At 58.8% G+C, this 115,343-nt stretch carries 104 protein-coding genes and 1 riboswitch (2 of these 105 running past the window's edge); of the genes, 67 read left to right on the plus strand and 37 right to left on the minus strand.

Annotation, left to right across the window (positions count from 1 at the left end; translation table 11 throughout):
• The 7 genes from hemJ to AKG12_RS09725 form a co-directional block, all read left to right on the plus strand.
• Positions 1-300, plus strand: the 3' portion of a protein-coding gene (hemJ, locus tag AKG12_RS09695; RefSeq protein ID WP_052818645.1) for a protoporphyrinogen oxidase HemJ. 246 nt of this gene lie to the left of the window's left edge; only the last 300 of its 546 coding nucleotides appear in the window; its start codon lies off the left edge, out of view; the stop codon is at positions 298-300.
• Between the two features lie 186 nt (positions 301-486).
• A complete protein-coding gene (gene rho / locus AKG12_RS09700; protein ID WP_004444236.1) occupies positions 487-1,752 on the plus strand; it encodes a transcription termination factor Rho in 1,266 nt (421 codons plus the stop codon).
• An 88-nt stretch (positions 1,753-1,840) separates the two neighbouring features.
• Complete coding sequence (mnmE, locus tag AKG12_RS09705; RefSeq protein ID WP_052818646.1) at positions 1,841-3,169, plus strand: tRNA uridine-5-carboxymethylaminomethyl(34) synthesis GTPase MnmE; 1,329 nt, start codon at positions 1,841-1,843, stop codon at positions 3,167-3,169.
• A 62-nt stretch (positions 3,170-3,231) separates the two neighbouring features.
• Complete coding sequence (gene mnmG / locus AKG12_RS09710) at positions 3,232-5,115, plus strand: tRNA uridine-5-carboxymethylaminomethyl(34) synthesis enzyme MnmG (RefSeq protein ID WP_052818647.1); 1,884 nt, start codon at positions 3,232-3,234, stop codon at positions 5,113-5,115.
• 11 nt (positions 5,116-5,126) lie between these two features.
• Positions 5,127-5,744 (plus strand): 16S rRNA (guanine(527)-N(7))-methyltransferase RsmG, encoded by a 618-nt coding sequence (gene rsmG / locus AKG12_RS09715; protein WP_052818648.1) that lies wholly within the window; start codon positions 5,127-5,129, stop codon positions 5,742-5,744.
• A 19-nt stretch (positions 5,745-5,763) separates the two neighbouring features.
• Positions 5,764-6,558 (plus strand): ParA family protein, encoded by a 795-nt coding sequence (locus AKG12_RS09720; RefSeq protein WP_052818649.1) that lies wholly within the window; start codon positions 5,764-5,766, stop codon positions 6,556-6,558.
• A gap of 30 nt (positions 6,559-6,588) precedes the next feature.
• Complete coding sequence (locus AKG12_RS09725) at positions 6,589-7,470, plus strand: ParB/RepB/Spo0J family partition protein (protein WP_052818650.1); 882 nt, start codon at positions 6,589-6,591, stop codon at positions 7,468-7,470.
• Positions 7,471-7,531: 61 nt separating this feature from the next.
• Here the strand turns inward: AKG12_RS09725 and AKG12_RS09730 are convergent, their stop codons facing one another.
• Positions 7,532-7,732, minus strand: coding sequence for a DUF1674 domain-containing protein (locus AKG12_RS09730; protein WP_046799694.1), 201 nt, complete (start codon positions 7,730-7,732; stop codon positions 7,532-7,534).
• Between the two features lie 119 nt (positions 7,733-7,851).
• Between AKG12_RS09730 and htpX the strand changes: the two genes are divergently transcribed.
• The 4 genes from htpX to purH all read left to right on the plus strand — a co-directional run bounded on the left by htpX (position 7,852) and on the right by purH (position 13,783).
• Entirely contained in the window at positions 7,852-8,811 is a 960-nt protein-coding gene (gene htpX, locus AKG12_RS09735; protein ID WP_046799693.1) for a zinc metalloprotease HtpX, read from the plus strand.
• Positions 8,808-10,208: an RsmB/NOP family class I SAM-dependent RNA methyltransferase gene (locus tag AKG12_RS09740; protein WP_052818822.1), complete on the plus strand. Its 1,401-nt coding sequence runs from the start codon at positions 8,808-8,810 to the stop codon at positions 10,206-10,208. The genes htpX and AKG12_RS09740 overlap by 4 nt, the downstream gene beginning before the upstream one ends.
• A 124-nt stretch (positions 10,209-10,332) precedes the next feature.
• Entirely contained in the window at positions 10,333-12,000 is a 1,668-nt protein-coding gene (locus tag AKG12_RS09745; RefSeq protein ID WP_052818651.1) for a heparinase II/III family protein, read from the plus strand.
• Between the two features lie 166 nt (positions 12,001-12,166).
• A complete protein-coding gene (gene purH / locus AKG12_RS09750) occupies positions 12,167-13,783 on the plus strand; it encodes a bifunctional phosphoribosylaminoimidazolecarboxamide formyltransferase/IMP cyclohydrolase (protein ID WP_052818652.1) in 1,617 nt (538 codons plus the stop codon).
• 86 nt (positions 13,784-13,869) lie between these two features.
• Here purH and AKG12_RS09755 read toward each other — a convergent pair whose 3' ends face one another.
• Together AKG12_RS09755 and AKG12_RS09760 are read right to left on the minus strand one after the other, a co-directional pair.
• A complete protein-coding gene (locus AKG12_RS09755) occupies positions 13,870-15,402 on the minus strand; it encodes a UxaA family hydrolase (protein ID WP_046799689.1) in 1,533 nt (510 codons plus the stop codon).
• 42 nt (positions 15,403-15,444) lie between these two features.
• On the minus strand, positions 15,445-16,137 hold the full coding sequence (locus AKG12_RS09760; protein WP_046799688.1) for a FadR/GntR family transcriptional regulator: 693 nt from the start codon (positions 16,135-16,137) through the stop codon (positions 15,445-15,447).
• A 257-nt stretch (positions 16,138-16,394) separates the two neighbouring features.
• On the opposite strand from AKG12_RS09760, the gene AKG12_RS09765 reads away from it, so the two are divergent.
• From AKG12_RS09765 to AKG12_RS09805, 9 genes are all read left to right on the plus strand, one after another.
• The gene (locus AKG12_RS09765; RefSeq protein WP_082178783.1) at positions 16,395-17,954 is read left to right on the plus strand and encodes a sugar ABC transporter ATP-binding protein; all 1,560 of its coding nucleotides are present in this window, start codon (positions 16,395-16,397) and stop codon (positions 17,952-17,954) included.
• 11 nt (positions 17,955-17,965) lie between these two features.
• Positions 17,966-18,988 (plus strand): ABC transporter permease, encoded by a 1,023-nt coding sequence (locus AKG12_RS09770; protein ID WP_046799687.1) that lies wholly within the window; start codon positions 17,966-17,968, stop codon positions 18,986-18,988.
• A 76-nt stretch (positions 18,989-19,064) separates the two neighbouring features.
• Positions 19,065-20,006 carry an ABC transporter substrate-binding protein gene (locus tag AKG12_RS09775; RefSeq protein ID WP_046799686.1) on the plus strand — a complete coding sequence of 314 codons (942 nt, stop codon included), beginning with the start codon at positions 19,065-19,067 and terminating at the stop codon, positions 20,004-20,006.
• 64 nt (positions 20,007-20,070) lie between these two features.
• Entirely contained in the window at positions 20,071-21,084 is a 1,014-nt protein-coding gene (locus tag AKG12_RS09780; protein ID WP_052818653.1) for an aldo/keto reductase, read from the plus strand.
• Between the two features lie 4 nt (positions 21,085-21,088).
• Positions 21,089-21,910 carry an amidohydrolase family protein gene (locus tag AKG12_RS09785; RefSeq protein ID WP_052818654.1) on the plus strand — a complete coding sequence of 274 codons (822 nt, stop codon included), beginning with the start codon at positions 21,089-21,091 and terminating at the stop codon, positions 21,908-21,910.
• A 3-nt stretch (positions 21,911-21,913) separates the two neighbouring features.
• Complete coding sequence (locus AKG12_RS09790; RefSeq protein ID WP_052818655.1) at positions 21,914-22,924, plus strand: zinc-binding alcohol dehydrogenase family protein; 1,011 nt, start codon at positions 21,914-21,916, stop codon at positions 22,922-22,924.
• Entirely contained in the window at positions 22,921-24,054 is a 1,134-nt protein-coding gene (locus AKG12_RS09795) for a mannitol dehydrogenase family protein (RefSeq protein ID WP_052818656.1), read from the plus strand. The genes AKG12_RS09790 and AKG12_RS09795 overlap by 4 nt, the downstream gene beginning before the upstream one ends.
• Before the next feature lie 11 nt (positions 24,055-24,065).
• Positions 24,066-24,395, plus strand: coding sequence for an L-rhamnose mutarotase (locus tag AKG12_RS09800; protein WP_052818657.1), 330 nt, complete (start codon positions 24,066-24,068; stop codon positions 24,393-24,395).
• A gap of 36 nt (positions 24,396-24,431) precedes the next feature.
• Entirely contained in the window at positions 24,432-25,709 is a 1,278-nt protein-coding gene (locus AKG12_RS09805) for an L-fuconate dehydratase (RefSeq protein ID WP_052818658.1), read from the plus strand.
• Here AKG12_RS09805 and cobD read toward each other — a convergent pair.
• Positions 25,691-26,737: a threonine-phosphate decarboxylase CobD gene (gene cobD, locus AKG12_RS09810; protein ID WP_052818659.1), complete on the minus strand. Its 1,047-nt coding sequence runs from the start codon at positions 26,735-26,737 to the stop codon at positions 25,691-25,693. The two genes, AKG12_RS09805 and cobD, sit on opposite strands and share 19 nt — an antisense overlap.
• On the opposite strand from cobD, the gene cbiB reads away from it, so the two are divergent.
• On the plus strand, positions 26,736-27,701 hold the full coding sequence (cbiB, locus tag AKG12_RS09815; RefSeq protein WP_052818660.1) for an adenosylcobinamide-phosphate synthase CbiB: 966 nt from the start codon (positions 26,736-26,738) through the stop codon (positions 27,699-27,701). The genes cobD and cbiB overlap by 2 nt on opposite strands.
• On the opposite strand, the gene AKG12_RS09820 is transcribed toward cbiB, so the two are convergent.
• The gene (locus AKG12_RS09820) at positions 27,688-29,145 is read right to left on the minus strand and encodes a cobyric acid synthase (protein ID WP_052818661.1); all 1,458 of its coding nucleotides are present in this window, start codon (positions 29,143-29,145) and stop codon (positions 27,688-27,690) included. The two genes, cbiB and AKG12_RS09820, sit on opposite strands and share 14 nt — an antisense overlap.
• 1 nt (position 29,146) lies before the next feature.
• Positions 29,147-29,764 carry a cob(I)yrinic acid a,c-diamide adenosyltransferase gene (gene cobO / locus AKG12_RS09825; protein ID WP_052818826.1) on the minus strand — a complete coding sequence of 206 codons (618 nt, stop codon included), beginning with the start codon at positions 29,762-29,764 and terminating at the stop codon, positions 29,147-29,149.
• Between the two features lie 133 nt (positions 29,765-29,897).
• Positions 29,898-30,115, plus strand: a riboswitch (cobalamin riboswitch).
• 120 nt (positions 30,116-30,235) lie between these two features.
• On the opposite strand from cobO, the gene AKG12_RS09830 reads away from it, so the two are divergent.
• From AKG12_RS09830 to AKG12_RS09860, 7 genes are read left to right on the plus strand one after another with little or no spacing between them, the layout of a single operon-like run.
• Positions 30,236-30,661, plus strand: coding sequence for a DUF1636 family protein (locus AKG12_RS09830; protein ID WP_052818662.1), 426 nt, complete (start codon positions 30,236-30,238; stop codon positions 30,659-30,661).
• Positions 30,658-31,695, plus strand: coding sequence for a cobalamin biosynthesis protein CobW (gene cobW, locus AKG12_RS09835; protein ID WP_052818663.1), 1,038 nt, complete (start codon positions 30,658-30,660; stop codon positions 31,693-31,695). Before AKG12_RS09830 ends, cobW begins: the two co-directional genes overlap by 4 nt.
• A gap of 24 nt (positions 31,696-31,719) precedes the next feature.
• Positions 31,720-35,070, plus strand: a complete 3,351-nt coding sequence (cobN, locus tag AKG12_RS09840; protein WP_052818664.1) for a cobaltochelatase subunit CobN — start codon at positions 31,720-31,722, stop codon at positions 35,068-35,070.
• The gene (cobG, locus tag AKG12_RS09845) at positions 35,070-36,428 is read left to right on the plus strand and encodes a precorrin-3B synthase (RefSeq protein ID WP_052818665.1); all 1,359 of its coding nucleotides are present in this window, start codon (positions 35,070-35,072) and stop codon (positions 36,426-36,428) included. Before cobN ends, cobG begins: the two co-directional genes overlap by 1 nt.
• Positions 36,425-37,057, plus strand: coding sequence for a precorrin-8X methylmutase (locus tag AKG12_RS09850; protein ID WP_052818666.1), 633 nt, complete (start codon positions 36,425-36,427; stop codon positions 37,055-37,057). The genes cobG and AKG12_RS09850 overlap by 4 nt, the downstream gene beginning before the upstream one ends.
• Positions 37,054-37,821, plus strand: coding sequence for a precorrin-2 C(20)-methyltransferase (locus tag AKG12_RS09855; protein ID WP_052818667.1), 768 nt, complete (start codon positions 37,054-37,056; stop codon positions 37,819-37,821). Before AKG12_RS09850 ends, AKG12_RS09855 begins: the two co-directional genes overlap by 4 nt.
• Entirely contained in the window at positions 37,818-38,579 is a 762-nt protein-coding gene (locus AKG12_RS09860) for a precorrin-3B C(17)-methyltransferase (protein ID WP_052818668.1), read from the plus strand. The genes AKG12_RS09855 and AKG12_RS09860 overlap by 4 nt, the downstream gene beginning before the upstream one ends.
• Here AKG12_RS09860 and AKG12_RS09865 read toward each other — a convergent pair.
• Positions 38,546-39,328: a cobalt-precorrin-6A reductase gene (locus AKG12_RS09865; RefSeq protein WP_052818669.1), complete on the minus strand. Its 783-nt coding sequence runs from the start codon at positions 39,326-39,328 to the stop codon at positions 38,546-38,548. The two genes, AKG12_RS09860 and AKG12_RS09865, sit on opposite strands and share 34 nt — an antisense overlap.
• Between AKG12_RS09865 and AKG12_RS09870 the strand changes: the two genes are divergently transcribed.
• The 3 genes from AKG12_RS09870 to cobM are packed head-to-tail and all read left to right on the plus strand — an operon-like array spanning position 39,327 to position 41,805.
• Entirely contained in the window at positions 39,327-40,622 is a 1,296-nt protein-coding gene (locus AKG12_RS09870; protein WP_052818670.1) for a bifunctional cobalt-precorrin-7 (C(5))-methyltransferase/cobalt-precorrin-6B (C(15))-methyltransferase, read from the plus strand. The two genes, AKG12_RS09865 and AKG12_RS09870, sit on opposite strands and share 2 nt — an antisense overlap.
• A complete protein-coding gene (locus AKG12_RS09875) occupies positions 40,616-41,035 on the plus strand; it encodes a cobalamin biosynthesis protein (RefSeq protein ID WP_052818671.1) in 420 nt (139 codons plus the stop codon). Before AKG12_RS09870 ends, AKG12_RS09875 begins: the two co-directional genes overlap by 7 nt.
• Positions 41,032-41,805, plus strand: a complete 774-nt coding sequence (gene cobM / locus AKG12_RS09880) for a precorrin-4 C(11)-methyltransferase (RefSeq protein ID WP_052818672.1) — start codon at positions 41,032-41,034, stop codon at positions 41,803-41,805. The genes AKG12_RS09875 and cobM overlap by 4 nt, the downstream gene beginning before the upstream one ends.
• On the opposite strand, the gene AKG12_RS09885 is transcribed toward cobM, so the two are convergent.
• Positions 41,760-42,890 (minus strand): cobalt-precorrin-5B (C(1))-methyltransferase, encoded by a 1,131-nt coding sequence (locus tag AKG12_RS09885; RefSeq protein WP_052818673.1) that lies wholly within the window; start codon positions 42,888-42,890, stop codon positions 41,760-41,762. The genes cobM and AKG12_RS09885 overlap by 46 nt on opposite strands.
• 58 nt (positions 42,891-42,948) lie before the next feature.
• On the opposite strand from AKG12_RS09885, the gene cobA reads away from it, so the two are divergent.
• The 3 genes from cobA (at position 42,949) to AKG12_RS09900 (ending at position 46,523) form a co-directional block, all read left to right on the plus strand.
• Positions 42,949-43,737, plus strand: coding sequence for a uroporphyrinogen-III C-methyltransferase (gene cobA, locus AKG12_RS09890; RefSeq protein ID WP_052818674.1), 789 nt, complete (start codon positions 42,949-42,951; stop codon positions 43,735-43,737).
• Positions 43,734-45,050: a cobyrinic acid a,c-diamide synthase CobB gene (locus AKG12_RS09895; RefSeq protein WP_052818675.1), complete on the plus strand. Its 1,317-nt coding sequence runs from the start codon at positions 43,734-43,736 to the stop codon at positions 45,048-45,050. Before cobA ends, AKG12_RS09895 begins: the two co-directional genes overlap by 4 nt.
• 228 nt (positions 45,051-45,278) lie before the next feature.
• Positions 45,279-46,523: a cytochrome-c peroxidase gene (locus AKG12_RS09900; RefSeq protein ID WP_052818676.1), complete on the plus strand. Its 1,245-nt coding sequence runs from the start codon at positions 45,279-45,281 to the stop codon at positions 46,521-46,523.
• Here the strand turns inward: AKG12_RS09900 and leuB are convergent.
• The 3 genes from leuB to AKG12_RS09915 all read right to left on the minus strand — a co-directional run bounded on the left by leuB (position 46,504) and on the right by AKG12_RS09915 (position 48,836).
• Complete coding sequence (gene leuB / locus AKG12_RS09905) at positions 46,504-47,616, minus strand: 3-isopropylmalate dehydrogenase (RefSeq protein ID WP_052818677.1); 1,113 nt, start codon at positions 47,614-47,616, stop codon at positions 46,504-46,506. The genes AKG12_RS09900 and leuB overlap by 20 nt on opposite strands.
• A gap of 219 nt (positions 47,617-47,835) precedes the next feature.
• Positions 47,836-48,441 carry a 3-isopropylmalate dehydratase small subunit gene (gene leuD, locus AKG12_RS09910; RefSeq protein ID WP_052818678.1) on the minus strand — a complete coding sequence of 202 codons (606 nt, stop codon included), beginning with the start codon at positions 48,439-48,441 and terminating at the stop codon, positions 47,836-47,838.
• A gap of 164 nt (positions 48,442-48,605) precedes the next feature.
• Positions 48,606-48,836, minus strand: a complete 231-nt coding sequence (locus AKG12_RS09915; protein WP_052818679.1) for a hypothetical protein — start codon at positions 48,834-48,836, stop codon at positions 48,606-48,608.
• 109 nt (positions 48,837-48,945) lie between these two features.
• On the opposite strand from AKG12_RS09915, the gene AKG12_RS09920 reads away from it, so the two are divergent.
• Positions 48,946-49,857: an HpcH/HpaI aldolase/citrate lyase family protein gene (locus tag AKG12_RS09920; RefSeq protein WP_052818680.1), complete on the plus strand. Its 912-nt coding sequence runs from the start codon at positions 48,946-48,948 to the stop codon at positions 49,855-49,857.
• The gene (locus tag AKG12_RS09925) at positions 49,854-50,060 is read left to right on the plus strand and encodes a DUF1737 domain-containing protein (protein WP_003492695.1); all 207 of its coding nucleotides are present in this window, start codon (positions 49,854-49,856) and stop codon (positions 50,058-50,060) included. The genes AKG12_RS09920 and AKG12_RS09925 overlap by 4 nt, the downstream gene beginning before the upstream one ends.
• 17 nt (positions 50,061-50,077) lie before the next feature.
• Here AKG12_RS09925 and AKG12_RS09930 read toward each other — a convergent pair whose 3' ends face one another.
• Entirely contained in the window at positions 50,078-50,518 is a 441-nt protein-coding gene (locus tag AKG12_RS09930; protein WP_046799659.1) for a metallopeptidase family protein, read from the minus strand.
• 332 nt (positions 50,519-50,850) lie between these two features.
• Between AKG12_RS09930 and rplU the strand changes: the two genes are divergently transcribed.
• From rplU to AKG12_RS10000, 14 genes are all read left to right on the plus strand, one after another.
• Positions 50,851-51,165: a 50S ribosomal protein L21 gene (gene rplU / locus AKG12_RS09935; protein WP_003492690.1), complete on the plus strand. Its 315-nt coding sequence runs from the start codon at positions 50,851-50,853 to the stop codon at positions 51,163-51,165.
• A gap of 40 nt (positions 51,166-51,205) precedes the next feature.
• Positions 51,206-51,475, plus strand: coding sequence for a 50S ribosomal protein L27 (rpmA, locus tag AKG12_RS09940; RefSeq protein ID WP_003492686.1), 270 nt, complete (start codon positions 51,206-51,208; stop codon positions 51,473-51,475).
• Between the two features lie 131 nt (positions 51,476-51,606).
• Complete coding sequence (locus AKG12_RS09945) at positions 51,607-52,239, plus strand: GNAT family N-acetyltransferase (RefSeq protein WP_046799658.1); 633 nt, start codon at positions 51,607-51,609, stop codon at positions 52,237-52,239.
• Positions 52,236-52,826 (plus strand): GNAT family N-acetyltransferase, encoded by a 591-nt coding sequence (locus tag AKG12_RS09950; protein WP_046799657.1) that lies wholly within the window; start codon positions 52,236-52,238, stop codon positions 52,824-52,826. Before AKG12_RS09945 ends, AKG12_RS09950 begins: the two co-directional genes overlap by 4 nt.
• A 220-nt stretch (positions 52,827-53,046) precedes the next feature.
• Complete coding sequence (obgE, locus tag AKG12_RS09955) at positions 53,047-54,114, plus strand: GTPase ObgE (protein WP_006310970.1); 1,068 nt, start codon at positions 53,047-53,049, stop codon at positions 54,112-54,114.
• Positions 54,111-55,280, plus strand: coding sequence for a glutamate 5-kinase (gene proB / locus AKG12_RS09960; protein WP_052818681.1), 1,170 nt, complete (start codon positions 54,111-54,113; stop codon positions 55,278-55,280). The genes obgE and proB overlap by 4 nt, the downstream gene beginning before the upstream one ends.
• The gene (locus AKG12_RS09965; protein ID WP_052818682.1) at positions 55,273-56,559 is read left to right on the plus strand and encodes a glutamate-5-semialdehyde dehydrogenase; all 1,287 of its coding nucleotides are present in this window, start codon (positions 55,273-55,275) and stop codon (positions 56,557-56,559) included. The genes proB and AKG12_RS09965 overlap by 8 nt, the downstream gene beginning before the upstream one ends.
• 3 nt (positions 56,560-56,562) lie before the next feature.
• Complete coding sequence (locus tag AKG12_RS09970; RefSeq protein ID WP_162249033.1) at positions 56,563-57,186, plus strand: nicotinate-nucleotide adenylyltransferase; 624 nt, start codon at positions 56,563-56,565, stop codon at positions 57,184-57,186.
• A gap of 66 nt (positions 57,187-57,252) precedes the next feature.
• A complete protein-coding gene (gene rsfS, locus AKG12_RS09975) occupies positions 57,253-57,726 on the plus strand; it encodes a ribosome silencing factor (RefSeq protein WP_225244891.1) in 474 nt (157 codons plus the stop codon).
• A 157-nt stretch (positions 57,727-57,883) separates the two neighbouring features.
• Positions 57,884-58,366: a 23S rRNA (pseudouridine(1915)-N(3))-methyltransferase RlmH gene (gene rlmH / locus AKG12_RS09980; protein WP_052818683.1), complete on the plus strand. Its 483-nt coding sequence runs from the start codon at positions 57,884-57,886 to the stop codon at positions 58,364-58,366.
• 158 nt (positions 58,367-58,524) lie between these two features.
• Entirely contained in the window at positions 58,525-59,922 is a 1,398-nt protein-coding gene (locus tag AKG12_RS09985) for a murein hydrolase activator EnvC family protein (RefSeq protein WP_052818684.1), read from the plus strand.
• Complete coding sequence (locus tag AKG12_RS09990) at positions 59,912-61,240, plus strand: S41 family peptidase (RefSeq protein ID WP_046799651.1); 1,329 nt, start codon at positions 59,912-59,914, stop codon at positions 61,238-61,240. Before AKG12_RS09985 ends, AKG12_RS09990 begins: the two co-directional genes overlap by 11 nt.
• Positions 61,241-61,405: 165 nt before the next feature.
• Positions 61,406-62,605, plus strand: coding sequence for a divergent polysaccharide deacetylase family protein (locus tag AKG12_RS09995; protein ID WP_052818685.1), 1,200 nt, complete (start codon positions 61,406-61,408; stop codon positions 62,603-62,605).
• Positions 62,606-62,661: 56 nt separating this feature from the next.
• Entirely contained in the window at positions 62,662-63,174 is a 513-nt protein-coding gene (locus AKG12_RS10000; RefSeq protein WP_080841823.1) for an RNA pyrophosphohydrolase, read from the plus strand.
• Positions 63,175-63,222: 48 nt separating this feature from the next.
• On the opposite strand, the gene bfr is transcribed toward AKG12_RS10000, so the two are convergent.
• The 4 genes from bfr to AKG12_RS10020 form a co-directional block, all read right to left on the minus strand.
• A complete protein-coding gene (bfr, locus tag AKG12_RS10005) occupies positions 63,223-63,708 on the minus strand; it encodes a bacterioferritin (RefSeq protein WP_046799648.1) in 486 nt (161 codons plus the stop codon).
• Entirely contained in the window at positions 63,674-63,985 is a 312-nt protein-coding gene (locus AKG12_RS29320) for a (2Fe-2S)-binding protein (RefSeq protein WP_080600126.1), read from the minus strand. Before AKG12_RS29320 ends, bfr begins: the two co-directional genes overlap by 35 nt.
• 266 nt (positions 63,986-64,251) lie before the next feature.
• Positions 64,252-64,977, minus strand: coding sequence for an acetoacetyl-CoA reductase (gene phbB / locus AKG12_RS10015; protein WP_046799762.1), 726 nt, complete (start codon positions 64,975-64,977; stop codon positions 64,252-64,254).
• Positions 64,978-65,147: 170 nt separating this feature from the next.
• A complete protein-coding gene (locus tag AKG12_RS10020; protein ID WP_052818687.1) occupies positions 65,148-66,329 on the minus strand; it encodes an acetyl-CoA C-acetyltransferase in 1,182 nt (393 codons plus the stop codon).
• 243 nt (positions 66,330-66,572) lie between these two features.
• Between AKG12_RS10020 and phaR the strand changes: the two genes are divergently transcribed.
• Positions 66,573-67,148 carry a polyhydroxyalkanoate synthesis repressor PhaR gene (gene phaR / locus AKG12_RS10025; RefSeq protein ID WP_046799645.1) on the plus strand — a complete coding sequence of 192 codons (576 nt, stop codon included), beginning with the start codon at positions 66,573-66,575 and terminating at the stop codon, positions 67,146-67,148.
• Positions 67,149-67,208: 60 nt separating this feature from the next.
• On the opposite strand, the gene AKG12_RS10030 is transcribed toward phaR, so the two are convergent.
• Both AKG12_RS10030 and AKG12_RS10035 read right to left on the minus strand, forming a co-directional pair.
• Entirely contained in the window at positions 67,209-68,585 is a 1,377-nt protein-coding gene (locus AKG12_RS10030; RefSeq protein WP_052818688.1) for an MFS transporter, read from the minus strand.
• 109 nt (positions 68,586-68,694) lie between these two features.
• Positions 68,695-73,455 carry an NAD-glutamate dehydrogenase gene (locus tag AKG12_RS10035; RefSeq protein WP_052818689.1) on the minus strand — a complete coding sequence of 1,587 codons (4,761 nt, stop codon included), beginning with the start codon at positions 73,453-73,455 and terminating at the stop codon, positions 68,695-68,697.
• Positions 73,456-73,996: 541 nt separating this feature from the next.
• On the opposite strand from AKG12_RS10035, the gene AKG12_RS10040 reads away from it, so the two are divergent.
• Positions 73,997-74,566, plus strand: a complete 570-nt coding sequence (locus AKG12_RS10040; RefSeq protein WP_052818690.1) for a CarD family transcriptional regulator — start codon at positions 73,997-73,999, stop codon at positions 74,564-74,566.
• Positions 74,567-74,639: 73 nt separating this feature from the next.
• Here the strand turns inward: AKG12_RS10040 and AKG12_RS10045 are convergent, their stop codons facing one another.
• Positions 74,640-75,143: a L,D-transpeptidase family protein gene (locus AKG12_RS10045; RefSeq protein ID WP_052818691.1), complete on the minus strand. Its 504-nt coding sequence runs from the start codon at positions 75,141-75,143 to the stop codon at positions 74,640-74,642.
• Between the two features lie 287 nt (positions 75,144-75,430).
• Between AKG12_RS10045 and AKG12_RS10050 the strand changes: the two genes are divergently transcribed.
• Together AKG12_RS10050 and AKG12_RS10055 are read left to right on the plus strand one after the other, a co-directional pair.
• Positions 75,431-76,114 (plus strand): response regulator transcription factor, encoded by a 684-nt coding sequence (locus AKG12_RS10050; protein WP_003492637.1) that lies wholly within the window; start codon positions 75,431-75,433, stop codon positions 76,112-76,114.
• Between the two features lie 134 nt (positions 76,115-76,248).
• On the plus strand, positions 76,249-76,704 hold the full coding sequence (locus AKG12_RS10055) for a cyclic nucleotide-binding domain-containing protein (protein WP_052818692.1): 456 nt from the start codon (positions 76,249-76,251) through the stop codon (positions 76,702-76,704).
• Between the two features lie 21 nt (positions 76,705-76,725).
• On the opposite strand, the gene AKG12_RS10060 is transcribed toward AKG12_RS10055, so the two are convergent.
• The 6 genes from AKG12_RS10060 to tesB form a co-directional block, all read right to left on the minus strand.
• The gene (locus tag AKG12_RS10060; protein WP_052818693.1) at positions 76,726-77,529 is read right to left on the minus strand and encodes an exodeoxyribonuclease III; all 804 of its coding nucleotides are present in this window, start codon (positions 77,527-77,529) and stop codon (positions 76,726-76,728) included.
• A gap of 163 nt (positions 77,530-77,692) precedes the next feature.
• Positions 77,693-78,418: an outer membrane lipoprotein carrier protein LolA gene (locus AKG12_RS10065; protein WP_052818694.1), complete on the minus strand. Its 726-nt coding sequence runs from the start codon at positions 78,416-78,418 to the stop codon at positions 77,693-77,695.
• Between the two features lie 117 nt (positions 78,419-78,535).
• Positions 78,536-81,208 (minus strand): DNA translocase FtsK, encoded by a 2,673-nt coding sequence (locus AKG12_RS10070; protein ID WP_052818695.1) that lies wholly within the window; start codon positions 81,206-81,208, stop codon positions 78,536-78,538.
• Positions 81,209-81,424: 216 nt separating this feature from the next.
• Entirely contained in the window at positions 81,425-82,771 is a 1,347-nt protein-coding gene (locus AKG12_RS10075) for an ammonium transporter (protein WP_046799638.1), read from the minus strand.
• A gap of 29 nt (positions 82,772-82,800) precedes the next feature.
• Positions 82,801-83,151 (minus strand): P-II family nitrogen regulator, encoded by a 351-nt coding sequence (locus AKG12_RS10080; RefSeq protein ID WP_019565993.1) that lies wholly within the window; start codon positions 83,149-83,151, stop codon positions 82,801-82,803.
• Between the two features lie 213 nt (positions 83,152-83,364).
• Positions 83,365-84,249, minus strand: coding sequence for an acyl-CoA thioesterase II (tesB, locus tag AKG12_RS10085; RefSeq protein ID WP_046799637.1), 885 nt, complete (start codon positions 84,247-84,249; stop codon positions 83,365-83,367).
• Between the two features lie 56 nt (positions 84,250-84,305).
• Between tesB and AKG12_RS10090 the strand changes: the two genes are divergently transcribed.
• The 5 genes from AKG12_RS10090 to fdxA all read left to right on the plus strand — a co-directional run bounded on the left by AKG12_RS10090 (position 84,306) and on the right by fdxA (position 90,019).
• Positions 84,306-85,550: a ubiquinone biosynthesis hydroxylase gene (locus tag AKG12_RS10090; protein ID WP_082178803.1), complete on the plus strand. Its 1,245-nt coding sequence runs from the start codon at positions 84,306-84,308 to the stop codon at positions 85,548-85,550.
• Positions 85,551-85,866: 316 nt separating this feature from the next.
• Positions 85,867-85,989 carry a hypothetical protein gene (locus AKG12_RS31000; RefSeq protein ID WP_263634814.1) on the plus strand — a complete coding sequence of 41 codons (123 nt, stop codon included), beginning with the start codon at positions 85,867-85,869 and terminating at the stop codon, positions 85,987-85,989.
• A gap of 19 nt (positions 85,990-86,008) precedes the next feature.
• Positions 86,009-89,101, plus strand: a complete 3,093-nt coding sequence (locus AKG12_RS10100; protein ID WP_052818698.1) for a helicase-related protein — start codon at positions 86,009-86,011, stop codon at positions 89,099-89,101.
• 4 nt (positions 89,102-89,105) lie between these two features.
• On the plus strand, positions 89,106-89,522 hold the full coding sequence (locus AKG12_RS10105; RefSeq protein ID WP_046799633.1) for an RNA-binding S4 domain-containing protein: 417 nt from the start codon (positions 89,106-89,108) through the stop codon (positions 89,520-89,522).
• Positions 89,523-89,680: 158 nt separating this feature from the next.
• Positions 89,681-90,019: a ferredoxin FdxA gene (gene fdxA, locus AKG12_RS10110; RefSeq protein ID WP_052818827.1), complete on the plus strand. Its 339-nt coding sequence runs from the start codon at positions 89,681-89,683 to the stop codon at positions 90,017-90,019.
• 87 nt (positions 90,020-90,106) lie between these two features.
• Here fdxA and holA read toward each other — a convergent pair whose 3' ends face one another.
• The 3 genes from holA to leuS are packed head-to-tail and all read right to left on the minus strand — an operon-like array spanning position 90,107 to position 94,324.
• The gene (holA, locus tag AKG12_RS10115) at positions 90,107-91,144 is read right to left on the minus strand and encodes a DNA polymerase III subunit delta (protein WP_052818699.1); all 1,038 of its coding nucleotides are present in this window, start codon (positions 91,142-91,144) and stop codon (positions 90,107-90,109) included.
• Positions 91,145-91,155: 11 nt separating this feature from the next.
• On the minus strand, positions 91,156-91,701 hold the full coding sequence (locus AKG12_RS10120) for an LPS assembly lipoprotein LptE (RefSeq protein WP_052818700.1): 546 nt from the start codon (positions 91,699-91,701) through the stop codon (positions 91,156-91,158).
• Positions 91,694-94,324 carry a leucine--tRNA ligase gene (gene leuS / locus AKG12_RS10125; protein WP_052818701.1) on the minus strand — a complete coding sequence of 877 codons (2,631 nt, stop codon included), beginning with the start codon at positions 94,322-94,324 and terminating at the stop codon, positions 91,694-91,696. The genes AKG12_RS10120 and leuS overlap by 8 nt, the downstream gene beginning before the upstream one ends.
• Before the next feature lie 192 nt (positions 94,325-94,516).
• On the opposite strand from leuS, the gene AKG12_RS10130 reads away from it, so the two are divergent.
• A complete protein-coding gene (locus AKG12_RS10130) occupies positions 94,517-95,176 on the plus strand; it encodes a YggS family pyridoxal phosphate-dependent enzyme (protein WP_046799629.1) in 660 nt (219 codons plus the stop codon).
• Positions 95,177-95,236: 60 nt separating this feature from the next.
• Here AKG12_RS10130 and AKG12_RS10135 read toward each other — a convergent pair whose 3' ends face one another.
• Positions 95,237-95,944, minus strand: coding sequence for a DUF1013 domain-containing protein (locus tag AKG12_RS10135; protein WP_052818702.1), 708 nt, complete (start codon positions 95,942-95,944; stop codon positions 95,237-95,239).
• A 235-nt stretch (positions 95,945-96,179) separates the two neighbouring features.
• Between AKG12_RS10135 and acs the strand changes: the two genes are divergently transcribed.
• A complete protein-coding gene (acs, locus tag AKG12_RS10140) occupies positions 96,180-98,135 on the plus strand; it encodes an acetate--CoA ligase (protein ID WP_046799627.1) in 1,956 nt (651 codons plus the stop codon).
• A gap of 96 nt (positions 98,136-98,231) precedes the next feature.
• Here acs and AKG12_RS10145 read toward each other — a convergent pair whose 3' ends face one another.
• The 6 genes from AKG12_RS10145 to AKG12_RS10170 form a co-directional block, all read right to left on the minus strand.
• Positions 98,232-99,239, minus strand: coding sequence for a TRAP transporter substrate-binding protein (locus tag AKG12_RS10145; protein ID WP_046799626.1), 1,008 nt, complete (start codon positions 99,237-99,239; stop codon positions 98,232-98,234).
• A 39-nt stretch (positions 99,240-99,278) separates the two neighbouring features.
• The gene (locus AKG12_RS10150; RefSeq protein ID WP_003492595.1) at positions 99,279-100,556 is read right to left on the minus strand and encodes a TRAP transporter large permease; all 1,278 of its coding nucleotides are present in this window, start codon (positions 100,554-100,556) and stop codon (positions 99,279-99,281) included.
• Positions 100,557-100,560: 4 nt separating this feature from the next.
• On the minus strand, positions 100,561-101,091 hold the full coding sequence (locus AKG12_RS10155; RefSeq protein WP_046799625.1) for a TRAP transporter small permease: 531 nt from the start codon (positions 101,089-101,091) through the stop codon (positions 100,561-100,563).
• 105 nt (positions 101,092-101,196) lie between these two features.
• A complete protein-coding gene (locus tag AKG12_RS10160) occupies positions 101,197-102,357 on the minus strand; it encodes a fumarylacetoacetate hydrolase family protein (RefSeq protein ID WP_046799624.1) in 1,161 nt (386 codons plus the stop codon).
• Positions 102,358-102,562: 205 nt separating this feature from the next.
• A complete protein-coding gene (locus AKG12_RS10165) occupies positions 102,563-103,279 on the minus strand; it encodes a FadR/GntR family transcriptional regulator (protein ID WP_052818829.1) in 717 nt (238 codons plus the stop codon).
• A 116-nt stretch (positions 103,280-103,395) separates the two neighbouring features.
• Entirely contained in the window at positions 103,396-104,841 is a 1,446-nt protein-coding gene (locus AKG12_RS10170; RefSeq protein ID WP_052818703.1) for an FAD-binding oxidoreductase, read from the minus strand.
• 217 nt (positions 104,842-105,058) lie between these two features.
• On the opposite strand from AKG12_RS10170, the gene denD reads away from it, so the two are divergent.
• The 4 genes from denD to AKG12_RS10190 all read left to right on the plus strand — a co-directional run bounded on the left by denD (position 105,059) and on the right by AKG12_RS10190 (position 109,837).
• Positions 105,059-106,045: a D-erythronate dehydrogenase gene (gene denD / locus AKG12_RS10175; protein ID WP_046799622.1), complete on the plus strand. Its 987-nt coding sequence runs from the start codon at positions 105,059-105,061 to the stop codon at positions 106,043-106,045.
• Positions 106,042-106,944, plus strand: a complete 903-nt coding sequence (locus AKG12_RS10180; RefSeq protein WP_046799621.1) for an NAD(P)-dependent oxidoreductase — start codon at positions 106,042-106,044, stop codon at positions 106,942-106,944. Before denD ends, AKG12_RS10180 begins: the two co-directional genes overlap by 4 nt.
• 9 nt (positions 106,945-106,953) lie before the next feature.
• The gene (locus tag AKG12_RS10185) at positions 106,954-108,738 is read left to right on the plus strand and encodes an IlvD/Edd family dehydratase (protein ID WP_052818704.1); all 1,785 of its coding nucleotides are present in this window, start codon (positions 106,954-106,956) and stop codon (positions 108,736-108,738) included.
• 124 nt (positions 108,739-108,862) lie between these two features.
• Positions 108,863-109,837 (plus strand): threonine ammonia-lyase, encoded by a 975-nt coding sequence (locus tag AKG12_RS10190; RefSeq protein ID WP_052818705.1) that lies wholly within the window; start codon positions 108,863-108,865, stop codon positions 109,835-109,837.
• Positions 109,838-109,852: 15 nt separating this feature from the next.
• Here the strand turns inward: AKG12_RS10190 and AKG12_RS10195 are convergent, their stop codons facing one another.
• A complete protein-coding gene (locus AKG12_RS10195; protein ID WP_052818706.1) occupies positions 109,853-110,956 on the minus strand; it encodes an NAD(P)/FAD-dependent oxidoreductase in 1,104 nt (367 codons plus the stop codon).
• 228 nt (positions 110,957-111,184) lie between these two features.
• Between AKG12_RS10195 and AKG12_RS10200 the strand changes: the two genes are divergently transcribed.
• Positions 111,185-111,328: a hypothetical protein gene (locus AKG12_RS10200; protein ID WP_003492573.1), complete on the plus strand. Its 144-nt coding sequence runs from the start codon at positions 111,185-111,187 to the stop codon at positions 111,326-111,328.
• A gap of 76 nt (positions 111,329-111,404) precedes the next feature.
• Here the strand turns inward: AKG12_RS10200 and AKG12_RS10205 are convergent, their stop codons facing one another.
• Positions 111,405-112,583 carry a M20 aminoacylase family protein gene (locus tag AKG12_RS10205; protein WP_052818707.1) on the minus strand — a complete coding sequence of 393 codons (1,179 nt, stop codon included), beginning with the start codon at positions 112,581-112,583 and terminating at the stop codon, positions 111,405-111,407.
• A 574-nt stretch (positions 112,584-113,157) separates the two neighbouring features.
• Between AKG12_RS10205 and AKG12_RS10210 the strand changes: the two genes are divergently transcribed.
• On the plus strand, positions 113,158-115,343 hold the 5' portion of the coding sequence (locus AKG12_RS10210; RefSeq protein WP_052818708.1) for a GH36-type glycosyl hydrolase domain-containing protein. 6,310 nt of this gene lie beyond the right edge of the window; only the first 2,186 of its 8,496 coding nucleotides appear in the window; its start codon is at positions 113,158-113,160; the stop codon falls past the right edge of the window.

A 115,343-nucleotide genomic window follows, 5' to 3' on the forward strand; every position in this document is an offset into this window, starting at 1 on the left:
TTCAAGGTGATGGAGCAGCGGTTGATCAAGGTGATCATGAACCCGGCAATGATGATAAGCTGGATATTGGGGCTTTATCTGGGATGGTCGGTTTACGGTTTTTCCGGTGGCTGGCTGCACGCGAAAATCGCGCTGGTCGTGCTTCTGACAGCCACTCATGTTTATTTCACCCGCAGCGCCAAACGTTTCGCCAAGGATGAAAACACCCGACCTGCCCGTCACTGGCGGTTGATGAACGAGGTTCCAACCGTGCTGATGATCCTCATTGTCATACTTGTGGTTGTGAAACCCTTTGGTTAAGGGGCTTTGACGATAAATTTCGCGGAATTCGTGCTTTCCTCTTGCAGCGGCCGTATTCAGTCGCTATTTTCAGGCCACTCATCTTCGTGGCATGTGAATTATTCAGTCCTCTGCGGCATTTCCCACAGCATCTGATTCGCGAACACGCCCTCCCCCGACATTACATTATTAGACGGTCTTCCCTTCATGGCTGAAATGAAGCTTCAGGAACTTAAGAGCAAATCGCCTACCGACTTGCTGACTTTTGCCGAATCCCTGGAAGTTGAAAATGCGAGCACCATGCGCAAGCAGGAGCTTATGTTCGCAATCCTCAAGGTTCTCGCGAGCCAGGACATCGAAATCATCGGCGAAGGTGTCGTTGAAGTCCTGCAGGATGGTTTCGGGTTCCTGCGATCCGCAAACGCAAATTATTTGCCCGGTCCGGACGATATTTATATTTCCCCCTCGCAAATCCGCCGCTTCTCCTTGAAGACCGGTGACACTGTTGAGGGACCGATCCGTGGTCCGAAGGAAGGCGAACGTTATTTCGCGCTTCTCAAGGTGAACACGATCAATTTCGACGATCCTGAAAAGATCCGTCACAAGGTTCACTTCGACAATCTGACGCCGCTCTACCCGAATGAGCGCTTCAAGATGGAACTGGATGTTCCGACGTCGAAGGATCTGTCGTCTCGCGTGATCGATCTGGTAGCACCACTCGGCAAGGGGCAGCGTGGTTTGATCGTTGCGCCGCCGCGAACCGGTAAAACGGTTCTGCTGCAGAACATCGCTCACTCGATCACGGCAAACCATCCGGAATGTTATCTGATCGTTCTTCTGATCGATGAACGTCCGGAAGAAGTCACCGATATGCAGCGCTCGGTCAAGGGCGAGGTTGTTTCCTCCACCTTCGACGAACCGGCTGTCCGTCACGTCCAGGTGGCTGAAATGGTCATCGAAAAGGCGAAGCGTCTTGTCGAACACGGCCGTGACGTTGTGATCCTGCTCGATTCCATTACGCGTCTCGGCCGCGCCTATAACACGGTTGTTCCTTCCTCCGGCAAGGTTCTGACCGGTGGTGTGGATGCCAACGCCCTGCAGCGCCCGAAGCGCTTCTTTGGCGCTGCGCGTAACATTGAAGAAGGCGGTTCTCTGACGATCATCGCAACGGCGCTTATCGATACGGGTAGCCGTATGGATGAAGTGATCTTCGAAGAGTTCAAGGGTACAGGCAACTCGGAAATCGTGCTTGACCGCAAGGTTGCCGACAAGCGTATCTTCCCGGCGCTGGATATTCTCAAATCCGGTACCCGTAAGGAAGACCTGCTGGTGCCGCGTCAGGACCTGCAGAAGATCTTTGTTCTTCGTCGTATTCTCGCGCCGATGGGAACGATGGATGCCATCGAGTTCCTGATCGACAAATTGAAGCAGACCAAGAATAATTCCGATTTCTTCGAATCCATGAATACCTGATCCGGAGTTTAGCCGGATTCATCTGAAAACCTTGAAGCCGCGTCCGTTCATTCGGATGCGGCTTGACTGTTTTGAACCGAGGTGAGTGATGCGAGCTTCCGCCGATACGATCTATGCGCTTTCAAGCGGCGCTCTGCCGGCGGGTGTTGCCGTGATCAGGATCAGTGGTCCGCGAGCATTTCTGGCTCTAACGACGCTGACAGGTCGAGAAACCCCGTCACCGAGGCGGGCTGTTTTGAGTTCGATTCGGGATCGAAACGATGAAGTTATCGATCAGGCACTGATCCTCCTTTTTTCCGCGCCTAATTCCTTCACGGGTGAAGATTGTGTCGAGATACACAGCCATGGTAGCCGGGCGGTGCTGGCTTCGATTTTTGCCGAGCTGGAGAATCTTGAAGGGTTTCGCCCTGCTGATGCCGGTGAATTTTCCCGCCGTGCTTTCGAAAACGGCAAGATGGATCTTCTCGAAGTCGAAGGGCTGGCCGACTTGCTGCAGGCGGAAACTGAAATGCAGCGGCGCCTGGCAGTGGAGCAGAGCACGGGTAAGCTTTCCGCGCTCTATGACGGCTGGGCAGGTCGATTAACGCGGGCCCGCGCATTGATCGAAGCGGAGCTGGACTTCGCCGATGAAGACGACGTACCGGATTCGGTTGCAACTCAGGTGTGGCACGCGATGTCGCAGCTGCGGGGGGAGATTGCCGATCATCTTCGCCAGGGCGCCGGCGGTGAAATCATCCGTGATGGATTTAAGGTCGCATTGGTGGGCGAGCCTAACGTCGGTAAATCCACCCTGCTGAATGCTCTAAGCGGCCGCGATGTTGCGATCGTCACCGATATAGCGGGCACGACACGGGACGTTCTCAGTGTCGATATCAATCTGGATGGCTATCTTGTCCGGATATTTGATACGGCGGGTATCAGGGAGACTGAGGATGTTGTCGAACAGGAGGGTGTTCGACGAGCGAAATTGACAGCCGAGAATGCGGATCTCGTTCTGTTACTTCAGGATAACGATTCGCTTCCGAAACAATCCTCTCTTTCATTCAGCAATAGGCGTCGCCTCTATCTCCGCACGAAGTCGGCTCTTTCTTCAGATTTCCCAGAAACCCCCTTCGACCTTTCTATCTCTGCCAAAGAGGGACATGGTCTGGAAGAACTGAGATCGGTGATCACCCAGGAGATCAAGAACCGCGTTGGTGGCGGCCAGACACTGGTTCCTGCACGCGCCCGCCATAAAAAACGACTTGAAGAGACGCTGAACTATGTTAGTGATGCGCTGGATTCCGAAGCCATGGACCTTGCGATAAGGTCAGAATATTTGCGGCTCGCGGCAACATCGCTTGGGCGCATTACCGGCCGAGTTGATGTGGAAGATTTGCTGGGCGTAATCTTCTCGGAATTCTGCATAGGAAAATGATTCACGTGAAACATTGGCTACCGTGGTGGCTATGTGGATGATTTAGGATAAGGCGCGGGAACATGTACCAGTCATTTGATGTCATAGTTATCGGAGGCGGCCATGCCGGCAGTGAAGCCGCTGCCGCCGCCGCCCGACATGGTGCAAAAACCGCCCTCGTTACCCATAAGCGTGAGACGATTGGGGTGATGTCCTGCAACCCTGCGATTGGCGGTCTTGGCAAAGGACATCTGGTTCGCGAGATTGATGCACTGGACGGTTTGATGGGCCGGGTCGCTGACGCTGCCGGTATCCAATTTCGCATGCTCAATCGTAAAAAAGGCCCTGCGGTTCGAGGACCTCGGACTCAAGCTGACAGGCGGCTTTACCGCGAGGCGATGCGGCGTGAAATCGACGCGATTGAAAATCTGACGATTATTGAAGGTGACGCCTTTGATATTGAAATGGTGGATGATCGGGTCTCCGCCGTTATTATGGTGAATGGTAGCCGGATTCCGTGCGGTGCTGCCGTTTTGACCAGTGGAACTTTCCTGCGTGGCCTGATTCATATCGGTTCCGAAAAGATTCCTGCCGGTCGCGTTGGCGAAAAGCCGTCATTGGGTCTTTCAGAGACGCTTTCTCGTCTTGGCTTGGTCATGGGACGGTTGAAAACGGGCACGCCTGCCCGGCTCGATGCTCGCACCATTCACTGGGACGCTGTCGATCGGCAGGGGGCGGATGAGGATCCAGTGCCCTTTTCGTTTATGACGGATCATATTCTCAACCCGCAGATCGAATGTGGCGTGACTCGCACGACGCCGGCCGGGCATAAGATCATCCAGGACAATATTCATCTGTCGGCGATGTATTCTGGACAGATTGAGGGTGTTGGCCCACGCTATTGCCCGTCCATCGAAGATAAGATCACCCGTTTTGGGGAGCGCGACGGTCACCAGATATTTCTGGAACCCGAGGGTCTGGACGACCATACCATCTATCCGAATGGTATCTCGACCTCCCTTCCCGCTTCCGTACAGGAACAATTTATCCGCACAATACCAGGGCTCGAACAGGTTGCTATTCTTCAACCCGGCTATGCCATTGAATATGACTATGTCGATCCGCGGGAGCTCAAGCCCTCGCTTGAATGCCGCAAAATTCCCGGGCTGTTCCTGGCGGGGCAGATCAATGGCACCACTGGTTATGAAGAAGCCGGCGCTCAGGGTCTTGTTGCGGGGTTGAACGCTTCTTTATATGCGAGCAATGCCGATCCGCTCTATTTCAGCCGAACGGAATCCTATATCGGCGTCATGATCGATGATCTGACCTCGAAGGGAGTGAGCGAGCCCTATCGGATGTTCACCTCTAGAGCCGAATATAGGCTTTCCCTGCGGGTGGATAATGCCGATTTGCGGCTAACGCCAATTGGCCAAAGCGCCGGCATTATCGGTTCCAAGCGCGAAAAGCGCTTTGAGGCATTTATTGCTGATCTGGAATCGGGTCGTGAGCTGATGAAGGCAACTACCATCAGCCCCTCCCAGGCGGCAAAGCAGGGATTGAAGCTCAATCAAGATGGCCAGCGACGTTCCATTTATGAATTACTCGCTTATCCCGATATAACACTGGATATCCTCACGCAGCATTGGCCGGAGCTGGAATCGCTTCGGGGTAAGGTTGCAGAAACTCTGGAAATTGAAGCGAGCTATGCGGTTTATATGCAGCGGCAGAGCGCGGACATTGTTGATATCAAACGGGACGAAGATAGAAAGATCCCGGATGATTTTGATTTCCAGAGCCTGTCAGGTCTTTCCAACGAACTTAAACAAAAGTTGGAAAAGGCTCGTCCCGAGAACATTGCGCAGGCGGCGCGTGTTGACGGTATGACGCCGGCTGCGATATCCCTGCTGCTTGCCCTGCTGCGTAAAAGTTCTGCCGGGCAAGGCGAAAAATTGCGCATGCACCAATAGCGAGTCGGATTATGAAGATAAACGGCCAGAGTGTTTCACGTGAAACACATGAGAGGCTCGAGCACTTTGTCGAGCTTTTTAAGAAGTGGAATAAAACCACAAATCTGGTCGCGCCCTCCACTCTTACAGAGCTTTGGAGTAGGCATGTTGCCGACAGTGCCCAGATATTCCAGCTGTCTCCCAAGACACAGAGATGGGCTGACTTAGGCAGCGGTGGTGGTTTCCCCGGCGTTATTACCGCTATTTTTCTTGCGGAACTAGGCGATGGTTGGGTGGATCTGGTCGAAAGCAACAACAAAAAGGCTGCATTTTTGCGGATTGCCCTGAAGGAAACCGGGGCGAGAGGCAGTGTTCATCCAATAAGGATCGAAAAAGCACCCGAAATTGTCAAAACCTGCGATGCGGTTTCTGCGCGGGCGCTCGCCGAGCTTGATCTGCTTTTCGACTACATACATCCCTGGGCGCAGAATAATCCCAATCTCAAGGCATATTTTAATAAAGGCCGGGATTATGATTCTGAAGTGCAGAAAGCGCATGGTCGCTGGCAGTTTGATCTGGTAAAACATCAGAGTGCCATTGAGGCAGATTCTGTTGTTCTTGAAATCAGCAACCTCACTTTGAGACGCTGACAAGCTGGCCAGGTGCGGCATGACTTTTGAAATAAACCGGATTATCGCAGTCGCAAACCAGAAAGGTGGCGTTGGAAAGACAACGACGGCCATTAATCTGGCAACGGCACTGGCGGCTATTGGCGAGCGCGTATTGATCATTGATTTGGATCCGCAGGGCAATGCCAGCACCGGGCTTGGAATTGACCGCAAGGAACGCAAGTTTTCATCCTATGATCTTCTGGTGGGCGATCACACCATTAGTGAAGTTGCTGTTCCGACGGCAGTGCCAAATCTCGACATCGTACCATCGACCATGGATTTGCTTGGCTTCGAGATGCAGGTTGCCAATGTTTCCAACCGCGTCTTTCTGTTGCGTGCGGCCATGGAAACGCAAGAGGCAAGAGACTATTCCTATATTCTCGTCGATTGCCCGCCCTCTTTCAATCTTCTGACCATGAATGCCATGACAGCCGCCCACTCTGTGCTTGTGCCGCTGCAATGCGAATTCTTTGCTCTCGAAGGTCTTAGTCAGTTGTTGGATACTGTCAGCCAGATCCGCGGCTCGGTTAATCCGCAGCTTGATATACAGGGTATCGTTCTGACGATGTTCGATGCGCGGAACAATCTTGCGCAGCAGGTTGTTACGGATGTACGTGCCCATTTGGGTGAAAAGGTTTACCACACGCTCATTCCGCGTAATGTTCGTGTGTCAGAAGCGCCGTCTTATGGTAAACCCGCAATTCTTTATGATCTGAAATGCGCCGGTAGCCAGGCCTATTTGCAGTTGGCATCGGAAGTGATTCAGAGAGAGCGGCTGCGAAAAGCCGCCTGACGTCTGCCGGAATGTATGGAGTAATATCTTATGAGTGATGATCTTTCCAAGCGTCGACTCGGGCGTGGTCTTGCTGCATTGATCGGCGAAATGGATCAACCGATGCCGGTGGGCGAGCCGCAGCGTACCGTCAATGCTGACCGCACCATTCCGATTGAATTCATCGCTCGCAGCCAAAGAAACCCAAGGCGTCATTTTGACGAGAATGAATTGCAGGATCTGGCCGCATCCATTCGCCAGCATGGAATTGTTCAGCCTGTGGTCGTGCGGACGGTTGCGATCAACCGTTACGAGATTATTGCCGGTGAAAGACGCTGGCGTGCGGCGCAACTGGCTGGCTTTACCGATGTGCCTGTCATCGTTCGCGATGTGGACGACCGCACTGCGCTTGAGTTGGCCATTGTCGAGAACGTACAGCGTTCAGACCTGAACCCACTTGAAGAGGCGATGGGTTATGAACAGCTGATCGCCGAACATGGCTATACCCAGAATGATCTCGGCGAGATTATTGGCAAGAGCCGTAGCCATGTTGCAAACAGTCTCCGGCTTTTAAAGCTTCCAGATCCGGTACGGGATATGCTCGCAGACGGTTCCCTGTCCGCGGGTCACGCGCGGGCGCTTGTTTCAACGTCTGATCCGGCAAATCTGGCGAGAACGATCGTCTCCAAGGGATTGTCGGTGCGTGACGCCGAGCGTCTGGCGCAAAACGACATTAAGTCACAGGGCGACGTTGCGGAGAAGCGACCGGCGGCTGAGAAGGATTCTGATACGATTGCGTTGGAGCGAAGCCTGTCGGACGCCCTGGGGCTTGATGTAAAGATCAACCACAAGGGTGGTTCCGGGCAAATCCGCATCGGATACCGCACGCTTGAACAGCTGGAAGCGGTCTGCCGACTTCTGGAACAAAAATAGTCAACTATTTGTTTTAGTTGATAAATACCCGCTTTTGGCGGGTATTTATGTCTGGTGCGGCTCAAAAGTCGATTGCGCGGCCTTTTATTTCATAATCACCGAAACGAACGGGTTCGGCACCACCGCGGCCGCCTGTTTCCGGCGGCAATTGAAGCTCTGCCTGTTGTTGACGTCGTTCTTCGGCTTCTTTCAGGGCGCGTTCCGCTGCCGGCGATAGCCGTCTCGGCGTTTCCGCGCCGTTGTCATTATCCGCATCTTGCATGAGAAATCCTCCCTATGACGGGATATTGAAATATGTTTGGCGTTTACCAGATTATATAATCAAGCGGGGTTTATAAACCCCGCAATGGTTGCTGATGAACGACAAGGAGATTTTAACGGATGAACATGATGCGCACGGCAATGCTTCTGGCCTTCATGACGGCATTGTTCATGGGTGTCGGTTTTCTGATCGGCGGCAAGGGCGGCATGATGATTGCCCTTCTCATCGCTGCGGGTATGAACCTCTTCTCCTATTGGAATTCGGATAAAATGGTCCTCTCCGCCTATCGCGCGCGGGAGATTGACGAGGCCAATGCGCCCGAATTTTTCCACATGATCCGCGATCTTTCGCACAATGCCGACCTACCGATGCCGAAGGTGTATATTTACGACAGCCCCCAGCCCAACGCCTTTGCGACGGGACGAAACCCGCAGAACGCCGCTGTGGCGGCCTCTACGGGTCTGCTGGAGCGTCTAACCCCGGAAGAAGTGGCTGGCGTCATGGCCCATGAGCTGGCGCATGTGCAGAACCGCGATACATTGACCATGACGATCACCGCCACGCTGGCGGGCGCCATCTCCATGCTCGGCAATTTCGCTTTCTTCTTCGGAGGCAACCGTGAAAACAACAATAATCCGCTCGGCTTTATCGGTGTGCTGGTTGCGATGATCGTTGCGCCGCTCGCCGCAATGATGGTGCAGATGGCGATCAGCCGGACGCGGGAATATTCCGCCGACCGCCGCGGCGCGGAAATCTGTGGTAATCCGCTATGGCTTGCCTCGGCGTTGCAGAAAATCTCCGGCATGGCGCAGCAGATTCACAATGACGATGCCGAGCGCAACCCGGCAACGGCGCATATGTTCATCATCAATCCCCTCTCCGGTGAACGTATGGACAATCTCTTCTCCACGCATCCGAATACGGAAAACCGCGTGGCGGCGCTGCATGCCATGGCGCAGGAGTTTTCCCCGCGAGCATCGACGCCGCCGCCATCGGGTGATAGACCTCTGCGCAAATCAGGCTCCGTTCCCAATACGGGACGAAGCAACGAAAACGAGCGCAAGGGACCGTGGTCTTGACATCCGATATTCAGAATAAGCCGGCCCGGTCCAGAAAACCGAGACCGGGACAAGCGAGACCGGGACAAGGCGGGGGCCGTGAAGACGGCCCTTCGTCTTTCGAGGACAAGCCAGGCCTTGCTGCGCGCATCGCCGCGACCCGTATTCTCGCTGCCGTTCTGGAAAAGAAGACTTCGCTTGATGGCATGCTGGATAGCGAAAACGGCAATCCTGTCTATCGGGCGCTTTCCATTGCGGACCGGGCGCTGGTGAGAGCCATCGTCAACAGTGCGCTTCGCCACCTCCCCCGCATTGAAACGGCACTATCGATGCTGCTTGACGGGCCGTTGCCACAGGGTGCGCGATCGCTGCACCACGTACTTGTCGTCGGCGCAGCGCAGATGCTCTATCTCGATGTCCCCGATCATTCCGCTGTCGATCTGGCGGTGGAACAGGCCCATCGTGACCCGCGCAACAAGCGTTTCGTGAAGCTGGTCAACGCCGTTCTCAGAAGGCTTGGCCGGGAGAAAGCGGAAATCGAACAGGCCATTGCCGACGTACCGGTGTTGCCGGACTGGTTCTATGCGCGGCTTGTTTCCGCATATGGCAATGAAGTGGCGCAACGGATTTCCGAAGCGCAGCTGACACCGTCCTCCATTGATCTTACAGTCAAGGCTGATCCGGCCCTGTGGGCGGAGAAGCTGGGCGGCACGGTTTTGCCAAATGGCAGTGTGCGCCTTGGAGATTTCGAAGGGCAGATTCCCTCGCTTGAAGGTTTTGCCGAGGGCGCCTGGTGGGTGCAGGATCTTGCCGCCAGCATGCCGGTGCGGTTGCTGGGAGATATTTCCGGCAAACGTGTCGCCGATCTCTGTGCAGCCCCCGGCGGCAAAACGGCCCAGCTTGCGCTGGCGGGCGCTAAAGTGACGGCGCTGGACCAGTCCGGCAATCGTCTGCGGCGCCTCAGGGAAAATCTCGACCGGCTTGGCCTCCATGCCGAAACGGTGGAGGTGAACATGTTGAAGTATCAGCCGGAGCTGCGATTTGACGCTGTTCTCCTGGATGCGCCGTGTTCGTCCACCGGCACGCTGCGTAAACATCCCGATGTCTGCTGGACGAAGGATGAAACGGACATTGCCAAACTTGCGGCTCTTCAGGGCCAGATGTTGCGGCATTCGCTGACATTGGTGGGTTCTGGCGGTATCGTGGTGTTCTCCAACTGCTCGCTTGATCCTTCGGAAGGCGAAGAGATGATCGCGCAGGTTCTCGCGGAAAATCCAGATGTGGAGCGTATTGCCGTTCGCAAGGAAGATTGGCCGGGAATGGAAGCGGCTGTCAGCCCAGAGGGTGATCTGCGCACGACGCCGGATATGTTCGGCGGTGTCGACGGGTTTTTTAGCAGTGTCTTGCGTAAGAAGTAGAAAAAAGCGAAGCTTTCGCGAATCATTGATATTTATCGATAATGTTCCGGTCATCACGGTTCACTGATAAAAACAAAACATGTGAAGCGGGAAACACAGCTTGTTAGGGTCCTTTGCAGGCAGCATGAATGCGGCCGGTCTTCTTTCACGGATGGCGTATCGTCATCTGTGTGTCGGCCTTACACCTTTGCGCTTGCATGTCTCGCGGTTTGCCAACCGTGTGCCCGATGGTCTGGTAGCGGCACCGACGGATTTGAGGGCAATCGATCCTTATTTTGCCGAGGAATTGCTGCGCGGGCGGATTGCGCTTGCCGGTCGCGTCGTGGAAACCGGCGGTCTTTCGCCTTTTCAGGTGGATTATCCCTCGCTTGTTTTTGAGGAGCGGCTGCACGCCTTCGGCTGGTTGAGGCATATCCGCTCCGACAGGTCGAGTGAGGCTTGCAAGCGGGCGCGTCGCATTGTCGCCGAATGGATTGCCCTGAACGGCAGGCGCGTTACCGGGACAGGCTGGTCGCCGGAGATTACGGCGCAGCGGCTGATTGCCTGGCTGTCCCATTCTCCCGTTGTTTTATTCGAGGCCGATGCTGGCTTTTACCGCCGTTTCCTCAAAAGTCTCGCTTTTCATGTGCGTTATCTGGACAGGATCGTCAAACACGCGCCGGATGGCGAGACGCGGCTCAGGATCAGGATTGCGCTTGCGATGGCCTCCATTGCCATGCCGACACGCCTCTCCCGTATCACCCGGCACGGTATGAAGCTGGCTCAGGAAATGGAACGCCAGATTCTGCCCGATGGCGGGCATGTGTCCCGTAACCCGCGGGTCATGCTTGATCTGCTGCTCGATCTCTTGCCGCTTCGGCAAAGTTATATCAATCTTGGCCACGATCTGCCCTCCGGGCTGGTGCCGGCGATAGACCGGATGTTTCCGGCAATCCGCTTTTTCAGGCATCAGGGTGGCGACCTTGCACTATTCAACGGTGCGACGGCGACGCTTGCCAATGAGCTTGTCTCCGTGTTGCGTTACGACGAAACCGCCGGTCGGCCGTCGAAAATGTTGCCGGATGTGAATTACCATCGGCTTGCGACAGATGAGACCGTCATCATCGTCGACACCGGTTATCCAGGCTCGGCGGAGCTTTCCCGTAATGCCCATTCGGGTTGCCTGTCTTTTGAAATGTCCTGCGGCAAGAACCGGTTCATCATCAATTCCGGCTTTCCGAAAAATGCAGCCCCGGAATATCAGCGAGCCAGCCGGTCAACGGCCGCCCATTCCACCGTCACGCTTGCAGATACCTCCTCTTGCAGATTGTCGCGCTCCAGGCTGCTTGGCCCTATCATGATTTCTGGCGTCAGCCGGGTGGATAGCGAGCGTGGAACTGATGGAAACGGCAACGACGTCCTGCGGGCGTCGCATGATGGCTATCTGCAAAACTTTGGCTGCTATCATGAGCGGGAAATCGAGTTAAATGCGGCCGGCACGAAAATTAAAGGCCGTGACCTGCTCAGAGCCGACGAGAGTACGACGAAGACACAATTGCAGTCGATCTCGGCGGTTTCGCGTTTCCATATCCATCCTCATATTCAGTTGTTCCAGCGGGATGAGGAGTCGGTTTACCTGGAGGCGGCTGACGGAACCACCTGGCTGTTCTCGGCGCCGGGTCTGGAGGTTTTCGTGACCGAAGATGTGTTCATGGCCGATGCATCCGGCATGCGGCCTTCGCAACAGATCGAGTTGCCCTTCAATCTCGCCAACACGCGGGAAATCCGCTGGATCATCGAACGCAAGGCCTGAGCCGTATCTCATCCGTAATCCGGGCTATTTCGGACGAAAACTGCTCATGGATTTCGTCCTCCGTCATCCCTGCTGTTTATTAATCCGGTAAGCTGTGTTAACGCGGCGGCAATTGCTGGATCAATTCCATTTCAGCCCGTCTTCCCCGTCAAACGGAGTATGCCCGATGGCCGTCGTGTCCAAAAAAATCCCCGCCCCCGACAAAGTCAAAATCCGCACGGCGCTTCTTTCCGTGTCCGACAAGACTGATATCCTCGAGCTGGCGACGGTTCTGTCAAAGCTCGGCGTCAAGCTCCTGTCGACAGGCGGTACCGCAAAAGCCATCGCCGAAGCGGGCTTGCCGGTGACGGATGTTTCCGACGTAACCAATTTTCCTGAGATCATGGACGGCCGCGTTAAGACCTTGCATCCCAACGTGCATGGTGGGCTTCTGGCAATCCGGGATGATGCGGAACATGTCGAGGCGATGAAGGCACATGGTATCGAGGCGATCGATCTTTCGGTCATCAATCTTTATCCCTTCGAGGAAGTTCGCGCCAAGGGCGGCGATTATCCGACGACGGTCGAAAACATCGATATTGGCGGCCCGGCGATGATCCGCGCTTCCGCCAAGAACCATGCCTATGTCACGGTCGTCACCGATCCTTCGGACTATCCGGCACTGGTTGAAGCCCTGCAGGCTGATGACGGCCAGACGTCTTATGCGCTGCGCCAGACATTTGCCGCCAAGGCCTATGCCCGCACGGCCGCCTATGACGCGGTGATTTCCAACTGGTTCGTTGAAGCGCTTTCCATCGAGACACCGGGTTACCGTGCCATCGGCGGGACGCTGAAGGAAAAGATGCGTTATGGCGAGAACCCGCATCAGAGCGCCGGTTTTTATCTGACGGGCGAAAAGCGCCCCGGCGTCGCAACGGCGACGCTGCTTCAGGGCAAACAGCTTTCTTACAATAATATCAACGATACGGATGCAGCTTACGAGCTGGTGGCGGAATTCCTGCCTGAAAATGCGCCGGCAGTCGCCATTATCAAGCATGCCAACCCTTGTGGTGTTGCAACTGGTCCGACACTCGCCGAAGCGTACCGGCGGGCACTGGCCTGCGATTCCGTTTCTGCCTTTGGCGGCGTCATCGCCTTGAACCAAACGCTTGATGCGGAAACGGCGGAAGAGATCGTCAAGCTCTTCACCGAAGTCATCATTGCACCTGACGTCACCGAAGAAGCAAAGTCCATCATTGCCCGCAAGCCGAACCTGCGTCTGCTGACCGCTGGCGGCCTTCCGAATCCGCGTGCAGCCGGCATCACCGCGAAGACCGTGTCCGGCGGCCTGCTGGTGCAAAGCCGTGATAATGGCATGGTCGAAGATCTCGACCTCAAGGTTGTCACCAAGCGCGCGCCGACGGCGCAGGAGCTTGAAGACATGAAGTTCGCCTTCAAGATTGCCAAGCATGTTAAATCAAATGCCGTGATATACGCCAAGGATGGACAGACGGCTGGTATCGGTGCCGGCCAGATGAGCCGGGTGGATTCCGCCCGCATCGCCGCCCAGAAGGCGGAAGATGCGGCCAAGGCGCTTGGCCTTGCCGAACCACTGACGCGCGGCTCCGCTGTTGCTTCGGAAGCGTTTTATCCTTTCGCTGACGGCTTGCTTGCTGCGATTGCCGCTGGTGCCACAGCTGTCATCCAGCCGGGTGGATCCATGCGTGACCAGGAAGTGATCGACGCTGCAAACGAGCATAATGTGACGATGGTGTTCACGGGCATGCGTCACTTCCGCCACTAAGTCGCGGACCTATAGTCAGAAATAGTGAAGGCCCGGAAAGTGATTTCCGGGCCTTTTGTTTCACGTGGGACAGTTTTGATTTTTGTTCAGGTGACTGCCCCGACCTGCCACGGCACGAATTCGTTGTCGCCGTAGTCGTAAATCTCGCTGACGGTCTTGTCGCCGGAAGCCACGGCCAGAATATGTTCGAAAATTCGTTTGCCGGATTCTTCTATGGTTTCTGCGCCGGTAACGATCTCACCGCAGTTGATATCCATGTCTTCCTTCATATGTTCATACATTTCGGAATTGGTGGCGATCTTGATGCAGGGCGACGGCTTGAAACCGGAAACCGAGCCGCGGCCGGTGGTGAAACAGATGACGTTGCAGCCGCCGGCGACTTGGCCAGTGACGGCGACGGGATCGTAGCCGGGCGTATCCATGAAAACGAAACCCTGCTCGGTGACGGTTTCGGCAAATTCATACACGGCCTTCAACGGCATGGAACCGCCCTTGGCGACTGCACCCAGTGATTTCTCCAAAATGGTGGTCAGGCCGCCAAGCTTGTTGCCATGGGAGGGGTTGTTGTTGAGTTCGTCGCCATTGCGGGCGGTATAATCCCGCCACCAGTCAATACGCTGCAGCAGTTTTTCGGCGACCGCCGGGGTGACGGCGCGTTTTGTCAGCAGGTGCTCGGCGCCGTAAATCTCCGGTGTTTCGGAAAGAACTGTCGTGCCGCCATTGCGGACAATGAGGTCGGACGCATAGCCGAGTGCCGGGTTGGCGGATATGCCGGAGTAGCCATCCGAACCGCCGCATTCCAGCGCCACCTTCAGCTTCGAAAGCGGTTGTTCGGTACGGCGGGCGGCATTGACCATTGGCAGCATGGCCTTGATCTCGGTAATCGCCGCATCGATTGTCTTGCGCGTGCCGCCGTGCTGCTGGATCGTCATGGTGCGCAGCCGCTCGCCTTCCTCCATCTTGTAATGTTCGAGGATGGGGGCGATCTGGTTGGTTTCGCAACCGAGGCCGATCAGCAGAATACCGCCGAAATTGGGATGACGGGCATAACCCTGAATGGTTCGGATCAGAAGGCGGTAGCCTTCCGATTTGGTGTTCAGCGCGCAGCCGCCGCCATGGGTTAGCGCCACGACGCCATCGACATTATCGAACCCGTCAAGTCCGCCCTGTTTGTTGAAATAATCGGCGATGTAACGCGACACCGTGGCGGAACAGTTCACCGATGCGATGACGCCAATATAGTTGCGTGTGCCCACGCCGCCGAGACCACGATCATAGCCCATGAAGGTGCGGCGTTCGGTTTCCGGCACCATGCCCTTTTCTTCAATATCGACACTGAACTGATGAGCGTGTTCGGAAGGTACCATGGCGAGATTGTGCAGATGCACGTGCCGGCCCGGCTCGATATCCTGAGTGGCGATACCAATCACCTGGCCGTATTTCAGCACCTCGTCTCCGGATTTGATGTATTTCAGGGCCACTTTATGCCCGCGTCCGATCAGTTCGCGAGCCGTCAGATCGCCCCTGCCCGTCGCACCACCGGCCGGAATGGACCGGCGCGCCACCGCAACATTGTCGTTGGCGTTCAGCAAAATGGTTGCCTCGGAATTCTCACTCACGGGTTTTCCTCCTCCCGGTATATTGCCTGCTATGTTTCTAACTCAGCTTTCGACCCAGCGCCGTTTGGAGCCTTCAAGATGGGTATGAATGGCCGCCTGCGCCAGCAGTGGATCCTTGAGTTCCAGAGCTGCCAGAATGGCTTCGTGCTCCTGAAGCGCATGGGTCCAGGTATCCCGATCCTCGAATTTGACCCGCAACTGGGCTGAAATGGGGCTGTGTCGTTCGTCGAAAAGACTCGCCACCAGCCGTGTGAGGACGCTGTTGCCGGATTGCTCGGCAATGGTGACGTGAAACAGCCGATCCTGATCCAGAGGCTTACGTCCCGCCTCGATTTCCTTCTGCATGGTATTCAGGATCTGGCGAAGGCTTGAGATCGTTTCGTCGGTCATGCGGCTTGCCGCCAGCACGATGGTCGCGCCTTCCAGAGCCGCGCGCGCCTGCATCAGCTCAGAGGGGCTGTCGCCCAGCGATTTGGTGTGGTGGGTTGTCTGGAGAGCCTCTGTCGAGACATAGACACCGGAACCCATGCGAATTTCAACAGTGTTGTCTATTTCAAGCGCAATCAGCGCTTCTCGCAACGAGGGTCTCGATACACCGAGTTTCTGCGCCAGTTCCCGTTCGGCCGGAAGCCGTGTTCCAGGCAGAAACTCACCGAGATCGATGAGTTCACGTATTTGGTCCGCTATCTGCTGATAGAGCCGGCGTGGTTCCGCTATTTTGGCCTGACCATTCATATGTTTTTCGATGATCCCTATCTGCAATCTCTATTTGGCCTTACCGTAACGCCAAGCGTATCAATACGCAAGAAATTACTTAAATATAAGAATTTACAGTATTATATCGGATCTTCGGCGATGAAGATTCCGCGCCATTCAAAGGCGTATTTCAAATTTCGCCCTAATTGGCTTGACCATTCCAGAAAACCGGCCTAACCATTTGGCCTGTTCAAGGCACCCCGGTGGAGTGGGGAGCACGAGTGGGAGGTTTCCAGATGTCGCAGGGCGCATCGACAATTCGGGGCGATTTTTCGCCTGAGGAGACGGGCGCGGAGCGTTCGGCCCTCCTGCGTCTTGAAAACATCAGCAAGGAATTTCCGGGCGTCAAGGCGCTGTCGAATGTGCATTTCGATCTGCGCAGCGGTGAAGTGCATGCTGTCTGCGGCGAGAATGGCGCAGGAAAATCGACGCTGATGAAAATCATCAGCGGCGTCTACCAGCCCAGCGACGGCACGATCCTGCACAAGGGCGTGAAGGTGCAATATGCGTCGCCGCTGGAGTCTGAAGCGGCGGGCATCGCCATCATTCATCAAGAACTCAATCTGGTTCCGCATCTTTCCGTCGCCGAAAACATCTATCTTGCCCGTGAGCCGCGCCGCGGTTTTCTCGTTGACCGCAAAAAGCTGCGCCTCGATGCCAAACGCTGTCTCGATCGGCTGGGAGTCGATATCGATCCCGACCAGATCGTGCGTGGCCTCTCGGTCGCCCAATGTCAGATGGTGGAGATCGCCAAGGCGCTCTCTCTTGACGCTGAAGTGCTCATCATGGATGAGCCGACCTCCTCGCTAACCGAGCAGGAAACGCGGCTCTTATTCAAGGTCATTCGCGATCTAAAGGCATCCGGTGTCGGCATCGTCTATATTTCTCATCGTCTGGATGAAATGGCCGAGATCGTCGACCGCGTGACGGTCTTGCGTGACGGGCGTTATATTTCGACCGACGATTTTGCGTCGATCACCGTTGACGATATCGTCACGCGCATGGTCGGGCGCTCACTGGAAGACAAGTTTCCGGAGCGCACATCGAAGCCCTCTGAAGATATCATCTTCTCTGCCGAGGGATTGACGCGCGCGGGCGTGTTTCAGGATGTCTCCTTCTCGCTGCGGCGCGGCGAAATTCTCGGTTTTGCCGGGTTGATGGGGGCCGGGCGTACTGAGGTGGCGCGTGCGATCTTCGGAGCCGATGCTCTTGATAGCGGAAAAATCATCTTTGAGAGCCGCGAGCTTTCCATCCGCTCACCGCAGGACGCCATCAGGGAAGGCATTGCCTATCTGTCGGAAGACAGGAAGAGCGATGGTCTCGCCATCAAGATGTCCGTTGCCGCAAACACCACTCTTGCCAATATTGGCGAAGTTTCCAACCGTTTCGGGTTGATCGATTTCAAGAAGCACGACGATGTCGCCAGACGTTACGTCGATCTTTTAAATATTCGTACACCTTCCATCCAGCAGACCGTGCGGCTGCTATCGGGTGGCAATCAGCAAAAAATCATCATCGGTAAATGGCTGTTCCGGCAGTCGCGTGTGCTGTTCTTCGATGAGCCGACGCGCGGCATCGATGTCGGCGCGAAATTCGCGATCTACAAGATCATGGATGAGTTGGCCGCGCAGGGCATCGGCGTTGTTCTCATCAGTTCGGAGCTGCCGGAAATTCTCGGGCTAACGGATCGCATCGCCGTTTTCCACCAGGGCCGGATCACGGGCGTGCTTGAGACCGCCAAGACCAATCAGGAAGAAATCATGCGGTATGCGTCCGGTTACGGCCGGGCCGCGTAGTGAGGAACGACATGGCCAATATTGCAGAACCCAAGAAGAGCTTCGCTTTCAGCGACCGCCAAAAGGACATCATCCAGAAATTTGCGGCGCTTGGCAGCCTCGTGGCGCTTGTCGCGGTCTTCTCCGCAACCAGCAGCGCTTTCTTCACCGTCAATAATGGCATGACGATCGCATTGCAGGTCACATCCATCGCGCTGCTCGGTATTGGCGCAACCTGTGTCATCATCACCGGCGGTATCGATCTTTCCGTCGGTTCGGTGCTTGCGCTTGCCGGGGTCGTTGCAGCCCTTGCGGTGAAAGAACTTGGCATGCCGGTGCCAATCGGCATGTTTCTCGGCATTCTGACGGGTTCGCTTTGCGGCTTCATCAACGGCCTGCTTGTCACACGCTTCAAGCTGCCGCCCTTCATCGCCACACTCGGCATGATGCTGATCGCCCGCGGTGTGGCCCTGCAGATCACCGGCGCGCGTGCTGTGTCCGGCCTCGGGGAATCCTTCGGCGAACTCGGCAATGGCGCGCTCTTCCGCATCGTCACTATCGGTGATGACGGCTTTCCGAACGTCGTGTTTCCGGGCATCCCCTACCCCGTCATCCTGATGGTGGTGATTGCGCTTGCGGTTTCCTTCATGCTCAACCGCTCGATCCTCGGCCGTCATATCTATGCCGTCGGTTCCAACGCGGATGCGGCGCGGCTGTCTGGCGTGAATGTCGCCCGCGTTACCAACTTCACCTACATCCTGTCCGGAACTCTGGCTGGACTGACGGGCTGCGTGCTGATGTCACGCCTCGTCACGGCCCAGCCGAATGAAGGCGTGATGTATGAGCTGGATGCGATTGCCAGCGCCGTCATTGGCGGCACGTCCCTGATCGGCGGTGTGGGCACAATTTCCGGCACAGCCATCGGCGCCTTCGTCATCGGTATCCTGCGCAACGGTCTCAATATGAACGGCGTCTCCGCCTTCACACAACAGATCATCATCGGCCTCGTCATTCTGGTCACCGTCTGGATCGACCAGTTGCGCAACCGCCGCTGATCAAGGGCCTGCGGACCCTTTCCGCAAAAAAGATCGGCAAGGGGAGGCCCGGTATGCCGACATCATGGAGGAAGAAATGAACAAACTTGCGACCGCCCTTCTGACATCCGCAATCGCGCTGTGGAGCGTTTCCACCGTGCAGGCCGGCGAAATCGCCGTCATCGTCAAGACCGTCAATTCCACCTTCTGGCAGAACGTTCAGAAGGGCGCCGATGCGGCGATGAAGAACTCTGCCGGCAACACCATGACCTTCCAGGGTCCGGCTGCCGAATCTGCGATTGCCGACCAGGTCAACATGGTTGAAAACGCCATCAACCGTAAGGTCGCCGGCATCGTTCTTGCCCCTTCCGATCCGGATGCGCTAGTTCCGGCCGTCAAGAAGGCCTGGGAAGCCCGTATTCCCGTGGTTCTGATCGACTCGCAGCTGGCGAGCGGCTCCGAGCAATATTACCAGTCGTTCCTGGCGACCGATAACAAGAAAGCCGGCGAACTGGCAGCGCAGGCGCTGATCGACAAGGTGGGCAAGGAAGGCAAGATTGCCGTCATGTCTTACGTTGCCGGTGCCGGTTCGGAAATCGGCCGCGTTGGCGGTTTCACCGATTACATCCAGATGAATTCCAACCTGAAGATCGTCGGTCCTTTCTATTCGCAGTCGCAGATGGCGACCGCGCTGAACCAGACCACCGACGTTCTGGCCGCCAATTCCGATCTGAAGGGTATCTTCGGCGCCAATGAGCCGACGGCAATCGGTGTTGGCCGTGCGCTTGCCCAGACCGGCAAGGCCGGCAAGGTCGTTGGCATCGGCTTCGACGGCAATCAGGATCTTCAGGGCTTCGTCAAGGATGGCACACTGGCCGGCATCGTCGTTCAGGGTTCCTACCAGATGGGTGAGAAGGGCGTGGAAACCATCACCAAGCTCATCAACAAGGAAAAGGTTGAGAAGTTCGTCGACACCGGCGTCGTTGTTGTCACCAAGGACAATGTCGACAAGCCGGAAGCCAAGAACGTTCTTTATTGATGCATGATGGCGCGCCGCTTCACGGTGGCGCGCCTTTTCAAATAAAACCCGGAAAGTCCCTGCGATGAAAGTCTCCGACACACGTAAATTGCCGCGCCGCGCCGTTGACGTCACGGTCATGGGCCTCGGCTGCGCCCAGATGGGCAATCTCTACCGCGTCACGCCCTATGAGGAGTCCAAAGGTGCGTTCGACACGGCATGGGAAAGCGGCATGCGTTATTTCGATACCGCGCCCTTTTACGGGTATACGCGGTCGGAGCGTCGTCTCGGCACCATGGTAACGGAGCATGAGCGGAACGAATATACGCTCAGCACCAAGGTCGGCCGTGTGATGGTTCCTGACGAGACCGTCGGTCCGGAGGAGGATGCCTATATAGCGCCGCTGCCGTTCCGCCCGGTCTATGATTATTCTTATGACGGTATCCTGCGCTCCTTCGAGGCAAGCCAGCAGCGGCTGGGCGTTCTGAAGCCGGATATTCTTTACGTGCATGATATCGGCTCCTTCACCCACGGCGAAAAGCACCGGCATTACTGGGAGCAGCTGACCACTGGCGGCGGCTTCCGGGCGCTTGGCAAATTGCGCGAAGAAGGGTCCACCGGAGCTGTTGGGCTTGGCGTTAACGAATGGCAGATCGTCAGCGACGCCATGGATGTCTTCGATATAGACGTCGCCATGCTTGCTGGTCGCTATACGCTCCTGGAACAGCAGAGCCTTGCCTTCATGAACCGCTGCGCTGAAAGCGGTGTCGGCATCGTTGTCGCTGGTGCGTTCAACTCAGGCATTCTGGCTGGTAACCGCAAGTTCAACTATGCCGATGCGCCTGCCGATATCCTCACGCGCGTCGATGCGCTGCAGGGCGTGTGCGAGGAGTTGAGCGTGTCGTTGCAGGCGGCTGCGCTGCAGTTCCCGCTCGCCCATCCGGCTTCAGTCACGGTTGTGTCAGGCGCGCGCAACGCGCAACAGCTTGCCTCCAATATCGAATGGTTCGAACAATCGATCCCAGATGAATTCTGGTCCGAGCTGCACAGGCGCGGCCTGATTGCCGAAGGTTCGCCCGTGCCTGGCGGAAAGGTCTGAAGCAATGCTCATAGACGCCCACCAGCATTTCTGGCTGATGAAGGATCGTGCCGGGCAATGGCCGCCGCCGGCGCTCGCCGCCATCTACCGGGATTTTCTTCCGGCCGATCTGTCGCCGTTGCTGGCTGAGGCAGGGGTTTCGGGAACAGTGCTGGTGCAGACAATGGAGACTGCCGCCGATACGGATTTCATGCTGGAGCTGGCGGATAAGACAGATTTCATCAAAGGTGTGGTTGGCTGGGTGGACATGAAGTCCCCCGATGCGGCGACGGAAATTGCCCGCCGGGCAAAACATTCGGCCTTCAGGGGTGTACGCCCCATGCTGCAGGGCATTGAGGATGTGGCCTGGATCGACGATCCGGCGCTGGATACCGCTGTGGACGCGCTGGTGAAACACGGGCTTGTGTTTGATGCGCTGGTCCTGCCGCCAAATCTGCCGCATCTCCTGTCTTTCGCCCGCCGCCATCCGCAACTGCCTGTTGTCATCGATCATGGTGCGAAGCCGTTGATCGCCACCGGTCATTATAGCGGCTGGCGGAGCGACATGGCGGCTCTGGCTGCCCTACCCAATGTCCATTGCAAGCTTTCTGGCCTGTTGACCGAGCGCGGTGATCAGCGGCCGGAAGCGGTGCGACCCTATGCGGAAACCATTCTGGAACTCTTCGGCGCAAACCGCGTGATCTTCGGCAGCGACTGGCCGGTGTTGCGACTGGCCGGCGATTACCAGGTCTGGCTGGATTTCTGCCGCGATATCTTGCCGGCAGAGGACCATGCGGCAGTTTTTGGCGGCAACGCCATCCGTTTTTATTCCCTTTCTGACAGGTGATGCATGCTGGCGATTTTCTGTGACACTCCCGGTCAACTTACCGCCAAGGATTTACCGAAACCTGTACGCGGTGAAGGTGAAGTGCTGGTGCGCATTCGCCGCATAGGCGTCTGCGGTACGGATCTGCACATCTTCACTGGCAACCAGCCCTATCTTTCCTACCCGCGCATCATGGGCCACGAGCTTTCCGGCACCGTGGAAGAAGCACCTGATGGCAGTCCTCTTTCCGCTGGCGACGTGGTCACCGTCATTCCCTATATCTCCTGCGGAAAATGCAGCGCCTGCCTGAAAGGCAAGAGCAATTGCTGCCGCAATATTGGTGTCCTCGGCGTTCATCGCGATGGCGGCATGGTGGAATATTTGAGCGTTCCGCAGCAATTCGTGCTGAAGGCTGAGGGGTTGAGCCTCGATCAGGCGGCCATGACCGAATTTCTGGCCATCGGCGCGCATGCCGTGCGCCGCGGCGCGGTCGAGAAGGGGCAGAAGGTCCTGATCGTCGGCGCCGGCCCTATCGGCATGGCGGGTGCGGTTTTTGCGGTTCTCGATGGTGGCGAGGTGACCATGATCGACGGGCGCACCGACCGGCTGGATTTCTGCAGGGAGCATCTCGGCGTCGCCCATACCGTAACGCTCGGTGAAGGTGATAAGGACCGCCTCTCTGATATTACCGGCGGTGATTTCTTCGATGCGGTTTTTGATGCGACGGGCAATCCGAAGGCCATGGAACGCGGGTTTTCCTTCGTCGGGCACGGCGGCTCCTATGTGCTGGTATCCATAGTCGCCAGCGATATCAGCTTCAACGATCCGGAGTTTCACAAGCGCGAAACGACGCTGCTGGGCAGCCGAAATGCAACGCTTCAGGATTTCGAGCGGGTGTTGCAGGCGCTGCGGGACGGGAAGGTACCGGAAGCACTGATTACCCACCGGATGACGCTTGCCGATGTGCCTTCCAAATTCTCTCAGCTGACCGATCCGAAAGCCGGAGTAATCAAAGGCATGGTGGAGGTCGCATGACAGCTGACACGCCCATTCTGCAATTTGGCACCAGCCGTTTTCTTCTGGCGCATGCGGATCTGTTCGTTTCGCAGGCGCTGGATAAAGGCGAGGCTCTCGGGCATATCGCTATTGTTCAGACGACCGGCAATGCGGAAAGCCTGAAGCGTGTTGCCGCACTGAATAGCGGCGCGCCCTATCCTGTGCGCATTCGCGGTATCAGCGATGGGCAGGAAGTGGATGAGGAAATTCCGAGCAAGGCTGTCGCGCGGGCGCTGACCGCCGCGACCGACTGGGCCGAAGTGCGGCGTCTCGCCTGCATGGCCGAGGTCATTCTGTCCAATACGGGTGATCGCGGTTATGAGCTGGATTCCGCTGACGGGCCTGGGCTTGCTGCCGATTTCTCGGTGGTGCCGAAAAGCTTTCCGGCGAAACTCTGCATGTTGCTGCTGGAGCGTTTTCAGAGCAATCCGGAGGCGCCTTTGTCGATCTTCCCCTGCGAACTTGTGCCGCGCAATGGCGAAAGGCTGCAGCACGTCATTCGCCAGCTTGCAGACGAATGGCAGTTGCCGGCGGGGTTTGCCTTTTATCTCAACGAGAAATGCCGTTTCGCCAATAGTCTGGTCGACCGTATCGTCTCCGAGCCTATCGATCCAGTTGGTGCGGTGGCGGAGCCCTATGCGCTCTGGGCGATCGAGAGGCAGGAAGGGCTCGTTTTGCCATGCGCTCACCCTGCGATCGTGCTGACGGATGATCTCGACCACTACGAAAAGCTGAAGCTTTTTCTGCTCAATCTCGGCCACTCCTATCTGGCGGAGCGCTGGATGCAGGATGCGCGTGCGAATGACGAGACAGTGCGTCAGGCAATGGGCGACGACGCTCTCGTTACGGATCTGGAAACGCTCTGGCGGGACGAGGTTCTGCCGGTCTTTGCTGCCGAAGGCATGGGAGATGAGGCTGAGGTCTATATCAGTGTGTTGCGCGAACGTTTGCGCAATCCTTTTCTCGCGCATCGGCTGGCCGATATCGCCGGTAACCACGATGAAAAGAAGCGTCGTCGATTCATCCCGATCATTGCTGCTGCAGAACGGCTGGGATTGAACCTGCCGCAACACGGGCTGCGCGCAGCGCTCGCTACCATCAAGCAATAACGGAGTTTTTCATGCAGCGTATGGGCATGGTCATAGGTGTCAAACCCGAGATGATCGCGGAATATAAAAGGCTGCACGCTGTCGTCTGGCCGGAAGTTCTGGCGCTCATCAGCGACAGCAACATCCGTAACTATACGATCTTCCTGCGTGAACCGGAAAATCTGCTGTTCGGCTATTGGGAGTATCACGGCACGGATTTCAGCGCCGACATGGCGAAGATAGCCGCAAGCCCCAAGAACCAGGAATGGTGGTCTTTCACCATTCCCTGCCAGCAACCGCTCGAAAGCCGCAGGCAAGACGAGTGGTGGGCGATGATGGAAGAAACCTTCCACCACGATTGAACGATTTCCTTTGACACTGACCGCGAGTAACCGGCCATGACCAAAATTACAGATCTGCGTGTTTTCGACCTGCGTTTCCCGACCTCCCAGAGCCTTGACGGTTCGGATGCGATGAACCCCGACCCGGATTATTCGGCGGCTTACGTCATTCTCGACACCGACGAGCCAGGCCTGAAGGGCCACGGGCTGACCTTCACCATCGGTCGCGGCAATGACATCTGCTGCATGGCAATCGAAGCGATGCGGCATCTGGTGGTCGGTACCGACCTCACCACCGTCACCGAGAACCCCGGTAAATATTGGCGGCATCTGACGAGCGACAGCCAGCTCCGCTGGATCGGCCCGGACAAGGGTGCGATGCATCTCGCCACCGGCGCCGTCGTCAATGCGGTCTGGGATCTGCTGGCGAAGAAGGCGGGCAAGCCGGTGTGGCAGCTTGTTGCCGATATGAGCGCGGAAGAAATCGCCGACATCGTTGATTATCGTTATCTGACCGATGTGCTGACCCGCGACGATGCGCTTGCGATCCTCAAAAAGGCCGAAAGCGGCAAGAAGGAGCGTATAGAGACGCTGAAGAACGAGGGTTATGCCTGCTACACGACGTCAGCCGGCTGGCTCGGTTATGACGATGCCAAGCTGCGCCGTCTTTGCCAGGAAGCGATTGATGCCGGATTCAACCATGTGAAGATGAAGGTCGGCCGTGATCTGGAAGACGATATTCGCCGTCTCACCATCGCCCGCGAGGTGATTGGTCCTGACCGTTATCTGATGATCGATGCCAATCAGGTGTGGGAAGTGGATCAGGCAATCGAGTGGGTGAATAAGCTCGCCTTTTCCAAGCCCTTCTTCATCGAAGAACCGACCAGCCCGGATGATGTCGCCGGCCATCGCAAGATTCGCGCAGCCATCGGTTCCGTGAAGGTGGCGACGGGCGAAATGTGCCAGAACCGCATCATGTTCAAGCAGTTCATTGCTGAAGGCGCCATCGACGTGGTGCAGATCGACAGCTGCCGCATGGGTGGCCTGAATGAAGTGCTGGCTGTGCTGCTGATTGCCGCCAAATACAATCTGCCGGTCTGGCCGCATGCCGGCGGCGTTGGCCTTTGCGAATATGTGCAGCACCTGTCAATGATCGACTATCTGGTGGTTTCAGGCACCAAGGAAGGCCGCGTCATCGAATATGTGGATCACCTGCACGAGCATTTCATCGAGCCCTGCGATATCCGCAACGCCGCTTACATGCCGCCGAAACTGCCGGGCTTCTCCATCGAAATGAAGCCGGAGTCGATTGAGACCTACACCTTCGAGGCATGATTGAAAGAGAGCAGCGCCGCTTCCAGGCGCTGCCACTCCTCTTCGCTGCCGGGGAGGCCGAAACGAATATCGCTCGGCCTTTCATCAAAGATGCGGACCAGAATGCCACGTTGGCCAAGATGCCCGAACACTGCTGTGGCGCGCTTGTCCCGGACCAGCGTGAACAGGGACGTGCCGCCTTTGATTTCCAGCCCCGCTTTTTTCAGCAGGTCATTCATGCGCCGGGCTTCTTTCGTGAGTTGAAGGCGCATGGATGATCGCCATTCATCGTCTGCCAAAGCTTCGGTCGCAATATGCAGTGCCGGGCCGGAAACTGCCCAGGGACCGAGCCTTGCCTCAAGTGCGGCGGCTGTATCAGGATGCGCAATCGCGAAACCGAGCCGCACGCCCGCCATGCCATAAAATTTGCCGAAGGATCGCAGCACAACCAGCGCATCGTGATCGGCGGCATCGGCGAGGCTTTCTGTACCTCCCGCTTCGACAAAGGCTTCATCCACGACGAGCAGGCCGTTTTTACGACGCATCGAATGAGCCAGAGACAGCAAGGCGTCTCGATCCGTGACACGACCATCGGGATTGTTGGGATTGACCACCACCGCATATGCGGATGCTGACAGGTCGCCAAGGTTGTCAACTTCGGTCACGTTCAGTCCGGCCATGTGCGCTGTGCGGGCGTGTTCCGCATAGGCGGGTGAAAGCACAGCCCCGTTTTTTGCCCCACGGGAAAGAGCGATTTGAGCCAATAACGGCATCAGCATCTGGGTGCCAGGCGAAAGCGTGATGTGCGCGGCAGAAGGTGCGCCAAAATGGGTTGCTGCCAGCCGCTTCAACGCTTCGGCGGCATCCGGTTCCGGCAGGCGGGCGAATGCGCTGGCGGGAATGGGAGAATGCGGATAGGAGTGCGGATTGATCCCGGTGGATAGGTCGATCCACGGTTCAGGCGCATCAGGAAACATCAGGCGCGCCTTGCCGAGATTGCCGCCGTGACGGATCGCAGCCTGCGGCTTTTCTGGTACTGTCTCGCCCATGTTCTTTGCTCTCGCTTTCCTGTCGCTCGTGATCGAACGCTTGACCGGCTATCCGGACTGGTTGTTCAAACGTATCGGCCACCCCGTCACCTGGATCGGTTCGCTTATCGCGCTGCTGGACAAAAAATGGAACCGGGAGAGCGCTTCATTTTCGCAGCGTAAGGCGGCAGGCGTGGCTGCGCTGGTTGTTTTTGCCGGTCTCACCGTCATTCTTGCATGGTCCGTACAATCGGTTCTGCTTCTCTTGCCCATCGGCCTGTTGGCTGCGGCTGTCCTCGGCGCCTCGCTTCCGGCGCAAAAAAGTCTGGAACAGCATGTGGAGGCCGTTGCCGTTGCATTGGAGCGCGAGGGTGTGGAGGGTGGCCGCAAGGCGGTGTCGATGATCGTCGGTCGCGATCCGCAGGCGTTGGACGAGGCGGCGATATGCCGGGCGGCAATTGAGAGTCTGGCCGAGAATTTTTCTGACGGTATTGTTGCCCCTGCCCTTTGGCTCGGCTTGTTGGGCCTGCCGGGCGGTGCAGCTTACAAGGCGATCAATACGGCCGACAGCATGATCGGCCACCGCTCTCCACGCCATGAGGCCTTTGGCTGGGCCTCGGCCCGGCTGGACGATCTGGTCAATCTGCCGGCCTCAAGATTGAGCGGCGGTCTTTTCGTCATCGCCGCGTTTTTCGTGAAAGGTGCTTCTCCGCGCGGGGCCCTCGCCGCAATCCGTCGCGATGCGCACCACCATCGTTCCCCCAATGCCGGCTGGCCGGAGGCGGCGCTGGCTGGTGCGCTTGGCTTTGCGCTTGCCGGCCCGCGCTCCTATGGTGGGCAGATGATCGATGCGCGTTTTATGGGCGAAGGCGGGAGGGCGGCGCTGGTTGCCGGCGATATTCGCGCGGCGCTCAGGCTGGCAAGGATCGCAGATGTCCTGTTGATCGGCCTGTTTGGGCTTCTCGCAATCCTTATCGCGCTATAGACAGCAGCCTGTCGAGATCGAGGTGTTCTTCCATATGCGCCGCCAAACGGTCAAGAACGGCTTCAATCTGCGCATCGTAGTTCAGCTGCGTATGCTCACCGCCGAGCCGCAGCAGCCATGCGCTACGCTGGCGGTCATCCGCGAAAAGCCCGTGAATGTAGGTGCCGAAGGCGCGGCCGTCAGGCGAGATGGTGCCATCGGCATATCCCTCGATCATCGAAAACGGCAGGCTATCCGCAGCACTCTTCGTTTCGCCGACATGCATTTCATAGCCGGATAAATCAATCCCGTCGAAACTTCTGCCACGTACGGAAACGAGCCGCTTATCGCCGGTCAAAACCGTATCGACATCCAGCAGGCCAAGCCCTGTTACCGTCGCCGGCGGCCCTTCTATGCCGTCAGGATCGGCAACGGTTTTGCCGAGCATCTGGTATCCGCCGCAAAGGCCGAGAACATAGCCACCACGCCGGGCATGGGCCTTGATGTCGATATCGAGGCCTGCGTTTTTAAGCACGGCCAAATCGGCGATGGTGGATTTCGAACCGCAAAGCAGCACCAGCCGGCAATCGGCAGGAATGGTTTCGCCCGGCCGTATGCGGATCAGTTCCACATCCGGCTCCATGTCCAGCGGATCAAGATCGTCGAAATTGGAGATATGCGGCAGGATTGGCACCGCGATGCGGATCTTTGCGCCCGGTTTCTGTTGGGCCGGGCCGGAAACACCGAGAGCATCTTCTGCCGGCAGTTTCGCGGCATCGGAAAAATGCGGCAGAAGCCCGATGGAGGCCCAGCCGGTCTTTTCCGCGATCATCCGCATGCCATCGGAAAACAGCGCCGGATCGCCGCGGAAGCGGTTGACGATGAAACCTTCGATCATTGCCGCATCGTCCAGCTCAAGCACTGCCTTGGTGCCGACGAGGCTGGCGATGACGCCGCCCCGGTCGATATCGCCGATCAGGATCACCGGTGCACCGGCCGCGCGGGCGAAACCCATATTGGCGATGTCATTGGCGCGCAGGTTGATTTCAGACGCGCTGCCCGCCCCTTCCACCAGTACCAGATCGGCCTGCTGTTTCAGGCGATCGAAGCTTTCCAGCACGCGCGGCATCAGTCCCGCCTTCATGTGCTGATAATCGGCGGCCTTGGCATTGCCGACGATCTTGCCCTGCACCACCACCTGTGCACCGGTTTCGCTTTGGGGTTTAAGCAATACCGGGTTCATGTGGACGGATAGCGGCACGCCCGCCGCCCGCGCCTGCAGCGCCTGGGCGCGGCCGATCTCGCCGCCATCGGCGGTCACCGCCGCATTGTTCGACATGTTCTGCGGTTTGAACGGCATTACCGACAGGCCGCGCCGGGTGAATGCACGGGCAAGGCCGGCCACCATCAGCGATTTGCCGACATCCGAGCCGGTTCCCTGAAACATCAGCACCCGCGCAGTCATGTCAGAATTCTATCCCCGCCTGCGCCTTCACTCCCGCCTTGAAGTGGTGTTTCACCAGCGTCATTTCCGTTACCATGTCGGCCGCCTCGATCAGCGGTTGCTTGGCGTTGCGGCCGGTGACGACGACATGCAGATCAGGTCTGCGGCTGGACAGGGTTTCAACAACCTCTTCCAGCGGCAGATAGTCGTAACGCAGCGCAATGTTCAGCTCATCAAGGATCAGGAGGCCGATCGTTTTATCGGCCATCAGGACCTTGGCTTCTTCCCAGGCTTTTGTGGCTGCGGCAACATCGCGTTTCAGATCCTGCGTGTCCCACGTGAAACCCTCGCCCATGGTGCGCCAGACAACACTGTCGCCGAAAAGCGTCAACGCCTGCTGTTCGCCCGTCGACCATGCGCCCTTGATGAACTGCACGACGCCGACCCGCCGCCCGGTGCCGAGCATCCGCAGGGCAAGACCGAAGGCCGCCGTGGACTTGCCTTTGCCCGGGCCAGTATTGATCATCAGCAGACCTTTTTCGATGGTCTTTGCCGCAACTTCGGCATCCTGCACCGTCTTGCGGTTGACCATTTTCTGCCGGTGACGTTCGGCTTCGTTGTCGCTGATGTCGCGTGTCATCGCGTTTTCCTTCTCATCCTGCGGTGCGGGACCGGATGCCCCTGCCATTCGGAGCGGCGACTATACCCAATTTGCCGCACCCGGCAATGTATGAGGGGCAGGCCACGGCATTGACCCTCACCCCCGTTCAGCCTAATGGTATCGGACTGACGGTCTTTTCCCGGCAACGGGAAAAGCTAAGAGGGAACACGGTTCCACCCGGACAATGGGTCATTCCGTGGCTGCCCCCGCAACTGTAAGCGGTAAGCCCGCACCGTAAAGCCACTGGACCTCCAAGATGGGTTCGGGAAGGCGGTGTCCGGGTGTTTTGAAGCCGCAAGCCAGGAGACCTGCCGTTTCAGAAAAAAACGTCTGCCGGGCGGGGTGCTCCGGTTAGTCGGTCAGATCGAACATTGGGTTTGCGCATCTGCGCACGCCGTTTTCGATATCCGCACCCCGACGATTTTTTAAAGGCGCGGGAAGCGAAACGGTTTGGATATTTCAGCGACATCTCCATGTGCAGGCGGAAACACGCAGGCTAACACGGCATCTGGTGTTGTCGTCTTCGTTTGCCGAAGCTGTCGCGATGAAGCCGATCCCAATGCCGAACCGCGCGCCGGTTCGCGTCTCGCTGATGCCGTTATCGCAAAGGCGGAAGAATCCGGCGTCGTCGTTCGTTCCGTCAATTGCCTTGCCAATTGTAAGCGCGGCCTCAGCGCCGTGCTTCGCGGTGCCGACGGCTGGTCCTATGTGTTTGGCGGGCTGACGCCCGATGACGCGGAAGACCTGCTGACAGGCGCGCATATGCTGGCCGCCTCCGCAGACGGCCTGATGCCCTGGCGCGGCCGCCCCGAACCATTGAAGCGCGGCATGGTGGCGCGCATTCCCCCATTCGATTTTACCGAGGAGAGATCATGAGCACCCTTCTGGACCGCGTTCCCTGCACCATCGTCACCGGCTTTCTGGGGGCTGGAAAAACCACGCTGCTGCGCGGCCTTCTCGAAAAGCTGGATGGCAAGCGGCTCGCCATCATTGTCAATGAATTCGGCGATATCGGCATCGATGGCGAAATCCTGAAGGGCTGCGGCATTGAAAGCTGCCCGGAAGAAAACATCGTCGAACTGGCCAATGGCTGCATCTGCTGCACGGTGGCGGATGATTTCCAACCCGCTATCGAACAGATTTTGAGCCGCCAGCCGAAGGTGGAGCATATCCTCATCGAAACGTCCGGCCTCGCCCTGCCGAAGCCGCTGGTGCAGGCCTTCCAGTGGCCGGCGATCAAGAGCCGCGTGACGGTGGATGCAGTGGTGGCCGTGGTGGATGGCGCCGCCCTTGCCGAAGGACAGGTTGCCCACGACATGGAAGCGCTTGCCGCCCAGCGGGCCAATGACGAGGCGCTCGATCACGATGATCCGGTGGAGGAAGTTTTCGAGGATCAGGTTGCCTGCGCCGATCTTATCGTGTTGACCAAGGCCGATCTTCTCGATGATGCCGGTCTCGGCAAGGCGAAGGCCCATATCCTTGAGCATCTGCCGAAGGCGGCGAAGATCGTCGTCGCTTCGAATGGCGCCATCGACCCTGCTGTGCTGATCGGCCTGGGTCTTGCGGTGGAAGAGGATATTGAAAACCGCCGCACGCATCATGATGGCGCGTTTGACCATGAACACGACGATTTCGACAGCTTCGTCATCGACCTGCCGGCCGTGAGCGATCCGGAAGCGCTGGCGGCCCGCATCGCCGAGACGGCGGCTGCGGAAAATGTTTTGCGTATCAAGGGTTTCATCGAGGTTTCCGCCAAGCCGATGCGCCTGCAGGTGCAGGCTGTCGGCAGCCGCGTCAATCATTATTACGACCGCCCATGGGCGGCGGGTGAGGAGCGCCGCAGCCGGCTCGTTATCATTGGCGAAAAGGGCATCAACCGCGAAAAGATCGAACAGATGCTGGCCGCCTGACACTTCTTAATGGAAATGCTGTAGATGCATATTCTCGCCACCACATCCTCGTCTCTGGACGATCTGATCGAGCCGGTTGATCTCAACCAGCCCCGCTCGGATGTGGTGATGCTGTCTTTTTCGGCAAGCGATCTTGCCGGGCTGGAGCGGGCGTGGCGGGAAGCTGGAGATACTCTCCCTGCGCTCTCCGCCGCCAACCTCTCCGAGCTTCGCCACCCCATGTCGGTCGATCTGTGGATCGAAAAGACGGCGGAGCACGCCCGCGTTATCCTTATCCGGATTCTCGGCGGGGCGGATCGATGGCGCTATGGCGTCGATCAGCTTGCCATTATGGCCCGCCGGCGCGGCATCAAGCTTCTATTTTTGCCGGGCGAGTGCAGCGACAGGGACGAAAAACTCGAAGCGGCGTCGACCGTGGACATTCAGATACTGGCCTCTGCCCTTTCCTTTTTTCGTGAAGGAGGAAGGGCGAATATGGGCAGCCTTGCAGCTGGTCTTGCGGCTCTGGCAAAGGATAGCGCGTGGCCGGATATCCAGGCTGAACCATTGCCGAAGGCCGGATTTTACCGGCCCGGGCAGGGCGTCGTCAGTCAAGCGGAGGGCAGTGCCGCTTTTTCAGCCGATACAGTCAGACTGCCCATTCTCTTTTACCGCTCGATGCTGCTGGCAGATGATGCAGCACCCGTTGATGCGCTGTTCCACGCCCTTTCCGGGCGCGGTTTTGCGCCAATGCCGATTTTCGTCAGCGGCCTGAAGGATGGCGAGGCCATCCGCTTTCTCGAAACCGTGTTGCCTGACCTCCAGCCTGCCGCCATCATTGCCGCCACCGCCTTTGCCAGCCAGACGGATGAAGTCGGGAAAACAGTGTTCGACCGCCTTGGCGTTCCGGTGTTTCAGGTGGTCATGGCAACGACCCGGCGAGATGGCTGGGCGGAAAATGCGCGCGGCCTCAACCCGTCCGATCTTGCCATGCATGTGGTTCTGCCGGAATTGGATGGCCGGATTCTCGCCGGTGCGATCTCGTTCAAACAGGCGCGGGCGGATGGCGGGGCCAGCCTTCTGAATGTGCCGGAGGTGGATCGTGTCGAGCAGGTGGCGAACCGCATCTCCGCCTTCCTGCGAATGAAACAGGCACCGAAACAGGATCGCCGTGTCGTCATTCTGATGCCCGATTACCCGGGCGCCGCGCCGGGGCGCACGGGTTACGCCGTCGGTCTGGATGTGCCGCAAAGCGTGCTTGAAATGTTACGCGATCTTGCCGATGCGGGATATGCGGTGTCGGATATTCCAGACACGGCTCGGGCTCTGCTGGATTGTGTCGAGCGCCAGGAAGCGGCGATTGGTCTTTCCGCTTATCGAGATTTTCTTGAGGCTTTGCCGGAAACGGCCACCGCATCCGTGAATGCCACGTGGGGAACTGCGGAAAGTGACAATGCGCTTGCCGATGGCGCATTCCGCTTTCGTGTTGCCCGCTTTGGCAATGTGTTCGTGGCACTCGCACCGGACCGTGGGCGAAACGAGGATCGACGGGTGGACTACCACGACCCCGCCTTGCCACCCCGCCATGCACTTGTCGCCTTCGGTGCGTGGATGCAGCGGGTCGCGGCGGCGCATGCCATCGTGCATGTCGGCGCACATGGCACGCTGGAGTGGCTGCCAGGCAAGACGGTCGCGCTTTCGCGCAATTGTTTTCCCGAAATCGTCACCGGCCCGCTGCCGGTGATCTATACGTTTATCGTTTCCAATCCAGGCGAGGCAGCGGTGGCCAAACGGCGGATTGCGGCCATCACCATCGGTCATATTCCGCCAATGCTGGTCAATGCCGGGCTTTCGCCGGAACAATCGGCGTTGGAACAGCTGGTTGACGAATATGCGCAGGCGGATGGGCTGGATCGCCGCCGTCGCGATCGACTGGCGAAACTCATCGTCGAAAAGGCGCTGGAAACCGGGCTTGCGGCGGAGGCAGGCATAGGGGCGAAGGACGATGCCGACGCGGCCCTGTCGCGCATCGACGCCTTTCTCTGCGACCTCAAGGATTTCGCCATCAAGGATGGTCAGCATATTTTCGGCCGTTGCCCGGAAGGTGAAGCCGATCCGTTGAGGCTTGAAAGTGCGAAAGCGGAGAAAGCCGCGCTGCTCGCCGCGCTCGACGGTTGCCACATTTCCCCCGGCCCTTCCGGCGCACCCGCACGCGGAAGGCTGGATGTGCTGCCCACAGGGCGTAATCTTTATGCCGCCGATCCACGCACCATGCCGACGCCGACGGCCTTCGAGCTTGGCCGCATGGCGGGCGAAGAGGTACTTCGCCACCATCTGCAAAGCCATGGAGACTGGCCGAAACATCTGGTTTTCGATCTCTGGGGCAGCGCCAGCCTGCGTAATGGTGGCGAGGATGTGGCGCAGGCGCTGCATCTGATGGGGGCGAGACCGATCCATGACCCTGCTACCGGCCGCGTCACCGGCATTGAGGTTCTGCCGCCGGCGAGCCTCGGGCGGCCACGTGTCGACGTCACTTTCCGCATTTCCGGCCTATTTCGCGACATGTTCCCGGCGCTGATCGCGCTCCTTGATGCCGCCGCCAAAGCCGTGGCGCGGCGGGACGAAGCACCGGGCGATAACCCGCTGGCAGAAGAAGCGGCTGCGCTGGGCCACATTCCGGCGCGCATTTTCGGTTCCGCGCCCGGCACCTATGGCGCGGGTATCGAAGAAAAACTCGCCAGCGGAAAATGGGACGAACGCGAAGAACTGGGGCAGGCCTATCTCGACGCTGCAAGCCATGCTTTTGGCGGCGCGGACGGGCTGGAGATTTTCGAGGATGCCGGTTTTGTGGAACTGGTGCGCCGGGCCGATCTTCTTGTCCATACCGGCGATGATCCCGGCCGTGATCTTCTCGACGGTTCTTCCGATGTCGCCTTTATCGGTGGCTTTTCTGCCGCGAAGGCTGCACTTGGCGGCGTGGCGGATATTGTGGCGCTGGATACGACAGATCCGGCACGCCCGCGTGCAAGGTCGATGACGCAGGCGCTGACGCGTGTGGTGCGCGCACGCGCCGTCAATCCGCGTTTCATTGCCGGCCAGATGCGGCATGGCCCACGCGGAGCGGCGGAATTTGCCGAGACGGTGGACAGGCTGGTCGGTTTCGCCGAAACCACCCATGCGGTTTCCTCTTCGCTGATCGAGGCGCTTTATGATGCCTATTTCGGCAATGAGGAGGTGCGCGATTTCATCCTGCGGGAAAACCCGAAAGCAGCCCAGGTGATGGCCGAGCGCTTCCTCTCCGCTCGCCGTCGTGGCCTGTGGCACAGCCGGCGAAATGCGGTGGATGCGGAGCTGGAAATGCTGATCCTGCCCCGCACGGAAAGGGTGGGCGCGTGATGGCTGCTGCTGCTGATCCCGTTCAGCCATTCGGTCGCCGCGGTCTTTGCCCGGCGCTCTCAGCACCCATGCGGACCGGCGACGGTTTTCTGTCCCGGGTAGCTTTCGAAGCGGATATCTCGCCCCGTGCGATAGTGACACTTTGCGATCTCGCCGAGCGGTACGGCAATGGGCTGCTCGACATCACCGCACGCGGCAGCCTCCAGTTCCGTGGCCTGACGCTGGAAAGCGCATGCGCCTTGGAAAAAGATGTTCTGGCGCTTGGCCTGCCGCTGCGCGAGGGCCTGGCAGTCGAGACTTCGCCTCTCGCCGGCCGGGATAATGCGGAAATCGCTGATGGACGGTTTCTTGCCGAGCAGATTCGGAAAGCGGCCGACAGGCTCGCTCTTCATGAAAAGCTCGCCGCCAAAATTTCTGTCGTCATCGATGGCGGCGGACATCTCTCCATGGGGGATTTGCTGGCGGATATCCGCCTGAAAGCGATCCGGCTGGACGGCAGGATTTCCTGGCAATTGCTTGTCGGTGGGCCGGAAAGCAAGGCGCTGAATGCGGGATTGGTCGAGACGGGTGTGGCGGCGGATGTCGTTCTGTCGCTTCTCCTTTATCTCGCCGGCAAGGGGCGGCTTGCCCGTGGCCGCGATCTGGACCAATCGACCATCAAAGCGGTTTGTGGTGACCTACTGCTGGATCGGGTGATAAAGACCGAGGCCGTCCGGGCACCTTCTTCGCCGCTGGGGTTGATGGCGGCGGGCACGGGTTTTTTTGCCGCCGGTGCCGCGCCTGCCTTCGGGCAGGTCCGAGGCTCTGATTTATCGCGTCTCTGCCAGGACGCCGATATGCTCGGCATCAAGGCCTTACGGCCGTCACCAAACCATAGCATGCTATTTTTTGGATCGAAATCCGATTGCGATGCACTGCTTGAGACTGCGGGCGCATGTGGTTTCGTTACCGAGGCCGGTGATCCGCGATCTTCCATCGCCGTCTGTCCCGGCGCGCCGGGCTGTGCATCGGCTTTTCTCCCCACCCATGAACTGGCGGCTTTTGCTTCCCGGGAATGCGCCTCATTGCTCGACGGTTCTTTCACGCTGCATATTTCCGGCTGTGGCAAAGGTTGTGCGCACCCTGCCCCATCGCTTCTGGCCGTTTGCGGCACGGCGGATGGCCTTGCCTTTTCCGTTTCCGGCCGCGCCGGCGACCCGCCGGACGGCATTTTACCTTTCGCGCAGCAGAGGACGGCGCTTTCGCGGCTTGCCCGTCTTTACGAAAAAGAACATAAGCCCGGGGAAAACGGTGCCACCCTGCTTGCCCGTCTTGGCAGGCAAGCGATTGGTGCGGCGCTTCGACAGGATGACCGATGACCGACTATGACTATATTCGCGACGGCAACGCGATCTACGAGCGCTCCTTCGCCATTATCCGCGAAGAAGCGGATTTATCCGGCTTTACCGAAGAGCAGGCGGATATCGCCATTCGCATGATCCATGCCTGCGGGCAGGTGGAGGCGGCCAGCCATTTCCGTTTCTCGCCCGATTTTGTTGCCGCTGCCCGGGGTGCGTTGCTGGCGGGAAAGCCCATCCTCTGTGATGCGCAAATGGTTGCCCATGGCGTGACCCACGCCCGGCTTCCGACTGACAATGCCGTCATCTGCACGTTGCGCGATCCACGCACACCAGAGCTTGCGAAAAAGATCGGCAATACCCGTTCCGCTGCCGCACTCGATCTCTGGGCGGAAAAACTGGACGGCGCTCTTGTTGCCATCGGCAATGCACCGACGGCACTGTTCTATCTTCTCGAGATGCTGGAAAAGGGTGCGCCGCGTCCCGCCGCCATCATCGGCATGCCTGTCGGGTTTGTCGGTGCGGCGGAATCGAAGGATGCGCTGGAGGCAAGTACGCTCGGCATTCCCTATGCCATCGTCAAGGGACGTATGGGCGGTTCGGCCATGACGGCGGCTGCCATCAATGCGGTTGCGAGGGCAGGCCTGTGAGTGCGGCTCTTTTTGAACATGCCAAGGGTAAACTGGTTGGCGTCGGCACCGGTCCCGGTGATCCGGAGCTTCTGACGCTGAAGGCGGTGCGCGCCATCGAAAATGCCGATGTGCTTGCCTTCTTTTGCAAGAAGGGCGGCAGCGGCAATGGTCGCGGCATCGTTGAAGCTTTCATCCGCCCCGGCACGCTGGAAATGCCGCTGGTCTATCCGGTAACCGTTGAAAGCGACAAGAACGGCGAGGATTATCGCGGCGCGATCACTGCATTCTTCGACCAGTCGGCAAAGGATATCGCCACCCATCTTGAAGCTGGGCGCAATGTGGCCGTACTTTCGGAAGGCGATCCGCTGTTTTACGGCTCCTATATGCACCTTCATCTGCGGCTGTCTCCGTCCTATGATGCAGAGGTGGTTGCGGGCATCACCGCCATGTCCGGCTGCTGGTCCATGGCCGGGCTGCCGCTGGTACAGGGTGACGACATATTGAGCGTGCTTCCCGGAACGCTGGCGGAAGATATTCTCGCGGAACGACTTTCCGGCACCGATGGGGCCGTTATCATGAAGGTTGGGCGTAACCTGCCGAAAATCCGCCGGGCGCTGGAAAGGGCCGGCAAGCTCAGCGAGGCACTTTATGTGGAACGCGGCACCATGGCAAACAGCCATGCGGTGCCGCTTATCGAGCGTGACGCATCGCCGGCACCCTATTTTTCGCTGGTTCTGGTTCCCGGCTGGAAAACCAGACCCTCTACAGGTGAAAAGCCATGACCGGCAGGCTCGTCGTCGTCGGCCTCGGCCCCGGCAGTGCAGCGCAGGTAACGCCGGAAGCGCTGGCTGCAGTTGAGGCTTCGGAAGATTTCTTCGGTTATATTCCCTATCTAGACCGTCTGTCGCTTGGCCCACACCAGCGCTGCCATGCCTCCGACAATCGCGAGGAAATTTCCCGCGCCGAACAGGCGTTGCGACTTGCGGCCGAAGGCGGCAAGGTCTGTGTGGTTTCCGGTGGCGATCCCGGTGTTTTCGCCATGGCGGCGGCCATCTGCGAGGCGATTGAAAATGGCCCGTCTGAATGGCGCGACATCGATTTTTCCGTCGTACCGGGTGTGACCGCCATGCTGGCCGTTGCGGCAAAGGCCGGTGCGCCGCTGGGCCATGATTTCTGCGCCATTTCACTGTCGGACAATCTCAAGCCGTGGGGCATCATCGAAAAGCGGCTGATCGCGGCGGCGGAAGCCGGATTTGTGATGGCTTTCTACAACCCCGTCAGCAAGGCGCGGCCGCACCAGCTCGGCACCGCTTTTGATCTTTTGCGCGCGCATCTGCCCGGCTCGGTGCCGGTGATCTTCGGTCGCGCCGCAGGCCGGGCAGACGAGCGCATTCGGGTCGTGCCCCTGTCGGAAGCATCAAGCGATATGGCTGACATGGCCACCTGCGTCATCGTCGGTTCGGTGGAAACCCGTCTGATCGAGCGTTCCGGCAAGGAGCCGATCGTTTATTCACCGCGGTTTTCAAAAAGGGAGAGCTGATGGCGGATGGCGGTGAGCGCAGTCGCTATGTCCGACACCGTCGTGCCTTTCAGGCGCGCGACGCCGAGAGTGCGTGGCCGCTCGATCATGATGACCGGCAGGCCAAGCCGTCTCGCCGCTTCGATCTTGCCGTAACTGGCGCTGCCACCGGAATTCTTGGAAACCACCGTCTCGATGCGGTTTTCCTCCAGCATGCGGATTTCGTCATCGAGCGCAAAGGGGCCGCGCGCGGTGATGTAGCGCGCATCCGGTACTTTCAGCGGCGGCTCCACAGGATCGACGCTGCGGATAAGATAGCTGTGCCGGTGTGCGGCTTCGAAGGGAAGCAACTCCTGACGGCCAAGAGCCAGAAATACACGTCTGCTTTCATCTCCGAGCGCGGCAACGGCCTGTTCGATGGTGTCGACGCTCTGCCACCTGTCACCCGGCTGGTGCTGCCAGACGGGGCGCGAAAGCGCGACAAGCGGAATGTCGGCCAGCCTTGCCGCTTCAACCGCGTTGGCGGAAATTCTCGCCGCATAGGGATGGGTGGCATCGACCAGAATATCGAAACCCTCGGAGCGGATGAAATCCGCCAGCCCTGCTGCGCCACCAAACCCGCCGCTGCGCATCGGTACCGGCTGTTCGACCGGCGAGAGCGTGCGGCCCGCCATGGACAGCAGAATTCGGTAGCCGGAGTCCTCCGCCAACCTGCCGGCCAGAATGCGGGCATCCGCCGTGCCGCCAAGGATGAGTATGGAGCGTGTCATGACGTCTGAATATTCCGGAACGGCCAGTTCTTCTACTGAAAAGATAGCTTCTACTGAAAAGAGCGTTTCCGCTGAAAAGAAAAAAGAGCCGTGGCTTTCCATCGTCGGCATAGGCGAGGACGGGCTTGAAGGGCTCGGCAAAAATGCTCTCCGGGCGATCGAAGCGGCCGATGTGGTTTTTGGCGGCAAACGCCATCTGGAATTGGCCGCTGCGGCCATTCAGGGCGATGCGCGCGCATGGCCGGTGCCGTTCGATGTGGAGATGAGTGATGTTCTCTCATTGCGCGGATGCCGTGTGTGCGTGCTCGCCTCCGGCGATCCATTTTTCTACGGTGTCGGCGTTACGCTTCTACGGCGGATTCCGTCGGAGGAAACAGTCTGTTATCCCTCGCCTTCCGCCTTTTCTCTGGCTGCAGCGCGGCTTGGCTGGGCGCTGCAATCGGCTGCATGCGTTTCGCTGCACGGGCGCTCCATCGATCTTTTGCGGCCGCATCTGCATCCCGGCGCGCGCATCATTGCGCTGACCTCGGATGAGCGAGACCCGGCCTTGATCGCAGGGTTGCTGGCCGAGTCCGGCTTTGGTCGGTCGGAATTCATCCTGCTCGAGGCATTGGGCGGAGCGCGCGAAAGGCGGCGGCAAGCCAGGGCGGCTGGTTTTGCCTTTGAAGATATTGACCCGCTGAATGTTGTGGCGATTGATGTCGTGGCGGATGAGGATGCGCGTGTCCTGCCGTTTACGCAGGGGCTCGATGACAGCCTGTTCGAACATGACGGACAGATAACCAAACGTGAAATCCGGGCTGTGACGCTCTCCTCGCTGGCGCCCCGGCGTGGAGAATTGCTGTGGGACATTGGCGCGGGCTCCGGCTCGATCGGCATCGAATGGATGCTGTCGCATCCTTCGCTGCTCGCCATCGCCATAGAGCAACATCCGGAAAGAGCGGAGCGAATTACCCGCAATGCCGATGCTTTTGGCGTTCCGGGGCTGGAGGTCATGATCGGCGTGGCCCCGGCGGCCTTTGAAGGCTTGCCTGCGCCGGATGCTATTTTCATTGGCGGTGGCGGCAGTGAAGCAGGTGTGTTCGAGGCTGCCATGGAGGCTCTGAAACCCGGGGGTCGGCTGGTCGCCAATGCGGTGACGCTGGAAATGGAAGCGGTGCTGCTGGCCGCTCATGCGCGGCTTGGCGGTTCGATGATCCGGCTGGAGGTGTCCCGCGTAGTGGCTGTCGGTTCCATGTCAGGCTGGCGTCCGGCCATGCCGGTAACTCAATGGAGCTGGGTCAAGCCATGGTGACCGTGGCTGGTATAGGCTGCCGCAAGGGTATTCCTTCGGACGCGATCATCACGGCCATACGCGCCGCCGAGCGGACCTCTGGCGTGAAGGTTGACTCTTTGGCGACTGCTCCGCTCAAGGCCGGGGAAGCTGGCCTCGCGGAAGCGGCGAAAGCCCTCTCGCTGTCGCTTGAAATCGTAACGCAGGAACGGCTCGAGGCAGTTGCCGCCGAGACGATGACATTTTCACAGGCCAGCCTCGATCACGCCGGAACGCCCAGCGTCAGCGAAGCCTCGGCGCTTGCGGCAGCTGGAGCAGGTGCATGGTTGGTTGCGCCCCGCTTCATCGTCGGTGATGTAACTGTGGCTATCGCAACGACGAGCAACGCGCCACGTGGTAGCGACTGCGCCATTGAATACGGAGAAGAAGAATGACGGTTCATTTCATCGGCGCCGGTCCGGGTGCCGCAGATCTCATAACGGTGCGCGGGCGCGATCTCATCGCTGCCTGCCCTGTGTGTCTTTATGCCGGTTCGCTGGTTCCGAAGGCCTTGATCGATTATTGCCCGCCGGGTGCCCGCATCGTCGATACGGCTGCTCTTTCACTTGATGAAATCGAGGCGGAATTTGTTGCGGCGGCAAAGGCAGGCAAGGATGTGGCGCGGCTGCATTCCGGTGACCTTTCCGTCTGGAGCGCCATGGGTGAGCAGATCCGCCGTCTGGAACGGCTGGGGCTTGATTATACCGTCACGCCCGGCGTGCCCTCCTTCGCTGCCGCTGCCGCCACCTTGCAGCGGGAACTGACGGTGCCCGAAGTGGCGCAGAGCCTCGTGCTGACCCGTATCTCCGGTCGCGCATCGAAGATGCCTGACGGTGAGACGCTGAAGGCTTTCGGTGCGACTGGCACGACACTCGCCATTCACCTCGCCATCCATGCCATCGGCAAGGTGGTGGAGGAGCTGTCGCCGCTTTATGGGTCCGATTGCCCCGTTGCCATCGTGGTACGTGCGTCCTGGCCGGATGAGCGGGTCATTCGCGGCACACTGTTCGATATTGAGGGCAAGCTTGCGGCCGAGCCGGTGGAGCGCACGGCGCTGATCTTTGTCGGTCGCGGGCTTGCCTCGACGGATTTTCGTGAGAGCGCGCTTTATAGTACCGACTATGTACGCCGGTTCCGTTCTCCGAAAGAAGATGCGGCGGGTTGATGCGACGGCGTGGAGGCGGTGCGCCCCTTGAGCGCGCCCTGACGATCGAAAACCACAATATCGAGCGCGATGGCCGGCGTGTTCAGCGCCGCCGCGGCGGTTATCCAGGCTTTTTTCGCAACGATTGCCCCGAGGTCTATCCCCGCGTCTTCGGCCAGCTGAAAGGCGTGCGCGACCATGTTGGCCTGACGGATGGCAGTGGCGAGATTGTCATCCCCTCCCGCCTCCGCGGCCAAAGCCGCCAACGCTTCAAGGTCGGCAAGGCCTTTCTTGGAATGCACGTCGAGCATGCCCTGAGCGAGCTTGGTCATTTTGGCGACACCGCCGGCGATCGTTACCCGCTCGACTGGATGGCTGCGCAGATATTTCAGCATGCCGCCGATAAAATCGCCCATGTCGATCAGCGCTGTCTCAGGCAGGTCATACAGTGCTTGCCCGGCCTTTTCGGAGGTGTTTCCGGTCGCGCCAAGCACGTGGGCGCAGCCAGTCGCCCGTGCCACATCGATGCCGCGCCAGATGGAGTGGATCCAGGCCGAGCAGGAAAAGGGAATGACGACGCCGGTGGTGCCGAGAATGGAAATGCCGCCGAGAATGCCGAGCCTGCCATTCAGGGTTTTTTCCGCCAGTTTTTCGCCGTCACGAACGGAAATCTCGACTTCGAAATCGGTCTGCGCGCCAGCCACCTCGCGAATGGCGGCCTCGATCATCTTGCGCGGCACCGGGTTGATGGCGGGTTCTCCCGGCGGCAGCGGCAGGCCCGGCCGGGTAACGGTGCCGACGCCCTTGCCGGCCTTGAAAGTGATGCCGCTTCCGGGCTCACCCCGTCTGACCGTGCTTTCAATCAGGGCGCCATGGGTGACGTCGGGATCGTCTCCGGCATCCTTGACGACGCCGGCGCGGGCGAAGTCCTCACCTTTTTCTTCCGTTGCGAGGGAAAATGCCGGCCTTGCGCCGCTTGGAAGTTCAACCTCGACAGGGTAAGGAAATTCCCCGGTCAGAAGGGCGGCGCAAGCCGCCTTCGTGGCGGCCGCCGCGCAGGTACCCGTGGTCCAGCCGCGGCGAAGGGTCTTTCCATCTGTTTCCATATGAATTCCTATAGCCGGGACGGCTTTTTCCGTCATCGTTAAAAAGCAGCCAAAAAGAATGTCGACACCGCATATTTTGAACAGCATTGCCGCAAAAGGTCCGGTCTTTGAGGCCGGTCACGTCTGGCTCGCGGGCGCAGGGCCGGGCGACGTGCGTTATCTGACACTGGAAGTGGCGCTGGCGCTTTCTGAGGCCGATGTCATCGTTCGCGATGCTCTGGTCAGCGACGATGTTGTTGCCCTCGGTCCGCAGGCTGAAATCGTCTTTGCCGGCAAGCGCGGCGGCAAGCCTTCCGCGACGCAGGATGACATTACCGCCTCGCTGATCGATTTCGCCCGCCAAGGCAAAAAGGTGCTGCGGCTAAAGGGCGGTGACCCCTTCATCTTCGGGCGCGGGGGTGAAGAGGCGGAGGCGCTTGTCTGCGCCGGTATTCCGTTCCGGATTTTACCGGGCATGACCTCGTCACTCGCTGCTCTTGCTTCAGCGCGAATTCCCGCCACCATGCGCGGCATCAGCCGCGCCGTGACCCTCGCCACCGGCCATGCGGCGGGCACGGAGGAGGATCTCGACTGGCTGGCGCTCGCGAAAACGCAGGAACCCATCGTCGTTTACATGGGGCTGAAGAATATCGGGTCGATTGCAACGCTGCTGATGCAGGGTGGACGTTCGGGCACGACGCCGGTTGCGGTTATCATGTCAGCGACCACTGAGCAGGAGCGCATTTTCATCGGTAAGCTGGAAAGCATAGCCGACGATGCAAAGCGGGAAAACTTCGAAGCCCCGGCTTTGATCGTGATCGGTGAGATTGTTTCGATGCGAAGCCGTCTCGGCGGGGTCGGTTCATGACGGCGCGGGCGATCATCATCGGCGCACCGCGCTCGGGGTCCGGCAAGACCAGCGTGACCATCGGTCTGCTCAGGGCCTTTGCCCGTCGAGGGATTAAGGTGCGCGGCATCAAGACGGGACCGGATTATATCGATCCCGGTTTCCACGCCTTCGCCACCGGCACGCCCGGCCTTAATCTGGATAGCTGGGCCATGCAGCCGGATTTGCTGCGGCATCTGTTTTCGCAGCAGACCGAGGCTGCGGAACTCGTTCTGATCGAAAGCGCCATGGGCCTGTTCGATGGCATTCCGGTGGCGGAAAACCGCACCGGTTCGGCGGCGGATCTGGCGCGGCTATTCGGCATTCCCGTACTGCTGGTGCTGGATGTGTCGGGCCAGTCACAGACGGCCGCCGCTGTTGCTCATGGTTTTGCCCTTTACGACCCTGACGTCACCATGGCGGCAATTGTGCTGAACCGGGCCGGCAGTGAAAGACACCGGACATTGTGCACGGAAGCCATCGAAAAAATTGGCCTACCCGTTGCCGGCTGTGTCCTGCGCGATCCCTCTCTTATCCTGCCAGAGCGGCATCTGGGGCTGGTGCAGGCCAGCGAACACCTGGAAATCGATGCGCATATAGAACGGCTGGCGGATGCGATGGAAAAATCCATCGATCTCGATGCCTTGCTTTCACTTGCTGCGCCGGTGAATGTGCCTTCCGGTTCGGTGGACGCGGCGATCGCACCGCCCGGCCAGCGCATCGCGCTGGCGGAAGATGCCGCCTTCACCTTTCTTTATCCGCATCTCAGGAAGCATTGGCATGCGGCGGGGGCCGAAATCGTGCCGTTCTCGCCGCTGGCTGATGAGGCTCCGGACGAAAGCTGCGATGTCTGCTGGCTACCGGGCGGGTATCCCGAACTTTTTGCCGGAAAGCTTGCGGATGCGGCCGGTTTCAAGGCGGGCATTGCCCGTTTTGCCGCGACAAGGCCTGTTCATGGCGAGTGCGGCGGTTACATGGTGCTTGGCGAGGCGCTGGAAGATGCCGATGGGGTGACCCATGCCATGACCGGGCTTCTGTCGCATGCCACCAGTTTTGCGACACGCAAGATGAACCTTGGTTACCGGCAGGCAACGATCACGGCAAGTGGTCCGCTCGGCTCGGCGGGGGATGTTCTGCGCGGCCATGAGTTTCACTATGCGCGAGTCATCAATCCCGGCCATGATGCAGCTTTTGCCGAGATCGCCGACGGTCAGGGCCGTCCGCTTGGGCCATCGGGCGGTAGAAGGGGTTTCGTGTCTGGCACTTTCTTCCATGCTATCGCGAGAGGCGGTTGAGTGTTCTGCATCATCGCCATTCCACGGGATGTGCGGCAAAGTGGAGCAAGCTGCGAAAGTTTGTAGGCTCTGGCCAGGGGAAAGTGCTATAGATCGCGTCAGGGAACATGGAAAAGCGGAAATAACTCCTGCGATCCATGTTCCGTGAAGTCTGGTCGGATTGAAAGCTGTTTCATATTTTCCGGCCAGAACCTGCTATCGCGCATTTTGTCTCGAGCGTGCCTACCGATGATAAAGCCCCGAATTTTTCTCTCTGCCGCTCTTGCCGCATCCATTCTGCTGGCTCCCTTCGGTGGGAACGGCATGTCCGCTCATGGCGGTGAAGATTATGCGACGCTGGAAAAGCTGGGCGCAGCGCTGTTCGACGATCCCAATCTTTCGATGAACCGCACCATGGCCTGTTCCACCTGCCATATGCAGGCGGCCGGTTTTTCCGATGCGCGGGAGAGCGAGAAGGTCGGGCGGGATGTATCGCTCGGCGACGACGGCATTTCGCTCGGCGACCGCAATGCGCCGACGGCGGCCTATGCGAGGTTCACGCCGCCTTTCGGCAAGAATGCGACCGGTGAGTATGTCGGTGGCCAGTTCTGGGATGGCCGGGCCTCGCTGCTGGAAGATCAGGCGGGCGGCCCGCCGCTTAATCCGCTTGAAATGGGCATGCCGGACAAGGCCTCTGTCGTAAAACGGCTCAGGGAAAACCCGGATTACGTTGCAGCCCTCGGCACGCAATTCGGCAATGATGTCTTCCAGAGCGATGAAACCGCCTATGCCGCGATGACCAAGGCGCTGGCGAGTTTCGAGCGTTCGGACGAATTCTCAACCTTCGATTCGAAATATGATCGCTTCCTGCGCGGCGAGGAAAAGCTGACGGATCAGGAAGAGCTGGGCCGGGTTCTGATTTCCTCGACGCAGTTCACCAATTGCAATACCTGCCATGAAATCCGCGGCGCCAGGGGGCTGGAAGACGGCCTCTTCACCAACCACAAATATTTCAATATCGGCGTTCCCGCCAATACGGCGGTCAGGGCGGTGAATGGCTCGAAGCCCGGTGCGGTCGATCTGGGTTTGGCGCAAAATCCTGACGTCGGCGGCGACCCCGCCCAGCGCGGCAAGTTCAAGGTGCCGACCCTGCGTAACGTCGCCGTTACCGGTCCTTATATGCACAATGGCGTGTTCAGGGATCTGCGCACGGTGGTGCTATTTTACGTGAAATATAAGAGCAAGAAGCCCAGCCGCCAGATCAATCCGGAAACCGGCAAGACATGGGATGCGCCTGAGGTGCCCGAGAATATCGCCATGACGGAGCTGACATCCGCGCCGGCGCTGGATGACAAGCGAGTGGATGCCATCGTGGCTTTTCTGAAAACGCTGACCGACCGGCGGTATGAGCATCTTCTACCCAAGGAGGCTGGGCAGATCGCGGTGCCGCCTGCCCAGCCGGTTCCTGTCAACGTTACGCCGAAAGCGCCTTGAATTCGGCGAGAACCGCGTCGCCCATTTCACCGGTGCCGACCTGACGGCAACCGTCGGCCATGATATCGGCGGTGCGGATGCCCTTGTCCAGCACGTTTGCGATTGCCGCTTCGAGCTTCGTCGCCTCGTCAACCATGTTGAACGAGTAGCGCAGGCACATGGCGAAGGAGGCGATCATGGCGATGGGGTTGGCGATGCCCTTGCCGGCAATGTCAGGTGCCGAACCGTGCACCGGCTCATACATGGCCTTGCGCTTGCCGGTCTTGGCGTCAGGTGCGCCAAGCGAAGCGGAAGGCAGCATGCCGAGCGAACCGGTGAGCATGGCCGCAACGTCGGAAAGCATGTCGCCGAAGAGGTTGTCGGTCACGATCACGTCAAACTGCTTGGGCTTGCGCACCAGCTGCATGCCGCCGGCATCGGCCAGCATATGCTCCAGCTGCACGTCCTTGTATTTGGCGGCGTGGGTTTCGGTGACCACCTGGTTCCACAAAACGCCTGATTTCATGACGTTGCGCTTTTCCATCGAGCAGACGCGGTTATCGCGGGTGCGGGCCAGTTCGAAGGCGACGCTGGCGATGCGCTCGATCTCGAAAGTGTCGTAAATCTGCGTGTCGATACCGCGCTTCTGGCCGTTGCCGAGATCGATGATCTGCTTCGGTTCACCAAAATAGACACCGCCCGTCAGTTCGCGAACGATGAGGATATCCAAGCCTTCGACCAGCTCCGGCTTCAGCGAGGAAGCGGCGGCAAGTGCGGGATAGCAGATGGCAGGGCGCAGATTGGCGAAAAGTTCGAGGTCCTTGCGCAGGCGCAGCAAGCCGGCTTCCGGGCGATGTTCATAGGGAACGCCATCCCACTTCGGGCCGCCAACGGCGCCGAACAGGATCGCATCGGCGGCAAGCGCCTTTTCCATGTCCGCATCGGAAATCGCCACGCCGTGGGCGTCGTAAGCGGAGCCGCCGACGAGGCCTTCCGAAACGGTGAAACCGGCATTTTGCGCGCTGTTCATATAATCGATCAGCTTGCGGACCTCAGTCATGGCTTCAGGGCCGATACCGTCACCGGGCAGCAGGAATAGCGAACGGACTGTCATGAGAACCCTCCTTGGGCGGCGCGCCGGAAAACATCACGAAGGGTTTTCGATGGCGGCGCGCGCGGCGTCAAACTCGTTTCCGTCCTTGCCAGGTCGTATCGCCAGCCGGACGGGATCGAGGGCTTCTTATCTCCGCCTCAAGGGCTTTTCAAGCAAAGCAAAAGCCGATCCGGTACGGTTTGGTACGGGATCGGCTTTTTTTGAAGAGCGTAAATATGATCAGGCCCAGGGACGGACCGAGGCGTTGGCCTTTTCGAAAGTGTCGATGGCGCCGGAATGCTCCATGGTCAGGCCGATGTCATCGAGGCCGTTCAGCATGCAATGGCGCTTGAATTCATCAATCTCGAAGGTGATGATGCCGCCATCGGGACCACTGATTTCCTGGCGTTCCAGATCGATGGACAGAACGGCATTCGATCCCCGCGAGGCGTCATCAAGCAGCTTTTCGAGGTTCTCGGGGCTGACGACAACAGGCAGGATGCCGTTCTTGAAACAGTTATTGTAGAAGATATCGGCAAAGCTGGTGGATATCACGCAGCGGATGCCGAAATCGAGAAGTGCCCATGGCGCATGTTCGCGCGAGGAGCCGCAGCCGAAATTGTCGCCAGCCACCAGAATCTGGGCGTTCTGGTACGCGGGCTTGTTCAGAACGAAATCCGGATTGGGCGAGCCATCCTCAAGGTAACGCGACTCGGCGAAGAGGCCCTTGCCAAGGCCCGTGCGTTTGATGGTCTTCAGATAGTCTTTCGGAATGATCATATCGGTGTCGATATTGACCACCGGCATGGGCGCGGCGACGCCCGTCAGCTTGGTGAATTTTTCCATCTGTCGCTTCCCGTGTTTCCCTTGAACAAATCCGGCGCGGGCAAAGCCTGCCGGATGTTCTCTTTCGGGAAATACTGCAAAACTTGGCGCTTTAGAAGCGCAAACCCGCGTTCTTCGGTACGCCTCGTGCAGCGTCCTCGCATTTTGACCCGATTAAAACGATCTCAGAGATCGATAATCGTGCCTTTGCCATCGTTCCAGACGCGCATATCGCGCTGCTGGCGAGGCTTGACGGGGATGGGGGCCGGCTTAAGGCGCGCGGAAAGCATTCGGGCAGCGCTGAGAACGGCGAGCACGCCGATAAAAGCGACCGTGAGCGACGCCGTGAAAAGAGCAGCCATGGCCAGAATTGCGATGCCAGAGGCGGCGATGAAAAATGAACGGATGCCTTGCATGATTCAACCTTTCTTTCCAGACGAATGTGGGCCTTCTTCTTCCGGCTTGCAAGAGGATTCAGTGGATTGTCAGCTTGCAGATGTCACAAAAGCTTGACACAAGTGCGGCATGGTCAATTTTTCTGAAAATATTCTTGTGAGACCGCGCCGTTCGCTGCTGTCGGTTCCGGCCATAAATATCCGAGCACTCGAAAAAATCCGCGATCTCGATTGCGACGGCGTGATCCTCGATCTTGAGGATTCCGTCGCGCCCGACATGAAGGGCAAGGCGCGGGAAAATCTCGAAAAGCTGTTTTTAGACGCACCCTTTGCCGGGCGCGAGGCGATTATCCGCATCAACCCGCTCTCCACTCCGGATGGAAAGGCGGATTTGCAGCTCGTGCTTTCCTGCCGACCGCAGGCGGTTCTTCTGCCGAAGGTGGAGCAGCCCGCCGATATTCATGAAGTGGCCGACCTTCTGGCGGAGGCGGACGCGCCGCAGGCATTGAAAATCTGGGCTATGATCGAAACGCCGCTCGGTGTTCTCAACGCTGCGTCGATCGCCGATGCCGCCCACACGCCGGATGCCCGGCTTACCGCTTTCGTCATCGGCCTCAACGATCTGCGCAAGGAAACACGTGTTCCGGCCTTGCCCGGTCGCGCCTATCTTGTGCCATGGATGATGCAGGTGGTGCTGGCCGCCCGGGCCTATGGCCTCGATGTCATTGACAGCGTCTCCAATGATTTTCGCGATATCGCGGCTTTTCAGGTCGAATGCGAACAGGGACGCGCGATGGGCTTTGACGGTAAGATGCTGATCCATCCGGCCCAGATCGAACCGGCCAACCGGCATTTCGGCCCGGATGAGGCGTCGGTTGCGGAAGCCCGCGAGATTATTGCCGCTTTCGCAAAACCGGAATCTGTGGAATTGAACGTCATCAACATGAACGGGCGGATGATTGAGCGGCTGCATGTGGTTGAGGCCGAACGGCTGGTCGCCATGGCCGATATCATCGCCCAAAGAAAGGCAGAAAAGACGTGAAGGTCTATCGTTTCATAACCGGCCCCGATGACTCAAAATTCTGTCACCGGGTCACAGAGGCGCTAAACAAGGGATGGGAACTTGCCGGCTCACCGAGCTATGCCTTCAACGCCGCAAGCGGCGTCATGCATTGCGGCCAAGCCGTGACCAAGGTGGTCGAGGGCAAGGAATATCATCCGGATATGAAGCTCGGCGAACAATAAGATGCGCCGCGGCGGGGCTATCGCTCTGCAGCGGCCTCGTCGGCGCTTTCCTCTATCCGCTCCATGTCATCATCCGAAAGGCCGAAATGATGGCCGATTTCATGGATGAGGACATGGGTGATGATGTCGCCAAGCGTTTCCTCATTCTCGGCCCAATAGTCGAGAATGGGGCGGCGATAGAGCGTGATGCGGTTCACCATCTCGCCCGTTTCCATGGTGAAACGTTCGGAGATGCCACGACCCTCGAATAGTCCGAGAAGATCGAAGGGCGTTTCGAGCGCCATGTCCTCGAAGACTTCGTCGGTCGGAAAATCCGCGATCTCGATGATGAGATCCTTCGTCAGTGCGCGGAATTCTTCTGGCAGGTGGCCATATGCCTCGATCGCAAGCGACTCGAAGGCGGAAATTGTCGGCGCATGGCGGTCCCGCCAATCGTCGGTCTGGTCTATGCGGGCCATTTCTGCTCCTTGTTGGTAGGCCCATATAAACACTTGCTGCGCAAATTTCGAGACCTGACTGCTTCACCCGCCGAAAAAGCATGAAATTCTTGGCGTTACAGTTACTTTTCAAGCCGTCGTCATCTTGACATAAACCGGCGTCTCGCGTAATCGGCACCCAAATTGATGGCGTAGTGCGCCTTCCGTTTATTCCGTCCTTAAAAAGGCGGCTTCACCGGCAGACATTCAAAGGGACAGCCTGTCCCGACGGGTTTCTACCAAATTCCGACTGATAAAAAGACGGCCAGCTTGCTTTGGCGGGCAGAGCCGGAACGAACATGAAAGGATAACAAATGTTCGCAGTCATCAAGACCGGCGGTAAGCAGTACCGCGTAGCAGCCGACGCCGTGCTGACCATCGAAAAGCTGGAAGCAGAGGCAGGCGCAACTGTAGAATTCACCGAAGTTCTCGTTGTTGGCGAAGGCGCCGACGCCAAGTTCGGTGCACCCTTTGTCAAGGGCGCCATCGTCAAGGCTGAAGTTGTCGAGCACAATCGCGGCAAGAAGGTCATCGCCTTCAAGAAGCGTCGTCGTCAGAACTCCAAGCGTTCGCGCGGCCATCGTCAGCATCACACTGTCGTCCGCATCACGGACATCGTTGCTGCCTGATCGGCGCGACACGGGAAACAAGGTTTAAAGGAGAACTCCAATGGCACACAAAAAAGCTGGCGGTTCCTCGCGTAACGGTCGCGATTCCGAATCCAAGCGCCTTGGCGTGAAGAAGTTCGGCGGCGAAGCCGTCATTCCAGGCAACATTATTCTGCGCCAGCGCGGTACGCAGTGGCATCCGGGCGCCAACGTCGGCATCGGCAAGGACCACACGATTTTTGCGCTGACCGCAGGCAATGTAAACTTCCGCACGAAGGCCAACGGCCGCGTGTTCGTATCCGTGGCTCCGAAAGCGGAAGCCGCAGAATAAGCCGGTAAGCGTCATATGCAGCCGGTGTCCCATCGACCCGGCTGAGACGTATCAGGTTCAGTCAAGAAAACAGGGGAGATGGGGCACCACCCAACTCCCCTTTTTCTTTAACCTCATGGAGGGACTGAACCATGCAAGCTGAATTGTTAAGGGATGACCAATCACGGTCACCCGAGGAACGGCCGAGGCCCGATCGGTCGAGGAGCGATTGCCCCGTTTTACTGTCGCAGAGGCTGGTTTTACGCAAGCCTCACGAAGAAGACATCGACGCCCTTGCCCATCTTGCCAACAATGCCAATATCGCGACCATGGTGTCGCGTATGCCGCACCCTTACACGGCCAAAGACGCCGCGGATTTTGTGCGACGCTCCAAAGCTGGCGAGATTGGCAAGTGCGTCTATGCGATTACCCGCATGGACAATGGCGAGTTTCTGGGCTGCTGCGCGCTGGAACCCCAGGAAGATGAAAAGACCCTGGAAATCGGTTACTGGCTGGGGGAACCCTACTGGAACCGGGGTTACATGACGGAAGCGGCGCATGCGCTGATCGACATGGCCTTCCGCACGCGTGAAATCGACCAGATCGATGCCCGTTGCCGGGTCACCAACATCGCTTCGCGCCGCGTCATCCAGAAGTGCGGTTTCCAGTTCCAGGGGTCCGGCATGGTCGGCTCGCTGGCGCTCGGTGGCATGGTGCCGGTCGAATGGTACAGGCTGGACCGCAAGACCTGGGTTTCGCTGAAGAGCTGGGGGGACATGGGATGAGTGCGCTCGAACTGACCCGCCGCCGGGCCACCACCGCCGCAGCGCCGCCCGGCCCCTGCCCCGTCATCGAGACGCGGCGTCTGGTGTTGCGGCCGCAGCGGCTTTCCGATGCTGGCAGCATTGCGGAATCGCTTGGCGATTTCGCCGTGACGAAGATGCTGGCCCGCGTTCCTGCGCCCTACCATAAGCAGGATGCGCTGGAATGGTTGGTGCTGCGTACCTCCGGCACGCTGCCCGACTGGGATTTCGCCATCACCAGTGGCGACGATACCCTGATCGGTGTGGTCTCGGTGGAGTTGCGGCACGGCGAGTGGCATCTCGGCTACTGGCTCAACCGTTTCTACTGGGGCAAGGGTTACATGACCGAGGCGGTGGCCGCCGTGGTCGAGCGGTTCTTCCGCCGCATGCCGGGGGTGATCCTTCATTCCGGCGTGTTTGCGGATAATCCCGCTTCGCTGCGTGTCCAGGAAAAACTCGGCTTCCGGGTGACCGGCTGCCACCAGATCTACGCCACGGCACGCGCCGCCATGGTGGCGCATATCGATACGATGATCACGGCTGAGGATTTCATCCGGCCGCACCGCTGACACTTAAGGAGCATCGGGTTTTCCGAAAACCGCTATACACTTTTCGGCCCGATGCTTTGAACAAGGCCGGTTTACCCCAGACCGGCCTTGTCTCACGCAGGGGCTTCCCGCACGATAGTCTTTGACCTCGTGACGAAGCGCTTGTATTCGAAACGACGATATTTTTGTTTGACGCAACGGCAAGATTGTTGCGTCCGCAAACCGATAGAACGGCAGTCCGATGAAATTTCTCGATGAAGCAAAAGTCTATATCAAGTCCGGTGATGGTGGTGCTGGCGCCGTTTCCTTCCGGCGTGAAAAATTCATCGAGTTCGGCGGCCCTGACGGTGGTGACGGCGGACGCGGTGGCGACGTCTGGGTCGAAGTGGTCAATGGTCTCAACACACTGATTGACTTTCGCTTCCAGCAGCATTTCAAGGCCTCGATTGGACAGCACGGCATGGGCAAGACCCGCACCGGCGCCAAGGGTTCGGACGTGGTGCTGAAAGTCCCTGTTGGCACCCAGATTTTCGAAGAAGACAATGAAACGCTGATCATGGACCTCACCAAGGAGGGCCAGCGTTTTCGTCTTGCCGCCGGTGGCAATGGCGGTTTCGGCAATGCTTACTTCAAGTCCTCCACCAATCAGGCGCCTACCCATGCCAATCCGGGTCTGGCTGGTGAAGAAAAGACGATCTGGCTGCGGCTTAAGCTGATTGCCGATGCTGGTCTGGTCGGTCTGCCAAATGCGGGTAAATCCACATTTCTTGCGACGGTTACGCGCGCGCGTCCGAAGATCGCCAATTATCCCTTCACCACCCTTCATCCGAACCTCGGCGTGGCGACCATCGATGGTCGTGAATTCGTACTGGCTGATATTCCGGGCTTGATCGAAGGTGCGCATGAGGGCGTCGGCATCGGTGACCGGTTCCTTGGCCATGTGGAGCGTACCCGTGTGCTTCTGCACCTCGTCTCCGCACAGGAAGAAAAGGTCGGCAAGGCCTATAAGACTGTCAAGGCCGAGCTGGATGCTTATGGTGGTGGCCTGACCGACAAGCCGGAAATCGTGGCGCTGTCGCAGATCGACGTGCTTGATGAGAAAGAACTGAAGAAAAAGGCCAAGGAACTGGAAAAGGCCTGCGGTCGTCCGCCGCTTCTTCTGTCGGCTGCCGCGCATATCGGCATGACGGAAGCGCTGCGCGCCCTTCGCGATATCATCGTTTCGGCAAGCAATGGCGGCGATACCGCCCTTCCAGACCGGTCGATGCCGCATGAGAGCGAGGTCGAGGAAGAGGACGACCGCCTATGAGCCTGACGCGCAAGCCGCTGGGCAGCCACCACCGGATCGTCATCAAGATCGGGTCGGCGCTTCTGGTGGACCGTAAAACCGGCCTCAAGAAAGACTGGCTGGACGCCATCTGCGAGGATATCGCTGTGCTGAAGAAAAACGGCGCGGATGTCCAGGTCGTGTCTTCGGGCGCCATAGCGCTTGGCCGCACCGTGCTTGGCCTGCCCTCCGGTGCGTTGAAGCTGGAGGAGAGCCAGGCGGCGGCGGCCGTCGGCCAGATCGCGCTGGCGCGGGCATGGTCGGAAAGCCTGTCGCGGCATGAGATCGTCGCTGGCCAGATTCTGCTGACGCTCTCCGATACCGAAGAGCGTCGCCGTTATCTCAATGCGCGCGCCACCATCAATCAGTTGCTGAAGATCGGCGCCATCCCGATCATCAATGAAAACGATACCGTGGCAACCACCGAAATTCGTTATGGCGACAATGACCGTCTGGCCGCACGCGTGGCGACCATGACGGGTGCTGATCTGCTGGTGCTGCTGTCGGACATTGACGGGCTTTACACGGCTCCGCCGCATCTCGATCCCGATGCGAAATTCCTGGAGACGATCGCCGATATTACGCCTGAAATCGAGGCCATGGCCGGCGGTGCGGCATCCGAGCTTTCACGTGGCGGCATGCGCACCAAGATCGATGCGGGCAAGATCGCAACCGCTGCCGGTTGTGGCATGATCATCGCTTCCGGCAAGACGCTCAATCCGCTGAAGGCGATCGAAAACGGCGCTCGTTCCTCGTGGTTTGCTCCTTCTGGCACGCCGGTGACGGCGCGCAAGACCTGGATTGCCGGGCAATTGCAGCCGGCCGGCGAAATCCATGTGGATGCCGGCGCGGAAAAAGCCCTTTATGCCGGCAAGAGCCTGCTTCCCGCGGGCGTGAGGGTGGTGAAGGGCAATTTCGGCCGCGGCGATGCAATCGCCATTATCGGTGTCGAAGGCCGGGAGGTCGCGCGCGGTCTTGCGGGTTATGACGCGGATGAGGCGCGTCTTATCATCGGCCACAAGTCCAATGAGATCGAGGCTATTCTCGGTTATGTCGGGCGGGCGGCGATGATCCATCGCGACGACCTTGTGATGACCGGCGCCGCCGTCAAAATTAAGAATGCAAAAAAGGATGAGGTCCATGCCTGAACAGGCCGTGAAGCAGAGCCATGATATTGACGCGCTGATGATGACCATCGGCGCTCAGGCAAAAGCTGCTTCGCGACCGTTGTCCATCGCAGGGACGGACCAGAAAAACCGTGCGCTTCTTGCCATGGCATCCGCCATCGAGGCGTCGAGGGATGTGATCCTTGCCGCCAATAAGAAAGATCTGGCGGCTGCGGACACTGCCGGGCTTGCCGCTTCCTTCGTGGACAGGCTTACCCTCAACGAGGCGCGGATTGCCGGTATTGCCGAAGGCATCCGCTCCGTTGCTGCGCTGGCCGATCCGGTTGGCGAGGTCATCGCTGCCTGGGATCGTCCTAACGGGCTGAAGATCGAGCGCGTGCGTACGCCGCTCGGCGTCATCGGTGTTATCTACGAAAGCCGCCCGAATGTGACGGCGGATGCCGGTGCGCTCTGCCTGAAGGCCGGTAATGCCGTCATCCTGCGCGGCGGATCGGATTCGCAACATTCATCGCGTGCTATCCATGCCTGCCTTGTGGAAGGTTTGAAGATCGCCGGTCTGCCCGAACATGCCATCCAGCTGGTGCCGGTGACGGACCGTGCCGCCGTCGGCGCGCTTTTGGGTGGACTGAACGGCACCGTTGACGTGATTGTGCCGCGTGGCGGCAAAAGCCTGGTTGCCCGGGTGCAGTCGGAAGCGCGGGTGCCGGTCTTTGCGCATCTGGAAGGCATTTGCCATATCTATGTCGATGCATCGGCCGATCTCGATATGGCGAAACGCATCGTCGTCAACGCCAAGATGCGCCGCACCGGCATTTGCGGCGCGGCCGAAACCCTGCTGGTGGATGCCGCTGCTGTTTCCACACATCTGGCGCCACTCGTCCATGGCTTGATCGCAGCCGGTTGCGAGGTGCGTGGTTCGCAGGCGGTTCGTCATGTGGTTGAGGGCCTGAAGGCCGCGACGGAAGAGGACTGGCGCACCGAATATCTCGATGCGATCATTTCGGTTGCTGTCGTGGATGGCATTTCCGGTGCGATCGACCATATCGGCACCTATTCCTCCAACCATACCGAAGCGGTGATCGCTGAGGACCCTCAAGTGGTCGAACGCTTCTTCAATGAGCTCGATTCGGCCATTCTGCTGCATAATGCTTCGACGCAATTTGCCGATGGCGGCGAATTCGGCATGGGTGCGGAAATAGGCATCGCCACCGGCAAGATGCATGCGCGCGGCCCCGTTGGCGTCGAGCAGCTTACTTCGTTCAAATACCGTGTGCATGGCACCGGCCAGACACGGACCTGATATTTGCCGACTGAGAAGCGCCTTGACCGACGTTATCTCACCATGCCGCATGCGGAGCGCGGTATGGTCGTCGGGCTGTTCGGCGGCTCTTTTAATCCGCCGCATGCCGGCCACGCGCTTGTTGCCGAGATTGCGCTCCGCAGGCTGGGTCTCGACCAGCTCTGGTGGATGGTCACGCCGGGCAATCCGCTGAAAAGCCGTTCCGAACTGGCGTCCCTTGAAGACCGTATCGCCGCCTGCGAAAAACTCGTGAGCGATCCGCGCATCAAGGTGACGGCCTTCGAAAAATCGCTGGGCATCAGCTATACGGCCAATACGCTTGCCAAGGTGAAGGCGAAAAATCCGCATGTTCGCTTCATCTGGATCATGGGCGCCGACAATCTGAAAAGCTTTCATCGCTGGCAGAAGTGGCGCACGATTGCCGAAACCTTTCCGATTGCCGTGATCGACCGTCCCGGCTCCACTCTATCTTACCTTTCCTCCACCATGGCGCAGGCTTTCAGCCAGGCGCGGATAGACGAGGATGATGCGGGGGTTTTATGGAAAAAACGGGCTCCCGCCTGGGTCTTCATCCATGGTCCGCGTTCGACGCTCAGTTCCACGGCGCTGCGCAATAATCACAAATGATGTATGCGGCGGTCGTTGAAGGCTCCATATCTTGAAAAGTTAATGCTTTGATGCCACCTTTATTGTGTGACGCAGAGAATCGCGTCGCGCAGTATCTGTTTTGTCATTCTTGGAAAGGGAAAACCTCTGACAACAGTACACAGCAAGGGAAAAGCATTTGTTGCTATCCCGAAGGGCCAGGACAGTGGCGACGATGCCGCCGATCATGCCCTCGAAACCGTCCTCGCGAGCCTCGAGGACTCCAAGGCTGAAGATATCGTATCTCTCAACATTGCCGGAAAATCGGCGCTTGCGGACTACATGGTCGTAGTCTCCGGGCGATCGAACAGGCATGTTTCGGCGATTTGCGAGCACCTTCTCAAGGATATGAAGGATGAGGGGTTCGGCAACGCCCGCGTCGAAGGTCTGGAGACCGGGGACTGGGTGCTGATCGACGCCGGCGATGTCATCGTTCATGTGTTCCGTCCGGAAATCCGCGCCTTCTACAACATTGAAAAAATGTGGGCGACGCCGGAAATGTCGGAAGAAACGCTGCATTGATGCGGTGAGCCTTTGATCGAGTGCATCGTGTTTGCCGAAGGTCATCTTTGCCTTCGGCACGATGTCTCTGGCCGGAAATCGAACCGGCCGCATAGGAATCCGCATTCTATGCTGTTAAGAGCGTGACCCTGTTTGTCACGACAGTCACAGGTTTGCGATGCGGATTTCGATTTTTGCGGTGGGACGGCTTAAAACCGGCCCTGAAAAGGATCTTGCGACCCGTTATATCGAACGTCTCGCGAAGACCGGCCCGGCAATCGGGCTGGAGTTTTCGCGGGTGATCGAGGTTGCGGAAAGCCGGGCGTCGAATGCGGAGACGCGCAAGCGCGAAGAAGCGGCGATGCTCGAAAAACATCTGGCCGACGGTTCAGTGCTGGTGCTTCTCGACGAGCGCGGCAAGGCGCTGGATAGTTCGGCTTTTGCCACGTTTTTTGGCGACCTGCGCGATAGCGGCAAGCGCGAACTCATCATTGCCATTGGCGGGGCTGACGGTCTCGACCCCGCGCTTTACGACAGGGCGGCGGCTGTTCTCAATCTGGGAAAGCTCACCTGGCCGCACCAGATCGTTCGTATTCTGATCGCCGAACAGCTTTACCGCGCCGTCACAATCCTTTCCGGTCACCCTTATCATCGGGTTTGAGCGGGTGTTGGTGTAAAAATCGTCTCAATTTTAACATGAAGCTCCGCGACACGAAAAGGCGCAGATGGCTTTGCGGTTGCCCTCTTTCAAGCCTCTTGGAAGATCGCAGCAAAATCCCTAGTATCGGCGCTTCTGCTTCGGCATCAAAGAAAGTTCAAATGGACAAGAGGTCTCAACGAAAACAGCGCGCTGCCCTTGCGGGCGCGGTTATTGCTGCTTTCGTCATGGGGGCCGGTCCAGCCTATTCGCGGGACGATGCGGGCGCGGCTCCGGCCGAGAACGGCGATTCATCGCCGGACGAGCTGCAGACGCTGGAGAAGCGCCGTGATCAGAACCGGCAGGATTTGGAGGAACTGGTCGACAGTATCGGCCTTTCGGAAGACAAGTCCCGCAATCTTGAGGAAAGCATTGCTTCCCTCGATCAGGACAGCGCCCGCATCCGGGAAGAGCTGATCGCGTCTGCTGCGCGGCGCAAGGCACTGGAAACCAAGATCAGCGACGGTGAGGATCGCCTCGCCAAGTTGTCCGTTCGCGAAGACGGTGTCAAAGCGTCGTTACGTGAAAGACGGGGTGTGCTGGCGGAAGTTCTGGCCGCATTGCAGCGCATGGGTAGAAATCCGCCACCTGCCCTTCTCGTTTCGCCGGAGGATGCACTTGCTTCCGTGCGTAGTGCTATTCTTCTTGGTGCGGTCGTTCCGGGCATTCGTGGTGAAACCGACAAGCTGATTTCCGCTCTCAAAGAATTGACCGATCTCAGGCAGGCAATCGCTCGCGAAAAGGACGATCTTACGGGTATGATGACGGCAAGTCTGGAAGAGGAAAAACGCCTCGACCTGTTGATTGCCGAAAACGACCGTAAGAATACCCAGACGGCCTCGGAGCTTGAGGCTGAACGCAAACGATCCGAAGAACTGGCGAGCAAAGCGACCAGTCTTGAAGGTCTGGTCAGTTCGCTTGAAGGCGAGATTACGTCGGTGCGGGAAGCCATGGAAAAGGCGCGGGCGGAAGAGCAGCGCGTAGCCCGTCTTTCGGAAGCGGAACGTGAAAAGGAACGCGCTGCGGCAGCGGCTGGAATGCCTGATAAAAACCGCATTGCGCCCGCATATCCCTTCGCGAGTTTGAAGGGAAAACTGGAGGTTCCGGTTGCGGGCGAGGTGCTCAGGCGTTTCGGCGATGCTGACGGTACGGGCCATTTTTCCAAGGGAATTGTCGTTGCGAGCGGACCCGAGGCCATCGTGACGGCGCCTGCAGACGGCTTTGTGGTGTTTGCCGGAGATTTTCGCAGTTACGGCCGGATGATCATCCTCAACACGGGTGATGGATATCATGTGGTGATGACGGGCATGGACAATGTGAGGACGCGGCAAGGAATGTTCGTGTTCTCCGGAGAGCCCATCGCCTCCATGGGTGCAAAAAGAGTAGCGAGTGCGGCAGCATTGGCGCTGGAAACCGACAGGCCAACGCTTTACATTGAGTTCAGGAAAGATGGTGTGCCGGTTGATTCCCAACCTTGGTGGACCGCAAAAAATACCGGAAGGGCGCACAATGATTCGTAAGGTTTCGCTTCTCCTTATCGGTGGGCTTATGGGCGCCACGGCGATGAGCGTGATTTATTCGGCGAGCATGCCGGCACAGGCGGCCGGGCCTTCGACCTACAAGGAGTTGTCGATATTCGGCGACGTGTTCGAGCGCGTGCGCGCGCAATATGTGACGCCGCCGGATGACGAGAAGCTGGTGGAGAATGCCATTAACGGCATGCTCAGCTCGCTCGATCCGCATTCCAGCTTTATGAATGCCAAGGATGCCACCGACATGCGCACCCAGACCAAGGGTGAGTTCGGCGGTCTCGGCATCGAAGTGACCATGGAAAACGAACTGGTCAAAGTCATCTCGCCGATGGATGATACGCCGGCTTCCCGCGCGGGTATTCTTGCTGGCGACTTCATTTCGGAAATTGACGGTACACCGGTTCGCGGCCTCAAGCTGGAGCAGGCTGTTGAAAAGATGCGTGGTGCGGTCAAGACGCCGATCAAGCTGACGGTCATCCGCCAGGGCGCGGACAAGCCGCTTGAAATCACCGTTGTACGTGATGTGATTGCCGTTCGTGCGGTGAAGTCTCGCGTCGAGGGCGACAACGTCGGTTATCTGCGTGTCATCTCCTTTACCGAAAAGACCTATGACGATCTCGAAAAGGCGATCAAGAAGATCAAGGCGGATGTGCCGGCTGATAAGCTGAAGGGTTACGTGCTTGACCTGCGCCTTAATCCGGGCGGTCTGCTCGATCAGGCGATCAATGTCTCCGATGCTTTCCTTGAGCGTGGCGAAGTCGTTTCGACCCGCGGCCGTAACCCGGATGAGACCCGCCGCTTCAACGCGACGGCCGGCGATCTGACCGATGGCAAGCCGGTGATCGTGCTCGTCAATGGCGGCTCGGCTTCGGCTTCTGAAATCGTTGCCGGCGCGTTGCAGGATCTGCGCCGTGCGACCGTGGTCGGCACGCGCTCCTTCGGCAAGGGGTCGGTTCAGACGATCATTCCGCTCGGCGAGGCGGGTGCGCTGCGCCTGACCACGGCGCTTTATTACACGCCGTCGGGCAAATCCATCCAGGGTACGGGCATCGAGCCTGACATCAAGGTGGAGCAGCCATTGCCGCCGGAACTGCAAGGCAAGGTGACCACCGAAGGTGAATCCGGTCTTTCCGGCCACATCAAGGGCCAGAGTGAAACCGACGAAGGTTCGGGTTCCTCCGCCTATGTTCCGCCGGAAGCCAAGGACGATATCCAGCTTAACTATGCGCTGGATCTGCTGCGCGGTGGCAAAACTGATCCGTCTTTCCCGCCGAACCCGGACAAGGCTGTGGTCAACAAGCAGTAAGATAGATGCGCCGGCCAGCCGGCGCATTTTTTCGATTGCTTAAAGCGGGTCGCGATTTCCAGATTGGCTGCTTCTGCTTTAAGTCCCTGTTTTTCCGCATGTCGTTATCGCAAACCACCGCGTAGTTTTGTGTGACATGCTTCGACCGTTTGGACGGACCGTTCATTGCCTTCGGACCTGCGAAAACCGCTTCTGGGTCGTCAGAAAAAAAGCGTCGGTATCAACCGGCGCTTTTCCGTCATTATGGTTTTGTCCGTGCTTGCGGTTTTCTCTATCGGCGGGCTCTCCGTCTATACGGCGCTTTCGCCAGGCAATCTGCAGAAGACGGCCCCAGGGCCGGATGTTCAACCGCAGCCGCCCCACAGCACGCCTGAAACGGTGGTTGCCGATGGGGCCGGTTCTGCTGAGACGGCCGGCCTGAAACCGGAAAGCGGCCGGTCTGGCGCCAATATCAACAGGGAAACCATGCCCGACGGCAATGTCGTATCGGTCTATTCTCCGAGACCCCGCGATGGAAATGGGCCGGTGTTGATGAGTGGCCAGACCTATGGTCAGGACCCGCGCATGGCCACTCGTCCCAATGAGGAGTTGCTGGAAGAGTCCGCATTCGGACGGCTGCCGGTCGTCGGCGCCGATGGCCTGCGGCCGATGGAGCAATATGCAAGGCCCTGGTCGGGTGCCCGTGGCACTCGGGTGGCAATCGTCGTCGGCGGTCTCGGCCTCAGCCAGACAGGTTCGCAAAAGGCCATCCGCGATCTGCCACCGGAGGTGACGCTTGGTTTTGCCGCAAGCGGCAACAGCCTGCAGCGCTGGATGCAGGAAGGGCGCCGAGAGGGCCATGAGATCCTTCTGCAGATACCGCTGGAGCCTTTCGGTTATCCTGGCACCAATCCCGGACCGGACACGCTGCTGGCCGGCGATCCTGCGAAGGTCAACATCGACCGGCTGCATCGCTCCATGGCAAAAATCACCAATTACACCGGCATCATGAACTATCTTGGCGGGCGTTTCCTTGCTGAACAGGCGGCGCTGGAGCCGGTGATGCGCGATATCGGCAAGCGCGGGCTGCTGTTTCTGGATGATGCTTCATCGGCACAGTCGTTGAGCGGCGGGATTGCCAAGGCGATCTCTGCGCCGCAGGGTTTTGCCGATGTTCTGCTTGATGGCGAAGTGACTGAAAGCGCCATCCTGCGTAAGCTGGATGAGCTGGAGCGAATTGCACGCCGCAACGGCCAGGCGATCGGTGTGGCTTCGGCTTTCGACGAAAGCATCGCCGCCATCTCCAAATGGTCGCGGGAAGCGGGCGGGCGTGGTATCGAGATCGTTGGCGTTTCTGCGCTTGTTTCGCAGCAGGCGGGGCAGTAAACCTTCTGCGCGGCCATTTCATGCGCTTTTGCGGCGCTCAGCAATGCGGGTTTCCCATGACAATCAAAGCAGAAGATTTGCCTTACCGCCCCTGCGCGGGAATAATGGTTCTCAACGCCGAAGGCCTTGTCTGGGCCGGCCGGCGCATCAGTGAAGGCAATTCCGAATATGACGGCTCACCGCAATTGTGGCAGATGCCGCAGGGCGGCATCGACGATGGCGAGCGGCCCTTGACGGCCGCTATTCGTGAACTTTACGAAGAAACCGGAATGAAGACGGTGACTCTGCTTGCGGAAGCGAGTGACTGGATCAACTACGATCTGCCGCCCGAACTGATCGGCATCGGTTTAAGGGGCAAATATCGCGGGCAGGCGCAGCGCTGGTTCGCTTTCCGTTTCGAAGGCGACGAAAGTGAAATCCAGATTGACCCGCCGCCGACGGGCCACACGGCAGAATTTGATGCCTGGGGCTGGAAGCCGATGGAAAGCCTTCCGGAATTGATCGTGCCGTTCAAGCGCGGGGTCTACGAGCAGGTGGTGGCAGAGTTCCGGCACCTCTCCGGCAAATAAATAAAAAGGCGGCCATTGGCCGCCTTTTCCTTGTCCAATTTCGAAAGCTTATTCCGCTTCGTTGGCGGAATCGGCGTTGAGCTGACCATATTTTTCCACGCCGATCTTGCCGAGCAGATCGAGCTGGGTTTCGAGGAAGTCGATATGGCCTTCTTCGTCGATCAGCAGGGCTTCAAACAGCTTCATGGAGACGTAGTCTCCGGCCTCGGAACAGATGTCTCGCGACTTCTTGTAGGAGGTGCGTGCGTCGTATTCGCCCGCCAGGTCGGCTTCCAGCACTTCCTTGACGTTCTGGCCGATGCGCAGCGGAGCCAGTGTCTGAAGGTTGGGATGGCCTTCGAGGAAGATGATACGATCGATGATCTTGTCGGCGTGCTGCATCTCTTCGATGGATTCAGCGCGCTCCTTCTTTGCGAGCTTGGTGTAGCCCCAGTCGTTCAGCAGCCGGTAATGAAGCCAATATTGGTTCACCGCACCGAGTTCGAGAAAAAGGGCCTCGTTAAGCCGCTCGATGACTTTTTTGTCGCCTTTCAATGTCCGCTCTCCTGTTCTCTTCATGGAATCGCTTCAGGCGGGACATAAAATCAAAAACATCGGCCTCAGTCGAGTGGCGACGGGCGTGATATTCTTCGGTGGTCTTGATGATCAGATCGACAACGGTCGGGAAACAGCCGCAGCAGCGACCACGTTTTTCCATGGCGTGATACACTTTCGCCGGGACGATCAGCTGCCAACAGTCCTCGTCGAGGAGTTCGTTGATAACGTCCCGGATATCGTGATCAGTGATGTAATTGCAGCTGCAAACCAGCATGATGGACTGCCTGTATGACGCAACACGTTGTTTTCGTTCTTAAACCAAAACAGGACACCAAATGTCAAGAAAAACCTCTTTTTGAATCGGCGTGGAATTTCTAGACTCATTCTAAACTATACAAAAACTATCGTATTTTCATTGGTTTAGCGTGTGATACTTTCCAGTGTTTCGTGCTCAAGTTTTTGTGCTTGGCAATATTACCGGAGTAATCATCACGAAAAGTTTACTGATTTAGCTGTCGCCTAAGTGAAGAGCAGCCGATCTCAGGCGAAATATTGCCCGCCATTGGCCGTCATGGTGGAACCGGTGATGAAGCCCGCCTCGTCGGAAACGAGAAACAGGACGCAACGGGCAATTTCTTCCGGTTCGCCCAGCCGCCCGACCGGAATCTGCGGGACGATCCGTTCGGCAAGTACTTTTTCCGGTATCGCTCTCACCATCTCGGTGCCGATATAGCCGGGGCAGATGGCGTTGACGGTGATGTTGCGGCTGGCGCCTTCCTGGGCGAGCGCCTTGGTGAAGCCGATATCGCCTGCTTTGGAGGCGGAATAGTTGGCTTGCCCCGCCTGGCCCTTCTGGCCATTGATGGAGGAAATGTTGACGATGCGGCCAAAGCCGCGATCTCGCATGCCCGGCCAGACCGGATGCGTCATGTTGAAGACGCCGGTGAGATTGGTGTCGATCACCTCGCGCCATTGCTGCGGCGACATCTTGTGAAACATCGCATCGCGGGTGATGCCGGCGTTGTTGACAAGAACCTCGACGGGACCGAAGGTCTCTTCCACCTTTGCAATGCCGTCGACGCAGGCGTCGTAATCTCGAACGTCCCACTGAAAAGCAGGGATGCCGGTTTCTTTCTGGAATGCTTCCGCCCTGTCGGTCGTGAAGGCATAGTTGACGGCCACGCGATAGCCGGCCGCCTGCAGGGTGCGGGCGATTGCAGCACCTATGCCGCTCGTCCCGCCGGAAATCAAAGCAACCCGGCTCATATCGGCCTCCATGACCTGTCAACGAAGCGTCTCAATATGCGAGCGCTCCCAACTATTGCAGAACTCGTTCGTCGTGCTCAACGGCCATAGAAATGCGGCCAATGGGAGGCTGCTTCTACCCTATTGTGCACTGAACCGGAATTGCTTTTTGGCAAGTCGTGCGGCGGTTTTCAGAGCGCTTCGATGCACATGGCGACACCCATGCCGCCGCCGATGCAGAGCGTTGCGAGACCCTTCGACACGTTACGGCGGCGCATTTCGAAAATCAGCGTATTCAGGACGCGTGCACCGGAAGCGCCGATCGGATGGCCGATGGCAATCGCCCCGCCATTGACGTTGACGACATCGGGATCGAGGCCCAGTTCGCGCACGACCGCGCAGGATTGGGCCGCAAAGGCCTCGCTGGCCTCAACGAGACCAATATCGTTGATAGACCAACCGGCCTTGGCCAGCGCCTTGCGGGAGGCGGGAATGGGGCCGGTGCCCATGATCTGCGGATCGACACCCGCCGTCGCCCAGGAGGCGATACGGGCCAGCGGCCTGATGCCGCGCTTTCCCGCCTCCTGTTCCGACATCAAAAGTGTGGCGGCTGCGCCATCATTCAGACCGGAGGCATTGCCTGCTGTCACCGTGCCTTCCTTGTCGAAGGCGGGGCGAAGCTTTGCCATGGTTTCCAGCGTAGCGCCGGCGCGGATATGTTCGTCGGCATCGATGACGATATCGGCTTTGCGGCCTTTGACCGTGAAGGCGACGATTTCATCGGCGAAACGCCCGGCGTTCTGTGCGGCTTCAGCCTTGTTTTGCGATGCGACAGCGAATTGATCCTGCTCATCACGGGAAAGCTGCCATTGGCGGGCGATATTTTCGGCGGTGATGCCCATGTGGTAGCCATAAAAGGCGTCGGTCAGGCCGTCCTTCAGCATGGTGTCGATCATTTTGAAATCGCCCATCTTTACACCGCCGCGCAGATGCGCGCAGTGAGGCGCCATGGACATGGATTCCTGTCCGCCGGCAATGACAATGTTCGCGTCGCCGGTCACGATCTGCTGCATGCCCAGCGCCACGGCGCGCAGGCCGGATCCGCAGAGCTGATTGAGGCCGAAGGCGGTCGCTTCCTGCGGTATGCCGGCTTTCATGGCCGCCTGCCGCGCGGGGTTCTGCCCTTCGCCTGCCGTCAGCACCTGACCGAGAATAACTTCATCGATTTCATTCGCCGCAACACCCGCGCGTTCCAGCACGGCATTGATGACGGTTGCGCCCAGCTCGTGGGCGGGCGTGTTGGCGAAGTGGCCATTGAAGGAACCGACGGCGGTGCGCGCGGCGCTGGCAATCACGATTGAAGGCAGGGTCATCTCTATTCTCCTCACATGCGGGCGGAGACTGGCAAAGCTTTCAATACAAGTCAAATGCCGAAAGTTGCTTTAAAAGATGTTGCTAAATCACTCGGGAATCTTGCGGAAAATTGCTGCGCAAAAAACAAACTGTTGCGATGCACAAAACATTTGTCAGAGGGCTTGTTTTGCGCATACACTTTGCGACGGGAAGAGCAAGAACACCAAAAAACAAGAAAATACCATCATCGCGAGGAGGCGGGCATGGCGAAACACGACGGCGAAACAATCATTAAAAAATACGCCAACCGGCGGCTCTATAATACCGGCACCAGCACTTATGTGACGCTCGACGATCTGGCGCAGATGGTCAAGCGCGGCGAGGACTTCAAGGTTCAGGACGCCAAGTCGTCCGAAGACATCACCCATGCGGTTCTGACGCAGATCATCGTCGAACAGGAAGCCAAAACCGGTAATACGTTGCTGCCGACGGCGTTTCTGCGGCAGTTGATCTCCTATTACGGCGACCAGATGCAGATGGTCGTGCCGACATTTCTCGAACATTCGATGAAGACATTCTCGGATCAGCAGAGTCAGATGCAGGAACATATGTCCAAGGCGTTTGGCGACGGTTCGCTTGCCCGCAATTTTCAAGCACCGCTGCAAATGATGGAAGAGCAGATCCGCCGCAACACGGAACTGTTCCGACAGGCGATGCAGGGTTTTACGCCTTTCGCAATGCCGCAGGCGCCGAAGGAAACCCGCAAGCCGAATGCGTCCGAAATCGATGAGCTGAAGGCGCAGCTGCGCGCATTGCAGCAAAAACTGGATCAGCTCTGATTCTGCGTCGTTCTGGCCGATGCTGGACTTGACCACCGCATCGGCTGCTGCTTCTGGCTTTCAGCCTGTCGTTCTTTCCGGCACCCGCAGCAACAGCAGGAAGCCGGCTCCCAGAAATACGATGAGCGTCGCCATGCCTATATGGGCGGAGCCGCTTATAGTGGTTGCTATGGAAAACGACAGCGTTGCCATGAAACTCGTGGCGCGCCCGGAAAGCGCGTAAATGCCGAAATAACGGCCCGCTTCTGCCACGGTGATATTGCGGGCGAGATAAGAGCGCGACGAGGCCTGAACGGGGCCGAAGGCGAGGCCGATCAACACGCCATACAGCAGATAGGCTTTTTCCGCGCCTGTCGCGAAGATGCCGCCATTATCCGCTGTCGATAATTGTATCCAGCCAAACAGGGTCGAGCCCTTTTCCGTGGAGACGATGCCGAGCGTGGCGAGCAGTAGCAACACCAGACTGACAAGGATAGTGATGCGCGATCCGAGTTTCTGATCGACCCGCCCGGCCACAAAACAACCCGCGATGGCGACGATGTTGAGGAGAATGCCGAAGAGGCCGATTTCCATTGTCGCCCAGCCGAACATGCCGGCGGCGAAGGCCCCGCCCAGTATGAGAACGCCATTGACGCCATCCTGATAGAGCATCCGTGCAATCAGGAACCGCAACAGCGCAGGGCGGTAACGAAGCTCGCGGAGCGTGATCTTCAGCTCCCCAAGCCCCGAGCGGATCGCTGCTGCGAAGGGCAGGCCCTTGTCGGCGTCCGGGGTCAACAGAAACATCGGCAGAATGAAGATGAGGTACCAGAGGGCGGCGAGGGGCCCGGTTATTCTGGCGTCCTCACCGGTTGCGGGATCGAGGCCGAAAAGCGGCTTGATACCGGCGATGGTCACCCCGGTTTGTGGATTGGCGGCCAGAAGCGTCACCACGGCAATCAGCACCACCATGCCGCCGAGATAACCGAGCCCCCAGGCGAGATTGGAAATGCGCCCGACATTTTGCGGGTTGGTCAGTCGCGGCATCATGGAGTCGTTGAAGACAATCGAAAATTCCGCCGCGATGGAGGCAAGGATCATACAGATGATCGGCAGGACAAGCGGTGAGCCCGGCGCTGCAAACCAGAGGAAAAACAGGCTGACGATTTTGATAACGGCAAAAAAGGCGATCCACGGTTTGCGCGCGCCGGACTGGTCGGCGATGGAGCCGAGGATGGGCGAGAAGAGGGCGATGATGATCGAGGAGACCGTCGCCATATTGCTCCATGTCGCTTGCGCCGAAATCGGATCATCGGTGAGACGGGCGACGAAATAAGGCCCGAAAACGAAAGTGGTGACGACGGTGAAAAATGGTTGTGCCGCCCAGTCGAACATGACCCAGCCCCAGATGCCGCGTTTGGCAACCACTGTTTCCGCGTTTTGGGAGGGCACAGTCATTCATCGTCCTATTGGATAATCGGGAAGGATAGAGTGCGGGATGCCGGTCATCCGCTTCGTTTGTCGCCATCCGGGTCGATAACCCGGATGGCGTTTTTAAGACTGCCGATCAGCGCGCCTGAACGATATCGCCAAGCAGCCCCGCCGCCACGGTCAGGCGGGCAAGGTTGGTATCACCGCTTTCGCTGAGCGCGCCTAGCTCGGAGACGATGCGGTTCACCCGCACGCGGTCGGCGGCATACCAGGCCTGAACCGGATCTTTCTCCTTTGCATATTCCGTCAATGCAGAGATGACGATCCGGCGTCTGGAGGAGGAAATCTGGTCCTGGCTGCGCAGAAGAGCCAGGCTCTCGTAATGATCGGCCGGTGCGATGCGCTGGCTGGCGTCCAGCAGGCGTGCCACACGGAAGGTCGATGAAACGGTGGCATAGCTTTCGGCGGCACGGGCAAGTGTCGTGCCCGCACTTTCGGCGATACGCATGATCTCCGGTACATAGACCAGCAGCGAAAGCGTATCCAGTTCTTCCAGAAGGGCGGAAGGAATACCGTCGATTTCCGTGGCGCCCAGCTCGCGACGATATTTTGCCGCTGCCGGCGACAGCGTCTTGATGGCGGTTTTCAGCCGCTCGATCTCGGTCGCCATGTCGTCTGTTGCGGCACCTACGCTTCGGGTCTGCAGGTAAAGCCTGCTTGCATCGGAGAAGATGCGGGCGATGGTGGCATAGAGCCCGTTCTGGACTTGCCCCCCGATCTTGCCATCAAGCGCGTCGACCTCACTCCACAGACGTTTGAGGCCGAAACCATCCTCGACGATGACGGCCGCCTTGACGACGTCAGCTGCCAGAAGACCGCTTGCATCGCCAAGTTTCTGCACGAAGCCCGGGCCACCGCGGTTGACCACGGCGTTGGCGAGTGCGGTTGCAACGATTTCACGGTGCAGACGATGCGCCTTGATATCGTCCGCATAGTTCTTCTGCATCTTGGCCGGGAAATAATCGACCAGAAGATGCTGGAGATAGGGCTCGTCGGGAAGCGTACTTGCCACCAATGCATCGAACAATGTGAGCTTGGCATAGGACAGAAGCACACCGATTTCCGGTCGGGTCAGCGGCTTGCCAGAGGCATATCTTTCGCTGAATTCGGCATTGCTGGGCAGGGTTTCGACCTTGCGGTTCAGCTGTCCGGTTGCCTCCAGCGCGCCCATCAGGCGGCCAAGCTCTTCGCGGTTTGCGAGCCCCAGCCGTTCCGTCAGCGAGATCGCCAGCGATTGCAGGTAGTTGTTGCGCAGTACCAGCTGCGCCACTTCCGGCGTCATGGAGGCAAGAAGCTGATTGCGCTTCGGCATCGTCAGGCGACCGCTATTGACGGCGGAGGCGAGCGCAATCTTGATGTTGACCTCGACGTCGGAGGAGTTCACCCCGGCCGAGTTGTCGATGGCATCGGAATTGCAACGCCCGCCCGAAAGTGCATAGGCGATGCGGCCCTTCTGGGTGATGCCCAGATTGGCGCCTTCGCCGATGACCTTGGCGCGCAGTTCGGTGGCGTTGACGCGGATGGGGTCGTTCGCCCTGTCACCCACCTCGGCATTGGTTTCCACCGCCGCCTTGATATAGGTGCCGATGCCGCCGAACCAGAGGAGATCGGTCGGCGCCTTCAGAATGGCGGTCATGATCTCGAAGGGCGTGGCGACTGACTTGTCGATGCCGATGGCAGCCACGGCTTCCGGCGTCAGCGTCACCGATTTTTCGGAGCGCGAAATGATCATCGCGCCGGCGGAGAGGGTCGAGCGGTCATAATCCTGCCAGCTGGAGCGCGGCAGTTCGAAAAGCCGTTTGCGCTCAGCGAAGGACTTGTCGGTATCGGGGTCCGGATCGATGAAGATATCGCGGTGATCGAAGGCGGCGATCAGCCTGATCTTTTCCGACAGCAACATGCCGTTGCCGAAAACGTCACCGGACATGTCGCCCACACCCGCCACTGTAAAGGGGGTCGTCTGGATGTCGGTATCCATTTCACGGAAATGGCGCTTTACCGTTTCCCAGGCGCCACGCGCGGTGATGCCCATCTTCTTGTGGTCATAACCGGCGGAACCACCCGAGGCAAAGGCGTCGTCCAGCCAGAAGCCGGCCTCATGGGCAAGGCCATTCGCCGTATCGGAAAATGTCGCCGTTCCCTTGTCGGCGGCGACGACGAAATAGGGGTCGTCACCGTCGAGCCGCAGCGTATCGGCTGGCGGTATGATGGCGTCATCGACGATATTGTCGGTGATGGAGAGCAGGGTGCGGATATAGGTCTTGTAGGCCTCGCGGCCGGCATTAAAGACCTCATCGCGAGAACCGCCGGCCGGCAGGTTCTTCGGGAAGAAGCCGCCCTTGGCGCCAACCGGTACGATCACCGCATTCTTCACCTGCTGCGCCTTGACGAGACCGAGCACTTCAGTGCGGTAATCCTGGCCGCGATCCGACCAGCGCAGACCGCCGCGTGCGACCTTGCCGAAGCGCAGATGCACGCCTTCGACCTCGGTTCCGTAGACGAAGATTTCGCGGAAGGGACGCGGATCGGGCAGACCGTCCAGGTGTTTCGGATCGAACTTGAACGCCAGGAGGTCTCTTGGCGTGCCGTCGGCATTTTTCTGGAAGTAGTTGGTGCGCAGCGTCGCATCGATGGCGTTGACGTAACGCCTCAGCGTGCGGTCTTCATCGAGATTGGGGACGCCGCTCAATGCCGCTTCGATCGCCTTGTGTATTTCAGCGAGTTTCTTCAGCCGCTTCTTTTCGTCGACAGACGGGTCGAAGCCAGCCTTGAACAGCGCGAAAATATTGCGGGAAATGGCCGGATATTTGAAGAGCGTTTCGGAAATATGCTCCTGCGAATAAACAATGCCGGTTTGACGAAGGTAGCGTGCATAGGCGCGCAAAACGGAGACTTCGCGCACGGACAGACCGCAGGCGAGGATCAGCCGATTGAAGTTGTCATTATCAACCTTGGCTGAGAAGGCGGCAAGGAAGGCCTCCTCCAGTTTCGGTCCGTAATGCGGCAGGTCGAGTGTCGTGCCCGCCGCGACGGATAGCTCCATGTCGTGCAGCACGATGTCGCGCTTTCCGTCATCTGAAACGACACCGATATCGAAGGTACGTTCGCTGATGACGTTGAAGCCCAGATTTTCGAGCAGCGGTACGCGGCGCGAAAGCGGCAGGTGGCCGTCGCGGTGGAAAATCTTCAGCGACAGCGTGTCGGCCGACTGGCCTTCCTGCTGGTAGAATTCAATGCGGACCGGCTCACCATTGGCGGCGGCCAGAATGTCCGGCATGTCACCGATCGCTTCTTCAGGCGTAAAGGCTTCCTGATAGGCTTGATCGACTTCCAGCACCGGTGCGCCCGGTTCGGACAGGGTGACGAGGTGGTCTATCCAGCGTGCTGCAATATCGCTGACGGCGTCTTCCAGCCTGTCCTGAGCGATGCGCGGCGTCTTGCCTTCCGTGCGGCCGACGATGAAATGAACGCGGGCAACGGCGCCTTCCGGGAAGGCGGGATAATAGGCGGAAATATGCCCGTCATAGACCTTGCTCAGATAATCGCCGATCTTCTCGCGGACATAAGAATTGTACTCTTCACGCGGCACGAAGATGATCGCCGAAACGAACCGGTCGAACCGGTCGATACGGGCGAGGACGCGTACACGCGGCCGGTCGCTCAGTTCCATGATCTGCTCGATGAAGCGGATCAGAAGGTCCGTCTCGATCTGGAAGAGATCGTCACGGGGATAGGCTTCCAGCGTGTTCTGCAGGATGCGGCCGGAGTGGCTGTTCGGATCGAAGCCGAAATGCCGCTCGACATCCGCGACCTTGGCGCGCAGCAACGGGATCTGCTTGACCGAACGTGTATAGGCGGTGGCGGTGAAAAGGCCGACGATGCGCAATTCGCCGATGACGTTGCCGTCCTCGTCGAAGCGCTTGATGCCGATGTAATCCATATAGGCACGGCGGTGCACGATGGACTTCACATTGGCCTTGGTGACGATGAGGAAATCCGGACCATCAAGGAAGGCAAGGATTTCAGGCGTCGTCGTCACGGCATTCTTGCCGAGGCGCAGCACGCGCACATCCGGATCGCTCAGGCTGCCCAGGCCGACGCCATCACCGCGTTCGATCTTGGCGTTCTTCCCCTTGCCGGAATAGGTGTAATCCCGCATGCCGAGGAAGGTGAAATTGTCGTTGCGAAGCCAGTTGAGGAATTCAACTGCTTCCGTACGCTCGGTCTTGCGCCGCGAGGAGCCGCGCTTCGACAATTCGTCCAGCGCCTCGTCAAGCTTCGCCAGCATGGGCCGCCAGTCACGATAGGCCGATTGCACCTGTGTGAGGACAAAGCGCAGCCGTTCTTCCAGCGTTGCGGCGGCCTGCTGTGTCAGTGGCGCAATATGCAACTGGATGAGGCTGATATTGTCAGCGGGATCATCCTCGGGTTCCGCAAGGCGGTAACCTGCCTGAGCGTCGTCATCGCGCACGAGGATGGGATGCACAGCAAGGTAAAGGCCGCGATAGGTGCTGGTGACCTCGCCCATGACTGAATCATAAAGGAAAGGCATGTTGCGGCCGATAATGGTCAGGACCGTTACCGGAATCTCACGCGGCGAAACACCTTCTACCTGAGTGATGCTGATGTGGGGCGTCTCTCCGGACCAATGCGACAGCGCCTGGAAACTGTGAGCGGCGCTCGCCGCCAGCATCTCGGCGGAATAATATTCTATATCGTCGGCACTTGCCCTTCCATAAAGAATACCTGGATCAAGAAATTGGACATTTTCGGCAATTGCCTGCTGGCGCGCTTTTTCGATCTGTTTTTCGCGTTTTGGATTATTTCTGTAGCCCATTTGACGTGGATTCCTCCAAAAATCACACTTTAATATAAAAAAGCACCGTCAATTTACGGATTTTGCCTTTTCAGTCGAATCGGATATTGGCGTGGAATTACGAAGAGTTTAAGAGGCTTTCGTATTTCTTTGGTCGGTAAGTGAAATTTTTTTGCTTCTTTTGCCATGAGGGTCTGTCGCGAAGCATTTGACAGTATTTTAGCGGCTAATTTTTAGGCGGTTATTGAGCCGCCATGTGATGTTGCGGCCACGGTCGAAGCAAATTATTGATTTGCGCCTATTTTTGTGGTACACCAACGACACTGATCCACAGCGTGGCATTTGTGTGCCCAAAAACACCACGAAAGCAACACCTCTTTTGCACGCGGTTTCCGTGACATATCGAGCGTTTACGTTATCGAACCCCGCAAGACGGGAAGGTGTTTTTTTGCGTGCACGGCTGGACCAGTGCGGAGTCACCTGACGGTTCCCCCGTCTCATCAGGGCCTGACCGACCCAACCCCGGCATTGCCGGGTATGTAACAGGGAGTTTTTAGAACGAATGACGATCCAGCAGAAGAAATCTCCAGCACATCACGGTTTCAAGACCGGTGAAGCGATTGTGTATCCCGCTCATGGTGTCGGTACCATTTCTGCAATCGAGGAACAAGAAGTCGCCGGCATGAAGCTTGAGCTTTTTGTCATCGATTTCGAAAAAGACAAGATGCGTCTTAAAGTTCCCGTCGCCAAGGCTGTCAGCATCGGCATGCGCAAGCTTTCCGAAGGCGATTTTGTCGAGCGGGCGCTGAAAGTGGTGCAGGGCAAGGCACGTGTGAAGCGTACCATGTGGTCGCGCCGCGCCCAGGAATATGATGCGAAAATCAATTCCGGCGATCTTATCGCGATCGCAGAAGTGGTGCGCGATCTTTACCGTGCCGAAAATCAGCCGGAGCAGTCCTATTCCGAGCGTCAGCTTTATGAAGCTGCTCTCGATCGCATGGCGCGCGAAATTGCCGCCGTCAACAAGATGTCCGAAACCGAGGCTGTTCGCCTGGTGGAAGTCAACCTTGCCAAAGGCCCCAAGCGTGGCAAGGCTGTTGAAGAGGACGATTCTCAGGACGAAGCCGCTTAATATCAGGCTTTCTCCTTTCTAAAAAAACCCGCCAGAATGGCGGGTTTTTTGTTGCCTGATTGCAGGATGCGTCTCACAGGATGCGAATTTTCGTACCCTTGCGCATATGCGGCAGAATGCGCCGCATATCTCTGGGGTGCAGGGCGACGCAGCCAGCGGTTGGCTCATATCCCGGGCGGATCAAATGCATGAAGATCGCCGAGCCCCGGTTGCGACTTCTCGAGGTGATGTTCCAGTCAAGCACCAGGCAAACGTCGTAGAGACCGTCCTTGCGCATCATTTCCTCATGGCTTGGCGAAAACGGCGCTTTGACCAGCCTGTTGTAATTGGCGTTACGGGGGTCGTCGCACCACAGCATGGACCCGCGCGTCCGCTGCATCGGCAATGTTGTGGTGATGCCGGTATTGCGGTCGCCGCGATAAAATCCGTACAGCAGGCGGGTAAGGGAAATGGGTGATTTGCCGTCTCCCTCGCGTTTGATCGCGGTGCGGCCATTGCGTCCGATTGCGGCGGGAAAGGTAAGGTGCCCTAGCTGGACGATGGCACGGCTGATTTTTGACGGAGCCGGCCGAACCATGAGCGTTGATGCGCGTTTACGTTGTCTTGGTGAGGGTTTGCTCATGTTTTTCACGAGATTTTGCTTTGCAGGTTATTTAACGTGAAGTCATAGCACTTCGTTATATCATGGCAATGGGTTGACCTTTTACCGGCAAACCGCTGAATTGGCTGATAATTAGAGCGCCGCGCATTATTATCGATGCACAGCGAACGCTCTAACTCTTTTAAACTAGGCATCGTGCTTCCCTAAAATCGAGCCCGATTTTTTGAGCCGAGGCGCTAAAGTAAGAAAGGCTGAGAATCCGAATGACGGCTCGCACTATCCTTCTGGTGGACGATGACGACGATCTTCGGGAGACGCTGACCGAGCAATTGTCTCCCTATGAGGAATTCTCACTGTTGAGCGGTGCAAATGCCGCGCAGGCGATGCAGACTGCCAAGACCGCCCAGGTTGACCTCCTCATCATGGATGTCGGCCTTCCGGACATGGACGGCCGAGAGGCCGTGAAGCTGTTGCGCAAGGGCGGCTTCAAAGCGCCGATCATCATGCTGACCGGCCATGACACCGATTCCGACACGATCCTCGGGCTTGAAGCGGGCGCCAATGATTATGTGACGAAGCCGTTCCGCTTCGCGGTGCTTCTGGCGCGCATCCGGGCGCAGCTGCGTCAATATGAACAGAGTGAGGATGCGGTTTTCACCGTTGGCCCCTATCAGTTCAAGCCCAGCCAGAAGCTGCTAACGACCGAAGACGGCAAGAAAATCCGGTTGACGGAAAAGGAAGCGGCGATCATCCGTTATCTCTACCGCGCCGGCAGCGCCGTGGTTACCCGCGACGTTCTGCTGGAAGAGGTCTGGGGTTATAATTCCGGTGTAACGACGCACACGCTCGAAACGCATGTGTATCGTCTGCGTCAGAAGATCGAGCGGGATCCTTCCAATGCCGAGATTCTGGTCACCGAGAATGGTGGCTACAAGATCGTTCCCTGAACAGGGATCTGATGGCTAAGAGCCTGCCGGGTGCATCTGAAAAATCGCACGGCGCTCTAACGTCTTGTATTTTGAAGGCTGATATTGGAAAACCGCTATAGTGATGCAGGCGGTTTTCCGGAGTAACGAACGACATGGCCTTGACGGATGATATCATGCTGCTGGGGCAAGTGCCGTTGTTTGCGGGGTTCAGCGACGACCAGTTGCGGCTCATCGCCTTCGGTGCGGAACGCCGTCGGGTATCGGCGGGCCAGACATTGTTCCGGGAGCATTCGCCGGCGGAATGCGCCTTCGCGGTGACATCAGGCCATTTCGAGCTCTTTACGGCGGGGCGGGATGGAAAACCCGAACTGCAGGCGACACCCGGAAAGGGAGCGCTGCTTTCGGAACTTGCCCTTTTCACCCTCTGCGAAAGGAAATTCACTGCCGTGGCAGTGGAGGATTCCGAAGTCATCCGGATAACGCGCATCCTCTTTCACCGGCTGGTGGAGGAGTTTCCGGAAGTTGCCGATATCGTGTCGGCACGCATCCGTGACAATATCGCCGCGCTCGCGGCGGGTGCGGCCCGTTTACAGAACCGCTTCGTTTGAGGCTGCCTGGGAAACGCTGCTTCAGAACCGGAAATGGGCTGTAACCGGAACGTGGTCCGATGGCCGGTTCCAGCCGCGCGCCTCCTGCAATATGTCGATTTTTTCGAGCGAAGCGCCGAGATCCTGCGACGACCAGATATGGTCGAGACGCCGGCCACGATTGGCCGCCTCCCAATCCTTGGCGCGGTAGCTCCACCACGTATAGATCTTTTCCGTCTCCGGCACGTTCAGGCGCATCAGATCAAGCCAGTTGCCCTGCTTCATGATATCAAGCATGCCGTCGGTTTCGACAGGCGTGTGGCTGACGATCTTCAGAAGTTGTTTGTGTGACCAGACATCGTTTTCAAACGGCGCGATGTTGAGATCGCCGACAAGGATGGACGAAGTGCCGGGCACGCCATCGGCGCGCAGCGCCTTCATTTCCTCAATGAAATCGAGTTTGTGGCCGAATTTCGGATTGATCGACCGATCAGGCTCGTCGCCACCGGCTGGAACGTAGAAATTATGCAGCCGCACGCGGCGGGATCCGACCTGAAAAATCGCGGAGATGTGACGCGCATCGCCAATACCGCAATAGTCCTGCCGGTGATCTTCGGTCAGCGGAATTTTCGAGGCGATCGCCACACCATGATAGCCCTTCTGGCCGTGGATGATGACGTGCTCGTAACCCAGTGCCTTCAGCGGTTTCATCGGAAACTCGCCATTCGGGCATTTCGTTTCCTGCAGACATAGAATGTCGGGTTTGTAACGCACCAGAAACTGCTCAACGATCGGCATTCTCAGCCTGACAGAGTTGATGTTCCAGGTGGTTATCGAAAACGACATGCATGTGCTCCGCGTTTGCTGCCCCGAACTCCGTTGTTTCGAGACATGTTTCCGGGGCGCAGGCTTATAACATCGCGATGAAAACGGGAATGTATTTTAGCGGCAAAATGAAAAAGGCGACCGCAAGGCCGCCTTCGAACCGTTTTTCAAAAAGAGAGGGTGCTCAGCCGCGCTTGCGCACTTCCTCATAGTTGATGCTGAAGACGCGCTCATCGAGGTTCACGCCCGTCTGCACGTTGAAGATCATGACGGTGGTATCCTTGTTCTGCGCGTCGGTCGTCGTCCACTGCCGCAGATCGAAGGTTTTCGGGTCGAACATCAGGGTGATGGTGGAATCGCCGAAGATGCTCTTGTCGCCCAAAACGATGGTGGTCAGGTCCGATTCTTCCTTCACGTTCCGGACCTTCTGGTTACCGAGATCGATCTTGTCGGACAGAAGCAGGCTGAGAGGGGTCTTGGACAGCGGATAAAGATCCCAGGTCTTCAGCTTCATGTTGCCGATAACGACATTCTTGCCATCGGCGATGACCCGCATGGGTGAGGGGTCTTCATAATTGAAGCGAAGCTTGCCCGGCCGTTCGATGTAAAATTTGCCGCCGGTCTGTTCGCCGCGCGGGCCAAACTGCACAAATTCGCCCATCATGGTTTTGACCGACGAGAAGTGATTGGCGATTTTCTGCGCGGTTGCGCCATTGCCGGCTGCCTGGGCAAAAGCGTCAAGCGGCGACAGGCCCGCCATGACCGCGGCCATGGAAAATGCCGTCAGCAGGCCACGCCGCGTCATCCCGTTTTCAGGTGCGCTTGCAGTGGCCGTTTCGCCGGTGGTGAGGTCGTTCATTCTGTTCTCCTTCATCGCAGCGATTGTCCGCATAAAAGGCGGCGGCTTCATGACGTTGGAAGCGTGTAATAACGCTTCTTGGCCCCGCTTGGTTGCCCGACGCGTCGGGCCTTTGCTTTATGCATGTCGTTATCCCGAAACCGCCAAGCACTTTCGGGCGACATGCCATTACCGCTCGATGATGTCTGCTTCCGTTGGCACGAGGATTTCGCGTTTTCCGGCATGATTGGCGGGGCCGATGATGCCCTCCTGCTCCATGCGCTCGATCAGCGAGGCGGCGCGGTTATATCCGATCCCGAGACGCCGCTGGACGTAGGAGGTGGAAGCCTTGCCGTCCCTCAGCACGACAGCCACGGCCTGATCATAGGGGTCTTCGGAATCGGAGAAGTTACCGGTGCCGGCCGGGCCACCGCCTGCGCCATCCTCGTCGTCTTCCTCGGTGATCGCCTCCAGATATTCCGGCGAGCCTTGTGTCTTCAGATAGGCGACGATTTCCTCCACCTCGTTGTCGGAGACGAAGGGGCCGTGTACGCGCTGAATACGTCCGCCGCCCGCCATATAGAGCATGTCGCCCATGCCGAGCAGCTGCTCGGCGCCCTGCTCTCCAAGAATGGTGCGGCTGTCGATCTTCGATGTCACCTGGAAGGAGATGCGGGTCGGGAAGTTCGCCTTGATCGTGCCGGTGATGACATCGACGGACGGACGCTGGGTGGCCATGATGACATGGATGCCCGCGGCGCGGGCCATCTGCGCCAGGCGCTGCACCGCGCCTTCGATGTCTTTGCCGGCCACCATCATCAGGTCGGCCATTTCGTCGATGATGACGACGATATAGGGCAGGGGCTTCAGATCGAACTCTTCCGTCTCGTACATCGCTTCGCCGGTCTGGCGGTCGAAGCCGGTCTGTACCGTGCGGGTGAGGATTTCGCCCTTGTCGAGCGCCTGCTGCACGCGGCTGTTGAAGCCGTCGATATTGCGCACGCCGATCTTCGACATCTTCTTGTAGCGTTCCTCCATCTCGCGCACCGTCCATTTCAGGGCCACGACGGCCTTTTTGGGATCGGTGACAACGGGGGAGAGCAGATGCGGAATGCCGTCATAGATCGACAGTTCGAGCATTTTCGGATCGATCATGATCAGGCGGCACTGTTCCGGCGACATGCGGTAAAGCAGCGACAGGATCATGGTGTTGATGGCGACCGACTTGCCCGAACCGGTGGTGCCGGCGACGAGAAGATGCGGCATCTTGGCGAGATCGGCGATGACGGGCTCGCCACCGATCGTCTTGCCGAGCGCCATTGCGAGCTTGGCCTTGCTGTTTTCGAAATCGCGGCTGCCAATCAGTTCACGCAGGAACACGGTTTCGCGCGTCTGGTTCGGTAGTTCGATGCCGATGGCGTTGCGGCCAGGAACAACCGCGACACGGGCGGCAATCGCGCTCATGGAGCGGGCAATGTCATCTGCAAGGCCGATGACACGCGAGGATTTGATGCCGGGTGCCGGCTCCAGTTCATAGAGCGTGACGACGGGGCCGGGGCGGACATGAATGATCTCACCCTTGACGCCGAAATCCTCAAGGACGCCTTCCAGAAGGCGGGCATTCTGCTCAAGCACTTCTTCGCTCAGCATATTGTCGCGCACGACATTCTTCGGTTCCGCCAGGAGATGAACTGTGGGCAACTGGAAGCCGTCTGCCGCGATAAACGAGGCCTGCGCTTCCCTTGCCACACGTTCACTAGGTTTGGGGCGTGCGGAAGCAGCGGTTATTCTGGGCTGCCCGCGTCCCGGTGCCTGTCTGGGGGTGAATTTCTGATCGGCCTCGTCGGCATTGTCGTCCGAGAGGATGCCGCTCGGCAGACGGTGTCCGTCCGCATCGAAAGACGGTTCGTCATCCATGTCGCCATCATGATCGAGCGCGATGGAGGGAGGCGACATCTGTCGGCGCGATGCGGCACGTTCCTCGAAAGATGGTTCGGCGCGCTGGTCGAGGCGGTTGATCGCGGTCTTCAGGCGGGAGGGTTCGTTCAGGGTGCCGAATTCATATTCGTTGAAATCGTAAGGATGTTCGAATTCATCGTGCAGGGATTTCGACTTCAGGCCGAACAGGCGGCGAAAGCGCGCCTGGGTGGTGTACCAGTAATGCGTAAGCGCGCCGAAGGCGAGAATGTTGGCGAAGAAACCCTCACCGTCGTCTTCGTCATCCTCTTCGACCTCACGCGCGACGCGAGCCTTGCTTGCAACCGGCGCCGGTTCTTCCCGCTCGAGTTCATCATCCAGGCCGCCGACAACGCCTGCGGCAAACAGCATCAGCCAGGCGGCGGGCACTGCGAATATGGCGCCCAGCACGGTGGCAATGGTGCCGGTTGGGTAAGCGCCGATGAAAAGGGCGGGAAAGCGGAGAATCATGTCACCGATGACACCGCCGATGCCGTTTGGCAGCGGCCAGGTGACGGGGGCGGGAAAACAGCCGAGCGAGGCGGCGCAGACGATGGTGCCTGCAACCCAGGCAACGAGGCGGGCGGGTATCCGGCTGAATTTGCGACCGGCGATCAGGGTGATTGCCCAGGCGATGACCGGCAGAAGGGAAATGATTGCGGAAAGCCCGAGGAACTGCATGACGATATCGGCGAAGATGGCGCCGCCGTAACCCAGGAGATTGGTGGGCTGGTTCCCCGTGGCATAGGACAGGCTTGGATCGGCGACATTCCATGTGGCGAGAGCGGCAATGCCCAGCGCGATCGTCGCAAGCAGGGCAAAACCGGCCAGAGCCATGATCTGACGTACGAAAAACGCCGTCAGCACGAAGCGCGTGTGACGACCATCGAATGTCGGAGATTGCATTCTGCCCATGTCCCTGAACCCGTCGTTTTTGTGGTTTCGGCAAGATCCGGCAGTTGACCTGATCCCGGATTGACAGGGAAAACTAACCGCTTGCTGGTTAATGTCGTGTTAACCATGCGGTTTTTGATATCGCTTTCGGATTTACGGCAAAGAAAAAGGCCCGTCGAAACGGGCCTTTCTTTTGGGAAAGGGGATGGAGAACCCCTTTTCCCGATATCAGGAGTGGTAAGCGGCTTCGCCGTGGGTCGCGAGGTCGAGACCTTCGCGTTCGGCTTCGACCGGAACCCGCAGACCGACGATCACGTCGACGATCTTGTAGAGGATCGCCGAGACGATGGCGCACCAGACGATGGTGATGGCGACGGCGACGAACTGCGTCCAGAGCTGCGAGGCGATGGAGAAGTCTTCCTTGCCCGTGCCGCCGAGCAGCGGTGAGGTGAAGATGCCGGTGCCGAGAGCGCCGATGATGCCGCCAATGCCGTGGACGCCGAAGACGTCGGCCGTGTCGTCATAACCGAACTTGTTCTTCACCACGGAGACGAAGAAGTAGCAGATCGGCGAGACGATGAGACCGAGAACGATCGCGCCCATCGGGCCGACGGAGCCGGCGGCGGGGGTGACGGCGACGAGGCCGGCGATCATGCCCGAAGCGGCGCCCAGCATGGAAGCCTTGCCGCGGGTGAAGCTTTCAACCAGCGACCAGGAAACGATGGCGGCTGCCGTTGCGAGGAAGGTGTTCATGGTTGCGAGAACCGCACCGCCCGATGCTTCGAGGTTGGAACCGGCGTTGAAGCCGAACCAGCCGAACCACAGCATGGCCGCGCCGACGAGCGTCAGCGTCATGGAGTGGGGAGCCATCATGTCTTTGCCGAAGCCGGTACGCTTGCCGACCATGATCGCGCCGATCAGGCCTGCGACGCCGGCATTGATGTGAACGACCGTGCCGCCGGCGAAGTCGAGAGCGCCCATGCCGAAGATCAGGCCGTTTGCGTCCCAGACCATGTGTGCGATCGGGAAATAGACGAAGGTGGCCCACAGGATGGTGAAGAGGATGACGGCGGAGAACTTGACGCGTTCCGCAAACGCACCAACGATCAGCGCCGGTGTGATGGCCGCAAAGGTCATCTGGAAGGCGATGAAGGTATATTCGTAGATCACCACGCCTTCGGAGAAGGTTGCCGAGGTGCTGTCAAGCGAAACACCCGACAGGAACAACTTGCCGAAGCCGCCGAAATAGGGGCCGGTGCCGCCGCCGAAGGCGAAGGAATAACCGTAGATCACCCAGACGAGCATCATGACCGCGCCGACGACCGTGCACTGCATGAGAACGGAGAGCATATTCTTGGTGCGGACGAGGCCGCCGTAAAACAGGGCGAGGCCCGGAATGATCATGAACAGCACGAGGATCGTCGCGACATACATGAAGGCTGTGTCGGCTTTTTCAGGAACGGGTGCCGCTGCTACTGCCGGCGCAGCATCCTGGGCAAAGGCGATGGCCGGGGCCATCAGGGCTGCCGCACCGGCGCCCAGTTTGCCGAGTGTTGAAAACTTGTTGAATTGCATAGCGAGAAAACTCCCCTGTCAGCCGTGCTTCAAAGCGCTTCTGTGTTGGTTTCGCCGGTACGGATGCGCACGGCCTGTTCGATAGAGTAGACAAAGATCTTGCCGTCACCGATCTGCCCGGTCTTTGCCGCAGATGCGATCGCCTCGACAGCCTTGTCGACGACGTCGGATGCGACCGCGATCTCGATCTTCAGCTTGGGAAGGAAGCTCACCGCATATTCCGTGCCGCGATAAATCTCGGTATGCCCCTTCTGGCGTCCGTAACCCTTCACTTCGGTCACGGTCAGGCCCTGGATGCCGACGCCGGTGAGCGCTTCGCGCACCTCATCCAGCTTGAACGGCTTGATAATGGCCATCACAATTTTCATCTGGTTTCCCATCCTTTGTTTGTCCTCGGCACGGAGCCGACTCTCCTTGCCGCTGGCAGATCAGTAACAGCGACTGCGGACATACATTCAAAGGGCGTGCCAGTTTTGGATGGTGCGTCTAACGTATTGAAATATAAAATTTATATGACGGACGTCTGAAAAACGGGCACGAAGACGCACAATTTTCGTCTATTAAATGTGCGGTTTTTGAAAAAAGCGCATTATTTAATCAATTGCCCTTTTGCGGATCAGGCCTTCCTGCGCCACGGAGGCGACCAGTTCACCCTGTCTGGTGAAAATATTGCCACGGGTCAGGCCGCGGGCGCCTGAGGCGCTGGGGCTGTCCTGCGTATAGAGCAGCCAGTCGTCCAGCCGGCAGGGCCGGTGGAACCACATGGCATGATCGAGGCTTGCCACCTGAATGGACGGATCGAAGATCGTCGTGCCGTGGGCATAGAGCGAGGTGTCGAGCAGTGTCATATCCGAGAGATAGGCGAGAATGGCCGATTGCAGACGCGGATTGTCAGGCACGTCACCGACGGCGCGGACCCAGATGTCCTGCTGCGGTTCCAGCTTTTCCTTCGAAATATAATGGGTCAGCGAAACCGGACGTATCTCGATCGGCCGCTTGTTGCTCCAGTAGTTCCGGATCGAAGCTGGCGCCTTGGCCAGAAAGGCTGCCTGCATCTGCTCCTCGCTCATCAGTTTTTCAGGCGGTGTCACATCAGGCATTTTTATCTGATGGTTAAAACCGTCCTCGAAGATCTGAAACGACGCGGACATGGAAAAAATCGCCTTGCCATGCTGGATGGCGACTACGCGGCGGGTGCAGAAGCTTGCGCCGTCGCGGATACGCTCCACCTGGTAGACGATAGGCACCAGCGGGTCGCCGGGGCGCATGAAATAGGAATGCAGCGAATGCACCTGGCGGTTATCATCCACCGTCCTTTGCGCCGCAATCAGGGCCTGCGCGATGACCTGGCCGCCGAAAACCCGCTGCCAGCCGATTTGCGGGCTTTCGCCGCGAAACAGGTTCTCCTCCAGCTTCTCGAGATCGAGCGTGGCGATGAGATTGGCCATCGGGTCTGACGTTTGCGAGGGATGCGACATTTTTTCGACCTGCTCCGGCTGTAGGAAGATGTCACATGGTCTATAGTGCGCCGATGATGCGTGCACAAGATTTGAGGAGAAGCGCGATGCTGGACGTGGTGGTGGCAGGCGGCGGATATGTCGGCCTTTCGGTTGCTGTCGCAATCAAGCAGGCGGCCGGGCACCTCAATGTGCAGGTGATTGAGGCTGCTCCTGATGATGTCTGGAAGAAAGATGTCCGCGCCTCCGCCATTATTGCGGCGGCCACGCGCATGCTCGATGTCTTCGGCATATGGAGCGAAATCGAGCCTGAAGCACAGCCGATCAACAGGATGATCGTCACCGATTCGAAGACTGCCGATCCGGTTCGTCCGGTGTTTCTAACCTTCGATGGAGCGGTGGAAGAGGGCAGGCCGTTTGCCCATATGGTTCCGAATGTTGCAATGGTCGGGGCGCTGAGGGGGCTGTGTGATCGCCTCGGCATCGAAATCCGCCATGGCCTCAGCGTTTCCGGCTTTACCGCAGGTGCGCAATCGACGGCAATCAGCCTTTCCGACGGCTCGTCGCTCGACGCGCGATTGCTGATTGCCTGCGACGGGGTTCGCTCAGCGCTGAGAGATATGGCCGGCATCAAGACCGTGCAATGGGACTATGACCAGGCCGGTATCGTCACCACCGTCGAACATGAGCGGCCGCATGAGGGCTGCGCGGAAGAGCATTTCCTGCCGTCAGGACCTTTCGCCATCCTGCCGCTGAAGGGAAACCGGTCGTCGCTCGTCTGGACCGAACGCAAGGCTGACGCCGACAGGTTGGTGGCCTCCGATGATCTGGTGTTTGAGGAAGAACTCGAGCGCCGATTCGGCCACAAGCTCGGGTCTATCCGCCCTGTCGGTCCCCGCCGGGCCTTTCCGCTCGGTCTGACGCTGGCGCGCTCCTTCGTCGCCCCGCGCTTTGCGCTTGCCGGAGATGCGGCGCATGGTATTCACCCGATCTCGGGACAGGGTCTCAATCTCGGCTTCAAGGACGTCGCGGCTCTCGCCGAAACCGTGGTTGAGGCCGACCGTCTCGGCCTCGATATAGGCTCTCTCAATGTTCTGGAGCGTTATCAGTCCTGGCGACGTTTCGACACGTTGCGGATGGGCGTGACGACGGATGTGCTGAACCGGCTTTTCTCCAATGATGTCGGTCCCATCCGCATCATGCGCGATTTCGGTCTTGGCGTGGTCGATCGTTTGCCGGGTCTGAAATCCTATTTCATCGGGCAGGCCGCCGGAACGACGGATGCAAATGCGCCGCGCCTGCTTGTCGGTCAGACGCTCTGATCCGGCCCTTTCCGCAGGTTCTGGATCGGCTTTTCCGCGATTGCCGCTTGACAGTCGATTCCGGTATTTTCTGTCTGAAGGTTTTTCCATAAAGCTGAATCCGGCCAAGGACTTATCCGGATTCATAATCTGGTATGAGCTGCTCCTTCGCCAACCAGATGTTGCGGAGAACAAAAGCTGAATCACACTGAGTCAGCGATTCGTATTCGATTCGTTCGCAGACTGTTCTTTGCCCCTCACGATTCCGTTTTCGCCGGATTCTTTTTTCTCCATTAACCGGCTGAATCTGCATGTAAAATTGCAGGAAAAAGGCATCTTGCATCAGTTTGCAATCAAGGCCTATTGCCTTTGCCGGCAGGCATTGCCATGTGTGGTGCGCGTGACCATGTCCATGATGACAGCGGGACACGGCAAGCAGATGAAGTCGATTCGCGGATAGTACGTTGAATTTTCGCCCCATGATCCTGAGCGGCCGCGGTGTCACGGCCGTTCTCGGCCCCACTAATACCGGCAAGACCCACTACGCGATCGAGCGGATGGTCGCCCATGGCAGCGGTGTCATCGGCCTGCCGCTGCGTCTTCTGGCGCGGGAGGTTTATACCCGTCTGGTGGAGAAGGTGGGCGCGCCGAATGTGGCGCTGATTACCGGCGAAGAAAAAATATCTCCTCCCAAAGCCAAATATTCCGTCTGCACCGTGGAAGCCATGCCGCGCGAGACGACCGCCGCCTTTGTCGCGATCGACGAGGTGCAACTGGCTGGTGATCTCGAGCGCGGCCATATCTTCACCGACCGTGTGCTGCATCTGCGCGGGCGGGAGGAGACGCTGCTTCTCGGCGCCGGCACGATGCGTCCGATCCTCGAAAAACTGCTGCCGGGAATTACCGTGGTCGAGCGGCCGCGTCTGTCGCAGCTCTTTTATGCAGGGCAGAAAAAGATTACTCGTCTGCCGCAACGCACGGCAATCGTCGCCTTTTCCGCCGACGAGGTTTATGCCATCGCTGAACTCGTGCGACGCCAGCGAGGCGGTGCGGCCGTAGTGCTTGGCGCGCTTTCGCCACGCACGCGCAATGCCCAGGTGGGGCTCTATCAGTCCGGCGATGTTGAATATCTGGTGGCGACGGATGCCATCGGCATGGGCCTTAACCTCGACGTCGATCACGTCGCCTTCGCGCAGGACCGCAAATTTGACGGTTACCAGTTCCGCAATCTCAATCCCGGGGAAATCGGCCAGATTGCCGGCCGCGCCGGCCGCCATCTTCGCGATGGCACCTTTGGCGTAACGGGGCGCGTCGATCCGTTCGACGACGAGCTGGTGGAGCGGATCGAAACCCATCAGTTCGATGCGGTGAAAGTGCTGCAGTGGCGGACGAAAAATTTTGATTTTTCTTCCATCGCCAATCTGCGTGCGAGCCTGGACGCCGCTCCTGCTATCCAGGGACTTTCCCGCGCCCTGCCGGCAATCGACCAGCAGGCGCTGGAATATCTGTCGCGTTACCCCGAAATCATCGATGTGACGACGAGCGAGGCGCGGGTGGAAAAACTCTGGGAGGCCTGCGCGCTTCCCGACTATCGACGTATTGCGCCCGCCCAGCATGCCGACCTCATTTCGACACTCTATTTCGATCTTGTGAAACGTGGCGCGGTGAACGAAGATTTCATGGGTGAGCAGGTACGCCGGGCCGACCGCACGGATGGAGAGATCGATACCTTGTCTGCGAGGATTGCGCAGATCAGAACATGGACTTATGTATCGAACCGCCCAGGATGGCTTGCCGATCCGACACACTGGCAAGAAAAGACGCGGGAAATCGAGGATCGATTGTCCGATGCGCTACATGAAAGGTTGACGAAACGCTTTGTTGATCGCAGGACATCTGTGCTCATGAGGCGCCTGAGAGAGAATGCGATGCTTGAAGCTGAAATCAGTGTAAATGGTGATGTCTTCGTAGAAGGACATCACGTCGGTCAATTGGCCGGATTCCGGTTCACGCCGGTGTCGGGAATGGAAGGGCCGGATCAGAAGGCCGTGCAAGGTGCGGCCCAGAAGGCGCTCGCTCTCGAATACGAGGCGCGTGCAGCGCGTCTGCATGCCAGTGGAAACGGCGATCTTGCTTTGAGCTCCGATGGTCTGGTTCGCTGGTTGGGCGAACCGGTGGCCCGCCTTTCGGCAGGTGATAACATCATGAAGCCGCGGGTGATCCTGCTGGCCGACGAACAGTTGAGCGGCAATGCCCGTGATCATGCGCTGGCGCGCGTCGAACGTTTCGTCAATCACCAGATTGCGACCGTGCTGAAGCCGCTGGATGATATTTCGCGCGCCGAAGACCTTCAGGGTCTGGCGAAGGGTCTGGCGTTCCAGCTGGTCGAAAATCTTGGCGTTCTGTTCCGCCGTGACGTCACGGAAGACGTGAAGTCGCTGGATCAGGATGCGCGTGCCTCCATGCGCCGCTACGGCGTGCGTTTTGGCGCCTATCACGTCTTCCTGCCCGCATTGCTGAAGCCGGCTCCGGCCGAGCTTGTCACGCTGCTCTGGGCGCTGAAGAATGACGGCCTCGGCAAGCCGGGTTATGGCGATCTCATTCCGGTTCTGGCCGCCGGCCGCACCTCTGTCGTGACGGACCCCGCTTTCGAGCGGATGTTCTACAAGCTTGCCGGTTTCCGTTTCCTTGGAAAGCGCGCCGTGCGTATCGACATTCTCGAGCGTCTGGCCGATCTCATCCGTCCGCTGTTGCAGTGGAAGCCCGGCCAGCAGCCGCGTCCGGAAGGCGCTTATGACGGCCGTCGTTTCACGACGACGACCGCGATGCTTTCCATTCTCGGCGCAACGCTTGATGATATGGAAGAGATCCTCAAGGGTCTTGGTTACCGCGCCGATCAGGTGACAGCAGAAGAGGCGCAGGCCTTCCTCGCCAATCAGACCGGTGCTGTTGCTCCGGCCACTGCCGATCAGGTGACGGCTGACGAGGAAAGCGCTGAGACCGAGCAGGACGAGCCGGCTTCGGAAGAGCAGGCATCCGAGACGGTGGCTGTTGCGGAAGTCGAAGCCACCGATGAAACGCCGGTTGCGGAAGCTGTCAGCGAAGAGGCTGCGGTTAGCGAAGCCGTGCCTGTCGAAAGTGCTGAGGCAACCGAGCCGAAGCCCGTTCTTCTGTGGCGTCCGGGTGGCCGCAACGAAAACCAGCGCGGCGAAAACCGTCGTCCGGGCAATCGCGGTCACGGTCGTGAACAGGGCCGTGAACAGGGAGCGCGCGAGCAGGGCGAGCGTCGCGGCGAAGGCCGTCGCGACAATCGTGACGGCGCAAATCGCGAAGCTGCCAATCGTGGCGGTGAGGGTGAGCGCAAGCGTGATGGCGGACGCCCTGATCGCGGCAATCGCAATGATCGTCAGGATCGCGGCGAGCGCAAGGACCGGCCGGACCGCAACGACCGTGGCGGAAAGCCGCAGGGCCAGCAGCGTTTCGAAGCCAAGCCCCCTCGCAAGGAGAAGCCGATCGATCCGGACTCGCCTTTCGCAAAGCTCGCTGCTCTCAAGGAGCAGCTGAAGAAATAAGCCCATGGGGAGCAACGAACAGCCACTGGAGAGCACGCGTCAGCGTCTGGACAAGTGGCTGTTCTTTGCCCGCATGGCCAAGTCGCGTTCGCTTGCCCAGGGCTACGTGCAGTCGGGTCAGGTCAAGGTCAACGGTGTCACTATCCGCCAGCCCAGCCATACGGTGAAGGCGGGTGACAGGCTCGATATCGGTTTCGAGCGCATGGACAGGGTGCTGGTCGTCAAGTCCGGAGGGGCGCGGCGCGGACCCTACGAGGAAGCAAAACTTCTCTATGACGATCTGACGCCGCCCCGCGACCCATCCGACCGGTTTAGTCCGCTGGAGCAGGCGATGCGTGAACCGGGCAGCGGTCGTCCGACAAAAAAAGAGCGCCGGGCGCTCGACAGGTTTCTGTCTGATAGTGACGGAAGCAAAGATTAGAATAAACCTCCCGGCCAGACCCGTTTTTCAGAATTGTTTATCCTTGCTATCTGAAGTCAAAGGCATTACGTCCTTTGCGAAATTGCCCTGTCTGAATTCCGGGCGTCGGCTTGTGTTCCGAAGCCCAAAGACCCGGTCTGCATATTCTGGAGTTCATCATGACATATGTCGTGACCGACAATTGCATCCGCTGCAAATACACCGATTGCGTTGAAGTCTGCCCCGTCGACTGCTTTTACGAGGGCGAAAATTTCCTCGCCATCAATCCTGACGAATGTATCGATTGCGGTGTGTGCGAACCGGAATGTCCCGCCGAGGCGATCAAGCCCGATACGGAGCCGAGTCTCGACAAGTGGCTGAAGCTCAATGCCGAATATGCGGCGATTTGGCCAAATATCACGATCAAGCGCGACCCGATGCCGGAAGCCAAGGAAATGGATGGCGTCGCAGGTAAGCTGGAGCTTTATTTCTCCGCCGAGCCCGGACAAGGCGACTGATTTTTCGACGATACGGCATCTTTTACGCCGTTACTTTAAAAGCCCTCGCAGCCCAGGCGCGAGGGCTTTTTGCTGCATTTCAGCAGGTCATCCGCCGCGGCCGGATTGCAGGGTGGTCGACAGCAGCGTCAAAAGAGCCACGCTGTCTTCCAGGTTTTGCCGCTGGCGGCTTTGCAATATGGCGGCCTGCAGACGGTTCATTTCGCGGGCGATCGCCGCCGGCTGCCACGTCCGCAGTGCCCTTTCGATGATCGGCTTTCGGCGAAAATGGATGTGGCGTCCGAGTGTCTGCATCACCTGACCGGCCTGCTGCTTTTTCTCGTCCATCTCGGCCCGCATCTGGTCGAGCAGCTGGAATTGCTTGAGGCACCCCTGAAGCACAAGGAAGATCGGCGTCTTTGATGCGACGATCTTCTGGGTGGCGTGGAAAAAGGCGTTTCTGTCGCCTTTCAGGATGGCGTCAACGGCATCGTCAGCGGAAACCGTACTGGCATCGCCGATGATGGCCAGCACGTCCTCTTCCTCGATTACATCAGCACCACGGCAATAAAGCGCGAGCTTGCGAATTTCGTTGCGCGATGCGATGCGATCGCCTCCCAGGGATTCGATCAGCCTTTGTCGCGCGGCGGGCGCGATGCGCAGATTGTCGTTGGAAAGCTCCTGATCGATCAATGCGTTCAACGATCGCGCATCATCCGCATAGCAGGGGATTGCGGCGATGGAGCGCGCGGGTTCCGCGATCTTGCGCAGCCCCGTGCCCTTCTTGATGTCGCCAGCCTCTATAATCAGGAAGCTTGCCTGAGGTGGTGTCTCGGCCAGAATCTGGAGCGCGTCCACCAGCGCCTTTTCTGCCGCCGCACCCTTTACCCAAACGAGTTTCTCACCACCGAAAAGACCGATGGCGTTCACCTCGTCGAGAAGGCGACCGGGATCGCCCTGCAGGTCGGATGCGGTCAACTTCAGCGATGCGAAAGCGTCATCGGGATCGATGCCTGTCTTTTTGGCGATGAGGCTTGCCCGCTCCGACACGAGGCCGCGATCCGGACCATAGAGCACGAAAACGCGAAAGCGCTCCGCCGGATTTTCGGCGAAGCGCTCAAATTCATGGGACTTTATCTCCGTCACGGCCGCCGCTCTCAGCGGCCGAGCGTGGCGGCGATATCGGTGCGGATGATTTCAGCCAGTTCCCGGGCCGCACGGTTCTCGGCGTCGCGGGTCGCCCTGATCTTGGCGAATTCCTGCTGCGGCAGGTCCACCTGCGCCGTCACGCTGCGGCGTGCGGAGCGCAGGATCTGGCCGTCGGAAATACGCGTCAGGACATATTGACCGCTCATCACCACGCGGCCGGGATAAGGGCCGTCATAGTTGTTGTTGGTGCGGGTCGTCAGGTCGTAATTCTCGACTTCCGTGGAGGTGGCGCTCGAGCTTACGGAAATCTTGACATTATACTGCGCCGTGGCCGGTTCACCCGCGCCGCCGGCCATCAGGAAGATCAGCTGGTTGCGAACTTCCTGCCCAACCCTGCCACCGACTTCGGAGACACTGACAGCCGCCAGCCTCTCCTTTGTTCCGGAGGCTTCGCCATAGAGCGGGCGCACCTGGCATCCCGCCAGAAGACCGGCCATCATCACGACGGAAATTGCTGCCGCGACGCGGCTCCATCTCGAAAAAACGTCAGACAACAATGTTCACAATCCTCTGCGGAACCACGATGACTTTCTTGGGCTCGCCACCGGCAAGAATAGATTTGACGGCATCCAGAGCAAGGGCAGCCGCACGGACCGCATCTTGATCCGCATCGCGCGCGATTGTCAATTCACCGCGCTTCTTGCCGTTGACCTGCACCGGCATGACCACGTCGTTTTCCTCAACCAGCGAGGCGACGAAGACGGGCCATGGCGTCTGGGCCACAAGACCCTCATTGCCCAGCGCCGACCAGCATTCTTCCGCCAGATGCGGCGTCATGGGGGCAATGATGCGGATAAGGATTTCGACGGCGTCGCGTGCAGCCGCTTTCGCGTCATCCGGCTTACCGCCTGCTGCGACGTCCGCAAGTGGCCCGGCAAGCGCGTTGACCAGCTCATAGATGCGGGCGATCGCCTTGTTGAAGGCGAGCTTGTCCAGATCTTCCTGAACGGCCTTCAGGGTCTTGTGGGCGGCCTTGGAGGCTACCAACCCTTCACCTTCCGTCGCCGGCTTCGGCTTGACGTTTTTCAGCTCCTCGGCGACTTCGCCGATGATGCGCCAGACGCGCTGGACGAAGCGGTTTGCACCCTCCACCCCGGCTTCGGACCAGATGACGTCGCGATCGGGCGGAGAGTCCGACAGAACGAAGAAGCGTGCGGTATCAGCCCCATAGGATGCGATGATATCGTCAGGGTCGACCACGTTCTTCTTGGACTTCGACATCTTCTCGATGGAGCCGATCTTCACTTCCGCGCCGGAAGACAAGAGGAATGCCCGGCGTGCGCCGTCTGCCTCTTCGATGCGCAGGTCGGCGGGCGATATCCATTCGCGGCTCATGCCTTCGCCGTGGCTATAGGTCTCGTGAACCACCATGCCCTGCGTGAACAGGCCCTTGAAGGGCTCCTTGACGCCGACATGGCCAGTCTCGCGCATGGCGCGGGTGAAGAAGCGCGAATAGAGCAGGTGCAGGATGGCATGCTCGATGCCGCCAATATATTGATCGACCGGCAGCCAGTGATTGGCAACTTTCGGGTCGGTCGGCTGGTCTTCCCACGGCGCTGTAAAGCGGGTGTAATACCAGCTGGAATCGACGAAGGTGTCCATCGTGTCGGTTTCGCGCCGTGCGTCATGGCCGCATTGCGGGCAGGAAACATGACGCCATGTGGGGTGGCGATCCAGCGGGTTGCCGGGCACGTCGAAAGTCACATCGTCGGGCAGCTTGACCGGCAGGTCCTTTTTCGGAACCGGCACCACACCGCAGACTTCGCAGTGAATGACCGGGATCGGGCAGCCCCAGTAACGCTGGCGGGAAATGCCCCAGTCGCGCAGGCGGAAATTGACCTTGCGCTCGGCCTGCGGCGCATTGCCCAGCATCTCAGCGGACAGCTTCTGCACGACCGCCTCGAAGGCATCAGTCGTATTCATGCCGTTCAGGAAGCCGGAATTGATCATCACGCCGTCGTCGGCGAAGGCCGTCTCGTCAATGGTGAAGTTTGCCGCATCCGGGCCTTCGGGTGCAACGACGGCCACGACCGGCAGGCCGTATTTGCGGGCGAAATCCAGATCGCGCTGGTCGCCGGACGGGCAACCGAAAATCGCGCCGGTGCCATAGTCCATCAACACGAAATTGGCGACATAGACCGGCAGTTCCCATGTCGGGTCCAGCGGGTGCACGACCTTGACGCCGGTATCGATACCCTTCTTTTCGGCGGTTTCCAGCGCGGCCAGAGAGGTTCCATGGCGGCGGCATTCGTCGCAGAACGCGGCAATATCTGGGTTGTTCGCCGACAGCTCCCTTGCCAGCGGATGGTCGGCGGCGATCGCCAGGAAGGAGGCGCCGAACAGGGTATCCGGGCGCGTCGTATAGACTGTGATGTCTGAAAAACCTTCCGGGGCCGTCTCAGCGACGGTCTGCCAGCGCAGCGACAGGCCTTCGGAACGGCCGATCCAGTTCTTCTGCATCAGGCGCACTTTTTCCGGCCATTGATCCAGTTCGTCCAGCTCGTCCAGCAAATCCTGGCTGAAATCGGTGATACGGAAGAACCATTGCGTCAGTTCGCGCTGTTCCACCAGCGCGCCGGAGCGCCAGCCGCGGCCGTCGATCACCTGTTCATTGGCGAGAACGGTATGGTCGACCGGATCCCAGTTGACCTTGGACTGCTTGCGGTAGACCAGACCCTTTTCCATGAAATCGACGAAAAGCGCCTGCTGGCGATGGTAATATTCCACGTCGCAGGTCGCGAATTCGCGGGTCCAGTCCAGCGACAGACCCATGGATTTCAGCTGGCCGCGCATGGTGGCGATGTTCTGGTAGGTCCAGTCCTTCGGGTGAACCTTGTTCTGCATGGCGGCGTTTTCGGCAGGCATGCCGAAGGCGTCCCAGCCCATCGGGTGCAGGACGTTGAAGCCGCGCGCGCGCTTGTAACGCGCAACCACATCACCCATCGCGTAGTTGCGGACATGGCCCATATGGATGCGCCCCGAGGGATAGGGAAACATCTCCAGAACGTAATATTTCTCGCGCGGATCGCTGTTGTCGGTGACGAAAACCTTGTCTTCGTTCCATTTTTGCTGCCAGCGCGGCTCGGCGTCGCGAGGATTGTAACGTTCGATGGCCATTGTCTAAAATTCCGGGTATCGAGGGGAAAAATTTGCGCTGACCTTCACCATGAAACGACCGGGGCGTCAAGTTTGGCGGGGCATTCGGGCGTTCAATCTTGGCCAGCGTGCCTCAAATGGTGCTAAAGGCGCTTGGCATCAAGGCAATCGGCGTCTAGTTAGCGGTTCGAACGGTTAAAAAAAGGTCTTGTGATGGAAATCGAAGCACGTCTTGAGGATGTCAGGCAGCGCATTGCGGATGTTGCGGAAAAATCCGGCCGCAAGGCGACGGATGTTGCCTTGGTTGCTGTCTCGAAGACATTCGACGCGGAAGCGATCCAGCCCGTCATCGATGCCGGCCAGCGCGTGTTTGGCGAAAACCGCGTGCAGGAAGCACAGGGCAAGTGGCCTGCCCTCAAGGAGAAGACATCCGATATCGAGCTGCATCTGATCGGACCGCTGCAATCCAACAAGGCGGCGGATGCGGTGGCGCTGTTTGATGTCGTGCAGAGTATCGACCGGGAGAAGATCGCCCGCGCGCTTTCCGAAGAATGCGCCAAACAGGGCCGTAGCCTGCGGTTTTATGTGCAGGTCAACACCGGCCTTGAGTCGCAGAAGGCCGGCATCGATCCGCGTGAAACCGTTGCCTTCGTGGCTTTTTGCCGTGACGACTTGAAACTGCCGGTCGAGGGGTTGATGTGCATTCCGCCGGCGGAGGAAAATCCGGGGCCGCATTTTGCGCTTCTGGCCAAGCTTGCCAGACAATGCGGCCTTGAGAAGCTTTCCATGGGCATGTCCGGCGATTTCGAAACCGCTGTCGAGTTCGGTGCCACCAGCGTCCGGGTCGGCTCGGCGATCTTCGGCAGCCGGTAAAATCTCGAAAACAAAAAACCCGGCACTGCGGCCGGGTTTCAAATCTCGAAAGGACTTCGATCAATATTGATCGTCCTCGTCCTCGTCTTCGTCCTTCGGTGCAGACTTCAGCGAGGAGAGCTTCTTGAACACGGCGTCGGCGTCGATCTGCTCTTCTTCCTCGCGCTGGAAGTTGTAATCCAGACCTTCCGTCGCCGTTGCCGGCTGCAACGTGTTGCCAAGCTCTTCGGCTGTTGGCAGCGGGCGGCCGCGCGAAGCGCGTTCGACTTCAAGGTCAAGATCGATCTGGCTGCAGAGGCCAAGCGTTACCGGGTCCATCGGCGTCAGGTTGGCCGAGTTCCAATGGGTGCGGTCGCGAATCTGCTCGATGGTGGATTTGGTAGTGCCGACGAGACGCGAAATCTGCGCATCCTTTAGTTCCGGATGGTTGCGAACCAGCCAGAGAATGGCGTTCGGACGGTCCTGGCGCTTGGAAACCGGCGTGTAGCGCGGGCCACGACGCTTGGATTCCGGCACGCGCACCTTCGGCTCGGAAAGCTTGAGCTTGTGGTTGGGGTTGCCTTCGGCGCGGGCGATCTCGTCGCGGGAAAGCTGTCCCGTCGCGATTGGATCGAGACCCTTGATGCCCTGTGCGGCTTCACCATCGGCAATCGCCTTGACTTCCAGCGGATGCAATTTGCAGAACGTGGCTATCTGGTCGAACGACAGCGCGGTGTTGTCAACCAGCCATACAGCAGTTGCCTTTGGCATGAGCAATTGTTGAGCCATAGATACAGTCCTTCTGTCCGTCCGCGCCGGTGTCGCGGGCGTGGTATCAACCACTGAATTTCCGGGATATGACGGCTCTATAGCGGCATTGCATCAGAATTGCAATTCTTTGCGAAACAAATGACCTTTGTCTAATTGCCGTGTGCATTTGAACTGCTATGAATTCAACACATGCCTGAGGTGGGAGTCTCAAGGCGCGCTCATAACAGGACATACTTGGTTTCAGGAGGAGTTTATGTCTGCCAAAATCTACCCGGTGCTCAAATCCGCGAAAGCCCGCACGCTCATCGACAATGAGCGGTACCAGAAATGGTATCAGGAGAGCGTCGAGGATCCGGAAAAATTCTGGGACAAGCACGGCCGGCGGATCGACTGGTTCAAGCCCTATACCAAGGTCAAGAACACCTCCTTCAAGGGACGTGTACCGATCAAGTGGTTCGAGGATGGCCTGACGAACGTCTCCTACAACTGTATCGACAGGCATCTGAAGACGCATGGCGAGCGCACGGCGATCATCTGGGAAGGCGACAATCCCTATATCGACAAGAAGATCACCTATAACCAGCTCTATGATTACGTCTGCCGTCTGGCGAATGTGCTGAAGAAGCACGGCGTCAAGAAAGGTGACCGCGTCACCATCTACATGCCGATGATCCCCGAGGCAGCCTATGCCATGCTCGCCTGCGCCCGCATCGGTGCCGTGCATTCCGTCGTCTTTGGCGGCTTCTCGCCGGAAGCGCTGGCCGGCCGTATCGTCGACTGCGAATCAACCTTCGTCATCACTTGCGATGAAGGCGTGCGTGGCGGCAAGCCGATACCGCTCAAGGAAAACACCGACAAGGCGATCGATATTGCCGCCAAGCAATATGTCATCGTCAACAAGGTTCTTGTCGTGCGCCGCACTGGTGGCAAGACCGGCTGGGCGCCAGGCCGCGATATCTGGTACCATCAGGAAATCGCCACGGTGAAACCGGATTGCCCGCCAGCGAAGATGCGGGCGGAAGATCCGCTGTTCATCCTCTATACGTCCGGCTCCACCGGCAAGCCAAAGGGCGTGTTGCACACGACGGGCGGCTACCTCGTCTATACGTCGATGACGCATGAATATGTCTTCGACTACAAGGATGGCGAGGTTTTCTGGTGTACGGCCGATGTCGGCTGGGTTACCGGCCATTCCTATATCGTCTACGGGCCGCTTGCGAACTGCGCGACGACGCTGATGTTCGAAGGCGTTCCCAACTTCCCGGATCAGGGTCGTTTCTGGGAAGTCATCGACAAGCACAAGGTCAATATCTTCTATACCGCACCGACGGCGCTCCGGTCACTGATGGGGGCGGGCGACCAGTTCGTCACGCGCTCGTCGCGCGAAAGCCTGCGGCTGCTTGGAACGGTCGGCGAGCCGATCAATCCGGAAGCATGGGAGTGGTATTACCATGTGGTCGGCGAGGACAAGAGCCCGATCGTCGATACCTGGTGGCAGACGGAAACGGGTGGCATTCTGATATCGCCCCTGCCTGGAGCGACCGATCTGAAACCGGGTTCGGCGACACGGCCATTCTTCGGCGTGCAGCCGCAACTTGTCGATGCTGAAGGCAATGTGCTGGAAGGGCCGGCCGACGGCAATCTTTGCATCACCGACAGCTGGCCGGGCCAGTCGCGGTCGGTATATGGCGATCATCAACGCTTTATCGATACGTACTTCTCGACCTATAAGGGCAAGTATTTCACCGGCGATGGCTGCCGGCGTGACGAGGATGGCTATTACTGGATCACCGGTCGCGTCGATGACGTGCTGAACGTTTCAGGCCACCGCCTCGGCACGGCTGAAGTGGAATCGGCGCTGGTATCGCATCATCTCGTTTCGGAAGCGGCCGTGGTTGGTTATCCGCACCCCATCAAGGGACAGGGCATTTATTGTTATGTCACGTTGATGGCGGGGCAGAATGGCGATTATGCGCTGCGCGAGGAGCTGGTGAAGCATGTGCGCAACGAGATCGGGCCGGTCGCAACGCCGGACAAGATCCAGTTCGCGCCGGGCCTGCCCAAGACCCGCTCGGGCAAGATCATGCGGCGTATTCTGCGCAAGATCGCCGAGGATGATTTTGGTGCGCTGGGGGATACGTCGACGCTTGCCGATCCCGCGGTGGTGGAAGACCTTATCGCCAACCGCCAGAACCGCACTGCATCCTGATTTTCTGGAAAGGCTGCTTCGGCAGCCTTTTTCGTTCTGCAAACGAAAACACCCGGAAGCGAGCTTCCGGGTGTTTTTTATTCAATACAGTCAGGCTTACTGGCCGCGGATTTTCTTCAGGTCCGCCAGAACGGCGTCAACAACGTCTGCGCCGATTTCAGCCTTGTGCTTTTCGTAAACGACCATCGACTTCTCGCGGATACGCGCCTGCTCTTCCGGAGACAGCGAGTTGACCTCGAGACCGGCAGCCTTGATCTTTTCCAGCGACTTCTGGTTCAGTTCGCGGATGACCTTGCGCTCTTCGTCGCGGCCGACGACTGCGCATTCACGCAGGGCCGTCTGTTCTTCGGGCGTATAGCTGTCGAAGATCGGCTTGGAGAAGAGGAAGAGGAACGGCGTGTAGGCGTGGTTCGTCTCGGTGATGTACTTCTGCACCTCGTAGAACTTGGAGGTGTCGATCGTCACATAGGGGTTTTCCTGCGCGTCGATGGCGTTGGTTTCAAGCGCCGAGAAAACTTCGCCGAAAGCCATCGGCGTCGCATTGGCGCCGAGGTTCTGGAAGGTGTCGAGGAAGATGTTGTTCTGCATCACGCGGACCTTGAGGCCCGAGAAATCTTCCCACTTGTTCACGGCATGCTTGGAGTTCGACAGGTTGCGGAAGCCGTTTTCCCAATAGGCCAGGTTTACGAGGCCCTGTTCTTCCAGCTTCTTGTTCATCATGTCGCCGAAAGCGCCGTCCATGACCGCGTCAGCTTCCTTGTCGTTCGCAAACAGGAACGGCAGGTCGAAGACGCCGAGCGACGGGATGAGGCCGACGAGCGGCGACGAGGACGTCACGACGGCTTCCTGAACGCCGGAGCGCAGGGCCTGTGTTGCCTGAAGGTCGCCGCCGAGAGCGCCGCCCCAGAATGCCGTCAGCTTCAGCTTGCCGCCCGACTTGTCGTCGAGGCAGGCCTGCATGGCCTTGATGCCATTGCCAACCGGGTGATCCTGGTTGATGCCGTTCGACACGCGGATGTTACGGCTGTTGAATTCAGCCATTGCCGGTGCTGCGGCGCCAACGGCAAAAGCGATGGCGGTTGTGGTCAGAAGAAGCTTTCTCATAATATCCTCCCTTGGATTGTGGTCGAGAAAAAGTATCGGTTAACGAAGGTACTGCAGAGGTACCAGGACGATATCCGGGAAAATCACCAGCAGCGCCAAGACGATGGTTTCGGCAACGAGGAACGGCCAGACGCCGACCGTGACCTTGCCGAGCGGGATGCGCCCGACACCGCTGACGACGTTCAGAACGACGCCAACCGGAGGGGTAATCAGGCCGATGGCGTTGTTGATGATGAAGAGTACACCGAAATAGACCGGATCGATGCCTGCCTGCTTGACGATAGGCATCAGAACAGGCGTCAGGATCAGGATGGTCGGCGTCAGGTCAAGCGCGGTGCCGACGATGAAAACCAGCACCATCATGGCGGCCATCAGCAGCATCGGGCGATCGATCAGCGGCTCGATATAGCCTGCCACTTCGTTCGGAATATTCGCAGCCGTGATGAGCCACGCGGAGACGAGTGCTGCGCAGACGAGGAACATGATGATCGAGGTGCTCTTGGCGGCACGCAGGAGCACGTGAAACAGGTCCGCCGGCTTCAATTCGCGATAGATCACCATGCCGACAAACAGCGCATAGGCGGCGGCAACGACGGCGGCTTCCGTCGGTGTCATGATGCCGGCCTTGATGCCGCCGAGAATGATGACAGGCATGCCGAGCGCCCAGCCGGCACGAGCAGTCACGAGCAGACGTTCCTTGCCGGAAGTCTTGGGCAGGGGCTTTACGTTGTCCTTACGCACCACGATCAGCCAGGCGATGATGAGCGATGTGCCCATCAGAATACCCGGAACGATGCCGGCGAGGAAAAGCTGGGTGATCGAGACGTTGGCGGCGACACCGAAGACAATGAAGGCCATGGACGGCGGAATGACCGGGGCGATGATGCCACCTGCGGCAATGAGGCCGCCGGAGCGCGGGATATTGTAACCGGCCTTCGCCATCATCGGAATGAGGATCGCGGCAAGGGCTGCGGTATCGGCTGCGGCCGAACCGGAGATGCTGGCCATGATGATGGCCGCGACGATCGCCACGATGCCGAGGCCGCCACGGATATGGCCGACGAGCGCGATCGCGAAGTCGATGATGCGGCGGGAGAGACCCCCGGAATTCATCAGTTCGCCAGCCAGAATGAAGAAGGGGATGGCGAGCAGCGTGAAGGTATCGGCGCCCGAAATCATGTTCTGGGCGATGATCGCGGTGTTGAACATGCCCATGTACCACATGAGCACGACGCCGCAGAACATCAGGGAGAAGGCGACGGGAACGCCAATCGCCATTGCTCCCAGCAGAGAGCCGACAAAAACGAAAAGTGTCATGGTATCAGCGCTCCGAAAGCTGTTCGATCGTCAGGTTCTCGCCCGCGAACTGGGCGATTTCATCCTCTGTGACGCGACCGGTCAAATAGCGGTACAGGCGTTCCAGTGCGATGATGAACATCAGGCCGCCGGTGAACATGCCGATGCCATAGACCCAGATCATCGAAAGCTTGGTGACAGGGGCATGCATGCTGGCATTGATGGCGGACTGCTTCCAGGTTCCCCAGAAGAAGATGGCGGAACAGGCCAGGATGATGATGTTCGACGCGATCATGCAAAAGACGCGGGCGCGGCGCGACAGGAACATCACGAGCGTTTCAATGCCCATGTGGCTGTTTTCGCGAAAGGTCAACACGGCGCCGATGAAAGTCAGCCACACGAAGAAATAGCGCGACAGTTCTTCCGAGATGTTGATGCCGGAATTCATCGTGTAACGCATGACGACGTTGACGAAGACCATGATCGACATGCCGGCGAGCAGCAGGACGAGAATGATTTCGAGAATCCGGTAAAAGAGATTGATGGTCTTTTGCATTTTCCCCTCCCGAAGAAATATCTGAAGCATTTACGGCTAAGGATTGCCGCCAATGCTCCACCTATGGGTTTTTCGCAAAAACTGCACGTACCCTCTGCTGATCGCTCAGAGTAGCCCGCGTTTCGCCAGATTGCGCATCAGGGCCGCGGTGCCGAATGTCCATTCCGGGCATTCGTCTGTTGTCGCGACCCAATTGATCAACTTGCCGAGCTTGGGCGAGGAGATTTCGACACGGTCGCCCCTGGAATGGGTGAAACCGAGACCCGGCCCATGACGATCCTTTACCGGCGCGAACATCGTGCCAAGGAAAAAGACGGCTCCGTCAGGATATTGATGATTGCGGTTCAGGAGCTGGGACGCAAGGTTTTCCGGCGTGCGGCTGATGGCCTCCATGGGGCTTACACCCGTCATGGTGAAACCGTCTTCGCCTTCAACCAGAAGCGAGATTTGCGACTTCTTCACGTCGTCAATGGTGAAGCGTCCGTCAAACAGGCGGATGAAGGGGCCGATTGCGCAGGATGCGTTGTTGTCCTTCGCCTTGCTGAGCAGCAGGGCGGAGCGGCCTTCGAAATCGCGCAGGTTGACGTCGTTGCCAAGCGTCGCGCCGACGATGCGGCCGTCGGAGGCGATGGCGAGTACCACTTCCGGCTCCGGGTTGTTCCATTGCGACTTCGGGTGAACGCCGATCAGCGCGCCGCAACCGACCGAAGCCATGGCCTGCGCCTTGGAGAATATTTCCGCATCCGGGCCGATACCCACTTCCAGATATTGCGACCAGAGGCCCATTTCCTGAAGCAGTTTTTTCACTTCGGCCGCTTTTTCAGAGCCGGCCTCAAGTCCCTTGAGATTGTCGCCGAGAACCGGCGCCAGTCTTCCGCGGATTTCCTGCGCACGAAGCGGGTCGCCCTTGGCCTGCTCTTCGATCACGCGTTCCAGCATGCTGTCGGCGAAGGTGACACCGGCGGCCTTGACGGCCTGAATGTCGTTGGGAGCAAGAAGTTCGCCGGCGGAGCCGTCCAGAAAGGCTTCGAGCGCGCCGAGTGCGACGAAAGTGCCTGTGTCGGCAAGCCGCTCCACGAGATCCGTCTTTTCCAGAAGTTCGGACATGGTGGGTGAGATGGAAGTAAGGTCGTAAAGGACGCCGTCCTTGAGCAGGACCGGGCAGGGGCCGCCTTCGCTTTTCGACCAGACGCGGCCGACGAGCAGCGCGTTCTCGGAATCTTCAGGCAAAATTGCGGTAGCGTCGATGGACCTGGTGCCGGTCATGTAGTCCTCCCCTTCAGCCCTCCAGACAATCCGCCTCCTGCGGTCTTATTGTCTGGATGTCTGACAACCTAATCTTATTCTTCTTAGTATGACTTTTCTGACGAGTCTAGCGGTCCAGAAGACAAAATTATCGTCTTTCGCCCTTGGATTACCGGAAATCCGTAAAACCTGTCCTATAGCTTTGCGGTTGAGGCCTTTATTATCCTCAGAATATATCCAGTTCGAGGTTGACCCGGCTTGCTGCGCCGATCAGATGTCTGCGCATCGCATTCTTGGCCGCAGTCGCGTCTGCGCTTTCGACTGCCTCGTAGATTGCCACATGTTCGGCGATTGTCACTTCGAGAATTTCTCCGAAAACCGCGCGTGAGAAAGCGATGTTGATCGCCGAGCTGATGCGTTCGGCAATGAAGCCGAGGAACATCAGGAAATATTCGTTCTGCGTCGCTTCCGCCAGAATGCGGTGGAAGTCGAGATCGGCCGCAACGCCCTCCGTCGACCAGTCGTCGGCAGTCTTCATCTTTTCCAGCGCTGCAGCGAGCCGCGTCAGCTGCTGCGGGCTGCGGTGCAGCGCTGCCAGACCCGCTGCCTCGATTTCCAGCGGCATACGAAGCTGGAAGAGATCACGGAAATTTTCCGGGTCGTTCAGGCGGGAGCGCTCGATGCGGATGGACAGTCTTTGCCGAGGATCGGTGACGAATGCGCCGACGCCCTGCCGCGTTTCAACGAAGCCTTCGTTGCGCAATTGCGCGATGGCCTCGCGGATGACCGAGCGGCTGACGCCGAAGGTTTTTGCAAGCACATGTTCCGTCGGCAGCCTGTCTCCCGGCCCGAGTTTCGAATCATTGATCTCGCGTGCGATCTCTGCGGCGATCCGGCCGGGCAGATGGTCGTTGCGATGTATCTGATTGAACTCCAGCGTCATGGTTGCTCCCGTTCCATAGAAACGATTGGTTCGTTTTCCCACGGCAGCGACTTCCTCCTTCGCCACGAGCGGGGTTTTCAAAGGCGGCGTGTGCGGCCGCCCTTGCCATTCCTCGATTAGCTATCCGGTTGCAGGCTTATCTGGCAACCGGGATTCATCCGTAAATCGGGGTCGAAGGCGTTTTTCAGGCCGGTGATCATCCGGCGCTGCACATCAGATAGCCGGCTTTCGAAATCGGAGCGTTTCAGCCGGCCGATGCCGTGCTCGGCGCTGATGCTGCCGACGTAACGGTCGAGGACCTCGTTAACGAGTGTCTTGGACTTGTAGATGAACGCCTCACGCTCTTCCGGAGTCGCACCATTGGGCGGCAAGACGTTGAGATGGACGTTACCGTCGCCGACATGGCCGTAGGAAACCGCAAGGCATTCTGGCAGCTTTTCCGCAAGTTCCGCTTCGGCCTCGGCCACGAAAGCCGAGAGTTTGGAGAGTGGCACAGAAATATCGGTGCGCATGTGGCTGCCGCGCAGCGCCTGACCCTCATTCATGCCCTCACGGAAAAGCCACAAGGACTGCGCCTGCGCGCGGGAAGAGGCGATGACGCCGTCCAGCACCAGACCGTCTTCCATGACGCCCTCAAGGAAGCGGCCCATTAGATCGGCGGTATCCACCAGACCGGAGCCGGAAATTTCCATCAGCACATAGGCCGGATAATCGCCGGCGATCGGCATTTTGAGATCGGGTATGGCTTCGATCGCCAGGGTGAAGGCGACGGGCGGCATAAATTCGAAGGCGGACATCAGGTCGCAACATTCGCGGCGGGCGCGGCGGTAAAGCTTGATGGCGTCGTCAAGCGAATTGAGGCCGAGCAGTGCTGTCTCGACATGTTCAGGATTGGGGTAAAGCTTGACGGCCACGGCGGTGATGATGCCGAGCGTTCCTTCCGCGCCGATGAAAAGCTGCTTCAGATCGATACCGCGATTGTCCTTGCGCAGGGTCGACAGGCCGTTCCAGATGGTGCCATCCGGCAGGACCACTTCCAGCCCCAGCACCAGTTCGCGGGTCATACCGTAACGCAGAACATTGATGCCGCCGGCATTGGTGGAGACGTTGCCGCCGATGCGGCAGCTGCCCTGCGCGCCAAGCGACAGCGGGAAAAACATGCCCTTGTCCTGAACGGCATCCTTGAATTCCGAGAGAATGCAGCCGGCTTCAACGACAGCGGAAAAATCGTCGCTGTCTATGGTGCGGATGGCGTTCATACGCTCAAGGCTCAGCACGACCTGATGTTTGGGAGCATCGGGAATGCCGCCGAGCACCAGTCCGGTATTGCCGCCCTGGGGGATGATGGCGAGGCCGAGTTCGGCGCAGGCGCGCACCGTGTCGGACACTTCCTGCGTTGAGCGGGGGCGGATGACGGCCACGGCCGAACTGGTGACATCCCCGTGCCAGTCGCGGCAATAGCGCAGCATGTCTTCCTGCGATGTCAGTAGCAGGGCTTCGCCAAGCCTGTTCTTCAGTGAGAACCGCAATTCCTCGATATCGTGTTCACTCACGATCGTCATTCCACCCTCTCCATCCAATCCGCCCTAAAATATGAGGGCAAGGGTTTGTGGCCTTGCTTTTGCCGGCGCCCCTGCTTTTGTTAGTTTGTGAAAAAATACTATTTTCAATCGGATCATATAAGGTTATCAGACAACCTTACAAGCTAATTTATCGGTCCATCGGCCGATGATGTTTTTTCGGTCTCGGGAGAATGACCGGGACACAGAGGAGGAAGACATGCATATCGCAATCATCGGCGCCGCAGGCATGGTTGGCCGCAAGCTGACGCAGCGTCTCGTGAAAGATGGATCGCTCGGTGGCAAGCCGATCGAGAAATTCACGCTTATTGACGTGTTCCAGCCCGAGGCACCCGCCGGTTTTTCCGGTGCTGTCGATGCGCGCGCAGCTGATCTCTCCGCTCCGGGTGAAGCTGAAAAGCTGGTGGACGCCCGTCCGGATGCCATCTTCCATCTCGCCGCCATCGTGTCCGGCGAAGCTGAACTCGATTTTGACAAGGGCTACCGCATCAATCTCGACGGCACCCGTTATCTCTTCGACGCCATCCGCATTGCCAACGGCAAGGATGGTTACAAGCCGCGCGTGGTCTTCACCTCGTCGATCGCCGTGTTTGGCGCGCCGCTTCCCTATCCGATCCCGGATGAATTCCACACCACGCCGCTGACAAGCTATGGCACGCAGAAGGCAATCTGCGAGCTGCTGCTGTCCGATTACAGCCGTCGCGGTTTCTTCGATGGTATCGGCATCCGTCTGCCGACTATCTGCATTCGTCCGGGCAAGCCGAATGCGGCGGCCTCCGGCTTCTTCTCGAATATCCTGCGCGAGCCGCTGGTCGGCCAGGAAGCGGTTCTGCCGGTGCCGGAAAGCATTCGCCACTGGCATGCTTCGCCGCGTTCCGCCGTCGGTTTCCTCATTCATGGTGCGACGATCGACGTCGAAAAAGTCGGTCCGCGCCGCAACCTGTCGATGCCCGGCCTCAGCGCCACCGTTGGTGAGCAGATTGAAGCGCTGCGCAAGGTGGCTGGCGAAAAGGCCGTCGCCCTCATCCGTCGCGAGCCGAACGAGATGATCATGCGCATGTGCGAAGGCTGGGCCCCCGGTTTCGAAGCCAAGCGCGCTCGCGAACTGGGCTTTACGGCTGAGAGCTCCTTCGAAGAAATCATTCAGGTTCATATCGAAGACGAACTGGGAGGTTCACTGAAATGAGGATCAGTGGGGAGGAGAAGAACCGGTCTTTTGCCTTTATCGGCACGGGCCTGATGGGCGGGCCGATGGCCCGGCGTCTGTTGGGTGCCGGCTTTTCGGTCACGGTCTGGAACCGTAGCGCGGATAAGGCCGAGGCTCTTGTTGCCGATGGTGCGGTTCTCGCGGCATCGCCGGCGGAGGCCGCCAAGGGTGCCGATATCGTCATAACCATGTTGAGCGACGGCAAGGCTGTGGGCGAGGTGCTGTTCGAGGCCGGCGTGGCCGATGCGCTGAAAAAGGGAGCTGTCGTGATCGACAGCAGCTCGATTGCGCCGCCGATTGCGCGCGAACACTCCTCCCGGCTTGAGGCGCTTGGCATTCATCACATCGATGCCCCGGTCTCCGGTGGTGTGCCGGGCGCAACTGCCGGCACACTCGCCATCATGGCGGGTGGCGACGAGGCGCTGATCTCGGGTCTTGCAGATGTCTTTGCGCCGATGGGCAGGCTGACCTATGTCGGTCCCTCAGGCGCGGGCCAGCTCTGCAAACTCGCCAACCAGCAGATCGTCGCCATTACGATCGGCGCGGTTGCCGAGGCGATGATGCTAGTGGAAGCGGGCGGCGCATCCCGGGAAGGTTTTCGCAATGCCATACGCGGCGGTTTTGCCGAAAGCCGGATTCTGGAGCTGCATGGCGAGCGCATGGTGAAGCGCAATTTCGTGCCGGGTGGTCCATCCAAGTTTCAGCTCAAGGACCTGAACGGCGTACTGGCGATGGCGAAGGATATGTCTTTGACGTTGCCGCTGACCCAGCAGGTGACGCGGGAATTCGATGACTTCGTGGGTGATGGCGGAGCCGATATCGACCATAGCGGTATCCTGCTTTACCTCGAAAAACTCAACAACCGCGAACAGGGCTGAAGCGATCTCATGAGCGACGACAAGACACCCATGCGCCGCCTGAGGTCCCAGGATTGGTTCGACAACCCTGACCATCTCGACATGACGGCGCTCTATCTGGAGCGCTTCATGAATTACGGCGTGACGCCGGAAGAGTTGCGTTCCGGCAAGCCGGTCATCGGCATCGCCCAGAGCGGCAGTGATCTGACGCCTTGCAACCGCGTCCATGTGGAACTCGTCAAGCGGGTGCGCGATGGCATCCGCGACGCGGGTGGCATCCCCATCGAGTTTCCGACCCATCCGATGTTCGAAAACTGCAAGCGCCCGACGGCGGCGCTTGACCGCAATCTTGCCTATCTCAGCCTTGTGGAAGTGCTGTACGGTTATCCGCTCGATGGCGTCGTTCTGACCACGGGCTGCGACAAGACCACGCCTTCTGCGCTGATGGCGGCAAGCACGGTCGATATCCCGGCCATTGTGCTTTCCGGCGGGCCGATGCTTGACGGATATCATGACGGCGATCTGGTTGGTTCCGGCACTGTCATCTGGCGCATGCGCCGCAAATATGGTGCGGGCGAAATCACCCGTGAGGAGTTTTTGCAGGCGGCGCTCGAATCCGCTCCTTCCGTGGGCCATTGCAACACCATGGGCACGGCGTCCACCATGAATGCCATGGCGGAAGCGCTCGGCATGTCGCTCACCGGCTGTGGCGCGATCCCGGCCGCTTATCGTGAGCGCGGCCAGATGGCCTATCGCACCGGCCGCCGCGCGGTTGAACTGGTTGTGGAGAATATCAAGCCTTCCGACATCATGACGCGTGAAGCGTTCCTGAACGCGATCCGCGTCAATTCGGCAATTGGCGGTTCCACCAATGCCCAGCCGCATCTGGCGGCAATGGCGAAACATGCGGGTTTTGAGCTGCGCGAGGAGGACTGGCAGGTCCACGGCTACGACATTCCGCTTATCGCCAATGTCCAGCCGGCCGGTAAATGGCTGGGTGAGAAATATCACCGTGCCGGCGGCACGCCCGCCATCATGTGGGAGCTTCTCAAGGCGGGCAAGCTCGACGGAAGCTGTCCGACCGTAACCGGCAAAACCATGGCGGAAAATCTGGAAGGTCGGGAATCGACCGACCGCGACGTGATCCTGCCTTACGATAAGCCGCTGAAGGAACGGGCCGGTTTCCTCGTTCTCAAGGGCAATCTCTTCGATTTCGCCATCATGAAGACAAGCGTGATCTCGGCGGAATTCCGGCAGCGCTATTTGAGCGAACCGGGCCGCGAGGGGATTTTCGAGGGAAAATGCGTGGTGTTCGATGGTTCTGAGGACTATCACGCCCGCATCAACGATCCATCCCTCGGTATTGACGAACGCACCATTCTCGTCATTCGCGGTGCAGGGCCGCTCGGCTGGCCGGGTTCGGCTGAGGTCGTCAACATGCAGCCGCCGGATGCGCTGTTAAAAAAAGGCATCACCAGCCTGCCGACAATCGGCGACGGCCGGCAATCGGGAACGGCGGACAGCCCGTCGATCCTCAATGCCTCGCCGGAAAGTGCAGCCGGTGGCGGGCTCGCCTGGCTTCGCACCGGCGACGTGATCCGTATCGACTTTAATGAAGGGGCATGCAACGCGCTGGTGCCGGAGGCTGAGCTTGAAGCGCGCAAGGCTGATGGCATCCCGGCGGTGCCGGCGGATGCGACGCCCTGGCAGCGCATCTACCGTCAATCGGTGACACAGCTTTCGGATGGCGCGGTTCTGGATGGGGCTGCGGATTTCCGAAGGATTGCCGAGAAAATGCCCCGGCACAATCACTGATTCGGCACTGAACAGACATGATGAAAATCCCCGGCCACGACCGGGGATTTTTCTTTTCCGGGCGGTTTCACAATTGATTGTGACCTCCTAATGTACCTGCAAATCCGCATCACAGGAGCAGGGCATGACAGATATTTCGATGATCGAGGCGGCGCGTCAGCGCATCGGCAACCAGGCGGTGCGGACACCGCTGCTGTCATCACCGTTTCTGGATGAGATTGCGGGCCGAAAACTGTTTGTGAAGGCCGAGTGCCTGCAAAGGACGGGTTCCTTCAAGTTTCGCGGCGGCTGGTCAGCCGTCTCCGGTCTGCCTGCCGAGGTGCGCGCTAAGGGCGTGCTCGCTTTTTCTTCGGGTAACCACGCGCAGGGCGTGGCGCTTGCCGCCCGCCTGCATGGTGTTCCCGCCGTCATCATCATGCCCTCCGATGCGCCGAAGATCAAAATCGACAATACACGCGCCTATGGTGCGGAGGTGGTGCTTTATGACCGGGCGAACGAGGATCGAGACGCCATCGGCGACCGACTGTCGCGCGACCGTGGGCTGACACTGATCAGACCTTACGACGAACCCCTGGTCATCGCCGGGCAGGGCACGGTGGGGCTGGAGATCGCTGAACAGGGCGCGGAGCTGGGGATCGGCGCGGCAGAGGTTCTGGTGCCCTGCGGTGGAGGCGGTCTCACCTCGGGCATATCGCTCGCGCTTGCCGCGAAAGCACCGAACTACAAGGTCAGGACTTCAGAACCGGAGCGGTTCGACGACGTGGCGCGCTCCCTTGCCGCGGGTAAGATAGAGCGTAATGCAACGGCCTCGGGTTCGATCTGCGACGCGATCGTTACGCCGCAACCCGGCAACATCACCTTCCCGATCATGGCCGGGCTTTGCGGAAAAGGCATTGCCGTGACCGATGAGGAAGCGCTGCGGGCCACGGTCCTCGCCTTCAACCGGCTGAAGGTCGTTGTTGAGCCCGGCGGCGCGGTGGCTCTTGCCGCGGCGCTTTTCCATGGTGGTGAACTGGAAAGTGAAACGGTGATTGCGGTTGCGTCCGGCGGCAATGTCGATCCCGGGATCATGGCGGATGCGCTGGCTCGCTTTGGCTGAGGCGGCAGGCGTAGATTAATCCCTGAGCCGTGCCGCAATGTCTGCGGCAATCGCCAGTGAGGCGGTCAGGCCGGGGCTTTCTATGCCAAAAAGATTGACGAGGCCGGCAAGTCCGTGGGTTTCCGGCCCGTCGATGCGAAAATCCATGGCGGGTTCGTCGGGTCCGGAAATCTTTGGCCGTATGCCGGAATAGGCTGGGATCAAGGCATCGTCCGGAAGGCCCGGCCAATAACGCCGTATAGCATCGCTGAAACCCTCCATGCGGCGGGGATTGACGGCGTAATCGATGGTTTCGACCCATTCCACGTCAGGGCCGAACCGAGCCTGACCGGCGAGATCGAGCGTGAGGTGCACGCCGAGGCCGTGGGTGTGCGGTGCGGGATAGATGAGCCGCGAAAACGGCGACTTGCCTTTCAACGAAAAATAGCTGCCTTTGGCGAAGCGCGCCTGAGGGATGACTTGTGCCGGCAGGCCCTCGATCTTTTTTGCCACCATCGGCGCGATGAGGCCGGCGGAATTGATGAGCAGGCGGCATGTCAGGCTCATCGGCTCCTTGCCGCCGACATCAACACGGAACCCCCCGCTGATTGCCTGCGCCCTTTCGAAAGGTGCGTTCAAGGCAAGGGCCGCGCCATGGTCTTCCGCCTCACCGAGCAAGGCCAGCATATAGCCGTGGCTGTCGATGATGCCGGTCGAAGGTGAGAGCAGGGCTGCCCTGCAGGCAAGAGCGGGCTCAAGCGAAAGCGCCTGCCGTTCATCGATCGGCTCCAGGTCGTCGCAGCCGTTGGCCTCACCCTTGTGCTTGAGCCCGGCCAGTACGGTCATTTCAGCGTCATCGGCCGCCGCGATAATTTTGCCGCAGCGGCGATGCGAAACACCGTGGCTCTGGCAGAAGGCATAGAGCCGCGCCTTGCCCTCCACGCAGAGCCGGGCCTTGAGGCTTCCGGCCGGATAATAAAGCCCGGCGTGAATGACCTCGCTGTTGCGGGAAGAGGTCGCGGAGCCGAATTCTTTTTCGCTCTCCAGGATGATGACAGAGAGGCCGCGCATCGACAGTTCACGGGCTGCCGCCAGCCCGATCACTCCTGCCCCGATGATGATGGCGTCGATATCCATCATGTCTCCCTGTCCGCAGATAGTCCATTTGAACGAACGCCGCCGCGCCGCGCCAATATTCCGCGATGGGTAGATTGATGCTTGTCGGGAGGCAAGTGGCGACCCCTATTTTTCCCAATTGGCGCTTCTTATGGAATTTTATCTCTACTGGAACGGTAGGGGATGAAGCTATTCTGTGGGTGAGATTAACCATCGCCCGCTTGACGGGCCAGACAGGGAAGGGAGCGCACGATGTCTTATTCCAAAGCAGGAAAAGTAAAAGACTTTGTCTCGCAGCCCCAGTCACCACGCAACTGGAGAGATTCGGTGCATGCGGCTCTTGTCGGCGTCTGTGTGGCGTTTGTCGCCGCCGTCATATTCGGTCTCGTTCCCTGATCCTCCCGTCTTTTCCATCAGGGTATTTGAGAACAAAAGGCCGGTCGCTCCTCCGATCGGCCTTTTTCATGCGCATTCACGCCTTCAGATAATCCTCGGCCAGATTGACCCAGAAGGCGGTTCCGATCGGCAGGATGTCGTCGTTGAAGTCGAATTTCGGGTGGTGCAGCGGTGGGTCGTTGTCGGTGCGCGCAGTGCCAAGGAAGAAATAACAGCCCGGCCGTTTTTCCAGCATATAAGCAAAATCCTCCGCGCCCATCGAGGGGCGCTGCATCTCGGCCACTTTTTCAGCGCCGGCAAAACGGCGAGCGAGATCGGCGACATAGTCCGTCTCCGCCTTGTGGTTGATGGTTGCGTTATAGCCGCGCTCGTACTCGATGGTGACGCTCATGCCATAGCTTGCGGCCTGGCCTTCGGCTATCGCCCGAATGCGCTTTTCCAGTTCATCGCGCACGCCCGCATCGAAGGAGCGGATGGTGAGCAGCATCTCCGCCGTTTCGGGAATGACGTTGCTGGCAACACCGGCATGGAACGCGCCCACGGTGACGACGGCCGACAGTTGCGGATGGATGTTGCGGGACACGACCGTTTGCAGCGCCATGATGATGCTCGCACCGGCAACGATGGGGTCGGCGGCATCCTGCGGTTCGGCGCCGTGGCCGCCATAACCGTTGACGATGATCTTGCACTCATCGACGGCGGCAAGGATCGGTCCGTCGCGCAGCACGAATTGCCCGAAAGGCACGCCGGGATCGTTATGCAGGGCAAAAACCGCGTCGCAGGGGAAGCGGTCAAACAGGCCGTCCTCGATCATGATGCGGGCGCCGCCGAAATTTTCTTCTGCCGGCTGGAAGATAAGATGCAGCGTTCCATCGAAATTCCGGCGTTCGGCAATGATCCTTGCCGCACCCAGCAGCATGGCGGTGTGGCCGTCATGGCCGCAGGCATGCATAACGCCCTGATTGGCACTGGCATATGCCGCCCCGGTCTCCTCGTGGATCGGCAGGGCGTCGATATCGGCACGAATGCCGAGCGTGCGGGTGCTGTCGCCATTGCGAAGCGTCGCGACGATGCCGGTGCCGGCAAGCCCCCGTGTCACCTCATAGCCCATTTCCACCAGCTTCCCGGCAATGAAATCCGACGTCTTGAATTCGGAAAGGCCGATTTCGGGATGGCGGTGCAGGTGATGGCGGATCGCCACCACATCCGGCATGTGGTTGGCAAAGGAGGTGACGTTGGCGGTCTGTCTGGTCATTTTCGAAGTCCCGGTTTACGCCGCTTTTTTCCGGCGCCTTTTAGCAAGGACATAGCAGCATATGTCTCCGCGCGTAAGAGGCGTTCCGGCACCCGAAATGCCCTGAAATTCAGCGCTTGCATCGTGCCGCGACAGGTGGCATGGAACTATTGACGTCCTGGGGCATTAGCTCCTTTCGGATGTGGCGCGGGCCTTCTCGGTTTCGTGTTGCCTTTCAGGTTGTCAACGGGGGACTATCGGGCGTTGCGCGAACAATTTTCGCCGTTGAGGAGTGTGCGAAATCCGGTCGGAACGGCTTTGCCGGGCCGCGGGACGAGATTTTCCTGTCGCCGGAAATCGCCTGTTCGCACTGATCACTCGCCTTGCAAATATTTCGGAAAAATTGTGCCACCCGATGTGGCGACGACGGATATCCTTCATCGGATGATACGATCCGCCCGACGGTCGGTCCGGTTCACCGAAGGTTCAGGATAAGTCATAAATATAGCGTGGCCTGATTTTCGTGTGTGCTTCCGCCACGGACGAATGCCGGTCAAGTCGAACAAGTATCCCTTAAGTTCAGAATACGAGCCCGATGTCATTTCATATCACCCCGACCGCCGCCGCCCGTGATTCCGAGACGAAGCAGATTGATCACAATGATTCGATCCGCGCGTCCTATATGACGATTGAGGAACTGCATGATGCGGGCGCCGCGCTTTCCCGCGATGGTGCCGATGGTCTTCCTGGTTTCATGGAATTCGATTTCTTCGAGCGCCATCGTGAGAACGAGAAGGAAATCCTTAGGGTCTACCGCACGACGGCCGTCGATGCGGAGAATGGTGCGACGATCACGCCAGCGGCGGAATGGCTGCTCGACAATCACTACGTCATCGAAGAAGCAATCCAGGAAGTGCGCCGCGATTTTCCGCGCAAGTTCTATCGCCAGCTTCCGACGATGACGGTGGGCGGGGTGACGATCCCGCGGGTCATGGCGCTCGGCTGGCTTTATGTCGCCCATACCCACAGCACGGTTTCGCGCGAGAACATGACGGCGCTGGTGGATGGCTACCAGACCTCGAAGACGCTGCAGATCGGCGAATTGTGGGCGCTGCCTTCCATCATTCGTTTTGTCCTCATCGAAAATCTGCGCCGTATCTCCATCCGCGTCGAGCGTTCGCGCCGTATGCGCCAGAAGGCGAATGAGGTCGTCGACGAGATCATCCGGCTGAATGATGCAGAAGCGTCGGCTGTGCTGCTCAAGCAGGTCGATTCGCTGGTCGATGATCCGACTTTCGCGACGCAGTTCCTTTATCGTCTCCGCAACGGCTCGCAGACCTCCGGTTTTGCGGTTGCGTGGCTGGAAGAGCGCCTGCATGCCGCCGGCACCGATGCCGAAAACGTCATGATGTCGGAACATAATCGTCTGGCCTCCGGCAATGTGACGATGGGCAATATCGTCAAGAGCCTGCGCGAAATCGACGATACCGAATGGTCGGTGTGGTTCGAGGAAGTCAGCCATATCGACAAGGTCCTGCGCGAGGAGACCGATTACGAAGTTCTCGATTTCGGTTCCCGCAACACCTATCGCAACACGATGGAGCTTCTGGCTCGCCGTTCTCCCAAGACCGAAGTTGAGGTTGCGCGCGCCGCCGTGGAAATGGCGCGCTCCGATATACCTGCCGGCGCGGATGAAAATCATCGCGTCAATGTCGGCTCCGTGCTTGTCGGCCAGCGCCGGTTCGAGCTTGAAAAGGCACTGGGTTACCGGCCGCTGGTGTCGCAGCATATCGTCCGCTCGATGCGCAAGTTCAACTGGCTGGCAATCGCCGCGCCGGTGCTTCTGATCACCGCGATTGCCATGCTGGCGGTCGGCTGGTTCCTCGCGGAAGCGGGCATGCCCTGGTATGTCGTCACCGCCTTCCTGCTGATGTTCGCATTGCCGGCCTCCGAAGGGGCGACCGGTCTCTTCAACACGCTCGTCACCTTCTTCGTGAAGCCGTTCCGGCTGGTCGGATACGAGTTTAAGAACGGCATTCCGCAGGATGCCCGCACGCTCGTCGCCGTGCCCTGCATGCTCACCAGCCGCGACAGCGTCGACGAGATGATGCGCAATATCGAGGTGCACTATCTCGCCAATCCGCATGGCGAGATTTATTTCTCGCTCGTCAGCGACTGGCGCGATGCGCAATATGAGCAATCCGATGAGGATCTCGAAATCCTCGACTATGCCAAGCGCGAGCTTGCGGCACTGAACAGCCGTTATGCCTTTGACGGCAAGACGCGCTTTTACCTGCTGCACCGCCGCCGCATCTACAATTCGGCCGAAGGCTGCTGGATGGGCTGGGAGCGCAAGCGCGGCAAGCTGCATGAATTGAACATGCTGCTGCGCGGCGACAAGGATACGACTTTCCTGGGCGGCGCCAATGTTGTGCCGGAGGGCGTGAAATACGTCATGACGCTGGATGCCGATACGCGCCTGATGCGCGATGCGGTGACCAAGCTCGTCGGCAAGATGCATCACCCGATCAACCGTCCGGTGATCGATCCGGTATCCGGACGGGTTGTCGAAGGTTACGGTCTGCTGCAGCCGCGCGTTACACCCTCGCTCACCACCGGCAAGGACGCCTCCGTCTTCCAGCGCGTCTTCTCTATCAATCGCGGTATCGATCCTTACGTCTTCACCGTTTCCGACGTCTATCAGGACCTGACCTCCGAAGGCACCTTCACTGGCAAGGGTCTTTATGATGTGGATGCCTTCGAGGCGGCGCTGAAGGGCCG

The sequence above is a fragment of the Agrobacterium sp. SUL3 genome, from assembly GCF_001263295.1.
GTDB lineage: Bacteria > Pseudomonadota > Alphaproteobacteria > Rhizobiales > Rhizobiaceae > Agrobacterium > Agrobacterium tomkonis.

Excerpts from the sequence above, each read along its gene's own strand:
- rho (WP_004444236.1), top strand. The coding sequence starts at position 487 with ATGGCTGAAATGAAGCTTCAGGAACTTAAGAGCAAATCGCCTACCGAC.
- mnmE (WP_052818646.1), top strand. The coding sequence starts at position 1,841 with ATGCGAGCTTCCGCCGATACGATCTATGCGCTTTCAAGCGGCGCTCTG.
- mnmG (WP_052818647.1), top strand. The coding sequence starts at position 3,232 with ATGTACCAGTCATTTGATGTCATAGTTATCGGAGGCGGCCATGCCGGC.
- rsmG (WP_052818648.1), top strand. The coding sequence starts at position 5,127 with ATGAAGATAAACGGCCAGAGTGTTTCACGTGAAACACATGAGAGGCTC.
- AKG12_RS09720 (WP_052818649.1), top strand. The coding sequence starts at position 5,764 with ATGACTTTTGAAATAAACCGGATTATCGCAGTCGCAAACCAGAAAGGT.
- AKG12_RS09725 (WP_052818650.1), top strand. The coding sequence starts at position 6,589 with ATGAGTGATGATCTTTCCAAGCGTCGACTCGGGCGTGGTCTTGCTGCA.
- AKG12_RS09730 (WP_046799694.1), bottom strand. The coding sequence starts at position 7,732 with ATGCAAGATGCGGATAATGACAACGGCGCGGAAACGCCGAGACGGCTA.
- htpX (WP_046799693.1), top strand. The coding sequence starts at position 7,852 with ATGAACATGATGCGCACGGCAATGCTTCTGGCCTTCATGACGGCATTG.
- AKG12_RS09745 (WP_052818651.1), top strand. The coding sequence starts at position 10,333 with ATGAATGCGGCCGGTCTTCTTTCACGGATGGCGTATCGTCATCTGTGT.
- purH (WP_052818652.1), top strand. The coding sequence starts at position 12,167 with ATGGCCGTCGTGTCCAAAAAAATCCCCGCCCCCGACAAAGTCAAAATC.
- AKG12_RS09760 (WP_046799688.1), bottom strand. The coding sequence starts at position 16,137 with ATGAATGGTCAGGCCAAAATAGCGGAACCACGCCGGCTCTATCAGCAG.
- AKG12_RS09765 (WP_082178783.1), top strand. The coding sequence starts at position 16,395 with ATGTCGCAGGGCGCATCGACAATTCGGGGCGATTTTTCGCCTGAGGAG.
- AKG12_RS09770 (WP_046799687.1), top strand. The coding sequence starts at position 17,966 with ATGGCCAATATTGCAGAACCCAAGAAGAGCTTCGCTTTCAGCGACCGC.
- AKG12_RS09775 (WP_046799686.1), top strand. The coding sequence starts at position 19,065 with ATGAACAAACTTGCGACCGCCCTTCTGACATCCGCAATCGCGCTGTGG.
- AKG12_RS09780 (WP_052818653.1), top strand. The coding sequence starts at position 20,071 with ATGAAAGTCTCCGACACACGTAAATTGCCGCGCCGCGCCGTTGACGTC.
- AKG12_RS09785 (WP_052818654.1), top strand. The coding sequence starts at position 21,089 with ATGCTCATAGACGCCCACCAGCATTTCTGGCTGATGAAGGATCGTGCC.
- AKG12_RS09790 (WP_052818655.1), top strand. The coding sequence starts at position 21,914 with ATGCTGGCGATTTTCTGTGACACTCCCGGTCAACTTACCGCCAAGGAT.
- AKG12_RS09795 (WP_052818656.1), top strand. The coding sequence starts at position 22,921 with ATGACAGCTGACACGCCCATTCTGCAATTTGGCACCAGCCGTTTTCTT.
- AKG12_RS09800 (WP_052818657.1), top strand. The coding sequence starts at position 24,066 with ATGCAGCGTATGGGCATGGTCATAGGTGTCAAACCCGAGATGATCGCG.
- AKG12_RS09805 (WP_052818658.1), top strand. The coding sequence starts at position 24,432 with ATGACCAAAATTACAGATCTGCGTGTTTTCGACCTGCGTTTCCCGACC.
- cbiB (WP_052818660.1), top strand. The coding sequence starts at position 26,736 with ATGTTCTTTGCTCTCGCTTTCCTGTCGCTCGTGATCGAACGCTTGACC.
- cobD (WP_052818659.1), bottom strand. The coding sequence starts at position 26,737 with ATGGGCGAGACAGTACCAGAAAAGCCGCAGGCTGCGATCCGTCACGGC.
- AKG12_RS09820 (WP_052818661.1), bottom strand. The coding sequence starts at position 29,145 with ATGACTGCGCGGGTGCTGATGTTTCAGGGAACCGGCTCGGATGTCGGC.
- cobO (WP_052818826.1), bottom strand. The coding sequence starts at position 29,764 with ATGACACGCGACATCAGCGACAACGAAGCCGAACGTCACCGGCAGAAA.
- cobW (WP_052818663.1), top strand. The coding sequence starts at position 30,658 with ATGAGCACCCTTCTGGACCGCGTTCCCTGCACCATCGTCACCGGCTTT.
- cobN (WP_052818664.1), top strand. The coding sequence starts at position 31,720 with ATGCATATTCTCGCCACCACATCCTCGTCTCTGGACGATCTGATCGAG.
- cobG (WP_052818665.1), top strand. The coding sequence starts at position 35,070 with ATGGCTGCTGCTGCTGATCCCGTTCAGCCATTCGGTCGCCGCGGTCTT.
- AKG12_RS09850 (WP_052818666.1), top strand. The coding sequence starts at position 36,425 with ATGACCGACTATGACTATATTCGCGACGGCAACGCGATCTACGAGCGC.
- AKG12_RS09860 (WP_052818668.1), top strand. The coding sequence starts at position 37,818 with ATGACCGGCAGGCTCGTCGTCGTCGGCCTCGGCCCCGGCAGTGCAGCG.
- AKG12_RS09870 (WP_052818670.1), top strand. The coding sequence starts at position 39,327 with ATGACGTCTGAATATTCCGGAACGGCCAGTTCTTCTACTGAAAAGATA.
- AKG12_RS09865 (WP_052818669.1), bottom strand. The coding sequence starts at position 39,328 with ATGACACGCTCCATACTCATCCTTGGCGGCACGGCGGATGCCCGCATT.
- AKG12_RS09875 (WP_052818671.1), top strand. The coding sequence starts at position 40,616 with ATGGTGACCGTGGCTGGTATAGGCTGCCGCAAGGGTATTCCTTCGGAC.
- cobM (WP_052818672.1), top strand. The coding sequence starts at position 41,032 with ATGACGGTTCATTTCATCGGCGCCGGTCCGGGTGCCGCAGATCTCATA.
- AKG12_RS09885 (WP_052818673.1), bottom strand. The coding sequence starts at position 42,890 with ATGGAAACAGATGGAAAGACCCTTCGCCGCGGCTGGACCACGGGTACC.
- cobA (WP_052818674.1), top strand. The coding sequence starts at position 42,949 with ATGTCGACACCGCATATTTTGAACAGCATTGCCGCAAAAGGTCCGGTC.
- AKG12_RS09895 (WP_052818675.1), top strand. The coding sequence starts at position 43,734 with ATGACGGCGCGGGCGATCATCATCGGCGCACCGCGCTCGGGGTCCGGC.
- AKG12_RS09900 (WP_052818676.1), top strand. The coding sequence starts at position 45,279 with ATGATAAAGCCCCGAATTTTTCTCTCTGCCGCTCTTGCCGCATCCATT.
- leuB (WP_052818677.1), bottom strand. The coding sequence starts at position 47,616 with ATGACAGTCCGTTCGCTATTCCTGCTGCCCGGTGACGGTATCGGCCCT.
- leuD (WP_052818678.1), bottom strand. The coding sequence starts at position 48,441 with ATGGAAAAATTCACCAAGCTGACGGGCGTCGCCGCGCCCATGCCGGTG.
- AKG12_RS09915 (WP_052818679.1), bottom strand. The coding sequence starts at position 48,836 with ATGCAAGGCATCCGTTCATTTTTCATCGCCGCCTCTGGCATCGCAATT.
- AKG12_RS09920 (WP_052818680.1), top strand. The coding sequence starts at position 48,946 with ATGGTCAATTTTTCTGAAAATATTCTTGTGAGACCGCGCCGTTCGCTG.
- AKG12_RS09930 (WP_046799659.1), bottom strand. The coding sequence starts at position 50,518 with ATGGCCCGCATAGACCAGACCGACGATTGGCGGGACCGCCATGCGCCG.
- rplU (WP_003492690.1), top strand. The coding sequence starts at position 50,851 with ATGTTCGCAGTCATCAAGACCGGCGGTAAGCAGTACCGCGTAGCAGCC.
- rpmA (WP_003492686.1), top strand. The coding sequence starts at position 51,206 with ATGGCACACAAAAAAGCTGGCGGTTCCTCGCGTAACGGTCGCGATTCC.
- AKG12_RS09945 (WP_046799658.1), top strand. The coding sequence starts at position 51,607 with ATGCAAGCTGAATTGTTAAGGGATGACCAATCACGGTCACCCGAGGAA.
- AKG12_RS09950 (WP_046799657.1), top strand. The coding sequence starts at position 52,236 with ATGAGTGCGCTCGAACTGACCCGCCGCCGGGCCACCACCGCCGCAGCG.
- obgE (WP_006310970.1), top strand. The coding sequence starts at position 53,047 with ATGAAATTTCTCGATGAAGCAAAAGTCTATATCAAGTCCGGTGATGGT.
- proB (WP_052818681.1), top strand. The coding sequence starts at position 54,111 with ATGAGCCTGACGCGCAAGCCGCTGGGCAGCCACCACCGGATCGTCATC.
- AKG12_RS09965 (WP_052818682.1), top strand. The coding sequence starts at position 55,273 with ATGCCTGAACAGGCCGTGAAGCAGAGCCATGATATTGACGCGCTGATG.
- rlmH (WP_052818683.1), top strand. The coding sequence starts at position 57,884 with ATGCGGATTTCGATTTTTGCGGTGGGACGGCTTAAAACCGGCCCTGAA.
- AKG12_RS09985 (WP_052818684.1), top strand. The coding sequence starts at position 58,525 with ATGGACAAGAGGTCTCAACGAAAACAGCGCGCTGCCCTTGCGGGCGCG.
- AKG12_RS09990 (WP_046799651.1), top strand. The coding sequence starts at position 59,912 with ATGATTCGTAAGGTTTCGCTTCTCCTTATCGGTGGGCTTATGGGCGCC.
- AKG12_RS10000 (WP_080841823.1), top strand. The coding sequence starts at position 62,662 with ATGACAATCAAAGCAGAAGATTTGCCTTACCGCCCCTGCGCGGGAATA.
- AKG12_RS29320 (WP_080600126.1), bottom strand. The coding sequence starts at position 63,985 with ATGCTGGTTTGCAGCTGCAATTACATCACTGATCACGATATCCGGGAC.
- phbB (WP_046799762.1), bottom strand. The coding sequence starts at position 64,977 with ATGAGCCGGGTTGCTTTGATTTCCGGCGGGACGAGCGGCATAGGTGCT.
- AKG12_RS10020 (WP_052818687.1), bottom strand. The coding sequence starts at position 66,329 with ATGACCCTGCCTTCAATCGTGATTGCCAGCGCCGCGCGCACCGCCGTC.
- phaR (WP_046799645.1), top strand. The coding sequence starts at position 66,573 with ATGGCGAAACACGACGGCGAAACAATCATTAAAAAATACGCCAACCGG.
- AKG12_RS10030 (WP_052818688.1), bottom strand. The coding sequence starts at position 68,585 with ATGACTGTGCCCTCCCAAAACGCGGAAACAGTGGTTGCCAAACGCGGC.
- AKG12_RS10035 (WP_052818689.1), bottom strand. The coding sequence starts at position 73,455 with ATGGGCTACAGAAATAATCCAAAACGCGAAAAACAGATCGAAAAAGCG.
- AKG12_RS10040 (WP_052818690.1), top strand. The coding sequence starts at position 73,997 with ATGACGATCCAGCAGAAGAAATCTCCAGCACATCACGGTTTCAAGACC.
- AKG12_RS10045 (WP_052818691.1), bottom strand. The coding sequence starts at position 75,143 with ATGGTTCGGCCGGCTCCGTCAAAAATCAGCCGTGCCATCGTCCAGCTA.
- AKG12_RS10050 (WP_003492637.1), top strand. The coding sequence starts at position 75,431 with ATGACGGCTCGCACTATCCTTCTGGTGGACGATGACGACGATCTTCGG.
- AKG12_RS10055 (WP_052818692.1), top strand. The coding sequence starts at position 76,249 with ATGGCCTTGACGGATGATATCATGCTGCTGGGGCAAGTGCCGTTGTTT.
- AKG12_RS10060 (WP_052818693.1), bottom strand. The coding sequence starts at position 77,529 with ATGTCGTTTTCGATAACCACCTGGAACATCAACTCTGTCAGGCTGAGA.
- AKG12_RS10065 (WP_052818694.1), bottom strand. The coding sequence starts at position 78,418 with ATGAAGCCGCCGCCTTTTATGCGGACAATCGCTGCGATGAAGGAGAAC.
- AKG12_RS10070 (WP_052818695.1), bottom strand. The coding sequence starts at position 81,208 with ATGCAATCTCCGACATTCGATGGTCGTCACACGCGCTTCGTGCTGACG.
- AKG12_RS10075 (WP_046799638.1), bottom strand. The coding sequence starts at position 82,771 with ATGCAATTCAACAAGTTTTCAACACTCGGCAAACTGGGCGCCGGTGCG.
- AKG12_RS10080 (WP_019565993.1), bottom strand. The coding sequence starts at position 83,151 with ATGGGAAACCAGATGAAAATTGTGATGGCCATTATCAAGCCGTTCAAG.
- tesB (WP_046799637.1), bottom strand. The coding sequence starts at position 84,249 with ATGTCGCATCCCTCGCAAACGTCAGACCCGATGGCCAATCTCATCGCC.
- AKG12_RS10090 (WP_082178803.1), top strand. The coding sequence starts at position 84,306 with ATGCGTGCACAAGATTTGAGGAGAAGCGCGATGCTGGACGTGGTGGTG.
- AKG12_RS10100 (WP_052818698.1), top strand. The coding sequence starts at position 86,009 with ATGATCCTGAGCGGCCGCGGTGTCACGGCCGTTCTCGGCCCCACTAAT.
- AKG12_RS10105 (WP_046799633.1), top strand. The coding sequence starts at position 89,106 with ATGGGGAGCAACGAACAGCCACTGGAGAGCACGCGTCAGCGTCTGGAC.
- fdxA (WP_052818827.1), top strand. The coding sequence starts at position 89,681 with ATGACATATGTCGTGACCGACAATTGCATCCGCTGCAAATACACCGAT.
- leuS (WP_052818701.1), bottom strand. The coding sequence starts at position 94,324 with ATGGCCATCGAACGTTACAATCCTCGCGACGCCGAGCCGCGCTGGCAG.
- AKG12_RS10130 (WP_046799629.1), top strand. The coding sequence starts at position 94,517 with ATGGAAATCGAAGCACGTCTTGAGGATGTCAGGCAGCGCATTGCGGAT.
- AKG12_RS10135 (WP_052818702.1), bottom strand. The coding sequence starts at position 95,944 with ATGGCTCAACAATTGCTCATGCCAAAGGCAACTGCTGTATGGCTGGTT.
- acs (WP_046799627.1), top strand. The coding sequence starts at position 96,180 with ATGTCTGCCAAAATCTACCCGGTGCTCAAATCCGCGAAAGCCCGCACG.
- AKG12_RS10145 (WP_046799626.1), bottom strand. The coding sequence starts at position 99,239 with ATGAGAAAGCTTCTTCTGACCACAACCGCCATCGCTTTTGCCGTTGGC.
- AKG12_RS10150 (WP_003492595.1), bottom strand. The coding sequence starts at position 100,556 with ATGACACTTTTCGTTTTTGTCGGCTCTCTGCTGGGAGCAATGGCGATT.
- AKG12_RS10155 (WP_046799625.1), bottom strand. The coding sequence starts at position 101,091 with ATGCAAAAGACCATCAATCTCTTTTACCGGATTCTCGAAATCATTCTC.
- AKG12_RS10160 (WP_046799624.1), bottom strand. The coding sequence starts at position 102,357 with ATGACCGGCACCAGGTCCATCGACGCTACCGCAATTTTGCCTGAAGAT.
- AKG12_RS10165 (WP_052818829.1), bottom strand. The coding sequence starts at position 103,279 with ATGACGCTGGAGTTCAATCAGATACATCGCAACGACCATCTGCCCGGC.
- AKG12_RS10170 (WP_052818703.1), bottom strand. The coding sequence starts at position 104,841 with ATGACGATCGTGAGTGAACACGATATCGAGGAATTGCGGTTCTCACTG.
- denD (WP_046799622.1), top strand. The coding sequence starts at position 105,059 with ATGCATATCGCAATCATCGGCGCCGCAGGCATGGTTGGCCGCAAGCTG.
- AKG12_RS10180 (WP_046799621.1), top strand. The coding sequence starts at position 106,042 with ATGAGGATCAGTGGGGAGGAGAAGAACCGGTCTTTTGCCTTTATCGGC.
- AKG12_RS10185 (WP_052818704.1), top strand. The coding sequence starts at position 106,954 with ATGAGCGACGACAAGACACCCATGCGCCGCCTGAGGTCCCAGGATTGG.
- AKG12_RS10190 (WP_052818705.1), top strand. The coding sequence starts at position 108,863 with ATGACAGATATTTCGATGATCGAGGCGGCGCGTCAGCGCATCGGCAAC.
- AKG12_RS10195 (WP_052818706.1), bottom strand. The coding sequence starts at position 110,956 with ATGATGGATATCGACGCCATCATCATCGGGGCAGGAGTGATCGGGCTG.
- AKG12_RS10200 (WP_003492573.1), top strand. The coding sequence starts at position 111,185 with ATGTCTTATTCCAAAGCAGGAAAAGTAAAAGACTTTGTCTCGCAGCCC.
- AKG12_RS10205 (WP_052818707.1), bottom strand. The coding sequence starts at position 112,583 with ATGACCAGACAGACCGCCAACGTCACCTCCTTTGCCAACCACATGCCG.